The 115343-nt window shown below is 73.0% G+C and carries 93 protein-coding genes and 2 pseudogenes (1 of these 95 only partly in view); 46 read left to right on the forward strand and 49 right to left on the reverse strand.

The window, feature by feature from the left end; all coding sequences use genetic code 11:
• Positions 1-195: 195 nt before the first annotated feature.
• Together UIS43_RS13480 and UIS43_RS13485 are read left to right on the forward strand one after the other, a co-directional pair.
• Positions 196-1317: a galactokinase family protein gene (locus tag UIS43_RS13480; RefSeq protein WP_013154962.1), complete on the forward strand. Its 1122-nt coding sequence runs from the start codon at positions 196-198 to the stop codon at positions 1315-1317.
• A gap of 182 nt (positions 1318-1499) precedes the next feature.
• Entirely contained in the window at positions 1500-2795 is a 1296-nt protein-coding gene (locus UIS43_RS13485) for an LCP family protein (RefSeq protein ID WP_071622736.1), read from the forward strand.
• A 565-nt stretch (positions 2796-3360) separates the two neighbouring features.
• Here UIS43_RS13485 and UIS43_RS13490 read toward each other — a convergent pair.
• Together UIS43_RS13490 and UIS43_RS13495 are read right to left on the reverse strand one after the other, a co-directional pair.
• Positions 3361-4578 carry an NADP-dependent isocitrate dehydrogenase gene (locus UIS43_RS13490; protein ID WP_013154964.1) on the reverse strand — a complete coding sequence of 406 codons (1218 nt, stop codon included), beginning with the start codon at positions 4576-4578 and terminating at the stop codon, positions 3361-3363.
• Between the two features lie 183 nt (positions 4579-4761).
• On the reverse strand, positions 4762-5241 hold the full coding sequence (locus tag UIS43_RS13495; RefSeq protein WP_370013204.1) for a DUF3017 domain-containing protein: 480 nt from the start codon (positions 5239-5241) through the stop codon (positions 4762-4764).
• Between the two features lie 526 nt (positions 5242-5767).
• On the opposite strand from UIS43_RS13495, the gene UIS43_RS13500 reads away from it, so the two are divergent.
• Positions 5768-6373, forward strand: a complete 606-nt coding sequence (locus UIS43_RS13500; RefSeq protein WP_013154966.1) for an FHA domain-containing protein — start codon at positions 5768-5770, stop codon at positions 6371-6373.
• Positions 6374-6508: 135 nt separating this feature from the next.
• Here the strand turns inward: UIS43_RS13500 and UIS43_RS13505 are convergent, their stop codons facing one another.
• The 3 genes from UIS43_RS13505 to purN are packed head-to-tail and all read right to left on the reverse strand — an operon-like array spanning position 6509 to position 9583.
• Positions 6509-7366: a bifunctional methylenetetrahydrofolate dehydrogenase/methenyltetrahydrofolate cyclohydrolase gene (locus UIS43_RS13505; protein WP_013154967.1), complete on the reverse strand. Its 858-nt coding sequence runs from the start codon at positions 7364-7366 to the stop codon at positions 6509-6511.
• A gap of 16 nt (positions 7367-7382) precedes the next feature.
• Complete coding sequence (gene purH, locus UIS43_RS13510; RefSeq protein ID WP_013154968.1) at positions 7383-8951, reverse strand: bifunctional phosphoribosylaminoimidazolecarboxamide formyltransferase/IMP cyclohydrolase; 1569 nt, start codon at positions 8949-8951, stop codon at positions 7383-7385.
• On the reverse strand, positions 8948-9583 hold the full coding sequence (purN, locus tag UIS43_RS13515) for a phosphoribosylglycinamide formyltransferase (protein ID WP_019609760.1): 636 nt from the start codon (positions 9581-9583) through the stop codon (positions 8948-8950). Before purN ends, purH begins: the two co-directional genes overlap by 4 nt.
• Before the next feature lie 440 nt (positions 9584-10023).
• Between purN and UIS43_RS13520 the strand changes: the two genes are divergently transcribed.
• The 9 genes and pseudogenes from UIS43_RS13520 (at position 10024) to UIS43_RS13560 (ending at position 21557) form a co-directional block, all read left to right on the forward strand.
• A complete protein-coding gene (locus tag UIS43_RS13520) occupies positions 10024-10416 on the forward strand; it encodes a hypothetical protein (RefSeq protein ID WP_013154970.1) in 393 nt (130 codons plus the stop codon).
• Between the two features lie 216 nt (positions 10417-10632).
• The gene (locus tag UIS43_RS13525) at positions 10633-13194 is read left to right on the forward strand and encodes a lipopolysaccharide biosynthesis protein (protein ID WP_370013205.1); all 2562 of its coding nucleotides are present in this window, start codon (positions 10633-10635) and stop codon (positions 13192-13194) included.
• A pseudogene (locus UIS43_RS13530) lies at positions 13194-14600 on the forward strand (ligase); the annotation flags it as partial. The gene UIS43_RS13525 and the pseudogene UIS43_RS13530, both read left to right, overlap by 1 nt.
• Complete coding sequence (locus UIS43_RS13535) at positions 14600-15823, forward strand: phosphotransferase (RefSeq protein WP_013154973.1); 1224 nt, start codon at positions 14600-14602, stop codon at positions 15821-15823. The pseudogene UIS43_RS13530 and the gene UIS43_RS13535, both read left to right, overlap by 1 nt.
• A 197-nt stretch (positions 15824-16020) precedes the next feature.
• Positions 16021-16902, forward strand: a complete 882-nt coding sequence (locus UIS43_RS13540; RefSeq protein ID WP_013154974.1) for a sulfotransferase domain-containing protein — start codon at positions 16021-16023, stop codon at positions 16900-16902.
• Entirely contained in the window at positions 16872-18620 is a 1749-nt protein-coding gene (locus UIS43_RS13545) for a lipopolysaccharide biosynthesis protein (RefSeq protein WP_370013206.1), read from the forward strand. Before UIS43_RS13540 ends, UIS43_RS13545 begins: the two co-directional genes overlap by 31 nt.
• A gap of 259 nt (positions 18621-18879) precedes the next feature.
• Positions 18880-19338, forward strand: a complete 459-nt coding sequence (locus UIS43_RS13550) for a polysaccharide biosynthesis protein (protein ID WP_013154976.1) — start codon at positions 18880-18882, stop codon at positions 19336-19338.
• Positions 19335-20912: a glycosyltransferase gene (locus UIS43_RS13555; protein WP_370013207.1), complete on the forward strand. Its 1578-nt coding sequence runs from the start codon at positions 19335-19337 to the stop codon at positions 20910-20912. The genes UIS43_RS13550 and UIS43_RS13555 overlap by 4 nt, the downstream gene beginning before the upstream one ends.
• A gap of 60 nt (positions 20913-20972) precedes the next feature.
• Positions 20973-21557, forward strand: a complete 585-nt coding sequence (locus UIS43_RS13560; RefSeq protein WP_013154978.1) for a GNAT family N-acetyltransferase — start codon at positions 20973-20975, stop codon at positions 21555-21557.
• Between the two features lie 101 nt (positions 21558-21658).
• Here UIS43_RS13560 and UIS43_RS13565 read toward each other — a convergent pair whose 3' ends face one another.
• The 9 genes from UIS43_RS13565 to UIS43_RS13605 all read right to left on the reverse strand — a co-directional run bounded on the left by UIS43_RS13565 (position 21659) and on the right by UIS43_RS13605 (position 33319).
• Positions 21659-22648, reverse strand: coding sequence for a glycoside hydrolase family 26 protein (locus UIS43_RS13565; protein WP_370013250.1), 990 nt, complete (start codon positions 22646-22648; stop codon positions 21659-21661).
• 238 nt (positions 22649-22886) lie between these two features.
• The gene (locus UIS43_RS13570) at positions 22887-23777 is read right to left on the reverse strand and encodes a sulfotransferase (protein ID WP_358456031.1); all 891 of its coding nucleotides are present in this window, start codon (positions 23775-23777) and stop codon (positions 22887-22889) included.
• A gap of 240 nt (positions 23778-24017) precedes the next feature.
• A complete protein-coding gene (locus UIS43_RS13575; protein ID WP_370013208.1) occupies positions 24018-25178 on the reverse strand; it encodes a S8 family peptidase in 1161 nt (386 codons plus the stop codon).
• Positions 25179-25714: 536 nt separating this feature from the next.
• On the reverse strand, positions 25715-26998 hold the full coding sequence (cysN, locus tag UIS43_RS13580) for a sulfate adenylyltransferase subunit CysN (RefSeq protein WP_255342149.1): 1284 nt from the start codon (positions 26996-26998) through the stop codon (positions 25715-25717).
• Positions 26999-27179: 181 nt separating this feature from the next.
• The gene (gene cysD, locus UIS43_RS13585; RefSeq protein WP_013154983.1) at positions 27180-28109 is read right to left on the reverse strand and encodes a sulfate adenylyltransferase subunit CysD; all 930 of its coding nucleotides are present in this window, start codon (positions 28107-28109) and stop codon (positions 27180-27182) included.
• 50 nt (positions 28110-28159) lie between these two features.
• Positions 28160-28951, reverse strand: a complete 792-nt coding sequence (locus tag UIS43_RS13590; protein WP_013154984.1) for a 3'(2'),5'-bisphosphate nucleotidase CysQ — start codon at positions 28949-28951, stop codon at positions 28160-28162.
• A gap of 3 nt (positions 28952-28954) precedes the next feature.
• Complete coding sequence (locus UIS43_RS13595; protein ID WP_071622742.1) at positions 28955-30514, reverse strand: sugar transferase; 1560 nt, start codon at positions 30512-30514, stop codon at positions 28955-28957.
• A gap of 364 nt (positions 30515-30878) precedes the next feature.
• Positions 30879-32198, reverse strand: a complete 1320-nt coding sequence (locus tag UIS43_RS13600) for an SGNH/GDSL hydrolase family protein (protein WP_370013209.1) — start codon at positions 32196-32198, stop codon at positions 30879-30881.
• A gap of 104 nt (positions 32199-32302) precedes the next feature.
• Positions 32303-33319: a LacI family DNA-binding transcriptional regulator gene (locus UIS43_RS13605; RefSeq protein WP_013154989.1), complete on the reverse strand. Its 1017-nt coding sequence runs from the start codon at positions 33317-33319 to the stop codon at positions 32303-32305.
• A gap of 163 nt (positions 33320-33482) precedes the next feature.
• On the opposite strand from UIS43_RS13605, the gene UIS43_RS13610 reads away from it, so the two are divergent.
• Positions 33483-34667 carry an endo-1,4-beta-xylanase gene (locus UIS43_RS13610; protein WP_358170611.1) on the forward strand — a complete coding sequence of 395 codons (1185 nt, stop codon included), beginning with the start codon at positions 33483-33485 and terminating at the stop codon, positions 34665-34667.
• 177 nt (positions 34668-34844) lie between these two features.
• Here the strand turns inward: UIS43_RS13610 and pth are convergent, their stop codons facing one another.
• The 4 genes from pth to glmU all read right to left on the reverse strand — a co-directional run bounded on the left by pth (position 34845) and on the right by glmU (position 39273).
• Entirely contained in the window at positions 34845-35510 is a 666-nt protein-coding gene (pth, locus tag UIS43_RS13615) for an aminoacyl-tRNA hydrolase (protein ID WP_013154991.1), read from the reverse strand.
• A 92-nt stretch (positions 35511-35602) separates the two neighbouring features.
• Positions 35603-36220, reverse strand: a complete 618-nt coding sequence (locus tag UIS43_RS13620; protein ID WP_013154992.1) for a 50S ribosomal protein L25/general stress protein Ctc — start codon at positions 36218-36220, stop codon at positions 35603-35605.
• A gap of 606 nt (positions 36221-36826) precedes the next feature.
• Positions 36827-37795, reverse strand: a complete 969-nt coding sequence (locus UIS43_RS13625) for a ribose-phosphate diphosphokinase (protein ID WP_013154993.1) — start codon at positions 37793-37795, stop codon at positions 36827-36829.
• A 17-nt stretch (positions 37796-37812) separates the two neighbouring features.
• Positions 37813-39273: a bifunctional UDP-N-acetylglucosamine diphosphorylase/glucosamine-1-phosphate N-acetyltransferase GlmU gene (glmU, locus tag UIS43_RS13630; protein ID WP_013154994.1), complete on the reverse strand. Its 1461-nt coding sequence runs from the start codon at positions 39271-39273 to the stop codon at positions 37813-37815.
• A 581-nt stretch (positions 39274-39854) separates the two neighbouring features.
• On the opposite strand from glmU, the gene UIS43_RS13635 reads away from it, so the two are divergent.
• The 4 genes from UIS43_RS13635 (at position 39855) to UIS43_RS13650 (ending at position 43317) form a co-directional block, all read left to right on the forward strand.
• Positions 39855-40817 (forward strand): acyl-CoA desaturase, encoded by a 963-nt coding sequence (locus UIS43_RS13635; RefSeq protein WP_013154995.1) that lies wholly within the window; start codon positions 39855-39857, stop codon positions 40815-40817.
• Between the two features lie 14 nt (positions 40818-40831).
• A complete protein-coding gene (locus tag UIS43_RS13640; protein WP_370013210.1) occupies positions 40832-41488 on the forward strand; it encodes a TetR family transcriptional regulator in 657 nt (218 codons plus the stop codon).
• 85 nt (positions 41489-41573) lie between these two features.
• Positions 41574-42083 carry a MarR family winged helix-turn-helix transcriptional regulator gene (locus UIS43_RS13645; RefSeq protein WP_013154997.1) on the forward strand — a complete coding sequence of 170 codons (510 nt, stop codon included), beginning with the start codon at positions 41574-41576 and terminating at the stop codon, positions 42081-42083.
• A 244-nt stretch (positions 42084-42327) separates the two neighbouring features.
• Complete coding sequence (locus UIS43_RS13650; RefSeq protein ID WP_013154998.1) at positions 42328-43317, forward strand: GDSL-type esterase/lipase family protein; 990 nt, start codon at positions 42328-42330, stop codon at positions 43315-43317.
• Positions 43318-43381: 64 nt separating this feature from the next.
• On the opposite strand, the gene UIS43_RS13655 is transcribed toward UIS43_RS13650, so the two are convergent.
• From UIS43_RS13655 to UIS43_RS13665, 3 genes are all read right to left on the reverse strand, one after another.
• Positions 43382-43876: a glutathione peroxidase gene (locus tag UIS43_RS13655; protein WP_013154999.1), complete on the reverse strand. Its 495-nt coding sequence runs from the start codon at positions 43874-43876 to the stop codon at positions 43382-43384.
• 201 nt (positions 43877-44077) lie between these two features.
• Positions 44078-45856, reverse strand: a complete 1779-nt coding sequence (locus UIS43_RS13660; protein ID WP_013155000.1) for an ABC-F family ATP-binding cassette domain-containing protein — start codon at positions 45854-45856, stop codon at positions 44078-44080.
• 167 nt (positions 45857-46023) lie between these two features.
• Positions 46024-46962 (reverse strand): sugar-binding transcriptional regulator, encoded by a 939-nt coding sequence (locus UIS43_RS13665; RefSeq protein WP_013155001.1) that lies wholly within the window; start codon positions 46960-46962, stop codon positions 46024-46026.
• Between the two features lie 177 nt (positions 46963-47139).
• Between UIS43_RS13665 and UIS43_RS13670 the strand changes: the two genes are divergently transcribed.
• From UIS43_RS13670 to UIS43_RS13685, 4 genes are read left to right on the forward strand one after another with little or no spacing between them, the layout of a single operon-like run.
• A complete protein-coding gene (locus UIS43_RS13670) occupies positions 47140-48141 on the forward strand; it encodes a zinc-dependent alcohol dehydrogenase family protein (protein WP_013155002.1) in 1002 nt (333 codons plus the stop codon).
• Positions 48142-48158: 17 nt separating this feature from the next.
• Positions 48159-49517 carry a sugar ABC transporter substrate-binding protein gene (locus UIS43_RS13675; protein WP_013155003.1) on the forward strand — a complete coding sequence of 453 codons (1359 nt, stop codon included), beginning with the start codon at positions 48159-48161 and terminating at the stop codon, positions 49515-49517.
• Positions 49514-50470, forward strand: coding sequence for a carbohydrate ABC transporter permease (locus UIS43_RS13680; protein WP_013155004.1), 957 nt, complete (start codon positions 49514-49516; stop codon positions 50468-50470). The genes UIS43_RS13675 and UIS43_RS13680 overlap by 4 nt, the downstream gene beginning before the upstream one ends.
• Positions 50467-51363 carry a carbohydrate ABC transporter permease gene (locus tag UIS43_RS13685; RefSeq protein ID WP_013155005.1) on the forward strand — a complete coding sequence of 299 codons (897 nt, stop codon included), beginning with the start codon at positions 50467-50469 and terminating at the stop codon, positions 51361-51363. Before UIS43_RS13680 ends, UIS43_RS13685 begins: the two co-directional genes overlap by 4 nt.
• A gap of 238 nt (positions 51364-51601) precedes the next feature.
• Here UIS43_RS13685 and UIS43_RS13690 read toward each other — a convergent pair whose 3' ends face one another.
• The 3 genes from UIS43_RS13690 to UIS43_RS13700 all read right to left on the reverse strand — a co-directional run bounded on the left by UIS43_RS13690 (position 51602) and on the right by UIS43_RS13700 (position 54279).
• Positions 51602-52501, reverse strand: coding sequence for a transketolase family protein (locus UIS43_RS13690; protein ID WP_013155006.1), 900 nt, complete (start codon positions 52499-52501; stop codon positions 51602-51604).
• A 9-nt stretch (positions 52502-52510) separates the two neighbouring features.
• Positions 52511-53215, reverse strand: a complete 705-nt coding sequence (locus tag UIS43_RS13695) for a thiamine pyrophosphate-dependent enzyme (protein ID WP_041553241.1) — start codon at positions 53213-53215, stop codon at positions 52511-52513.
• Between the two features lie 83 nt (positions 53216-53298).
• The gene (locus UIS43_RS13700) at positions 53299-54279 is read right to left on the reverse strand and encodes a 4-(cytidine 5'-diphospho)-2-C-methyl-D-erythritol kinase (protein WP_358170605.1); all 981 of its coding nucleotides are present in this window, start codon (positions 54277-54279) and stop codon (positions 53299-53301) included.
• Positions 54280-54541: 262 nt separating this feature from the next.
• Between UIS43_RS13700 and UIS43_RS13705 the strand changes: the two genes are divergently transcribed.
• Positions 54542-56500: a protein kinase gene (locus UIS43_RS13705; protein ID WP_370013211.1), complete on the forward strand. Its 1959-nt coding sequence runs from the start codon at positions 54542-54544 to the stop codon at positions 56498-56500.
• A gap of 236 nt (positions 56501-56736) precedes the next feature.
• Here the strand turns inward: UIS43_RS13705 and guaA are convergent, their stop codons facing one another.
• Together guaA and galE are read right to left on the reverse strand one after the other, a co-directional pair.
• Positions 56737-58317, reverse strand: a complete 1581-nt coding sequence (gene guaA, locus UIS43_RS13710) for a glutamine-hydrolyzing GMP synthase (protein WP_013155010.1) — start codon at positions 58315-58317, stop codon at positions 56737-56739.
• Between the two features lie 134 nt (positions 58318-58451).
• A complete protein-coding gene (gene galE / locus UIS43_RS13715) occupies positions 58452-59465 on the reverse strand; it encodes a UDP-glucose 4-epimerase GalE (protein WP_013155011.1) in 1014 nt (337 codons plus the stop codon).
• Positions 59466-59669: 204 nt separating this feature from the next.
• Between galE and UIS43_RS13720 the strand changes: the two genes are divergently transcribed.
• From UIS43_RS13720 to UIS43_RS13740, 5 genes are all read left to right on the forward strand, one after another.
• Entirely contained in the window at positions 59670-61196 is a 1527-nt protein-coding gene (locus tag UIS43_RS13720; RefSeq protein WP_370013212.1) for a histidine kinase, read from the forward strand.
• A complete protein-coding gene (locus UIS43_RS13725; RefSeq protein WP_013155013.1) occupies positions 61193-61888 on the forward strand; it encodes a response regulator transcription factor in 696 nt (231 codons plus the stop codon). Before UIS43_RS13720 ends, UIS43_RS13725 begins: the two co-directional genes overlap by 4 nt.
• Positions 61889-62116: 228 nt before the next feature.
• Complete coding sequence (locus UIS43_RS13730; RefSeq protein WP_370010199.1) at positions 62117-63016, forward strand: ABC transporter ATP-binding protein; 900 nt, start codon at positions 62117-62119, stop codon at positions 63014-63016.
• Positions 63013-63768, forward strand: coding sequence for an ABC transporter permease (locus UIS43_RS13735; protein WP_358170600.1), 756 nt, complete (start codon positions 63013-63015; stop codon positions 63766-63768). Before UIS43_RS13730 ends, UIS43_RS13735 begins: the two co-directional genes overlap by 4 nt.
• Positions 63768-64520, forward strand: coding sequence for an ABC transporter permease (locus UIS43_RS13740; RefSeq protein ID WP_013155016.1), 753 nt, complete (start codon positions 63768-63770; stop codon positions 64518-64520). The genes UIS43_RS13735 and UIS43_RS13740 overlap by 1 nt, the downstream gene beginning before the upstream one ends.
• Positions 64521-64624: 104 nt before the next feature.
• Here the strand turns inward: UIS43_RS13740 and UIS43_RS13745 are convergent, their stop codons facing one another.
• The 5 genes from UIS43_RS13745 to UIS43_RS13765 all read right to left on the reverse strand — a co-directional run bounded on the left by UIS43_RS13745 (position 64625) and on the right by UIS43_RS13765 (position 73276).
• Entirely contained in the window at positions 64625-67057 is a 2433-nt protein-coding gene (locus UIS43_RS13745) for an endonuclease/exonuclease/phosphatase family protein (RefSeq protein ID WP_071622754.1), read from the reverse strand.
• Positions 67058-67454: 397 nt separating this feature from the next.
• The gene (locus UIS43_RS13750) at positions 67455-70049 is read right to left on the reverse strand and encodes a polynucleotide kinase-phosphatase (protein ID WP_370010204.1); all 2595 of its coding nucleotides are present in this window, start codon (positions 70047-70049) and stop codon (positions 67455-67457) included.
• The gene (locus UIS43_RS13755; RefSeq protein ID WP_071622756.1) at positions 70046-71650 is read right to left on the reverse strand and encodes a 3' terminal RNA ribose 2'-O-methyltransferase Hen1; all 1605 of its coding nucleotides are present in this window, start codon (positions 71648-71650) and stop codon (positions 70046-70048) included. Before UIS43_RS13755 ends, UIS43_RS13750 begins: the two co-directional genes overlap by 4 nt.
• A gap of 67 nt (positions 71651-71717) precedes the next feature.
• Complete coding sequence (locus UIS43_RS13760; protein WP_358170596.1) at positions 71718-72197, reverse strand: transporter; 480 nt, start codon at positions 72195-72197, stop codon at positions 71718-71720.
• Between the two features lie 47 nt (positions 72198-72244).
• Positions 72245-73276 carry a hypothetical protein gene (locus UIS43_RS13765; protein WP_013155021.1) on the reverse strand — a complete coding sequence of 344 codons (1032 nt, stop codon included), beginning with the start codon at positions 73274-73276 and terminating at the stop codon, positions 72245-72247.
• Positions 73277-73578: 302 nt separating this feature from the next.
• On the opposite strand from UIS43_RS13765, the gene UIS43_RS13770 reads away from it, so the two are divergent.
• Entirely contained in the window at positions 73579-74562 is a 984-nt protein-coding gene (locus UIS43_RS13770; RefSeq protein WP_370010208.1) for an ABC transporter substrate-binding protein, read from the forward strand.
• A 131-nt stretch (positions 74563-74693) separates the two neighbouring features.
• Here the strand turns inward: UIS43_RS13770 and glpD are convergent, their stop codons facing one another.
• The 8 genes from glpD to groES form a co-directional block, all read right to left on the reverse strand.
• Positions 74694-76415, reverse strand: a complete 1722-nt coding sequence (gene glpD, locus UIS43_RS13775; protein ID WP_013155023.1) for a glycerol-3-phosphate dehydrogenase — start codon at positions 76413-76415, stop codon at positions 74694-74696.
• 155 nt (positions 76416-76570) lie between these two features.
• Positions 76571-76819, reverse strand: coding sequence for a hypothetical protein (locus tag UIS43_RS13780; RefSeq protein WP_370010212.1), 249 nt, complete (start codon positions 76817-76819; stop codon positions 76571-76573).
• 30 nt (positions 76820-76849) lie between these two features.
• On the reverse strand, positions 76850-77719 hold the full coding sequence (locus tag UIS43_RS13785) for a lytic transglycosylase domain-containing protein (RefSeq protein WP_013155025.1): 870 nt from the start codon (positions 77717-77719) through the stop codon (positions 76850-76852).
• Between the two features lie 193 nt (positions 77720-77912).
• The gene (locus tag UIS43_RS13790; RefSeq protein WP_041552882.1) at positions 77913-79016 is read right to left on the reverse strand and encodes a GuaB3 family IMP dehydrogenase-related protein; all 1104 of its coding nucleotides are present in this window, start codon (positions 79014-79016) and stop codon (positions 77913-77915) included.
• A gap of 120 nt (positions 79017-79136) precedes the next feature.
• A complete protein-coding gene (guaB, locus tag UIS43_RS13795) occupies positions 79137-80633 on the reverse strand; it encodes an IMP dehydrogenase (RefSeq protein WP_013155027.1) in 1497 nt (498 codons plus the stop codon).
• A 473-nt stretch (positions 80634-81106) separates the two neighbouring features.
• Positions 81107-81703: a sigma-70 family RNA polymerase sigma factor gene (locus UIS43_RS13800; protein ID WP_013155028.1), complete on the reverse strand. Its 597-nt coding sequence runs from the start codon at positions 81701-81703 to the stop codon at positions 81107-81109.
• A 287-nt stretch (positions 81704-81990) separates the two neighbouring features.
• Positions 81991-83601, reverse strand: a complete 1611-nt coding sequence (gene groL, locus UIS43_RS13805; protein ID WP_013155029.1) for a chaperonin GroEL — start codon at positions 83599-83601, stop codon at positions 81991-81993.
• A gap of 115 nt (positions 83602-83716) precedes the next feature.
• A complete protein-coding gene (gene groES / locus UIS43_RS13810; protein ID WP_013155030.1) occupies positions 83717-84028 on the reverse strand; it encodes a co-chaperone GroES in 312 nt (103 codons plus the stop codon).
• 262 nt (positions 84029-84290) lie between these two features.
• Here groES and UIS43_RS13815 point away from each other — a divergent pair, with 262 nt between their 5' ends.
• The 3 genes from UIS43_RS13815 (at position 84291) to UIS43_RS13825 (ending at position 88818) form a co-directional block, all read left to right on the forward strand.
• Positions 84291-85577, forward strand: coding sequence for an SAM-dependent methyltransferase (locus UIS43_RS13815; protein WP_370010217.1), 1287 nt, complete (start codon positions 84291-84293; stop codon positions 85575-85577).
• Between the two features lie 716 nt (positions 85578-86293).
• Positions 86294-88531: a hypothetical protein gene (locus tag UIS43_RS13820; RefSeq protein WP_370010220.1), complete on the forward strand. Its 2238-nt coding sequence runs from the start codon at positions 86294-86296 to the stop codon at positions 88529-88531.
• A 65-nt stretch (positions 88532-88596) separates the two neighbouring features.
• On the forward strand, positions 88597-88818 hold the full coding sequence (locus tag UIS43_RS13825; protein WP_370010222.1) for a hypothetical protein: 222 nt from the start codon (positions 88597-88599) through the stop codon (positions 88816-88818).
• Here UIS43_RS13825 and UIS43_RS13830 read toward each other — a convergent pair.
• The 3 genes and pseudogenes from UIS43_RS13830 to UIS43_RS13840 form a co-directional block, all read right to left on the reverse strand.
• Entirely contained in the window at positions 88808-89776 is a 969-nt protein-coding gene (locus tag UIS43_RS13830) for a zinc-binding dehydrogenase (protein ID WP_013155033.1), read from the reverse strand. The genes UIS43_RS13825 and UIS43_RS13830 overlap by 11 nt on opposite strands.
• A gap of 76 nt (positions 89777-89852) precedes the next feature.
• Positions 89853-90308, reverse strand: coding sequence for a DUF6098 family protein (locus tag UIS43_RS13835; RefSeq protein WP_013155034.1), 456 nt, complete (start codon positions 90306-90308; stop codon positions 89853-89855).
• A gap of 212 nt (positions 90309-90520) precedes the next feature.
• Positions 90521-91225 (reverse strand): annotated as a pseudogene (locus UIS43_RS13840) (NUDIX domain-containing protein); the annotation flags it as partial.
• Positions 91226-91344: 119 nt separating this feature from the next.
• On the opposite strand from UIS43_RS13840, the gene UIS43_RS13845 reads away from it, so the two are divergent.
• The 6 genes from UIS43_RS13845 to UIS43_RS13870 all read left to right on the forward strand — a co-directional run bounded on the left by UIS43_RS13845 (position 91345) and on the right by UIS43_RS13870 (position 96462).
• On the forward strand, positions 91345-92025 hold the full coding sequence (locus UIS43_RS13845; RefSeq protein WP_013155036.1) for a hypothetical protein: 681 nt from the start codon (positions 91345-91347) through the stop codon (positions 92023-92025).
• 127 nt (positions 92026-92152) lie between these two features.
• On the forward strand, positions 92153-94102 hold the full coding sequence (locus tag UIS43_RS13850) for a hypothetical protein (RefSeq protein WP_370010226.1): 1950 nt from the start codon (positions 92153-92155) through the stop codon (positions 94100-94102).
• Complete coding sequence (locus UIS43_RS13855; protein ID WP_370010229.1) at positions 94102-95010, forward strand: phosphorylase; 909 nt, start codon at positions 94102-94104, stop codon at positions 95008-95010. The genes UIS43_RS13850 and UIS43_RS13855 overlap by 1 nt, the downstream gene beginning before the upstream one ends.
• Before the next feature lie 161 nt (positions 95011-95171).
• Positions 95172-95294, forward strand: a complete 123-nt coding sequence (locus UIS43_RS13860; RefSeq protein ID WP_013155039.1) for a DUF397 domain-containing protein — start codon at positions 95172-95174, stop codon at positions 95292-95294.
• 300 nt (positions 95295-95594) lie between these two features.
• Positions 95595-96128: a hypothetical protein gene (locus tag UIS43_RS13865; protein WP_071622763.1), complete on the forward strand. Its 534-nt coding sequence runs from the start codon at positions 95595-95597 to the stop codon at positions 96126-96128.
• A 70-nt stretch (positions 96129-96198) separates the two neighbouring features.
• On the forward strand, positions 96199-96462 hold the full coding sequence (locus UIS43_RS13870) for a hypothetical protein (protein WP_071622764.1): 264 nt from the start codon (positions 96199-96201) through the stop codon (positions 96460-96462).
• Between the two features lie 50 nt (positions 96463-96512).
• On the opposite strand, the gene UIS43_RS13875 is transcribed toward UIS43_RS13870, so the two are convergent.
• The gene (locus UIS43_RS13875) at positions 96513-97295 is read right to left on the reverse strand and encodes an IclR family transcriptional regulator (protein ID WP_013155042.1); all 783 of its coding nucleotides are present in this window, start codon (positions 97293-97295) and stop codon (positions 96513-96515) included.
• 338 nt (positions 97296-97633) lie between these two features.
• Between UIS43_RS13875 and UIS43_RS13880 the strand changes: the two genes are divergently transcribed.
• Positions 97634-98599, forward strand: a complete 966-nt coding sequence (locus tag UIS43_RS13880; RefSeq protein WP_370010234.1) for a 5-dehydro-4-deoxyglucarate dehydratase — start codon at positions 97634-97636, stop codon at positions 98597-98599.
• Between the two features lie 132 nt (positions 98600-98731).
• Positions 98732-100165: a GntP family permease gene (locus UIS43_RS13885; RefSeq protein ID WP_013155044.1), complete on the forward strand. Its 1434-nt coding sequence runs from the start codon at positions 98732-98734 to the stop codon at positions 100163-100165.
• Between the two features lie 60 nt (positions 100166-100225).
• On the opposite strand, the gene tsaD is transcribed toward UIS43_RS13885, so the two are convergent.
• From tsaD to alr, 5 genes are all read right to left on the reverse strand, one after another.
• Complete coding sequence (gene tsaD, locus UIS43_RS13890; protein ID WP_013155045.1) at positions 100226-101260, reverse strand: tRNA (adenosine(37)-N6)-threonylcarbamoyltransferase complex transferase subunit TsaD; 1035 nt, start codon at positions 101258-101260, stop codon at positions 100226-100228.
• Positions 101253-101729: a ribosomal protein S18-alanine N-acetyltransferase gene (gene rimI, locus UIS43_RS13895; protein WP_019609823.1), complete on the reverse strand. Its 477-nt coding sequence runs from the start codon at positions 101727-101729 to the stop codon at positions 101253-101255. Before rimI ends, tsaD begins: the two co-directional genes overlap by 8 nt.
• Positions 101726-102403 (reverse strand): tRNA (adenosine(37)-N6)-threonylcarbamoyltransferase complex dimerization subunit type 1 TsaB, encoded by a 678-nt coding sequence (tsaB, locus tag UIS43_RS13900; protein WP_013155047.1) that lies wholly within the window; start codon positions 102401-102403, stop codon positions 101726-101728. The genes rimI and tsaB overlap by 4 nt, the downstream gene beginning before the upstream one ends.
• 10 nt (positions 102404-102413) lie before the next feature.
• Complete coding sequence (tsaE, locus tag UIS43_RS13905) at positions 102414-102926, reverse strand: tRNA (adenosine(37)-N6)-threonylcarbamoyltransferase complex ATPase subunit type 1 TsaE (RefSeq protein WP_358455993.1); 513 nt, start codon at positions 102924-102926, stop codon at positions 102414-102416.
• A 308-nt stretch (positions 102927-103234) separates the two neighbouring features.
• Positions 103235-104365, reverse strand: a complete 1131-nt coding sequence (alr, locus tag UIS43_RS13910; protein WP_013155049.1) for an alanine racemase — start codon at positions 104363-104365, stop codon at positions 103235-103237.
• A 219-nt stretch (positions 104366-104584) separates the two neighbouring features.
• On the opposite strand from alr, the gene UIS43_RS13915 reads away from it, so the two are divergent.
• The 6 genes from UIS43_RS13915 to UIS43_RS13940 all read left to right on the forward strand — a co-directional run bounded on the left by UIS43_RS13915 (position 104585) and on the right by UIS43_RS13940 (position 113430).
• The gene (locus tag UIS43_RS13915) at positions 104585-105304 is read left to right on the forward strand and encodes a DUF6069 family protein (protein ID WP_013155050.1); all 720 of its coding nucleotides are present in this window, start codon (positions 104585-104587) and stop codon (positions 105302-105304) included.
• Between the two features lie 1384 nt (positions 105305-106688).
• Positions 106689-107036, forward strand: coding sequence for a hypothetical protein (locus UIS43_RS13920; RefSeq protein WP_071622767.1), 348 nt, complete (start codon positions 106689-106691; stop codon positions 107034-107036).
• Entirely contained in the window at positions 107033-107407 is a 375-nt protein-coding gene (locus UIS43_RS13925; RefSeq protein WP_013155052.1) for a DUF6507 family protein, read from the forward strand. The genes UIS43_RS13920 and UIS43_RS13925 overlap by 4 nt, the downstream gene beginning before the upstream one ends.
• Positions 107408-107463: 56 nt before the next feature.
• The gene (locus UIS43_RS13930) at positions 107464-111045 is read left to right on the forward strand and encodes a hypothetical protein (RefSeq protein WP_370010241.1); all 3582 of its coding nucleotides are present in this window, start codon (positions 107464-107466) and stop codon (positions 111043-111045) included.
• 176 nt (positions 111046-111221) lie between these two features.
• Positions 111222-111944 carry an immunity 49 family protein gene (locus UIS43_RS13935; protein WP_167539501.1) on the forward strand — a complete coding sequence of 241 codons (723 nt, stop codon included), beginning with the start codon at positions 111222-111224 and terminating at the stop codon, positions 111942-111944.
• Positions 111945-112002: 58 nt separating this feature from the next.
• Complete coding sequence (locus tag UIS43_RS13940; protein ID WP_370010244.1) at positions 112003-113430, forward strand: DUF6177 family protein; 1428 nt, start codon at positions 112003-112005, stop codon at positions 113428-113430.
• Between the two features lie 284 nt (positions 113431-113714).
• Here the strand turns inward: UIS43_RS13940 and UIS43_RS13945 are convergent, their stop codons facing one another.
• A complete protein-coding gene (locus UIS43_RS13945) occupies positions 113715-114932 on the reverse strand; it encodes an ROK family transcriptional regulator (RefSeq protein WP_013155056.1) in 1218 nt (405 codons plus the stop codon).
• Positions 114933-115047: 115 nt separating this feature from the next.
• Here UIS43_RS13945 and UIS43_RS13950 point away from each other — a divergent pair, with 115 nt between their 5' ends.
• A protein-coding gene (locus UIS43_RS13950) for a Gfo/Idh/MocA family protein (protein ID WP_370013251.1) crosses the window boundary here: on the forward strand, positions 115048-115343 show its start. The gene runs 847 nt beyond the window's last position; 296 of the gene's 1143 nt are visible here — the first part of the coding sequence; the start codon lies at positions 115048-115050; its stop codon lies beyond the right edge, outside the window.

Below are 115343 nucleotides of genomic sequence, written 5' to 3' on the forward strand. Positions count from 1 at the left end.
ACCCCGCGCGGCTCCGCGGTCACCGGTGGCCCGCAACCGTAGCGGCGCCGCGCTCCCCCGTGAAGCCTCCGCGCCGGATTCGGCGGCGAACACCCCCGTACGGGGACGAAGCGCTTCAGCGGGGGTGATCACGGACACGTCCGGGCCTTGGGCAGACTTGGGGGACGGAGATCCATCCGGCGGAAGGGGGCCTCGGTGGGGGGCGCGGGGGCACGGCTGCGTGCCGTGTTGGGTGTGCGGTCGGCGGGTCCTCGGGGGGACTGGCCCGAGGAGGCGCCGGACGCCGACGCACTGGTCGGGGAGTACCGGGCGCGGTTCCAGGCGCCGCCCGCGGGCGTGTGGCACGCGCCGGGGCGCCTGGCGGTCATGGGCGAGCACACCGCGGCCGGCGCGGGGGCCGGGCTGTACGCCGCCCTGCCCTGGGGCGTGACGGCCGCCGTGGGCCCCGCGCCGGACCCGGGCGTGCACGTGGCCGCCCCGAGCGGCCCGCTGCGCCCCCGGGAGGCGGCGGCGCGCGCGGTGGCCGGGGCCGTGGCCGCCGCGCGCCGGACGGGTGTCCTGGGCGGCGACACGGGCGTGCGCGCGGTGCTGGGCGCGGACCTGCCCGAACACGCCTCCCTGGGCTACGCGGCCGCCGTGGGCGCGGCGGTGGCGCTGGCCCTGGCCGACCTGGGCGGCGGTCCCCCGCCCGAGGGCGCCACCGCCGACCAGCGGGTGGCCCTGGCGGCCCGCCCCGGGTGCGCGGTCCGGGTGAACCTGAGGAGTCTGCGCACCACCGTGCTGCCGTTCGACCTCGCCGAGGCCGGGCTGAGGCTCGTGGTGGTGGACACCGGCGCCCTGCCCCGGCGCGACCTGCGCGCGGCCCGCTCCGCCGAGCTGGAGCGCGCGCAGCGCACGCTCGGGCCGCTGCGCGCCGTCCAGGACCTGTCCGGGGCGCTGGCGAGCCTGCCGGACCCCGTGCTGCGCCGCCGGGTCGAGTACGCGGTGACCGAGGTGCACCGGCTCAACGCGGCCGTGGGGCTGCTGCGCGCCGGGCGCTTCGGGGAGGTCGGACCGATCCTGTCCGCGTCCCACCTGTCCCTGCGCGGCTTCGGGCTGCCCACTCCGGAGGTGGAGCTGGCCGCGGAGACCGCCGCGCGGGCCGGGGCGCGCGGGGTGCGGATGTCCGGTTGGGCGGGGACCGTGCTGGCCCTGGCCGCCGAGGAGCGCGTGGAGGGGATCGGCGAGGCGCTGGCCCGGGAGTTCCGCGCCGACGGCCGGGTCCCCCCGCGCGTGCGCGCCGCGGTGCCCTCCGCGGGCGCCCACCGGCTGCGCTGAGCCGGTCGGGGCGACGGGCGCGGGGCCCGAGCACCGTGCGGAGGCGGTCGCGCGGCGGGCGCCTTCCGGATCCGAGAGGCCGAACCGTGACATTGCGCCGAACCCCGCTACCCTTTTCGCGATCACACAGGGTGGAAGTAAGCGACGAGGCGATCCACGGCGCTGAGCAGATGGGCGATGCGATGGCTGACCGACGGAACCGGGACGACCCCGGCCGCACCGGCGAGCACGACAGGCAGGGCGTGTTCCGGCGCGGCGGGACCCCGGGCAGGCCGGACGAGTTCGAGAAGCTCTACCGCCCGCGCGAGTCCGAGCAGAGGGTGGTCGGCGAGACGCGTCGGCTCCCGCCCGCCGAGGACGTGCCCCCGGTGCGGCCGAGGCGGTCCCAGAGGCCTCAGCAGTCCCAGAGGTCCCGGCGCACCCACAGCGCCGGGCGCGTCTACGACGGCCGCGGCATCGAGCGCAGGCGCAAGGAGCGCAAGCGCCGGCTGGCCACCACCGTCACGGTGACCGTGCTGGTGCTGGTGCTGGTCCTGCCCCTGGTCTTCGTCGGCGGGTTCTACGTGTACGCGAACTCGCGGCTGGAGCGGGTGGAGGCCCTGCTGGACTACGAGGGCCGCCCGGACGGGCAGCCCGGCACGACCTACATGATCGTGGGCTCCGACAGCCGCCAGGGCCTGTCCGAGGAGCAGATGGACGAGATGGCCACCGGCTACGCCGAGGGCCGCCGGACCGACACCATCATGGTGCTGTACATCCCCGACGAGGGCGAGCCCACCATCGTCAGCGTCCCCCGAGACTCCTACGTCCCCCTCGCCGTCCCCGGTTACGCCGACAACAAGATCAACACCGCCTTCGCCGACGCCGTGTGCGGCACGAACGACGCGGGCGAGGAGGTCTGCGGCGGCCCCGCCCCCCTCGTGGAGACCTTCGAGCGCGCCTCGGGCGTGCACATCGACCACTACGTGGAGATCGGCATGGGCGGCTTCGTCGACATCGTGGACGCGGTGGGCGGCGTGGAGCTGTGCCCGGAGGAGGCCATGGCCGACCCCAAGGCCGGGCTGGACATCGAGGCGGGCTGCCAGATGATGGACGGCGGCACCGCCCTGGGCTACGTGCGCACCCGGGCCACGCCGCGCGCCGACCTGGACCGCATCGCCCGCCAGCGCGAGTTCTTCTCGGCGCTGGTCCAGACGGCCAGCGCGCCCTCCACGCTGTTCAACCCCTTCGAGTCCATCCCGCTGGTGCTCGCGGGCACCGACACCTTCATGGTGGACGAGGGCGACGACCTGCGGCACCTGGCCAGCATGCTCCTGGCGATGCGCGGCGGTACGCAGACCACCGCGATCCCCGTGGGCCAGACCCCCACGCTGGACGGGGTCGGCTCGGTGGTGGTCTGGGACGAGGTGCGCTCCGAGGAGATGTTCGCCGCCATGCGGGCCGGGGAGCCGATCCCCGAGAGCGCCTTCCAGGAGTAGGCCGGACGTCGGACCGCAGCGGCCCGGGGGAAGCGGGCGGTCCGGGGAAAGGCGAAGGGCCCGTCGCCGAGGCGACGGGCCCTTCTTCGTGACGTTCCGTACTGTGCGCGCCTACCCCCCAGCGGGCGCACGGCCGGCACGTCGGTCATGGTGGCAGAGGAGCCGAAACCCGCTCTGGCCTGCCGGTTCTCACCGGCACGTCTCCACAATAGGTCAAAGCTCGCTTAAGGTGCGAATCCTGTGCACGTGGCCTATGTCGCACCCTCGGGCCTCTGCGGTGGTCCGGCGTTGCCATCCTCCCACCACGGGCCCGCGTATGTACGCCGAACACGGGAAACACGCCGGGAAACTTTGGCCGACCGAGGCCCCAGAACCCCGCGAACACCGCGTTTGCGACACCCGGACCCCCTCGGGAGCGGGCCCCTCCCCGCCCCGGACACGACGGCGCCCGGCCGCCCCTCGGGGGCGGCCGGGCGTGAGCGAGGTCTCACCCGGACGGCCCCGATCGGGACCGTCCGGGTCCGGGCCCGCCGCGTACACCGCCGAACGGACGGTGCGCGGGGGCTCAGGCCAGGCGCTTGGCGAGGTTCTCGTCCAGGGCGGCGAGGAACTGCTCCGTGGTCAGGAACTCCTGGTCGCCGCCGACGAGCAGCGCGAGGTCCTTGGTCATCTGGCCGCCCTCGACGGTCTTGATGACGACGTCCTCCAGGGTGTTGGCGAACTCGACGACCTTGGGGGTGTTGTCGAGCTTGCCCCGGTGCTCCAGGCCGCGGGTCCACGCGAAGATGGAGGCGATCGGGTTGGTGGAGGTGGGCTTGCCCTGCTGGTGCTGGCGGTAGTGGCGGGTCACCGTGCCGTGGGCGGCCTCGGCCTCGACCGTGCGGCCGTCCGCGGTGCGCAGGACGGAGGTCATCAGGCCGAGGGAGCCGAAGCCCTGGGCGACGGTGTCGGACTGCACGTCACCGTCGTAGTTCTTGCAGGCCCAGACGTAGCCGCCCTCCCACTTGAGCGCCGCGGCGACCATGTCGTCGATGAGGCGGTGCTCGTAGGTCAGGCCCGCGGAGTCGAAGCGGTCCTTGAACTCGGTCTCGAAGATCTCCTGGAACACGTCCTTGAACATGCCGTCGTAGGCCTTGAGGATCGTGTTCTTGGTGGACATGTAGACCGGGTAGTTGCGGTCCAGGCCGTAGTTCAGGCTCGCGCGCGCGAAGTCCTCGATGGACTTGCGGAAGTTGTACATGCCCATCGCGACGCCGCCCGCCTCGGGGAAGTTCGCGATGTCGAACTCGACCGGCTCGCTGCCGTCGGCCGGGGTGTAGGTCATGGTGACCGTGCCGGGGCCGGGCACCTTGAAGTCGGTGGCCTTGTACTGGTCGCCGTGCGCGTGGCGGCCGATGATGATCGGCTTGGTCCAGCCCGGGACCAGGCGGGGGACGTTCTCGCAGATGATGGGCTCGCGGAAGACGACGCCGCCGAGGATGTTGCGGATGGTGCCGTTGGGCGACCGCCACATCTTCTTGAGGCCGAACTCCTCGACCCGGGCCTCGTCCGGGGTGATGGTGGCGCACTTGACGCCGACGCCGTGCTCCTTGATGGCGTTGGCCGCGTCGACGGTGATCTGGTCGTCGGTGCGGTCGCGCTCCTCGATGCCCAGGTCGTAGTACTTCAGGTCGACGTCGAGGTAGGGGAGGATCAGACGGTCCTTGATGAAGGACCAGATGATCCGGGTCATCTCGTCGCCGTCGAGCTCGACTACGGGGTTCTCGACCTTGATCTTGGCCATGGCTGTGTGGCTGTCCCTTCAGTCTTCGCTGCCGCCTCGTGCGCCGCGGACCCGTGTCCGGCTCGTGGCCGGGGGCCGGTCCGCGCACCCGGCGGTCCACCGGTCCCGCCCGGGGTCCGTGCTCCCCGGCGAGGCGGTGGCTTCTCGGTGTCGCGGTATCTCGACGTCAAGCTTATTCGACGCCTAAGCGGACAGTTGCGGCGCCACCCATGCCAGCACGATCAGCAGGACCGCGAGGGTGGTCAGGGTGAGCAGGTCGATCCACCGGCGGCGCACGGCGAGCATCCCGACCCAGTCCCGGGGCAGGAGCACCCGGAAGGTCGCCGCCAGCAGCAGCGCGCCCGCGATGATCGCCGGTCCGCGCTTGAAGTAGGCCGCGGCCACGACCACGATCCCCGCCGCGAGCGCCGACATGACCAGGAAGTAGGGCACCTGCGAGAGCCAGTACGGCGTCTCGGGCCCCTCCTCCCCGGCGGTCCGCCCGCGCGCGACCTCCCCGGAGTCCCGGGCGGAGCCGCCGCCGGGCTCCGGCACCTCGGGGCCGCCCCCGTCCGGCGCTCCCCCCTCGGGCACCCGCCCGTCGCGGGCCGCCTCCCCGGGCGCCCTCGCACCGGGAGCGCCCTCGTCCGCGTCCGCCAAATCCGCCTGCCCCGCCTTGTCCACCGCGTCCCGACCCGTTCGGTTACGAATGTGCTTGGCCGCCTCGCGGCTCGTTCACGGTCTTCTCCCGGGAACTGGCACGGACCGGCCGCCCGTCGAGGACTGGCTGTCCGAAAACCGAACACCGCTCCGGAGGCTCGCGTCCGTGAGGGTTTCGGCGGCGCCGCGCGGGAAGCGAGGCTTCCCGTCCGGGAGAGACTGCGCCCATTGTAGTGATCCGTATCGCCGACTCCTCAGGGCTCACGGAAACGGTCCGGCCCGGGCCCCAACCGCCCATGACCGTTTCCCGCTTCCGGTTCGGCCACAGAGCCGTATTTGCACGCCTTATCCGTCTAACTCCGGAGTAAGCGCGTAGAACGCTTACCGCCCGGGTAACCAAGCTGGAGATTGAGTGCACCGGTGAGCGAGGACCACCCCCATGAAGCCCACTCCACGCGTAGACCGAACCGTCACCCCACGACAGCCTCCCCTCCACCACCGTCGCCCGCACCCCCACCGGCAGCGCCACCCCACTCCGGGAGGAACCACCGTGGACGGGCCCTACCTCCGCATCGAAGAGACCGGGGACATACGCCAGCTCGCCGGTGAGGTCACCACGATCGGTCGGGGGGAGGGCGCCGACATCCGGCTGAACGATCCGAGCGTCTCCCAGCTGCACGCCGAACTGGTCCGCCGAGGCCCCTACGTCTACGTGGTGGACCTGGGCCTGTCGCGCAACGGGACCCGGGTGAACGGCCGCCCCATCGCCCGCCGGGTGCTGGAGGAGGGCGACGTGGTGAGCTTCGGCACCGCGCGCTGCCGGGTCGGCGGACTGCCCAAGGAGCAGATCAGCCCCGACATCGAACTGCGCCGCGGCGCCGCCCCCGAGCTCACCCGCCGGGAGCTGGACGTGCTGACCGCGCTGTGCCAGCCCGCGCTGTCGGAGGAGGCCTTCGTGGCCCCCGCCACCGCCCGGGACATCGCCGAGGCGCTGGTGGTCACCGAGGCGGCGGTCAAACAACACCTGTTGCGGCTGTACCAGAAGTTCCGCATCCCCGAGGGGCAGAACCGCAGGACGCGGCTGGCCAACGAGGTCGTGGCGCTGGGCCTGGTGCGGCCGATGCCGATGGGCGGACCGGCCCGCAAGGCCAGCTGAGCGCTCCCCCGGCCCCGCCGCGGGGCCTCGCGCCGACGGTCGGGCCGGGGTCGGTCACTCGGAGTGAGCGATTTCGGCCCGTGTGTGACGCCGGAGCCGGGCCCCGCCCCCGGACGGGGCCCGGAAGGGGCGTGCCTAGAGGGCGGCGGCCTGCCGCTCCGCGGCCTCCACCACGTTCACCAGCAGCATCGCCCGGGTCATCGGGCCCACGCCGCCGGGGTTGGGCGACAGGTGCCCGGCCACCTCGGCCACGTCGGGGACGACGTCGCCGACCAGGCCCGACTCGGTGCGCGAGACGCCCACGTCCAGCACGGCCGCGCCCGGCTTCACCATGTCTTTGGTGATCAGGCCCGGCACACCGGCGCCGGCGACGATGATGTCCGCGCGGCGCGTGTGCTCGGCCAGGTCCCGGGTGCCGGTGTGGCACAGGGTGACGGTGGCGTTCTCCGACCGGCGGGTCAGCAGCAGGCCGAGGGGGCGGCCCACGGTCACGCCGCGCCCGACCACGACCACCTCGGCGCCCCTGAGCGGCACCTCGTAGCGGGTGAGCAGCTCCACGATGCCGCGCGGGGTGCACGGCAGCGGCGCCTCCTGCATCAGCACCAGCTTGCCGAGGTTGGAGGGCTGGAGGCCGTCCGCGTCCTTGACCGGGTCGATCAGGCCCAGCACGCGGTTCTCGTCCAGACCCCTGGGCAGCGGGAGCTGCACGATGTAACCGGTGCAGGCCGGGTCCTCGTTGAGTTCGCGGACGGCCTGCTCCACCTGCTCCTGGGTGGCGTCGGCGGGCAGGTCGCGGCGGATGCTGGCGATGCCCACCTGCGCGCAGTCGCGGTGCTTGCCGCGCACGTAGGAGTGGCTGCCCGGGTCGTCGCCGACCAGGACCGTGCCCAGACCGGGGGTGACGCCGCGGTCGTGCAGCTTCGCCACCCGCTCGGAGAGCTCCTCACGGATGGACTTGGCGACGGCCTTGCCGTCCAGGACGATCGCGCTCATGCGTGTGTCTCCTCGCTCAGTGGAAGAAGTGCCGGGTCCCGGTGAGGTACATGGTCACGCCGGCCGCCTTGGCCGCGGCCACGACCTCCTCGTCGCGGACCGAGCCGCCGGGCTGGACGACGGCGCGGACCCCCGCCCCGGTGAGGATCTCCAGGCCGTCGGGGAAGGGGAAGAAGGCGTCGCTGGCCGCGACGGACCCCGTCACCCTCTCGCCCGCGCGCGTGACCGCCAGGCGTGCGGAGTCCACGCGGTTGACCTGGCCCATGCCCACTCCCACGGTGGCGCCGCCGGAGGCCAGGAGGATGGCGTTGGACTTGACCGCGCGCACGGCCTTCCAGGCGAAGGCCAGGTCGGCCAGGGTGGCCTCGTCGGCGGGCTCGCCGGTGGCCAGGGTCCAGGTGGAGGGGTCGTCGCCGGGGGCGTCGATGGCGTCGCGCGACTGCACCAGCAGGCCGCCGCTGATCTGGCGGTGCTCCACGCCCGCGCCGGGGCCGGAGCCCTGCGCCACGAGCAGGCGGATGTTCTTCTTGCGGCTGAGGATCTCCACGGCCGCGGGCTCGAAGGCGGGGGCGACGACGACCTCGGTGAAGATCTCCGCGATCTGCCCGGCCAGCTCCTCGCCGACGGGGCGGTTGGTGGCGATGACGCCGCCGAAGGCCGACACCGGGTCGCAGGCGTGCGCCCTGCGGTGGGCCTCGGCGTTGTCGGCGCCGACGGCGATCCCGCACGGGTTGGCGTGCTTGATGATGGCCACGCACGGCTGGTCGAAGTCGTGGGCGGCGCGCAGCGCGGCGTCGGCGTCCACGTAGTTGTTGTAGGACATCGCCTTGCCGTGGAGCTGCTCGGCTCCGGCCAGGCCGGTCCGCGGGGCGCCCGCGACGGTGTACAGCGCCGCCTTCTGGTGGGGGTTCTCGCCGTAGCGCAGGACGTCCCTGCGGTGGTGGACGGCGGCCAGGAAACCGGGCCAGCCCGACTCGGCGGCCTCGGTGTCGGGGGCGTAGTCGGCCGCGAACCAGTCGGCGACGGCCGCGTCGTAGGCGGCGGTGTGCTGGAAGGCGAGCCCGGCCAGGCGCTTGCGCTGCTCCAGGGTGAAGCCGCCGTCGCGGACGGCCTCCAGGGCGGCGTCGTAGCTGCCCGGGTCGACCACGATCGCGACGCTGCCGTGGTTCTTGGCCGAGGCGCGCACCATGGCGGGGCCGCCGATGTCGATCTTCTCGATGCAGTCGGCCTCGGAGGCGCCGGAGGCGACGGTGTCCTGGAAGGGGTAGAGGTTGACCACGACCAGGTCGAAGGGGGCGATGCCCAGCTCCTTGATCCTGGCGACGTGCTCGGGGTTGTTCTGGTCGGCCAGGAGCCCGGCGTGCACGGAGGGGTGCAGCGTCTTGACGCGACCCTCCATGATCTCGGGGAAGCCGGTGACGTCCTCCACGGGGGTGACGGGGATGTCGGCGGCGCGCAGCCGCGCGGCGGTGGAGCCGGTGGAGACGATCTCCACCCCGGCCTCGGCCAGGCCGATGCCCAGCTCCTCCAGACCGGTCTTGTCGTAGACGCTGATCAACGCACGCCTGATGGCCTGCTGGGTCACCGGTTCTCCTTCGTGTCGGTCGCGTCGGTGACGCGCTGCTCGGTGCGGCCGAACCGCACGTGCCTGCCGTCGATGGTCCAGCCCTCGCGGGCGAGCCTGCCGACCGTGTCGACCAGCATCGTCCGCTCCACGGACTTGATGCGCTCGTGGAGGCTGGCTTCGTCATCGCCGTCCTGGACGGGTACCGCGACCTGGTCGATGATCGGACCGGAGTCGACGCCCTCGTCGAGGAAGTGGATGGTGGTGCCGGTGATGCGGACACCGTGGGCGAGCGCGTCACGCACGGCGTGCGCGCCGGGGAAGGAGGGCAGCAGCGCGGGGTGGATGTTGACCGCGGGGTGGCTGCCGATCACGGCGGGGCCGAGGATGCGCATGAAGCCCGCGGAGACCACCAGGTCGGGGCGGTGCTCGCTGATGCGTTCGGCCATGGCGGCGTTCCACCGCGAACGGTCGGGGTAGTCGCGGAAGGGGACGACGAACGCGGGCACACCGGCCTCCTCGGCCAGTTCGATGCCGCGGGTCCCCTCGCGGTCGGAGCCGACGGCGACGACGGTCGCCCCGTAGGCCGGGTCCCTGGCCGCCTCCAGCAGGGCGGCCATGTTGCTGCCCGTGCCCGATATGAGGACCACCACTCGCGCGGACAATGCTTCTCCCATTGTGTAGAGAACGGTGCGAGAGCCGCCCCTCGCCTTCCGGGGGCGCCGGGGGACGGCGCAGCATCCGGATCCCGCGTACGCCGGTCCGGGGACGGCACGGGACCGGAGCCGGAGGCGTGGTGCGCGGGTGACCCGATCGTCCTCCGCCGGGCGCTCCCCCGCGGGCTTCCGTGGGCCGGAGGCGTCCGTTGGGGGTGGTGGCGGGTGACGGGCGGGCGACGGGCGCGCCCGTTGGGCCCGCCCGCGTTCCCACCCTATCGGTCCAGGTAGCGTCTACCCACGGGGAGTGGGTGTTGGCCGGCCTGTGACGGGGGTCTCGGCGGCCCGCGGACCGGCGTGACCATGGACGACGGGTAGCCTCCGTGCGGCGGAGGCGACCACGGCGCCCCGAGCGGGGCGCGCATAAGGAGTGAACCTTGACCGACAACAGCCCGGAGCCCCGGACCGAGGGGCAGCCGCCCAGAGCCGAACGCGGCGGCCTGTGGGGCCTGTTCTTCGGGGCGGCCGGTCTGCTGCTGCCGCCCTACGGGGTCGTGCTGTCCGTGTTCGGTGTCGTGCAGGGTTTCCGGGCGAGGCGGGCCGCGCGGGCGAACCGCACCGAGGCGCCGGGCGCGCTGATGAGCGTGGTCGTGGGCGTGCTGGGGATCGTGATGTCGCTGTCGCTGTTCGCGGTGGCCGTGGTGTACCAGGAGCAGATGGCGCAGTACCGGGACTGCTCGGCCCTGGCGCACACGGTCTCCAGCCAGAACGAGTGCGACGAGGCGTGGGAGTCCTCCACCGGCCTTCCGCCAACGGTGGTCATCAGCTAGGCCGGTCGGGGTGCCCGAAGGGGGCGGCGGGAGTGTCCCGCCGCCCCCTTCGCGTGCCCGGGGTCCTTCCCGGGTGGTGACGCGCTCTCCGGCTCCGGTCGCTACCCGAGTCGGGAAACGGCCGCTCGCCCACGCTGCGGAGACCCCCCAAGGGATTACACTTAGTATGCAATCAATCACTAAAAGTGTTGACCACCCTTGCGCGGAGAGGACTCGATGGACACCGACGCTCCCGGCCCGTCCGGACCGGAACTGAGGGAGTACACGGCACTGCTGCGCCGCCGCTGGCGGTTCGTCGGCGCCGGGGTGCTCGGCGGGCTGGCCCTGGCCTCCGCCGCGGTGGTCGCACTCCCCGCCGCCTACACCTCCGTCTCCGCCGTCCAGGTCCAGCCCAGCGGGATGGCCGAGTTCACCGGGGAGCGCTCCGGCCGCCTGGCCGGGGACGTCAACCTCGACACCGAGGCACAGGTCCTGCTGTCGGAGCGCGTGTCGTCCGCCGTGGCCGAGGCCCTGGCGGAGGAGGGCGGTGCCGCGCCCTCCGTGGCGGACCTGCGCGAGCGGGTGGACGTGAGCGTTCCCCCCAACAGCAGCGTCCTGGAGATCAGCTACTCCGCCGGGAGCCCCGAGGCCGCGCGGGCGGGCGCGCAGGCCTACGCCGACGCCTACCTCGAACTGCGCCGCGAGCGGATCGACGGGCTGATCGAGAGCCACCTGGAGGCGCTGCGCGGTGAGCAGGAGGCCCGTTACGAGGCCCTCGCCGAGACCGCCGGGGAGTCCGCCGCCCCCGGCGCGGACGCGCGGGTGGAGGCTCTGCGCGCGGAGATCACCGAGCTGGGCAACGGCATCAGCCCGCTCAGCGCCCTGGCGGAGACGGTCGAGCCCGGCAGTGTCATCACCCCGGCGGGGCTCCCCGAGCGCGCGAGCAGCCCGATACCCGCCCTGTGGCTGGTCGGCGGCGCCGCGCTCGGCCTGCTGACGGGGCTGCTGGCGGCCGTGGTGCGCGACCGCCTCGACCCGAGGCTGCACGACGCCGAGGAGACCGGGCGGATCGGGGCGGTGCCGGTGCTGCTCGACCTGTCCGAGCGGGTCGGGCGCGGCCAGCGCTCCCCCGGGCTGCTGCCGGACGGCGACCGGCGCGGGCAGCGGGTCAACGAGTTCGCGCACCTGGTGCGCGCCCGCCTCGCCGCGGTCCCCGTTCCCGCGGCGGCCGGCGGACCCTCGGAGGTCGCTGGGCCGACCGGGGCGGGTGGGACGGGGGTGTCCGACCGCGCCGGAACGGGCGCGGACGGCGCCCGGGGGGAGGGCGAACTGGCCGTGCTCCTCGGGGACGAGGAGGCGGTCCTCGGCCGCGTGCTGCTCGTCACCGCGACCACCCCGGGCCGCGCCGGTGCGGCGACCGCGGTGAACCTGGCCGCCTCCCTGGCCCGCACGGGCTCGGAGACGCTGCTGGTGTGCGCCGACCCCCGCACCGACGCGGTCGGCGAGCTGCTGGGGCTGCCGGAGGGCCCCGGCCTGGCCGAGGCGCTGCTGGAGGGTGAGGACCCCGCCGACCTGGAGGTGCGGCCCGACGCGGTGCCCCGTCTGCGGGTGCTGCGCTACGGGTCGCCGGGTATGGACGCGCCGGTGCAGGGCACCGCCATGCCGGAACTGGTGCGGCTGCTGCGGGCGGGGGCGGAGTACGTGGTGGTGGCGGTGGCGCCGGTGAGCGAGCGGGCCGACGCGCACGCGCTGGCCGGTTCGGCCGACCTGATGCTGCCGGTGGTCGAACTGGACCGCACGCGCCGCGCCGAACTGGGGGAGCTGCTCGTCCTCGCCGACCGGTTCGGGGTTCCCGTTCCGGGCACGGCCGTGCTGCCGCGCCAGCCGCTGGCCGGACCCGCGCCGGTGGCGTCGCCGTCCGCGGCCGAGCCGGTCGCCGGGGAACAGACCACCGGGCCCGACCGCACGCCCGGAAGGGACGGAGCGGCCGGGGCGGACGAGGCGGCCGGGGCCGCGAAGGGCCGCGCCGGTGCGGGGATCACGCTGACCGGCATCGTCAGCGAGCTGCCCGCCACCGCCGGGACCGCGGGGACGCGGGGGCGCGGCGGGGCGGCCCGGCCCCCGGCTCCCAGGGACGCCGAGGGTGTCCCCGGGGTTCCCGGTCCCCGGCGGGCGGAGGCCGCGGAGGAGCCCGAGGCCGCGGAGAGCGGGAGGAGCACGGCCGACGGTGCCGCCGGCACGCCTTCGCGGGCTCGCGACGGGGACGCGGAGTCCGCGGTCCCGGGCGGCGGCGAGCGCGCCGGTGACGAGCGCGCCGGAGGCGACGACACCGCCCAGGAGCGCTCCGGGGTGTCCGAAGCCGAGACGGCCGAGCGGATCGCGGAGGCGGCCGGGGCGGACGACGGCACCGCGCAGGACGCGGCGGCCCCCCGCGACGGCGGGATACCCGCGGGCCTGGAGGTCCCCCGCGTGCTGGGAGGCGACGGCGCCACCCAGATCCCGGTGACGCCCGAGGCCGCCGGGACCGGCCGGACCGAGGAGGACGCCGCGGCCCCGGGTACGGCCTCGGAGGCGGAGATGGCCTTCGGGCTGGCCCGGACCGCCGAGGCGCGGGAGCCCCACGACCCCGAGGCGACCGTCAGCGGCGCCGAGGCCACGGAGGCCCTCGTGGCCTTCGCGGCCGAGGGGGCCGAGGAGTCCCGGCCGACCGGAGCCGCCGGGGACTCCGACTCCCCGGACAGCGCCCCTGACACCGCCCCGGACACGGCCCCGGACACGGCCCCGGGGACACGGAACTGATGGCCTGGAGCACGTCCGCGAGCGCCCCCCGGCCGACCGCCGGGGCGGCGGGCCCCGTCGTCGGGGGCCCGCTCCCGGCGGGCGGGACCGACGGTCGGCCGCTGCTCTGGCTGCTGGCCGGGTATCCGCTGTGGTGGGCGCTGGGCCTGGGGCAGTTCGCGTACTGGCTGTTCGCGGTCCCGATGGCCGCCGAACTGGTGCGCCGGCACCGCGCCACGGGGTTGCGGGTCCCCCCGGGGTTCTGGCTGTGGGCGCTGTTCCTGCTGTGGACGGTGCTGGGCCTGTGCCTGGTCCATCTGGAGATGCCCGGCACGGTGCCGGGCAGCGGCGGATACGGCGGCGCCGTGCTCCGGGCGGTCAACTACCTGGTGCTGACGGTCCTGGTGCTCTACGTCGGCAACCTCTCCGAGCGCGAACTGCCCACGCGCGCGGTCGTGGGCGCGCTGGCGGTGCTGTGCCTGACCACGGTCGCGGGCGGCTACCTGGGCATGCTCGCACCCCGGTTCGAGTTCACGGCCCCGATGGAGTACCTGCTCCCCGAGGCCCTCGCCTCCGATGCCTACATGCAGACCCTCATCCACCCGGCGTCCGCGCAGGTCATGGACATCTTCGGGTACGAGTCGGCCCGCCCGAAGGCGCCCTGGGAGTACACCAACGTCTGGGGCTACATGCTCTCCCTGCTGCTGGTGTGGCTGGTGGTGGGCTGGGTGGCGCAGGGTTCGGGGTGGGTGCGCTGGGGCGGGCTGGCCGCCGCCGCGCTGGCCGTGGTCCCCGCCGTGTACTCGCTCAACCGGGCCCTGTGGGCGGGGCTGGCCCTGTCCGCGGCCTTCGCGGCCCTGGTGGCGCTGCGCCGCGGCCGGGTGGTCCTGGTGGGCGCCTGCGCCGTCGCGGGCCTGGCGGTGCTGCTGGCGCTGGCCGCCTCACCGCTCGCCGACGTGGTGCGGACCAGGATCGACAACCCGCACAGCGACGACGGCCGGGCCGCCACCAACGCGGCGTCCGTGGAGGCCGCCCACCTGTCCCCGGTCATGGGGTGGGGCACCACCCGCGAGAGTCTGGGCAGCTCGGAGTCGATCGCGATCGGCCCCACCTCCGAGTGTCCCGGCTGCGGACAGCACGTCATCGGCAATGCGGGACAGCTGTGGATGACGCTGATCGCCGGGGGCTGGGTGGGCACCGGCCTCATGCTCGCCTTCTTCGCGCACGTCGTGTGGCGCTACCGCCGCGCGGCCACGCTGGAGGGGCGGGGCGCGCTGCTGACCGTGCTGCTGCTGTTCTGGTACATGTTCTTCTACGTCGCGCTGATGTCCCCGCTGGCCGTCACCATGGTCGCCGTCGCCCTGCTGTGGCGTGGCGAGGAACCGGTGCTCCGGCGGCGGACCGCGCGCACCCGCGGGGGTCCTTGGTGAACAGCGAGACGACCTACCTGACCGACCTCGCCGCGGTGCTGTGGCCGTGCGGCGGGCTGCTCGGCCCCGGCGACCGCGGTATGCGGCGGCTGGCGCACCGCGACCGGGGCACCCAGTACCTTCCGGTCCCCAACGCGCAGAACCCCCGGGTGATCCTGCCCGCCCACGACCGGTCGGCTGCCACCCGGGGCATCACGTCCTTCGCCCAGGGGCACTCGTTCCGGGAGAGGGCGCGCACGCTGCTGCTGACCGGGGCGTTCGCCACCGGGCTGGCCCCGCTCCTGCTGCGCGACCGGCTGTACGTGGGGGCCGGTCCGGGCATCGAGCACGCGCTCACGACGGCGCTGGACCGCGACCTGGCCGTCGCCATCCACGTGGGCCCGCCCCGGGCCAACCGCAAGCCCGTGCTCCTGCTGCTCACCCCCGGCGGACGCACGATCGGTTACGCCAAGGTGGCCGTCAACGACCTGACCTCGCGCCTGGTGCGCGCCGAGACGCGCGCCCTGCGCCAGCTGGCCGAGGCCCGCCTGCCGGACGTGACCGTCCCCCGGCTGCTGCACGAGGGCGAGTGGAACGGCCACCCGCTGCTGGTGCAGGAGGCGCTGCCGGTCGGCGTCCAGACCGACCGGCCCACGCGGCGCCAGCTGCTGAGGTGCGTGACGCAGATCGTCGGGCTGTCCAGGGTGCGGAGCCGGAGGCTGTCCGACAGCCCCTACCGCAGGTCGCTGGAGGAGCGGATCGTGACGCTGGGCACGCGCCCCGAGGTGGCGCCCCTGCGCGCGGCGCTGCGCCGTCTGCCCGACGTGTACGTGCCGTTCGGAGCCTGGCACGGCGACCTGACCAGGTGGAACATCGCCAGCACCGCGCGGCGCGCGTTCGTGTGGGACTGGGAGCGCCTCGCCATGGACGCCCCCGCGGGCTTCGACGCCCTGCACTACGACCTCAACGAGTGCGTGCAGGCCGGGGTCCACCCGGGGGTGCACCGGTGGCTGGAGAGCGGGTCGCGGCTGCTGCGCGACCCGCTGATGTCCGAGACCGGGGTGCGCTCCCACACGGTGTCCACGGTGATGGCGCTGTACCTGATCGACCTGGCCACCCGGTACCTGCACGACCGGCAGGACGAGAGCGGCGGCCACCTGGCGGCCGTGGACGACTGGCTGCTGCCCGCGCTGGAGGGGCTCCAGGAGAGGGCGGCCCACGAGGCCGCCCACCGGACCTGAACGTCCGGCCGGGCCTGAACGTCCGGCCGGGCCTGAACGTCCGGCCGGGCCTGAACGTCCGGCCGGGCCTGAGCGGTCCTCTCGGGTCCGGGCGGTTCGTCGAACCAGGCCACCCGATCGATCGACACGACCCGCCGAGCCCCGGCGCCGAGGACGGCGGCCGGGGGTGACCGAAACTGCGACAGAAGGAGCACGTGATGCCCCGGAGCACCGTTCCCGTCCTGTTCCACCGCATGGCCGTCCCGGCCCGGAAGGCGCTCCTGCCCCTCGCCGACGGTCTGGGCACGCTCACCGCGGCGGCCCGCGCGCTGCCCGACTTCCTCATCTGCGGGGCGCAGCGCTCGGGCACGACGTCGCTGTTCAGGACGCTGTGCCTGCACCCGTGCGTCACCGGGCCCACCCTGCGCAAGGGGGTGCACTACTTCGACACCGGCTACCGCGGCGGCCCGGACCGGTACCGGGCGTACTTCCCCCCGCGCGCGGGGCTGCGGGCCCGGCGGGGGCGTCCCCGGGTGAGGGTGGTCGAGTCCAGCCCGTACTACCTGTTCCACCCGCTGGCCGCCGAGCGGATCGCCCGCGACCTGCCGGACGCGCGGGTGGTGGTCATCCTGCGCGACCCGGTGGAGCGGGCCTACTCGGCGCACGCGCACGAGACCGCGCGCGGGTTCGAGACCGAACCGTTCGAGCGGGCGCTGGAACTGGAGCCGGAGCGGCTGGCCGGTGAGGAGGAGCGGATGCTGGCCGACCCCGGGTACCGGTCGTACTCCCACCAGCACCACGGCTATGTGGCGCGCGGCCGCTACGCGGATCAGCTGGAGCGGATGGAGAAGCACCTGGGGCGGGACCGGATGCACGTGGTGGACCACGCCGACCTGTTCGACGGCACGGCGAGGGCGCTGGGTGAGGTGGAGCGGTTCCTGGGGCTGCCGCCCGGGCCGGGCGACGCCCCGGGCAGGCACAACGCGCGCGCCCGGACGAGCATGCCCGAGGGGCTGCGAGCGGAACTGGCGGCGCGGTTCGCCGACAGCGACGCGCGGCTGGCGGACTGGTGGGGGCGCGTCCCCTCGTGGCGCGCGTGACCGCCGCGGCGGAGCGGGAGCGGGCGGGACTGCGCCGCGTGCTGCGCGGCGGGGCGGTCAACATGGCGGGGGCCGTGGTCGGCGCCGCGCTGAACCTCGCCGTGATCGTGACGATCACTCGGGCGTTCTCCCAGGAGACGGCGGGGCTGCTGTTCTCGGCGACGTCGGTGTTCCTGATCGCCGCGGTGGTGGCCAACCTGGGCGCGTCGGACGGGTTGGTGTACTTCATCGCCCGGATGCGCGTGTTCGGCGAACCCGGGGGCGTGCCCCGGCTGCTGCGGACGGCCGCGGCCCCGGCCGTGCTGGCGGCGTGCGCGCTGGCGGTGCTGCTGGTGGTGTGCGCCGGTCCGGTGGCGCGGGGCCTGGGCGGCGGCGAGGCGGAGGTCTACCTGCGGCTGCTGGCGGTGTTCCTGCCGTTCGCGGTGCTGGCGGACACGGCCCTGGCCGCGACGCGGGCCCACCACGACATGGCCGGGACCGTGCTGGTGGACAAGGTGGGCCGCCCGCTGGCCCAGCTGGCCCTGGTGACGGGGGTCGCGCTGTCGGGGGCGGCGGGGCTGTTGGCGCTGGCGTGGGCCGGGCCGTACCTGCCCGCGGCCGTGGTGGCGTGGTTCTGGTTGGGACGTGTCGTGCGCCAGGCCGTTCCCGAGGCCGGTGGGGCCTCCGGGGATGCGGACGGATCCGGGGGTGCGCACGGTTCCAGGGGTGCGGATGCCCTCGGGAAGACGCACGGCTCCGGGGATGCGGATGCCCTCGGGAAAGCGGCGCCCGTGGGGAAGCGGGGGACTTATGGTGCCCCCAGTGCCACTGGGACGGCTGTGGATTCGGAGATCGGCCGCGCCCGTGAGGAGTCCGCGACCACGGAGACGGCCGTGGCTCCGGAGGCCGTGGAGGAGAGCGTGGAGCGGGTGGAGGCGCGGACGTTCTGGGCCTTCTCCCTGCCGCGTGCGGTGGCCGCGGTCGCCCAGATGGGCGTGCAGCGCGGCGGCGTGGTCCTCGTGGCGCTCCTGGGCGGGCTGACCGGCGCGGCGGTGTTCACGGCGGCCACGCGGGTCATGGTGGTCGGCCAGTTCGGCACGCAGGCGGTGCTGTACGCGGCCCAGCCCAGGTTCGCCGAACAGCTGGCGACGGGCGACCACGCCGGGGTCCGGGCCCTCTACCAGGCGGGAACGGCGTGGCTGGTGTGCCTTCTGTGGCCTTTGTACCTGTCGGTTCTGGTGTTCGCCCCCCAGGTGATGCGGCTGTTCGGGCCGGAGTACGCGGCGGGGGCGACGGCGCTGGTCGTGGTGTGTGCGGGCCAACTGACGGCCGCCGCGCTGGGGATGAGCGACCTGGTCCTGACGATGACCGGGCTGACCCGGCTCAACCTGGTCAACAACGTGCTGTCGCTGGCGGCGAACGTGCTGGTGTGCGTGCTGCTCGTACCCGTGGCCGGAGCGACCGGGGCGGCCGTGGCCCTGGTGGCCGCGATGCTGGTGCGCAAGCTGCTCCCGCTGTGGCAGTTGCGGTCCCACGTGGTGCTGCACCCGTTCAGCCGCCCGGTGCTGGCCGCGACCGCCAGCGCGCTGACGTGGTTCGGCGTCCTGCCGCTGCTGCTGGAGGCACTGCTGGGCGGCGGGATCGCGACGCTGGCGATGGCGGTGGCCTCGGGAGCGGTGGGGCACCTGGTGACGGTGTGGTCGCTGCGCGGACTGCTGGGCCTGGACCCGCGCCGGTGAGGCGTGCCGCGGCGGCCGGAGGGGTGTCCGGCGGTGGCTGAAGGTAGTGCAGGCACGCGGCGGCCGAGGACGCCCAGTCGGGGAGCGCGGCCGGAGGCGGTGCGGGCACGCCGAGGCGGGCGGGCCCGGGGGACCCCCCGTTATCCATGAAAGCCCCTGCGCGCGCCCGGCGGAAGACGCCCTCCCCCGCCTGTGGACAACCGGTGCGCCTCGCCGCGACCCTCCCAGCGACTACACAGAGTTATGAAATGATGACCACATGTCTCCACGACCGGTTCTCCTGGTGGCCTCCAGCGGAGGGCACCTGGCCCAGCTGTGCTCACTGCGTCCGTGGTGGCGGCACCGCGAGCGCGTGTGGGTGACCTTCCGGACCCCCGACGCCGAGTCCGCCCTGACCGGCGAGCGCGTCCGTTGGGCCTTCCACCCCACCACCCGCCACGTGGGCAACCTGCTGCGCAACGCCTGGCTGGCCGTGCGCGTCCTGCGCGAACGGCGCCCGTGCGCCGTAGTCACCACCGGTGCCGGGGTGGCGCTGCCCTTCTTCGCCCTGGCGTGGCTGCTGCGGATACCGACCGTCTACATCGAGGTCTACGACCGCCTCGACACACCGACGCTCACCGCACGGCTGTGCCGTCCGTTCACCCGGCTGTTCCTCGCCCAGTGGGAGGAACAGCGCGCCTTCATGCCGACCGCCATCACGGTAGGACCGCTGCTTTGACCGAACAGACCACGCGTCCCGTCCCGCGCCCCGACGACAGCGGCCACCCCGACGTGGTCGTCAGCCTCGGCACCGACCACCACTCCTTCGACCGGCTGGTCCGCTGGGTCGACGACTACGCCCGGCGCCACCGGACCCTGCGCTTCCTGGTCCAGCACGGGCACAGCGCCGCCCCCGAGGTGGCCGCGGGCACCCCGTTCCTGCCCGGCGAGGAGCTCGGCGAGCACATGCGCCGGGCCCGGGTGGTCGTCGCCCACGGTGGACCGGGCACCATCGTCCAGGCCCGCCGCGCCGGACGCCTGCCCATCGTCGTCGCCCGCGACCCCGAACTGGACGAGCACGTCGACGAGCACCAGCTCCTGTTCGTACGGCGTCTGGAGGAGGCGGGCCGGGTGCGTTCCTGCGCCACCCCCCAGCAGCTCTGCGCGCTCCTGGACAGGGCGCTCGCCTCGCCCGCGGACTTCCGGGTGGACCCCGGCGACGGCGAGGGCACCGAGCGGGCCGCGCTGCGCGCCGGGGAGCTCATCGACCTGCTCACGCGGGGCCGGGGCGCGACGGCCGAACCCGTCGCCACGGCCGCCGCCCCCTCAGTCCCCCGGGCCGCCGACCACATCTTCGGCCGCACCGCCGCGCGGACCGCCGCCTCCGGAGCCGACGACACCGGTCCCCTGCCCGGCGTGACCGTGGTGGTGCCCACCCGGGACCGGCCGGAACTGCTGCGCCGCACCCTGCGGGCGATCAACGAGCAGGACTACTCCGGCCGCATCACCACGATCGTCGTCTTCGACAACGACCAGCCCGACCCCTCACTGGCCCGCTCCGACGGCGACCGCCCCGTGCGGGTGGTCACCAACACCCTCACCCCCGGCCTGGCCGGGGCCCGCAACACCGGTGTGCTCGCCGCCGACACCGACCTGGTGGCCTTCTGCGACGACGACGACACGTGGCTGCCCGGGAAGCTCCGGGCACAGGTCGGCGTCATGCTCGACGAGCCCGGCACGGAGATGGTGTGCTGCGGCATCCGGGTGGTCTACGACAGGGTCGAGGCGGTCCGCAGCCTGGACCGCACCAGCGTGACCTTCGGCGACCTGCTGGGGTCGCGCCTGACCGAGCTGCACCCGTCCACGTTCCTCATCCGGCGCCGCGCCATGATCGACGGCTGCGGAACCGTCAGCGAGGAGATCCCCGGCAGCTACGCCGAGGACTACGAACTGCTGCTGCGCCTGGCCCGGCGCGGCCCCATCCGCAACATCCCCGAACCGGGCGTGCGGGTGCTGTGGCACCGCAGGTCGCACTTCTCCGGGCGCTGGCGGACCATCTCCACCGCCCTGCGCTGGCTGCTGGACCGCTACCCCGAGTTCGCTCTGGTGCCGCGCGGCCACGCGCGCGTGGCCGGGCAGATCGCCTTCGCCGAGGCCGCCTCCGGCCGCCGACGCGCGGCGCTGCGCTGGATCGGCACCACCGTCCGCAGCCGCCCGGCCGAGGCCCGCGCCTACCTGGCGCTGGCGGTGGTGCTCGGGGTGCCCGCCGGGTGGGTCACGCGCGCGCTGCATCTGCGCGGCAGGGGCCTGTAACCTCGGTCCGCGCGCCGGCGAGCCCGGCGCGCGGACCGAGAGCAGCCGGGAAGGACAGGCATGATTCGTAAAGCCACCCCCGAGGACGTCGAGGGGGCGGCGGACACGCTGGCCGCCGCTTTCGCGGACTACCCCTTCACCCGTCACGTGATCAGCGCCGACGGACACGAGACGCGCCTGCGGGAGTTCCAGCGCGTCTTCCTCGCCGACGTCGGCCTTCCGTACGGACGGGTGTGGGTGAGCGACGACCTCCAGGCGGTCTCCGTCTGGACGGTGCCCGGTTCCGAGGGCGCGCAGGAGGCCGTGGAGGCCCTGCTCCCCGGGCTCGTGGAGCTGGCGGGCGACCGCGCCCCGGCCTACGCGGCGGCCGAGGCCGCCATGGAGCCGTACCGGCCGGAGGAGCCGGTGTGGTTCCTCGGCACCGTCGGCGTCCACCCCGCGTCCCGGGGCCGGGGCCTGGGACGCGCGGTGATCGGCGCGGGCCTGCACGAGGCCGACGCGGCGGGCTTCCCGGCGTTCCTGGAGACGTCGACGGAGGACAACGTGGGCCTGTACACGTCGCTCGGCTTCCGGGTGACCGCCGAGTACGTGCTGCCGGGGGGCGGCCCGCGCACCTGGTCGATGTTCCGGCCCGTGGGCGGCTGAACCGGCGCGCCCGAGCGCGTGCCCCACACGCGCGGACCGCCGCCCCCTGGTGGGAGCGGCGGTCCGCGCGAACCGTCCCGGACGGCCCCGGCCCGGGGCGGTCAACCCCGTTGCTGGGCGTATTCGGCCAGGCGGCGCACCCGCTCGGGCAGGTACACGTACGGGTCCTGTCCGGCGGCCTCGAAGCCGCGCTGGGCGTACTCGTTGGCCCGGATCCGGAAGTCGCAGTCCGGGGACAGCTTGTTGTCCCACACCTTGACCGCGCGCACCCGCTCGTAGCGGCGCAGCACGTCGGGGATCTCGGAGTACCACTCCAGGGTCTCCTGCGAGCCGATGGGCGTGGTGCCCATCTCCCCGATCATCACCGGCTTGTCCGGGTCGATCCCGTGGTCGGGCCCCTCGTTCTGGAACCACTCGTAGGCCGGGCGCATCATGTCCTCGAAGGAGTACACCTCGTCCCAGTGCGGCTGGGAGTCGCAGCCGGTCATGTTGTACGCCTCCCAGCTGACCCAGTCGACGTAGTCGTTGCCGGGCCACAGGCCGGGGAGGCGGTCGAAGTTGCCCTCCCAGCCGGTCACGTTCCACACCCAGATGGCGTTGTCCGCGCCCTCCTCGCGGTACAGGTCCACGATGTGCCGCCAGGCCCGCACGAACTCCTCGGGCGTGCCGCGCCTGTTGTAGCGCGTGTTGGCGTCGGCCTCGTGGTCGAAGGTGACGAAGTAGGGCACGTCCAGTTCCGCGACGGCGCGGGCCTGGGAGCGCAGCGAGTCGTCGAACTCGCCGTCGATGAGGGACTCGTAGGAGACCGCCGGATGCCCGGAGCGCGTGAACCGCCGGGCCTCGATGTTGGTGTGCACGAACCTGCCCTCGGCGATCAGCTCCCGCTCGCGCCTGCCGGGGATGTTGGCCTGGTCGACGCCGCGCCAGGTGTAGACGATGTCCATGCGGCGGTCGACCGCCTCCTCCAGGGGCTCGATCCGGTCCTGGTAGGGGCTGGCCCCCCACCAGACGCCGCACGAGGGCTCCAGGATCTCCGAGACGGTGCACTCCTCGTCGGTGGCGTACCCCCAGCGCCAGGGCGGCTCCGTCACCCCCGCGGGCCGGTCCGAGGGTTGCCGTGGAGAGGACGGGGCCCCGCCCGCCGGGGCGTCCCCCGCTCCGACCAGTGTCAGGACGAGGGTCAGTGCCCCCGTCGTCGCCAGTGCCCGTACCGGTCCCCTGTCCACGTCGAACTCCCCCTAATTCTCCAAATGTGACTTAGAGTGTTCAGATGAACACCATACGTCATGATTGGGGCGAACAACAGTCCTTGAAGTGGCAAAACGGACTTCAGTAGCCGTAACGCCCCCGGGAGGGAGCCGTCACGGCGGCCACCAGGCGCCGCCGCCAGGAGGGCATCGCCTCACGCCACCCGTGGTCGGCGCGGACCCCGACGCGCCCGGCCGTGAAGCGCATCGGGTTGCCGGACACGGCGTGCCCCTCCGACAGCTCGAAGCCGTCCCGAGCCGCGTCCGGAGGGGTGCCCGCGTACCCCGCGAACTCCGTGATCCGGGCGAACTCGCCCCCGGGGTCGGCGACGAAGTCCTCGTAGCGCACGCGCAGGGTCGGGACGCCGCGCCGGGCCAGGGCGTCGAAGCAGGCGTTCTGGGTCATCCACTGCACCGAGGCCCGCCCGGCCGAGTAGCGGGCCATCTCCGGCTCGCTGCTGTCGGGGGAGGCGTCCGGGCGCGCCACGCGCCTGGCCCAGGAGTGGGCCACCGCGCGCGGGTCGCGCACCACGTGCAGCAGGCGCATCCGCGCGCCGTAGCGCCAGCGCAGACAGGCGGCCAGGGAGGCGTGCTTGCTGGCGTCCACGATCACGTGGGCGCCGCTGACCAGGGACACCGCCGAGTACAGGCGGTGGTAGAGCTCGGTGTAGCGGTCGCAGCGCGAGGCGAGCAGGCCCTGGTGGGCGCCGTTGAGCAGCACCGGCAGGAAGCGGGTGCGGTCGACGCGGTCCTTGAGCCGCAGCACCTCCCCCGTGTCCAGGCGGTCCCAGCCGCCGAAGGCCTCCTTGCCCACGTCGGACCAGAAGCCGCAGCCGGAGAACGGTCGGCCGCAGCCGCACAGCTCGTCCTCCACCAGTCCGCGCCGCCACAGGTGCACGACCTCGCCGACCGAACAGAACCCGGGCAGTTCGCCGAGGAGCCGCTCGATCAGGGTCGAGCCGGAGCGGCCCATTCCACCGACGAACACCAGTCGATAACCATCGTCCACCCCACCAGGCTATTACTTTCAGTCACTACACAGCCCCCCAAAGTGACGACTCCGTTCCCGGGCCGGGGGCCGCGACCCGGACACGCGTCGGCCCCGGCCCGGGGGAGCTGCCCCCGGGCCGGGGCCGAACGGTCGGTCGTGCGCTCCTCGCGCGGTGGCCGCGGAGCGGGCTGTGGAAGAGCGGGGTCTCCACAACCCCCCGGGTCAGAGGTCCTGGACGTTGAGCAGCAGGTTGACCGTGCCCGCGGGAACGCCGCTGAGCTTGTCCACGCCGGCGTTGGAGACGAGCCAGTCCTGGATGGTGGCCTGGTCGTCGTCGCCGTTCACGCTCTTGTACAGGGCGGCGGCCCCGGCCACGTGCGGGCTGGCCATCGAGGTGCCGTCATAGGAGTCGGTTCCGCCGCCGGGGACGGTCGACTCCACGTCCACGCCGGGGGCGTAGATGTCGACGGACGGGCCGTGGTTGGAGAAGACGGCCGCGGCGTCGGTCGCGTCGGAGGCGCCGACCGTGGTCACGCCCTCGGCGCCGCCCGGAGAGGTGTTGCCCGCGTCCTGGCCCTCGTTGCCCGCCGCGACCGCGACGAACACGCCGGACTCGGCCAGGCCGTTGACGGCCTCGTCCAGGGTCGGGGAGGACGGGCCGCCCAGGGACAGGTTGGCCACGGCGTTGGATCCGGCGTTGGCGGCCACCCAGTCGATACCGGCGATGACGTCGTCGTAGGAGCCCGAGCCGTTGTCGTCGAGCACCTTGACGCCGAAGAGGTCGGCGGCGGGGGCGACGCCGTACGTGGCGGAGCCGATGGTGCCCGCGACGTGGGTCCCGTGGCCGTTGCCGTCGGAGCCGTCGCCGCCGTAGGCGTCGAAGGCGGAGGAGGCGCGACCGCCGAAGTCGGGGTGCGAGGCGTCGATGCCGCTGTCGATGATGTAGGCGGAGACGCCGGCCCCGTCGCCGGTGGTGCCGTAGGAGCCGTCCAGGGGGAGGTCCTCCTGGTCGATGCGGTCCTGGCCCCACGTGACGGTGGTGTGCGCGACGCCGACCTCCTCGACGTAGGCGACGCCCGACTGCCCGCGCAGTTCGCGCACCTCCGCCGCGCTCAGGCTGGCCGAGTAGCCGTTGACGACCTCGTCGTAGGTGTGGTTGACCTGGTCGGAGGAGATGCCGAGGGACGAGGGGGTGACGGAGGCGGCGCTGAGCGTGTCCTCCAGGACGACGAAGTAGTCGCCGGTGGCCGAGGCGCCGACGGTGTGGAGGGGGGCGAGCTCGTCGGCGCCGGCCGAGACGGCGCCCGACAGGGCCAGGGGGACGGAGAGGGCGCCGGCCGCGGCGAGGCCGAGCACCGTTCTCCTCGTGGTGTGCCTGTGCACTCGTATTCTCCTTTTGCGGGGGACGGTAATGGGAGGCGCACAGCGGTTAATAACCCAGAGTAGTCAAGCGATTCCAGGTTCGCTGCGCTTTGCCACCATAACCAGACTTCGTCCTTCGCTCCAGGGCCCGAGGGCAACTTTTTTTGCGTCCAAGTACCTCGGATCAGCCTTCGGGGTCCGTGGTCGCGCAGCGAACGAGGGCTTCGGTGCAGTGGCAAGGAGCCCGAAAAACACTCGCCTGTAGTGGTCAAACGTTTTTCGGACAGACCTTTCGGTTCCCCCCGGAGCCCTTACGGAGAAACATGGCGTTGACCGAAGGAAACCATTCCGTAAGAATCTGAGAACCGAAACAGGTTTCTCGGGTAAGACGGACGGGGGCATGGGCGGCGCACCTGGCGGCGCCCTTTCCGGTGCGTCCGGACCGCCGGGCCCGCTCCCCGCCGTGCCTCCCTGCCCGGTGGCGGAACACGGGGAAGGGGACCGCCCGAGGGCGGCCCCCTTCCACCTTCCGGGCGCCCGGCGCGCCCCGGTCGGGGTCAGTCGGTCTTGACGACCATCCCCGCGGCGACCGTGGTGTTGGTGGACTCGTCGATGAGGATGAACCCGCCCGTCTGGCGGTTCTTGGCGTACTCGTCCACGAACAGGGGCTGGGTGGAGCGCAGCCGCACCCGGCCGATCTCGTTGAGCGACAGGTGGTCGGCCTGCTCGTCGCGGTGCAGCGTGTTGACGTCCAGCCGGTAGCGCAGGTCCTTGACCATGACCTTCGCGGTGCGGGTGGTGTGCTTGAGGATGAGTTTGGAGCGCGGCGTGAGCTTGCGCGCGTCCGTCATCCAGCACACCATCGCCTCCAGGTCCTGGGTGACCGCGGGGGCGTTGTTGGGGCGGCAGATCATGTCGCCCCGGGAGATGTCGATCTCGTCCTCCAGCAGGAGGGTGACCGACATCGGCGAGTAGGCCTCGGTGACGTCGCCGTCGGCGGTGACGATCCTGGCGATCCGCGTGTTCAGCCCGGACGGCAGGTGGGTGACCTCGTCGCCCGGCTTGAGGACGCCGCCCGCGATCTGGCCCGCGTAACCCCGGTAGTCGTGCAACTCGGGGTCGGCCGACCTGTGCGGCCGGATCACGTACTGCACGGGGAAGCGCGCGTCGATGAGGTTGCGGTCGGAGGCGATGTGCACGTTCTCCAGGTGGTGGAGCAGGGAGGGCCCGGTGTACCAGGGCATGTTCTCCGAGCGGCTCACCACGTTGTCGCCGTTCAGGGCCGAGATCGGCACGAAGGTCAGGTCGCACACGTCCAGCTTGGTGGCGAAGTCGGCGAACTCGGCCCGGATCTCCTCGAAGCGCTCCTGGGAGTAGTCCACCAGGTCCATCTTGTTGACCGCCAGCACCAGGTGGGGCACCTGGAGCAGGGTGGTGAGGAAGGCGTGGCGGCGGCTCTGCTCCTGCAGGCCCTTGCGCGCGTCCACCAGGATGATGGCGAGGTCGGCCGTGGAGGCGCCCGTGACCATGTTCCGGGTGTACTGGATGTGCCCGGGGGTGTCGGCGATGATGAAGGTGCGCTTGGGGGTGGCGAAGTAGCGGTACGCCACGTCGATGGTGATGCCCTGTTCGCGCTCGGCGCGCAGGCCGTCGGTGAGCAGCGCCAGGTTGGTCTGCTCCTCGCCGCGCGCGACGCTGGTGCGCTCCACCGCGTCGAGCTGGTCCTCGAAGATGGACTTGGAGTCGAACAGCAGTCGGCCGATCAGGGTGCTCTTGCCGTCGTCGACGGAACCCGCCGTCGCGAACCGCAGGATGTCGTTACTCATGCTTGCCTGGTCCAATGCGGAGTGTGTGGTCTGCGGGGAACGGGTTCCGGCGCGGGTGCCAGTGGGCTGGCCCGAACGTCGCCGGTGTGGTGCGCGGGGTCCTGACCCGCGTGCCGGCCGGTGTCGGCGCCCGAACCTCGCCACGAGTACGAGGTCCGGCGGACGGGGCGGGCCGTGGACCCTCCCGGCGGTCGCGCTAGAAGTAGCCCTCGCGCTTGCGGTCCTCCATGGCGGCCTCGCTGGTGCGGTCGTCCGCCCGCGTCTGCCCCCGCTCGGTCACCCTGGTCGCGGCGATCTCGGCGATGATGTCGTCGATCTCCACGGCCGTGGACTTGACCGCCCCGGTGCAGGTGAGGTCGCCGACGGTGCGGTAGCGGACGGTCTCGGTGAACGGGACCTCGGTCTCGTCGCGGTTGATGATGGGCGAGTTCGACAGCAGGATGCCGTCGCGCTCGAAGACCTCGCGCTCGTGGGCGAAGTAGATCGAGGGCAGCTCCAGCCGCTCCCGCTTGATGTAGGCCCACACGTCCAGCTCGGTCCAGTTGGAGATCGGGAAGACCCGGATGTGCTCGCCCCGCTCGATGCGGGTGTTGAACACGCTCCACAGTTCGGGGCGCTGGTTCTTGGGGTCCCACTGGCCGAACTCGTCGCGGAAGGAGAAGACCCGTTCCTTGGCCCGGGCCTTCTCCTCGTCGCGTCGCGCACCGCCGAAGGCGGCGTCGAAGCCGTTCTCCTCGATGGCCTCCAGCAGCGCCGAGGTCTGGAGGCGGTTGCGGCTGGCCCAGCGGCCGGTGGGCTCGGAGACCTTGCCCGCGTCGATCTGCTCCTGCACCGAGGCCACGACCAGGCGGACCCCCGCCTCGGCGACCCGGCGGTCGCGGAACTCGATGACCTCGTCGAAGTTGTGGCCGGTGTCCACGTGCATGACGGGGAAGGGGACGGCGCCGGGCCAGAAGGCCTTCTCGGCCAGGCGCAGCATCACGATGGAGTCCTTGCCGCCGGAGAAGAGCAGCACCGGCCGCTCGAACTCCGCGGCCACCTCGCGCATGATGAAGATGGCTTCGGCCTCCAGGACGTCCAGCTGGGAGAGCTGGTAGCGTCCGGCCTGCTGACTCGCCTGACCCATGAATCCGCCTTAGAAATACCGACAGGGCCGACGGCGGAGGGGTCGTCCTATCAGCCCCCCGCGTGCGGACCCGCGCTGTCCAGGTCCGCGCCGTCGCGGATGCTCGCCAACAACATACCCGACAATTCCGATCGGCATACAAGGACATCCGGCAGCTGCGGGTCCGCCGTGTTGTACCGCAGCGGGGAACCGTCGATCCGGGAGGTGTGCAGACCCGAGGCCCGGGCCACCGCCACCGGGGCGGCGCTGTCCCACTCGTACTGGCCGCCCGCGTGCACGTAGATGTCGGCGATGCCGAGCAGCACCGCGCAGATCTTGGCGCCCGCGGAGCCCATCGGGACCACCTCGGCGCCCAGCTGGGTGGCCATCCGCTGGACGAAGGCCGGGGGCCGGGTCCGGCTGGCGGTGATGCGCAGCCGCTGGTCCGAGGGGCGCTCCTCGGGCAGCCAGGGCGGGTCGACCGTGGACAGGGTGCTGCCCTGGGCGGGCAGCGCCACGGCGCCCGCGACCAGGTCGCCGTTCTCCCACAGCGCCACGTGCACCGCCCAGTCGGTGCGCCCGGCCTCGGCGAACTCGCGCGTGCCGTCCAGGGGATCGATGATCCACACCCGGCGCGCGTTGAGCCGCGCGGGGTCGTCGGCGCCCTCCTCGGAGAGGACGGCGTCGCTGGGCCGCAGCCGTCCCAGCGCGGAGAACAGGAACTCGTGGGAGGTGCGGTCCCCCAGGGTGCGCAGGACGTCGGGCTCGTCGAAGCCGTGCCGGGCGCGCAGGCGCAGCAGCAGCTGCCCCGCCTCGCTGGCCAGGTCGCGGGCCACCTCATGATCGTTTCGGATGTTCTTCACCGGCTAGTATGCTCCCGCCCCACGGATCACCGCTGACCACGTCTTCCACAAGATCTGGACGTCCAGTGTCAGCGACCAGTTTTCCACGTACCGCAGGTCGAGGCGGACCGATTCCTCCCAGGAGAGGTCGGAGCGGCCGCTCACCTGCCACAGACCCGTCATACCCGGCTTGACCACCAACCTGCGGCGGACGTCGTCCCCGTAGCGGGCGACCTCCTCCGGAAGCGGCGGCCTCGGGCCGACGAGCGACATCTCCCCCCGGACCACGTTGACGAGCTGGGGAAGCTCGTCGAGCGAGTACCGGCGCAGCCAGGCCCCCACGGCCGTCACCCTGGGGTCGCGGCGCATCTTGAACAGCACGCCCTCGTGCTCGTTGCGGGGCTGGAGCATCGCCTTCAACGCCTCGGCCCCCACCACCATCGTACGGAACTTGTAGACGGTGAACTCGCGGCCGCCCCTGCCCACCCGCGTCTGGGTGAAGAGGGCGGGCCCGCCGCCCTCGGCCCGGACGAGGACGCACAGCGCGAGGAACAGCGGCGACAGCAGTATCAGGGCCAGGGCGGCGGCGCAGCGGTCGAAGGCGCCCTTGAGGACGCGGCGCGCGCCCACCAGTTCGGGGTGCTCCACGTGCAGCAGGGGCAGCCCCGCGACCGGCCGGATGGAGGTGCGCGGTCCGGCCACGTCCATGAGCGCGGAGGCGACGATGAGGTCGGTGCCGGTCTCCTCCAGCCGCCAGGCCAGGCGGCGCAGCTCGGCCCCGTCCATCTCCGGACAGGCCAGGACCGCGACGGTGTCGGCCCCGGCCAGGGCGGCGGCCTCGGCCGCGCCGGTGAAGGTGCCCAGGACCGGACAGCCCTCCACCTCGTCGGCGCCCGGACCGGAGGCGACCTCCTCCTGGGGCAGGCACACGCCCACCACGCGCATGCCGTGGTAGACCTCGCCGCGGAACCGGCGGACCAGGTCGCGGACGGCCACGCGGTAGCCGACGACCACGACCCCGCTCATGCACTGGCCCGAACCGCGGCGCCGGTGCAGGGCCTTGCGGCGCGCGTACCTCAGACCGAGGGTGAGCAGGAGGATGAGCGGCAGGGTGACCAGCGCGTAGCCGCGGGCGAGGTCGAAGCGCAGGGCGTAGGCGCCGACGGCCACGGCGGCGGCGAGGGCGATCCCGGCCGTGGCGACGCGGCGGTACTCCTCCGTGCCCACGCCCAGGAAGCGGCGGGCGTAGCCGCCGCCCAGGTAGACGAAGAGGATCCACACGGGGGGCAGCAGGAGGGAGAGGGCCAGGTAGGGCAGGGTGGTGAGGGTTCCGAGGGCGGAGGGGAAGCGGACCGCCGCGCCGCTGAGGGTGGCCGTCAGGGCGGCGGCCAGGTCCAGGCCGACCAGGCTCACGACGTAGGGGCGCACCCAGGCGCCGTTGGTCCCACCGCCGGAGGCGACCGCCGCGCGCCGCCCGGTGGCGCCCGCGGTCCCGGGGATTCCCGGGACCCTTGGGACTCCGGGGCCGACCACGATCCGCGTCGACTGTTCGTGGACGGTCTTCGTCCGGCTGGTTGTGACCACGTACACTCCCCCAAGACCCACGACTCTTGCAGCTCACACGGCATAGCTCCGCGCGCCGTGGGAGAGCACTCTGAGGACGTGAGCGGGGCAGGTGCGCCGGGCGCGGAGACCAACGCCCCGAACATTAACCAAAAGTAGTGGAAAAGTCGCGCAGTGTTGCGGCTTGTTGGGTAAGAAGGCCTGTTCAACACAAGAATGTGTCTGTGCCGAGATCCGTGCGGTCACGCAGGGGTGACCTGATGGGGACACCGGCGGCCGCGCGGGGGCACAGCCGAAACCCGGGCCGTCCGGAGGGGCCCGGCGGCGGCCCGCGACCGGCCCCGGGGCGGCCGGTCGCGGGCCGCCCCTCCCCCTCCCGGGCCGGTCACCCCTCCCGGTCCGGACGGAAGAGCCGGGCCGGTACGGCGTCGGCCATGGCGGCCATACCGGCGTCGTTGGGGTGCAGGCCGTCGCCGCTGTCGTAGGCGGGCAGCAGGCGCAGCGGGTCGGCCGGGTCGCGCGTCACCTCGTCGAAGTCGATGACCGCGTCGTACTCCCCGCCCGTGCGGATCCACTCGTTGACCGCCTGGCGCTTGGCCTCGTTCTCTTCGGTGTGGAACCCCAGGGTGTCGCCCCCGAACGGCAGGATGGTGCCCCCGTAGACCCGCAGCCCGGCCGCGCGGGAGCGGGCGATGATCTGGCGGTGGGCGCCGATGACCTCCTCGGCCGTGACGGTCTCCGACACCGGGGCCACGGTGCCGGGGTGGCCCAGGTCGTTGACCCCCAGCAGGACGATGACGTGGCCCACGCCCGGGTGCGCCAGCACGTCCCGGTCGAAGCGGCGCAGGGCGCTCTGCCCGAAGAAGGCCGCGAAGTCCTCGGCGTCGCCGCCCTCGGGCGGGTTGGGGTCGTGGAGCAGGCGGTTGCCCCCGATCCCGGAGTTGAGCACGCCGGTGTGCGGCAGGCGCCGGGCGAGCAGGTCCGGCCACCGGTGGTTGGCGTTGACCCGGGTCTCGGAGCCGTCGGTGATGGAGTCGCCCAGGGCCACGACCGCGTCGGCGAGCCGCGTGCGCGACCGCACGCTGACCCCCGACAGGAAGTGCCACTGGGTGAGCGTGCGGGTGGCCTCGACGGACGTGTCGCCGGTGACGTCGCCCGCGGCCACCACGTTCTCCTGGAAGGAGGAGGCGTGCAGGGTGGTCACCGGCGTCTCCTCCGGCAGGTGGATGCTCACGACCAGGTCGGAGCGGGCGGGCAGTTCCAGCGGCACCGGGTCGCTGACCATGGGGGCGCCCGCCGGGACGGTCACCGACGTACGGCCGCCGAAGGTGACCGTGCGGTCGGTGGCCGGGTCGATGTCGGTGCCCGAGTCGCCCGCGCGCAGGGCCACGTGCACCTCGCCCACCCGCAGCGCGCTCTCCCCGAACTCGTTGGTCAGGCGCAGGCGCAGCCGGTCGCCGCCGACGCTGGTGCGCACGACCTGCCGGACGGTCTCGTCGCGCAGGACCGGGGTGGCGGTGGCGGGCGCGGCGGTCGGCGCGGCCGCCCAGGTGCCGACCCAGTTCCCGGCGTCGGGCTCCGGTTCGGCGGCGGCACCGGTGGCGTTCCAGCCGCCGAGCAGGAGCAGTGTGCCGGCCATGACGACGGCCATGCCTCGTCGGGCGCGGGTGGGGGACATGGTCTTCTCCTCGGGGGCGGTGGCCACACCGGCCTCCTTGGCGCGGAGCCCGGGAGTTTTCCGGAACTTTCCGGTCAAACCAGCCTAAGGAGCGCCGCACGGAGGTGTCAACGCCCTCCCCCGGGCCCCGTTCACGGCGGCGGGGCGGTGCTGTCGCGCACGACGAGCTCGGTGGCCAGCTCGACCCGCGGGCTCTCGATGGTCTCGCGCTGCACCAGGCGGTGCACGGTGCGCACCGCGAGCCTGCCCATGTCCGACAGCGGCTGGCGCACGGTGGTCAGGGACGGCGAGGACCAGCGGGCCTCGGGCAGGTCGTCGAAGCCGACCACGCTGACGTCGGCGGGCACCCGCAGGCCGCGGCGGCGCAGCGCCTCGTAGACGCCCAGCGCCATCTGGTCGCTGGCCGCGAACACGGCCGTGGGCGGATCGGCGAGGTCGAACAACCGCTCCCCCGCCCGGAAGCCGGACTCGTAGCCGAACTCCCCCGGCACGACCAGCTCGTCGTCGACCGCGAGCCCCGCCGTCTCCAGGCCCGCCCGGTAGCCGTCGAGCCGGGCCCGGCTGCACCACAGCTCGGGGCGCCCCGCGACGAAGGCGATGCGCCGGTGGCCGAGGTGGATCAGGTGCTCGGTCGCGCTGAGGCCCCCGGCCCAGTTGGTGACGCCGACCGTGGGGGTGTCCAGGTCCGGGACGCCGACCGGGTCGACGACCACGGCGGGCACGTGGAGCTCCCGCAGCTCCTCGCGCAGCTCGGGGTCCAGGTCGGTGGTCACGAGGATCGCCCCGTCGGTGGCGCGCGAGCGCACGTTCTCCAGCCACTGGCGGGTGGAGCTGACCCGGCGGTGGATGGCCGACACCACGATGCCGGTCCCGCTCTCGTGCGCGGCGTCCTCCACGCCGCGGATGATCTCGACCGCCCACGGGCTGTCCAGGTCGTTGAAGACGAGGTCGAGCAGGCCGACGCGCTCCCGTGGCCGACCTCCGCGGCGCCGGTAGCCGTGGGCGCGGATCAGGCTCTCCACGCGCTCGCGCGTGGCGGGGGCGACGTCGCCCCGGCCGTTGAGCACGCGCGAGACCGTCGGCGCGGAGACGCCCGCCTCCTCGGCGATGGCGGAGATCGTGACGTCTCGGGACGGGGTGTCGGGCATGGTCCTCCTTTGTGCCCACCCAGAGTACGAGCACAGCTGGTGGGGCGACAGCGCCGAGACGGGATCTTGACGCTGTGCCCGGCGACGACCTAGGGTCCATTGACCTTCACATTTTACGGAACTTTCCGGAAGTTTCGTCGGTCGCCAGATCGGAGATCCCCCCATGAAGCCGCTCCGCCTCGTCACCGCCGTCCTCGCCGCGACGGCGCTGGCGGTCCCCCTGGCCGCCCCCGCGTCCGCGGCCCCCGGGCACGACCACGGCGACGGCCACCGGTCGCCGCACCACCCCCGCCACGCCAAGCCGGGCACGCTGCGCTGGGCCGCGCCCGAGGGCCTGGTCATCGGCACCGCCGTCGCGGGCGGCGGGCACCACGTGGACCAGGACTACCCCGACCCCTTCACCTCGGACCGGCGGTACCGCCGGATCCTGGCCCGGGAGTTCAGCTCGGTCTCCCCCGAGAACCAGATGAAGTGGGAGTACATCCACCCCGAGCGGGGCGAGTACGCGTTCGGGATGGCCGACAGGATCGTGGACTTCGCCGAGCGCCACGGCCAGGACGTGCGCGGGCACACCCTGCTGTGGCACAGCCAGAACCCCGCGTGGCTGGAGGAGGGCGGCTTCACCGACGAGGAGCTGCGGGAGATCCTGCACGACCACATCACCACCGTCGTCGGCCGCTACGAGGGCCGGATCTCGCAGTGGGACGTGGCCAACGAGATCTTCGACGAGTCGGGGCGGCTGCGCACCGAGGACAACATCTGGATCCGCGAGCTCGGGCCGGGGATCATCGCCGACGCCTTCCGCTGGGCGCACGAGGCCGACCCGTCGGCGGAGCTGTACTTCAACGACTACGGCGTCGAGGACGTCAACGCCAAGAGCGACGCCTACCACGCGCTGGTCCAGGAGCTGCTGGCGGACGGCGTGCCGGTGCACGGGTTCTCCGCCCAGGTGCACCTGAGCATGCGGTACGGGTTCCCGTCCGGCCTGGAGGAGAACCTCCAGCGCTTCGACGACCTCGGCCTGGGCACGGCGCTGACCGAGGTGGACGTGCGCATGGACGTGCCCGGGGGCGGGGAGCCGACCGGGGAGCAGCTGGAGCGGCAGGCCGACTACTACGGTCGGGCGCTGGAGGCATGCCTCGGGGTGGAGGGCTGCGACTCCTTCACCATCTGGGGCTTCACCGACAAGTACTCGTGGGTGCCGGTGTTCTTCGAGGGCGAGGGAGCGGCGACCGTCATGGACGGGGACTTCGACCGCAAGCCCGCCTACTTCACCCTCCGGTCCCTCCTGGAGGAGGCCGAGGACGACGGGCGGGGCCGCCCGCCCCGGGCGGGCCGCGGCCGGTAGCCGGGTACCGCGCCCCCGTCACCGCGCCCGCCGGCGCTCCTCCGCCGGCGGGCGCGGTACGTCCGACTCGGCGCGCGCCGTGCCCGGCGCGGGCGCCCCTCGCGTGGAACCCCTGGTGGGAGCGGCCGTCCGGCGGGCGTGTGAGCCCCGCCCCGGCGGACCCCGGAGCCCGGGAGGTCAGGCGGCGGTGTGGTAGATGTTCTGCGCCCGGCCCAGGCCTTCGGTGAGCACCGTGCGCACCGCGTCGGCGGCGCGTTCGACGTTGAGGTCCAGCTCGGCGCGCTCGGTGGAGGAGAAGTCCTTGAGCACGTACGCGGCCGGGTCCATCCGGCCCGGCGGACGGCCCACCCCGAAGCGCACGCGGATGTAGTCCGGGCTGGACAGGGACGAGGTCATCGACTTCAGGCCGTTGTGCCCGCCCGGCCCGCCGCCCTTCTTGAGCTTGAGCGCGCCGAAGTCGATGTCCATCTCGTCGTGCACCACGACGATCCGCTCGACCGGGACCTTGTAGAAGCGGGCCAGACCGGAGACCGGGCCGCCCGACAGGTTCATGAAGCTCCGCGGCTTGGCCAGCACCACGGGGACGCCGTCCAGGCGGGTCTCCACCACCTCCGCGTGCGCCTTGTGCGCCTTCCAGCGCTCGCCGCCCGCGAGCGCCTCCACCACCAGGAACCCGGCGTTGTGCCTGTTCCCGGCGTACTTGGGCCCGGGATTGCCGAGCCCCACGACGAGCCAGCGCTCGGTATCGGCCATGTCCTCGTTCTCTCCGCCGACGCTTGTGCCCCCGGCGCTCCGCGCGCCGGGGCCCCTGCCGCCGAACAGCCTGCCCCACCAGTTGCCCATGGGGCACGACCCTACCGGGACGGCGGCTGACACGACGGACGCGCGGCCCCTGTCGGGAGACCGCGCGTCGTCGTGTGTGGCCTGCGACCGCCTTACTCGGCGGCGGCCTCCTGGGCGCCCTCGTCGCCCTCGGCGGCCTGGGAGGCCTCCTCGCTGGTCTCCGGCTCCTCCTCCACGCGCGGGGCGGAGACGGTGAGCAGGATGGCCTCGGGGTCGGTGGCCAGGGTGACGCCGGAGGGCAGCTTGACGTCGGCGGCGGTCGGGGTGGCGCCGATCTCCAGGTCCTCGACGACGAACTCGACGCCCTCGGGGATGTGGGTGGCCTCGGCCTCGACGGCCACGGTGACGAGCTCCTGGGTGAGCACACCCGGGGCCTTGACCTCACCGATCAGGTTGACCGGGATCTCGACCTCGACCTTCTCGCCCTTGGAGACGACCAGCAGGTCGATGTGCTCCAGGAAGCCCTTGATGGCGTCGCGCTGCACGCTCTTGGGCAGGGCGAGGTTGTCCTTGTCCAGGCCGTCGAGGCGGATCAGGACGTTGGGGGTCTTCAGGGCGAGCATGAGCTCGTGGCCCGGCAGGTTCAGGTGGCGGGGCTCGGTGCCGTGGCCGTAGAGGACGGCCGGCACCTTACCCGCGCGGCGGGCGCGACGAGAGGCGCCCTTGCCGAATTCCGTGCGGGGCTCGGCAGCGATACGTACCTCGGACACGACAAAACTCCTCGGGTTCAACCCCGCAGAACGGGGAACACGGCTCCAGTAGCACGAACGATTCCCGCCCTCGGCGGGGAATGCGGCGGGGGCTGCCCTCAGGCAGGGACGCGGCCGCCCTGGTTCCAGGCGTGCCCGGCGAGCCGTCACCGGACCCGCCCGGCCCGGGAACGCTCGTCGCGCACCCCTGCCCGCCTTCCGAACGCAGCCTTCTTAGGGCTCCGCCTGGGCACGGGGACACTCGGTCAAGTCTAATGGCTTCGCCGACGACTCCGAACATGGCCCGCGATTCCCGCCCCGGTCCGGACAAGCCCCCAGAGAAACCCGCCGGCCGGGCGGCCTCGGCGCGGACGCCCGCGAGGGGACCGCCCGGCCGCGGACGCGGCCCCGGCCCCCAGACGGCCGTCGGGGTCCGAGGACACGCGTCCGGGCCGCCCGGGGTCCGGAAAGCACCGGTCAGCGCGCTGGAGGCCGTCTGCGCCGCCCCGCGCCGCACCGTCCCCGTCGGCCGCGGGCCCGGAGGCGGACCGGAAACGACGCGGACCTCCCGCGGCGGCCCGGAGGGGCGGCCGCGGGAGGTCCGGGCGAAGGGGCGCGCGTCCCCACTTACTCGAACAGGCTCGTGACCGAGCCGTCGGTGAAGACCTCGCTGATGGCGCGGGCCACCAGCGGCGCGATCGAGAGCTGGGTCAGCTTCTCGAAGGAGCGCTCCTCCGGAACGGGCAGCGAGTTGGTGATGACCACCTCGGAGATCCGCGAGTTCTGGAGGCGCTCGGCCGCCGGACCGGACAGCACGCCGTGCGTGGCGGCCACCAGGACCTTGGCCGCGCCCTGCTCGAACAGGGCCTCGGAGGCCTTGACGATGGTGCCGCCGGTGTCGATCATGTCGTCCACCAGCACGCAGACGCGGCCCTTGACCTCACCGACGACCTCGTGCACCCGGACCTGGTTGGCCACGTCCGGGTCGCGGCGCTTGTGGATGATCGCCAGCGGGGCGCCGAGGCGGTCCGCCCAGCGGTCGGCGGTGCGCACCCGGCCCGCGTCCGGGGAGACCACGGTGATCTCGGACTGGTCGACCCGGCCGGCGATGTGGTCGGCCAGTATCGGCAGCGCGAACAGGTGGTCCACCGGGCCGTCGAAGAAGCCCTGGATCTGGTCCGTGTGCAGGTCGACGGCCATCATCCGGTCCGCGCCCGCGGTGCGGAACAGGTCGGTCATGAGGCGGGCCGAGATGGGCTCGCGGCCTCGGTGCTTCTTGTCCTGCCGGGCGTAGCCGAAGAACGGGGTCACCACGGTGATCCTCTTGGCGGACGCGCGCTTGAGCGCGTCCACCATGATCAGCTGCTCCATGATGGACTCGTTGATCGGGTCGGAGTGGCACTGGATGACGAACGCGTCCGAGCCGCGCACCGACTCCAGGTAACGGACGAAGATCTCACCGTTGGCGAAGGTGTCGAACCGGGTGGGAACCACGTCGATCCCCAGTTCCTTCGCGACCTCCTCGGCCAGGCTCGGGTGCGTGCGCCCCGAGAAGAGCATCAGGTTCTTCTGGCCGGTGGCCTTCATCCCGGTCACGTGTTTCTCCCCCACAGTCACTGCTTGTCGTCGGCTCTGTGCCGATCGGCCTGCTCCGCCGCCTCGGCGGAGGGCGTGCCCGGGCGCTTGCGCCGGGTCCAGCCCTCGACGTTGCGCTGGCGGTGCCCCTCGGAAACGGCGAGGGCACCGGGCGGCACGTCGTCGCGGACCACGGTCCCCGCCCCGGAGTAGGCGCCGTCGCCCACGCGGACCGGGGCGACGATGGTGTTGTCGCTGCCGATCCTGACGTGGTCGCCGATGACGCTCCGGGACTTGTTGACCCCGTCGTAGTTGACGAACACCGAGGAGCAGCCGATGTTGCTGCCCACGCCGATGTCCGCGTCGCCCACGTAGGTCAGGTGCGGGATCTTGGACTCGGCGCCGACGTTCGAGTTCTTGACCTCGACGAAGGCTCCGGCCTTGGACCGCTCGGCCAGGCGGGTGCCCGGCCGCAGGTAGGTGTAGGGGCCGACGGAGGCCCCGGGGCCGATCTCGGCCCGGTCCGCCGTGGTCTCGCGCACCGTGGCGCCCGCGCCGACGACCGTGTCCCTCAGGTCCGCGCGGGGGCCGACGACGGCGTCCTCGCCGACGGAGGTGGCGCCCAGCAGCCGGGTCCCCGGTTCGATCACGGTGTCGCGGCCGATGGTGACCTGGGCGTCGATCCAGGTGGTGGCGGGGTCCACGACGGTGACCCCGGCGAGCATGTGCTCGTTGACCAGCCGGTCGTTGAGGACGCGGCGGGCCTCGGAGAGCTGGACGCGGTTGTTGACGCCCTGGACCTCGTGCCAGTCGTCCGCCGCCCAGGCGCCGACCCGGTGGCCGTCGCCGCGCAGCAGGGAGACCGCGTCGGTCACGTACTCCTCGCCCTTGGCGTTGTCGGTGGACAGGCGCTGGACGACCTCGGACAGCAGGGCGCCGTCGAAGGCGTACATGCCCGAGTTGATCTCGTCGATCGCGTGCTGCTCGGGGGTGGCGTCGGCGTGCTCGACGATGCCGGTGAAGTCGCCGTCGGCGTCGCGGACGATGCGGCCGTAACCGTGGGGGTCGGGTACGCGCGCGGAGAGCACCGTGACGGCGTTGCCCTCCTCGTCGTGGGCCGCGACGAGCTCCGCGAGCGTGGAACCGCGCAGGAGGGGGGTGTCACCGCAGGTCAGGACCACGGTGCCGCTGAGCTTGACGCCCTTGGCGGCCAGGTCCTCGATCGCCATGCGCACGGCGTGGCCGGTGCCGTTCTGCTCCTCCTGGACCGCGGTGGCGGCCTGGGGGGCGATCTCCTCCAGATGGGATCTGACCTGCTCACGCGCGTGGCCGACGACCACGACCGCGTGCTGGGGGTCGAGTTCCCGCGCCGCCGCGAGCACGTGGCCGAGCATGCTGCGGCCGTTGAGTTCGTGGAGGACCTTGGGAAGCTTCGACTTCATTCGGGTGCCCTCGCCCGCCGCGAGGACGATGACGGCAGCCGGACGGTTCACGCTCACTGAGGAGTCCCTCGTGGTAGCTGGTGGCTGAGATGTCGGCTCACCCCTCGGCGGCGCGACCCGCATGCCGCACGGGCGGCCGTCGGATGACCAGCGGCCGACATGGGAAGGATACATGCGCGTCACCGGCGCCCCACGGGCGCGTGACACGGGGGTGAGCGGCCGTTGGCCGCGCCGCGCCTGTGGCGGCGGTTTCTGGGGGTTCGGTGTGAGATGCACCGCTCCGCGGGGGTCCGCGGGGATACGTCCCTCGCACGGGGACGCGCGGACCCGCTCGGCGCCCGCGCGTGTGCGCGCGCGACGCCGGGGTAGCTCCCGGACCAGGGCTCGAACCTGGACGATGGGGACCAAAACCCCACATGCTGCCGATTACATCATCCGGGAACGCGCGAGGGCGGAGCACACCGCCCGTACGCCAGCCACCAACATAGCGCCTTTGACGGAGGGCTTGCCAAACCTACGGCATCGTAGGTTACGGTTACGTAGGAATAGGTTGGGTCGTCGCGGCGGTCACTCAGGTGCCGTTCGGACGCCGTCCTGACCGCGACGACGACCGACTGCCCGACAGCGAGGAAGAACCCATGACCGCTGCTCCCGAGCTACCGACCAAGACGACAGAGCCAAAGCGCGAGGCGATCCCCGAGTACGAGCCCGAACTGCGCGGCAGGGCCGAGCGCTACACGGTCTTCGCGTTCGTGTTCGTGCCGCTGATCGCCCTGCTGGCCTCGCTGCCCTTCTTCTGGGGTTGGGGCCTGTCCCTGACCGACATCGCCATCGCCTCGGTCTTCTACCTGATCAGCGGCCTGGGCATCACGGTCGGCTTCCACCGCCACTTCACGCACGGCTCGTTCAAGGCCAAGCGCCCGCTGCGCATCGCGCTCGCGATCGCCGGTTCGATGGCCATCGAGGGCAGCGTCATCAAGTGGGTCGCCGACCACCGCCGCCACCACAAGTACGCCGACGCCGAGGGCGACCCGCACTCGCCGTGGCGCTTCGGCGACGACTGGAAGTCGGTCGCCAAGGGCCTGTACTACGCGCACATGGCGTGGATGTACCTGGACGAGAAGAAGACCTCGCCGCGCCGCTTCGCCCCCGACCTGCTCAAGGACAAGGACATCGTCCTGGTCGACAAGCTCTTCGGGCTGATCGTGGTCTTCTCCCTGGGCGCCCCGGCGCTCATCGGCGGCCTGGTCACCATGTCCTGGTGGGGCGCGTTCACCGCCTTCTTCTGGGCCAGCCTGGTGCGCATGGCCCTGCTGCACCACGTCACCTGGTCGATCAACTCCATCTGCCACACCATCGGCGAGGAGAACTTCGAGGTGCGCGACCGCTCCCGCAACGTGTGGTGGCTGGCCATCCCGTCCTTCGGCGAGTCCTGGCACAACCTGCACCACGCCGACCCCACCTGCGCCCGCCACGGCGTGCTCAAGGGCCAGATCGACATCTCCGCCCGCGTCATCTGGGTCTTCGAGAAGCTCGGCTGGGCCTCCAAGGTCCGCTGGCCCAACAACGAGCGACTCGCCGCCAAACGGGTCAGCGTCTAGGATCGGTAGCCATCATGGGAGCAGCCGACAGCGGTCAGAAGATCCGTGTGCGCCGCAAGCGCATGACGGGCAAGGAGCGTCGGCAACAGCTGTTGGAGATCGGCCGGGAGCTGTTCGCCGAGCGCGGGTTCGACGCGGCCTCCGTCGAGGAGATCGCCGCGCGGGCCGGTGTGTCCAAGCCCGTGGTGTACGAGCACTTCGGCGGCAAGGAGGGCATCTACGCGGTCGTGGTCGACCGTGAGATGCGCATCCTCCTGGCGATGATGGGCGAGGCCCTCTCCGCCGACGGCGCCCGGAGCAAGATCGAGAACGCGGCCCTGGCCCTGCTGCGGTACGTGGAGGAGAACACCGTGGGGTTCCGGGTGCTGACCCGGGACTCGCACGCGGCCTCCGGCACGGGGAGTTTCGCCAGTCTGCTCAACGACATCGCCAGCCAGGTCGAGCACATCATGGTCGACGAGTTCGCCGAACGGGGCTACGACCCGGCGCTCGCCCCCATGTACGCCCAGGCCCTGGTGGGGATGTGGGCCCTGACCGGCCAGTGGTGGCTGGAGGTGCGCAGGCCCAAGCGCGAGGTGGTCGCCGCGCACCTGGTCAACCTGGCCTGGAACGGACTGTCGAGCCTGGAGCCGAAGCCGAGGCTGAGCCCGGGCAAGCGCAGAACGGGCTGACGCGGGGCGGTCCTGGTGACCTGTGGGGCGGGTGTGCACGGCATACCCGCCCCACTATCTTGATGTCAAGAGATAAGCTGTCCCCATGCGCGATGAGGTGGATGGGCTGATCGAGGCGTGGCGCTCCGAACGCCCCGACGTGGACGTGACGCCGCTGGAGGTGTTCAGCCGGGTGTCGCGGCTCGCGCGCCACCTGGACCGTGCCCGGCGCACCGTCTTCACCGAGCACGACCTGGAGCCCTGGGAGTTCGACGTGCTCGCCGAGCTGCGCCGCTCCGGCCCCCCGTACGAGCTGAGCCCCGGACGGCTGCTGCGCGCCACCCTGGTGACCTCGGGAACCATGACCAACCGGGTGGACCGGCTGGCCGCGGCCGGGCTCGTGCGGCGCCGCCCCGACCCCGCCGACAAGCGCGGGGTCCTGGTCCGGCTGACCGAGCGGGGCGCCGAGCGCATCGACGCGGCCCTCAGGTCGCTCCTGAGCTACGAGGAGACCCTGCTGGCGCCGATGGCCGACGGCGACCGCGAACAGCTGGCGTCGTTACTCAGACGCCTCCTGGCGCCCCTCGACCGGGGCCCCGGGGGCCAGCAGGGTTAGACAGGCGGTACCGGCCTCCCCGGGGGCCGGGCATCCACACGCACAGGGCGCGCGGGGAATCGCCGCCGTCCTCGCCGAACGGGTCCGCCGACCGGCGCGCACTCCCCCCTCGCCCCCGGAGGCGGGACCGCCGCCGTGTGTCGGACGCCGCACGGCCGTACCGCGTGAGAACCGCGCGTCCCGGGGTAGTCCAGCCCCGGTACGCGCAGTCGATCGTTCGGGGGAACACGTGCGGGTCCGTTGGATGGCCGTGGCGGCCGCGGCCGTGCTGGTCGCGGGGTGCTCGGGCAACGGTGGCGGGGACGGTGACGGCGGGAGCCCCGGCGGCGAAGGCGGCGGGGCGGACTCCGGCGGCCACTACCTGTCCCTGGGCGACTCGATCAGCGTGGGCGTGCAGCCCGACGGGAACGGCCGACCGGTGGAGACCCCCGAGGGCTACACCGACGTCCTGTACCGCACCCTGAAGGAGGAGCGCCCGGAGCTGCGGCACGAGCGGATGGGGTGCGCGGGAGAGGACACCACCACCTTCATGGAGGGCGGGCTGCCCGGCTGCGACCCTCGCTACGAGCACGGCTCGCAGCTGGAGGAGGCCGAGGCCTTCCTGGCCGGGCACCGGGGCGAGGTGGACCTGGTCACCCTGACCATCGGCGCCAACAACTTCACCCGTTGCGTGCGGGGGATCAACACCCCCGAGGGGCAGGCCCCCGACTCCGGGGACGTGGACATCGACCGCGCGTGCGTGGAGGAGGGCCTGGACCGGCTCCGGGAGGAGACCCCCGAGATCGCCGAGCGGCTGCGCGAGGCGGCGGGGCCGGACACGCAGATCGTCGGGATGACCTACTACAACCCGTTCCTGGCCTTCCTGCTGCTGGACGGGGACCCCGCCCAGCAGGCGACCGCGGCGGCGGAGGAGGCCGAGGAGCTCTTCCCCGAGACCGAGGCGCGCGGGGGTCTGGCCGAGGAGGCGGTGGACATCCTGCTGGAGGTCAACGGGACGATCGCCGACGCCTACCGGGCGGAGGGGATCGACGTGGCGGAGGTGGACGCGGTCTTCGAGTCCACCAACCAGGAGGTGCCCCGGGGCAGCGAGACCGGGCTGCCCGCCAACCTCCAGAACGTCTGCGACCTGACGTGGATGTGCCACGGCGAGCGGGGCCCGGACATCCACCCCAACGAGGAGGGCGCGCGCGAGATCGCCGCCGTCTTCGCCCGGCAGGTGGACCGGGCCGAGTGACCCGGCCGGACCCGGCGGCCGCGTTCGGGGCGGGCCGCCGGGGAGCGGGCGGGGGCGGCTCCGGCTACCCCGCGTCGCCGGGGAGCGCCTTCTCGATGAGCGCGGTGATCCCGGGGTCGTCGGGCTCGGTCGAGCTGCGGAAGCGGTGCACGGCGCCGTCGGGGAGGACGAGGAACTTCTCGAAGTTCCACTTGACCTTCCCCGCCTTGCCGTCCTCGTCCTCGGCGGAGGAGAGCGCCGCGTAGAGCGGGTGCTGCTGCTTGCCGTTGAGCTTGGCCTTGGCCGTCATGGGGAAGGTGACGCCCCAGGTGGCCGAGCAGTACTCCGCGATCTTCTCCTCGCTGCCGAACTCCTGGAGGAACTGGTTGCTGGGCACGCCGAGCACGGTGAACCCCCGGTCGCCGTACCGGTGCTGGAGCTTCTCCAGCCGCTCGTACTGCGGGGTGTAGCCGCAGCGCGAGGCGACGTTGACCACCAGCCTCACCTTGCCCGACCACTCGCCGAACGTCGTCTCGCGTCCGTCGATCAGGGTCACCGGGATCTCGTCCAGGTCACTCATCCGCGTCCATCTCCTCGTTTGCCGGGGCGCCGACGCCCACCGCGCGGCGCGGTGCTTCACGGCGTATTCGGAGCGCACGCCGCCGTGGCTCGGATTCTTTCTCAGGAAGGGGCCCCGGTCCAGCCGTACCGCCCCTACGAGCCGGACGCCCGGCCGGAGTTCTCCGGCCGGGCGTCCTTCGCGGTCAGCCGCGCCGCGGCCTCACTCCCCGACGAGTTCGGCCTGCTCCAGCCAGACCTCCTCCAGCTCCCCGCGCTCGACGGCCAGGGCCTTGGCCTCTGCGTCGAGTTCGGCGAGCCGGGTGTAGTCCTCGGCCGCGGCGGCCATCAGCTCGTGCAGCTCCGCCTCCCGCTTGGCGATGCGGTCCATGCGCCGCTCGACGCGCTGCATCTCCTTCTGCGCGGCGCGCCGCTCGGCCGCCGACACCGCGGGCTGCTCCGCCGGGGCCTGGGCCGCGGCGGCCTCGGAGGCGCCCAGCGGCACGGTGGCCTCGCCCGCGCTGGCCGCGCGGCGCTGGAGGTACTCGTCCACGCCGCCGGGCAGGAAGGCCAGGCCGCCGTCGCCCATCAGGGCCAGCACGCGGTCGGTGATGCGCTCCAGGAAGTAGCGGTCGTGGCTGACCAGCACCAGGGAGCCGGGCCAGCCGTCGAGCAGGTCCTCCAGCTCGGTGAGCGTCTCGATGTCCAGGTCGTTGGTGGGCTCGTCCAGCAGCAGCACGTTGGGCTCGTCCATGAGCAGCCGCAGCAGCTGGAGGCGGCGTCGCTCACCGCCGGACAGGTCGCCGATCGGGGTCCACTGGCGCTCCCCGCGGAACCCGAACCGCTCCAGCATCTGGCTGGCGGTGTAGTCGCGCTTGCCGATGGTGACGTGCTCGCGCACGTCCATGACCGCCTGGAGGGGGCGGGCGGCGGGGTCGAGTTCGGCGACGTTCTGGGACAGGTGGGCGAGCTTGACGGTCCGGCCGGTGCGCACGCTGCCGGAGTCGGGCTCGCGCTCCCCGGCCAGGATCCTGAGCAGGGTGGACTTGCCCGCGCCGTTGACCCCGACCAGGCCGACCCGGTCGCCGGGGCCCAGCTGCCAGGTGAGGTGGTCGAGCAGGGTCCGGTCGGGGACGGACGCGGACACGTTCTTGAGGTCGATGACGGTCTTGCCCAGCCGGGAGCTGGCGAACTTGACCAGTTCGACGGTGTCGCGGGGCGGCGGCTCGTCGGCGATGAGCTGGTTGGCCGCCTCGATGCGGAACTTGGGCTTGGAGGTGCGGGCCGGGGCGCCGCGGCGCAGCCAGGCCAGCTCCTTGCGCATGAGGTTCTGGCGGCGCTCCTCGGCGGCGGCCGCCTGGCGCTCGCGCTCGGCCTTGGCCAGGACGTAGGCGGCGTAACCGCCCTCGTAGCGCTCGACCGCGCCGCGTCCGACCTCCCAGGTGCGGGTGGTGACGGCGTCCAGGAACCAGCGGTCGTGGGTGACGACCACGAGCGCCTCGGGACGGGCGCGCAGGTGCTCGGCGAGCCAGGCGATGCCCTCGATGTCGAGGTGGTTGGTGGGCTCGTCGAGCACGATGAGGTCGTGGTCGCCCACCAGGAGCCGGGCCAGGCCGGAGCGGCGGCGCTCGCCGCCGGACAGGCCGCTCATGGGGGTGTCGAGGGCCCAGCCGCCGAGGAGTCCGCGCAGGATGTCGCGGACGCGGGCGTCGCCCGCCCACTCGTGCTCGGCCCGGTCGCCCAGGACGAACTCCCCGACCGTGGAGTCGGGGAAGGTGTCGCGCTGGTGCAGGAAGCCGATGCGCAGCCCGCGGTTGTGCACCACCCGCCCGGAGTCGGGCCGGGTGATGCCCGAGAGCACGGAGATGAGCGTGGACTTGCCGCCGCCGTTGCGGCCGACGACGCCGATGCGCTCACCCTCGTCGACGCCGAGCGACACCTTGTCGAGGAGTACGAGCGGCCCGTAGGCCAGGGACACGTCCTGAAGATTGACCAGATTCATCGCTATCCATTGTGGCGGCAGTGCCGTGGTGCGCTGACCGCCGCCGCTCCCCCGGACGGCTCCGGGGCGGGAGGGCGGCCCCCGACGGGCGGAGGCGCCGGGCACGCGGCGTCACCGGAGTCCCTTCCCGCGCCCGCCGCCGCTCCCCCGGGGCGGCGACCGGTGTCTCACTCCCGCCCCGTCGGCTCCCCGTCGAGCAGCAGCCTGGCCACGGCGTCGTCCGTCACCAGCGTGGACACCAGGCCGCTGCGCAGCGCGGCGCCGATCGCCCTGGCCTTGGCCTCGTCCCCGGCGCCGGCGACCGCCACCACCTCGGGCACCCGGCGCAGCTGGTCCGCCCGGACGCTGATGACCCTCTCGTCAAGGTCGGAGTGCACCTGCTGGCCGTCGGCGTCGAACAGCTGGGCGGACATCTCCGCGCACACGCCCAGCGCGGTGTACCTGGCCCGCGAGTCCGGGTCCAGCGCCTGGAAGACGGTCGAGTTGCGCTCGTCCCAGCCCCCGATGGCCACCACGGCCGTCGTGAGTCGGTCGAAGTGCGCGAACGCCGAGGCGATGCCCGGGTCGGCGCGCAGCGTCGCCGCCGTGGCGGCGTCCGGCAGGATGAGCGGCGCGTAGATCGGGTACGCCGGTCCGCCCGAGAGCGCGGCCGCCCGGCGCACCGTCTCGACCGATCCGCCGCCCTCCGCCTGCTCGGACAGCACGCCGTTGAGCTGCACCACCGTGCAGCGCGGCAGGTCCACCATGTCCAGGCCCATCAGCTGGAGCGACCTGCTCCAGGCCAGCCCCAGTACCTCGTCGGGCCGCACGATCTCCGACAGCAGCCGCGCCGCCACCGACCCCAGCGCCCGGCGCGTGTCCCGCGGGTCGTCCAGGGCGTCCACGACGATCGCCCGGCGCAGGCCGAAGGCCGCGCGCATGCGCTCGGACAGCTCCCCGTCCAGCCGGGCGGGCAGGCGGATGTCGATGCGCACGATCCCGCTGCTGCGGGCGGTCTCCAGGTCACGGGCGACCTTGAACCTGCTCAGGCCGAACTCCTCGGCGATCTCCACCTTGGACCGCCCGTCCAGGTAGAACCTGCGGGCGATGGCGGCGAGCCGCACCATCTCCGCGGGGCCGCTGGGGGCCGTCTCCTGAACCTCACCACGCTGATCGCTCATACGTGCAGAAGTGTACTCGAATGTGCCGGATCCATTGACAGCGCGTTTCCGATGGGCGTTCAATGTTCGAAACATATGTGACTCACATCGCTCACATGAGCGTTCAACGGGAGGTTCCCAACCGTGCGTGCCGCCATCATCACCGAACCGGGCTCCGTCACCGTGGGGGACCGCCCCGACCCGCACCCCGCCGCCGACGGCGTGGTGGTCCGGGTCGGCGCCTGCGGGATCTGCGGGACGGACCTGCACATCGCCGACGGGGAGTTCCCGCCCAGCCCCTACCCGCTGGTGCCCGGGCACGAGTTCGCCGGAACGGTCACGGCCGTCGGCGAGAACGCCCCGGGGGACCTGCGCCCCGGCGACCGGGTGGCCGTGGACCCCTCCCTGTTCTGCGGGCACTGCGAGTACTGCCGCGCCGGACGGGGCAACCTGTGCGCCAACTGGGGCGCGATCGGCGACACCGTGGACGGCGCGTTCGCCGAGTACGTGGCCGTCCCCGCCGCCAACTGCTACCGCCTGCCCGACTCGGTGAGCATGCGCGAGGGCGCCCTGGTCGAGCCGCTCTCGTGCGCCGTCCACGGTGTCCGGCGCATCGGGGTGGAGACCGGCGAGCGCTTCCTGGTGGTGGGCGCCGGGACCATGGGCCTGCTCCTCCAGCAGCTGTTGCAGAACTCCGGCGCCCGCGTGACGGTGGTGGACCGCAACACCCGCCGCCTGGCCATCGCGACCGACCTCGGCGCCGCCGCGACCGCGACGGACGCGTCCGAGCTGGGCGACGAGCGCTTCGACGCCGCGGTGGACGTCACGGGCGCGCCCTCCGCCATCGAGGCGGCCTTCGACTCGCTGCGGCGGGGAGGGCGCCTGCTGGTCTTCGGGGTCGCCGACGAGGCGGCCCGCGTGGCGCTGTCGCCGTTTCGGATCTACAACGACGAGATCACCGTCGTGGGCTCCATGGCCGTGCTCAACAGCTACGGGGCGGCCGTGGACCTCATCAGCAGCGGCGCGGTGCGCACGGCGCCGCTGCTCACCGACGCCCTGCCCCTGGAGAAGTTCCCCGAGGCGCTGGCCATGATGCGCGCGGGCACCGGGGTGAAGGTCCAGGTCGTCCCCGACGAGACCGCCTGACCCGGGAAGGCAGCCAAGTGCACACCACCTACGCCGTCCGGGCGACCGCCGTCGCCGCCTGCGGACTGCTGCTCACCGGGTGCGCCGGGACGGGCGCCCTCCCCTCCGAGGACGGCGCCGTCCGGCTGACCGTCGCGATCGTGTCCAACCCGCAGATGCAGGACGCGATCTCCCTGGAGTCGCGGTTCCGCGCGGAGCACCCCGGCATCGCGCTCGACTTCGTGTCCCTGCCCGAGAACGAGGCCCGCGCCAAGATCACCACCTCCGTGGCCACCGGCGGGGGCGAGTTCGACGTCGTCATGATCAGCAACTACGAGACCCGCCAGTGGGCCGAGTACGGCTGGCTGGAGAACCTGCAACCCTCCATCGACGCCGCCGGGGGCTACGACCACGAGGACTTCATCCCCTCCATCAGGGAGGACCTGTCCCACGAGGGCGACATGTACTCGGTGCCCTTCTACGGCGAGTCCTCCTTCCTCGCCTACCGCAAGGACCTGTTCGAGCAGGCCGGGGTGGAGATGCCGCCCGACCCCACCTGGGAGGAGGTGGCGGACCTGGCCGCCGAGCTCGACGGCGTGGAGCCGGGGGTCTCGGGGATCTGCCTGCGCGGCCTCGCGGGCTGGGGCGAGGTGCTGAGCCCCTTCAACAGCGTCCTGAACACCTTCGGCGGGCGCTGGTACGACGAGGACTGGAACGCCGAGATCGACTCCCCCGAGTTCCGGCGCGCGGCCGAGTTCTACGTGGGCCTGGCGCGTGAGCACGGCCAGCCGGGCGCGGCCAACAGCGGGTTCGGGGACTGCCTGAACCGCTACTCCCAGGGCCGGGCGGCCATGTTCTACGACTCCACCTCCATGGTCAGCACCATCGAGGACCCGGACTCGGCGACCGTGGCCGGGCTCAACGGCTACGCCGCGGCGCCGGTGGCCGAGACCGACTACGGCGGCTGGCTCTACACCTGGGCGCTGGGCGTCCCCTCCACCTCCGAGCACAAGGAGGAGGCGTGGGCGTTCCTGGAGTGGATGACCGACAAGGACTACGTGCGCACCGTCGCCGAGGAGTACGGCTGGCAGCGGGTGCCGCCCGGCAACCGGCTCTCCACGTTCGAGGTCCCCGAGTACCGGGAGGCCGCCCGGGCCTACGCCGAGCCCATGCTCCAGGGCATCCAGGAGGCGGACCCCGAGGACCCGGGCACGCGCCCGGTCCCCTACGAGGGCATCGGCTTCCTCGCCATCCCCGAGTTCCAGGACCTGGGCACCCGGGTCAGCCAGCAGCTGAGCGCGGCCATAGCCGGGCAGATCACCGTCGAGCAGGCGCTCGAACAGAGCCAGGAGTACGCCGAGGTCGTCGGTGGGACCTACAGGGAGGACGACCGATGAGCGCTGTGACCGCGCCCGCGCGCGAGGCGCCCGCGGCGGCGACGCCGCCCGAGCGGCCGAGGCGGAGCCGCGGCGGGGGCGGATGGGCCCGCCGGGCCCCGCTCCTGCCCGCCCTGGTGTTCATGCTGGTCGTCACGCAGCTGCCGTTCCTGGCGACGGTCGTGTACTCGCTGCGCTCGTGGAACCTGCTGCGGCCCGACTCCCAGGCGTGGGTGGGCCTGGCCAACTACGCGGCGGTCTTCACCGACCGGCAGTTCCTGGGCGCGGCGGCGAACACGGTGCTGATCACCGCCTCCTGCGTGGTGGTGGCGATGCTGCTGGGCATCGGGCTCGCGCTGCTGCTGGACCGGAAGTTCAGAGGGCGAGGCGTGGTGCGCACGCTCGTCATCACCCCGTTCCTGATCCTGCCCGTGGCCACGGCGCTGCTGTGGAAGCACATCATGCTGGAGCCGGTGTTCGGCCTGGTGAACTTCGTGCTGTCGCCGTTCGGGGTCGAGTCGTTCGACTGGGTCTCCCAGGCGCCCGTGTTCTCCGTGGTGGCCGCGCTGGTCTGGCAGTGGACGCCGTTCATGATGCTGCTGGTGCTGGCGGGACTCCAGAGCCAGGGCTCCGACGTACTGGAGGCGGGCCAGGTCGACGGCGCGTCCCGGTGGCAGACGTTCGCCTGGATCACCCTGCCGCACCTGCGCCGCTACATCGAGCTGGGCGTGCTGCTGGGGTCGGTCTACGTGGTCAACACCTTCGACACGATCTACATGATGACCCAGGGCGGGCCGGGCACCGCCAGCTCCAACCTGCCCTTCTACGTCTACCAGCGGACCTTCCTCGGGTTCGACATCGGCCAGTCCGCGGCCATGGGCGTCGTGGTGGTGGTCGGCACCATCATCGTGGCGACGCTGGCCCTGCGGCTGATCTTCCGCACGTTCATGAACGCACAGGAGGCGACATCGTGACCGCCCGAGCCCCCGAACGACCCGCGGGCGCCGCGGGCGGCGCCGTCGCCGCACGCGCGCCGCGCGCGGCCGGCCGCTCCCGGGCCCGGCTGGGGAGCGCCGCCCTGACCGTGTTCACGTGGGCCGTGGGACTGGTGTTCGTGTTCCCGGTGCTGTGGCTGGTGCTGACCGCGTTCAAGGAGGAGAACCAGGCCGCGACCGACCCGCCGACGCTCTTCTTCCAGCCGACCCTGGACCGGTTCACCACCGTCCTGGGCGCGGACTTCGTGCCGTACCTGGGCAACTCGGCGATCGCCACCCTGGCGTCCACGCTCCTGGTGCTGCTGCTCGGGCTGCCCGCCGCCTACGCGCTGTCGGTGGCCCCGGTCAAGCGGACCCAGGACGTGCTGTTCTTCTTCATCTCGACGAAGATGCTGCCGGTGGTGGCGGTCGTGGTGCCGATCTACGTCGCCGCCGCGCACCTGTCCATGCTGGACAACGTGTGGACCCTGGTGGTGCTGTACACGGCGATGAACCTGCCCATCGCGGTGTGGATGCTGCGGTCGTTCTTCCTGGAGGTGCCCAAGGCGATCGTGGAGGCGGCCCGGGTGGAGGGAGCCGGGCTGGCGCGCGTGCTGTGGTCGGTGATGATGCCGGTGATGGCCCCGGGCATCGCGGCGACCGCGCTGATCTGCATGATCTTCGCCTGGAACGAGTTCTTCTTCGCCGTCAACCTGACCGCCGCCCGGGCCGCGACCGTCCCGGTGTTCCTCACCGGCTTCATCACGAGCGAGGGACTGTTCGTGGCGCAGCTGGCGGCGGCCGCCGTCATGGCGTCGCTGCCCATCGTGGTGGTGGGCTGGGCGGCCCAGCGCCAGCTGGTGCGCGGCCTGTCGATGGGCGCCGTCAAGTAGAGGAGGCGCCCGGGGCCGCACCACGCAGGGCCCCGGGCGGGTCCGGGTGATCGTCCCGCCCGCCGCGGCGGCGGGAGCCGGGACGCGGGGCCCGCGCCTTGGGGCGGGCCGTGGGGTGTGGACCGCCGGCCCGCGCGCGCCGGTGGTCCGCGCCTTCGTGCGCACGGGCCCGACGCGGGGAGGCGGGCCGCACCGGCGGGCGGGTCACACGGGAAGACCGGTCACACCGGCGGGCGGGTCACACGAGGAAGAAGGCCCGGGCGGACTTGGCGACGCCCTCGGTGTCCAGTCCGTGCGCCTGGGCGTGCTGCGCCGGGGTTCCGTAGGCGCGCACCTCTCGGTCCCGTGCCACGCCCAGGCCCAGGTGGCGGTGGCGCCGGTCGGCCAGCGCCGCGGCGACCTCGTGCGCCGAGGTCCCGCTCAGGTAGGGCTCCACCACCAGCACGTCGGCGTTGCCCGCCGCGCCGACGAGCGCGCTCAGCCCCTCGCGGTCGAAGGGGCGCACGGTGGCCGTGTAGGCGACCGTCACGTCCAGGTCGGCGGTGGCCTCCAGCACCCGGTCCAGCATCGGCCCGACCGCCACCACCACCCCGGCCGAACGCGGCGAGCCCGTGCGCACCACGCTGAGGCGTCCGTCCAACGGCATCGCCGCGCGGTTGGAGGTCCCCGACAGGCGCACGTACACGCGGTCCTCCCCGGGCAGGGCGGCCTCCAGGGCGGCGCGCACCTCGTCGGGGTGCCCCGGCGCGTACACGGTCCACCCCGGAAGGGTGTCCAGCAGCGCCACGTCACCGGGCGCCTGGTGGGTGCGCCCCTCCTCCGCGGCGTCGTAGGAGCCGCCGATGCTCACCAGGACGGCGCCCACGCCCTGGTGGCCCAGGTCCAGTTTGAGCTGTTCGAAGGGCCGCTCCACCAGGAAGGGCGCGTAGCTGTGCACGACCGGGCGCATCCCGGTCAGGGCCAGTCCCCCGGCCACGCCGATCATGGCCTGCTCCCGGATGCCCATGTCGATCACACGGCCGGGGTGGCGGGCGGCGGCTCCGCGGAACATGCCCGTGGAGATGGCGGCCAGGACGACGGTCAGGCGGGGGTCGGTGTCCATGGCGCGGTTGACGGTGGCGGCGAAGGTGTCACGCATGGGGTTCTCCTAGGAACGGACGCGGGCGACGACGGCCAGCGGCCGTCCGGGGTGGGGCCGGGTGAGCGCCCCGTACAGGGCGTCGTGGTCGCGGCCGGAGACGTCGCGGGCCTCCCAGCCCTCGATCCCGAAGCGGGCGCCGATCCCGCCCGGCCATCCGTGGCTGGCGGAGGCGTTGTCCACGGCGACGACGGTGAGGTTGTCCACGCCGAGCCGTCCGGCGACGGCGATGGCCTCGTGGTTGCTGCCCTCGTCGAGTTCGCCGTCGCCGACGAGCACCACGACGCGGGGTTCGGTCCCGTCGGAGCGGCGGACGCCCTGGGCGCGCAGGCCGAGCGCGCTGCCCAGGCCCAGGGGCAGCCCGTGGCCGAGCGACCCGCTGCCGATCTCCGCGCCCGGCACGAGCAGCCGGTCCGGGTGGTGGCCGAGCGGTGAGTCGAAGGCGGTCCAGCCGCGCAGCGTCGGCACGTCCAGGAAGCCCTTGGCCGCGAGCACGGCGTAGAAGGCGGCGGGGCCGTGCCCCTTGGAGAGCAGGAACCGGTCCCGTGCGGGATCGTCGGCGGTCTCGGGGGTGACGGACAGCACACGGTCGTAGAGCACCCACACGATGTCGAGTGTCGAGTGGGCCGCCCCGTTGTGCTTCTCGTCACCCTCCATGAGTCCGATGAGGGCCGGCAGGTCGGCGTAGCGCGAGAGAGCGGTTGCGGTGGTCATGTCCACCAGTGTTGAACCTCAACAATGGTTGAGGTCAACTGGCGCGAGCCCCCTCCGACCGGGAAAGGCAGAAGTGATTTACGTCACAGGACGGTGGCCCCGGGGACGTCCCCGTGCGCCGTCACGACCTGTTCGCACAGCCCGCTGCCCTCCAGCGCCGCCACCACCGCGGCCTCCCGCTCCGCGACGACCGACTCCCGCTCGGCGCCGCCGCCGACCAGGAAGGCGCAGGTCGGACCGGACCCCGACACCAGGGAGCCCAGCGCCCCCGCACCGGCGCCGGTCTTGAGGGTGCGCTCCAGCTCGGGCAGCAGCGAGAGCGCGGCCTCCTGGAGATCGTTGGTCAGCGCGGCTCCCAGGGCCGCCGGGTCGCCGCCGGCGAGCGCGTCGGCCAGCCCCCGGTCCAGCAGGGGCTCGGGGGCGTCCGGGCGGATGCGGTCGTACTCGGCGAACACGCTGGCCGTGGACAGGCCGTGCGGCGACAGGGCGAAGACCCAGCGGAACCTTCCCGGACTGGTCATCGGCCGCAGGACCTCCCCGCGCCCCATGCCCACCGCGGTGGCGCCCAGCAGCGCGAAGGGGACGTCGCTGCCCAGGTCGGCCGCGTACCCGAGCAGTTCCTCCAGCGGCAGGCCGCAACCCCACAGACGGTCGCAGGCCAGCAGGGCGGCCGCGGCGTCCGCGCTGCCCCCGGCCATGCCGCCCGCCACCGGGATGTTCTTGTCCAGGTGGACCGTGACGGGGAGGCCCCGGCCGGTCCGCTCCGCCAGCAGGGTCACCGCGCGCGCGGCCAGGTTGGACCCGTCCAGGGGCACCCGGGACAGGTGGGACCCCAGCGCGCCGCCCGCGGTCAGTCCGGCGAAGGCTTCGGCGGCCGATCCGACACCGCCGGGCGGGCTCGGTCGGCGCGAGGAAGCCGCCTGGACGGTAACCTCATCGAACAGCGAGACGGCGTGGAACACGTTGACGAGGTCGTGGAACCCGTCCTCACGTCTGGGCCCCACCGCCAACTGGAGGTTCACCTTCGCGGGGACCCGCACGGTTACGGTGGTATTAACGGTCACGAGTCCCCAATCGTAAAGGAACCCCCACCTTGCGTGAACACAGTGCCCTGCGGGGGCTCCGGTGTGTTCACCGCCTCCCGTCGGCGCGTACGCCGTCAGAGGAAAACGGGAACCCCGGACGCGGTTCGGGGATCGTCACCACTGTCATGTCAGTTTCCGCCCGCCCCCAGAACGGCCCAATCAGGCCCGTGAGTGGGAATCCGGGCACAAACACCGCTACCTTGGGGCAAGGCGGAGTTTGGACACCGTCGGGGAGGGTCGCTTGCCGTCGGATGGGCTCCCGAAGAACCTGGAACCGCTGGCCGCCGGGGATCCGGCCACCATCGGTCCCTACGTGCTGTCCGGGAAGCTGGGTAGCGGCGGCATGGGAACCGTCTACCTGGGCAGCACTCCCGAGCGCAACAACCAGGTAGCCATCAAGGTCATCCGCCCGGAGCTCGCCTTCGACGAGGCGACGCGGGCGCGCTTTCGCGACGAGATGGAGAACGCCCGCAAGGTCGCCTCCTTCTGCACCGCCAAGGTGCTCGACCACGGGACGTTCGAGAACCGTCCCTACATGGTCACCGAGTACATCGCGGGCACCGCCCTGGCCGAGCACATCGCCGAGAACGGTCCGCTGGACTCCTCGACGCTGCACGGCTTCGCACTGGGCGTGGCGGCCGCCCTGGCCGCCATCCACCGCACCGGGCTGGTCCACCGCGACCTCAAGCCCGCCAACGTGCTGCTGTCGCTCTCGGGGCCCCGGGTGATCGACTTCGGCATCGCCCGCGCGATGAACACCGCCACCAACCACACCCAGACCGGCATCGTCATGGGCAGCCCCGGCTGGATGGCTCCCGAGCAGCTGCTGGAGGAGAAGGTCACCACCTCGGCGGACATCTTCGCCTGGGGCTGCCTGGTGGCCTTCGCCGGGAACGGCACCCACCCCTTCGGCAACGGCGACGCCATGACATTGGGCAAGCGGGTGCTGTTCGCCGAACCCCAGATCGGCAACCTGATCAGCCCCCTGGACCGCCTGGTGACGCGCGCGCTGGCCAAGGAGCCGGGCCGCCGCCCCACCGCCCAGGACCTGCTGTTGGAGCTGGCGGGCGGCGAGGACAACAGCAACCCCAACGACATGGTGTCCCACGCGCTGCACCAGTCGTGGCGGCCCAACCTGCCCCCGATGCCCCCGCACGGCATGCCCCACCCCCAGCAGGGGCCGCACCAGACCATGGCGGGCATGCGGCACCCGGCGCCCGGCCAGTACCAGGGCGCACCGCCCGCGCCCATGCCCCCGCCCGCGCACCAGACGGGCAACTACCCGCGCCCGCAGGGGCCGCCGCCGGGCCATCCGGCCGGTCCCCCGCCGGGGGGCCAGGCGCAGCAGGTGCACCAGGCCCCCGGGGTCCAGGCCCCGGGCGGGCAGCCCCAGGGCGGCCCGGTGCAGCAGTCCCGGCCCGTGCCCGGCCCCGCCCAGGCGCCGCACCCCGCCTCGACCGGGCCGATCCCGATGGTCCCCCCGGCCGACCAGCAGACGGGCCGCCGGGGTCCGCAGCCCTACGTTCCGCCGGTGCCGCCGCCACCGCACCAGCCCGCCGCGCCCAACCGGCGCAAGGGGACGGTCGTGGCCCTGGTGCTGGGCGCCGTGGCGCTGCTGGCGGCCCTGATCGTCATGGCGACCGTGCTGACCAACCTCAGCGACTGGTCGCTCTTCGGGGACGGCGACCCCCAGGGGGACTCCTCCGAGCAGACGGGCGCCGCCCAGGAACCGCAGGAGCCCACGCCCGGCGACGAGTCCCCCGGCGGCGCCGACGAGGAGGAGGCGCCCGGCGAGGTGCCCAGCGGGATGTCGGGCGCCTCGGCCGACCGCATGGTCGAGTACCGGATCCGCGGCGTCAGCTGCGGCCTGACCGAGCACAACATCCGCTCGGAGCTGCCCTCGACCGGCCAGTACTGCGTGGTGGACCTGGAGCTGTTCAACGTCAGCGACGAACTGGTGAGGTTCGAGCACACAGAGCAGCAGATGACGACCAGCGGGGAGCCCGTCAACGCCCAGGCGCCGTCCGTGCGCGAGGTCGAGGCCCCGCTGTGGGACCCGGCCGGGATCAGTCCCGGGGTCGCCGCCGGGGGCGAGCTGGTGTTCATACTCCGCGACGACATGGACCCGCGCACGCTGGTGCTCAACCACCGGACGGGCGCGGAGGCCACGGAGATCAACATCGAGCACATCGTGGACTGAGCCCCGGACCGGGGTCGGGCCGCGCCTGTCGCAGGGCGGCACCGTGCCGCCGGGGTGGGGAGCCCCCTGTATCCAGGACACCGCACCGGCGCCCCCGGTCCGCGCCTGTGGACGACCGGTGCCCGGAACGGCGCCGCGAAGACGAACGGACGGGCCCGGGTCGACGACGCGTCGTCGACCCGGGCCCGTCCGTCTCCTCGGGGGGCCCGCCCTCCGGGTTCACTCCCCCGAGGGGGCTACTCCCACTCGATGGTGCCCGGGGGCTTGCTGGTCACGTCCAGCGCCACCCGGTTGATCTCGCGCACCTCGTTGGTGATGCGGTTGGAGATCCTGGCCAGCACGTCGTAGGGCACGCGCGACCAGTCGGCGGTCATGGCGTCCTCGCTGCTGACCGGGCGCAGCACGACCGGGTGGCCGTAGGTGCGCCCGTCGCCCTGCACGCCCACCGACCGCACGTCGGCGAGCAGCACCACCGGGCACTGCCAGATGTCGCGGTCGAGTCCGGCGCGGGTCAGCTCCTCGCGGGCGATCGCGTCGGCCTCGCGCAGGATCTCCAGGCGTTCGCGGGTGACCTCGCCGATGATGCGGATGCCCAGGCCGGGGCCGGGGAAGGGCTGGCGCCAGACCATCTCGGCGGGCAGGCCCAGCTCCTCGCCGACCTTGCGCACCTCGTCCTTGAACAGCTCGCGCAGCGGTTCCACCAGCGTGAACTGGAGGTCGTCGGGCAGCCCGCCCACGTTGTGGTGGGACTTGATGTTGGCGGTCCCGGTACCGCCGCCGGACTCCACCACGTCGGGGTAGAGGGTGCCCTGCACCAGGAACTCGACCTCGGCGCCGGTCTCGCCGCTCTCGGCGACGACCTCGCGGGCCGCCTGCTCGAACACGCGGATGAACTCGCGGCCGATGATCTTGCGCTTCTCCTCGGGGTCGGAGACCCCCGCGAGGGCGGACAGGAACCGCTCCTCGGCGTCCACGACCTTGAGCTTGGCGCCCGTGATCGCGACGAAGTCCTTCTCCACCTGCTCGGCCTCGCCCTTGCGCAGCAGGCCGTGGTCCACGAAGACGCAGGTCAGCTGGTCGCCGACGGCGCGCTGCACCAGCGCGCCGGCCACCGCGGAGTCCACGCCGCCGCTCAGCGCGCAGATGACGCGCTTGTCGCCGATGTCCTCGCGGATGCGCTCCAGCTGCTCCTCGACGATGTTGACCATCGTCCAGGTGGGGCGGCACCCGGCGCCCTCGTACAGGAAGCGGCGCAGCACCTCCTGGCCGTGCTCGGTGTGCAGGACCTCGGGGTGGAACTGGACGCCGAAGAGGTTGCGGCCGGTGTGCTCGAACGCGGCGACCGGGGCCCCCGCGGTGCTGGCGGTCGTGGCGAAGCCCTCGGGGGCCTCCACCACCGAGTCGCCGTGCGACATCCAGACCAGCTGCTCGGCGGGCATCCCGGCGAACAGCAGGGAGTCGGTGACCGCCGACAGCTCGGTGCGGCCGAACTCACTGAGGTCGGTCCTGGCGACGGTGCCGCCCAGGGCCCGGGTCATCGCCTGGAAGCCGTAGCAGATGCCGAAGGTGGGCACCCCGGTCTCGAACAGCTCGGGGCCCAGGTTCGGGGCCCCCTCGGCGTAGACCGACGACGGTCCGCCGGAGAGGATGATGGCCTTGGGTTTCTTGGCGAGCATCTCCTCGACGGGCATGGTCGAGGGCACGATCTCACTGTGCACGTGGCATTCGCGGACCCGGCGTGCGATCAGCTGCGCGTACTGCGCGCCGAAGTCGACGACGAGAACGGTGTCGAACGTGCTCTCAGCACCAACGGACACGACGGAGGACCTTCCGCAGGAAGTACAGGGATGTCCGCCCAGTCTAGGGCGTTGCACACGCCCGGAAGGCCCCGCGCGCGTGTGCGGTCCGGCTCAGCTCGCGCGACGGGGCGGCCGGGAGGGCTTCCCGGGGCTCAGGCGGTGAAGCCCGCGGGGTTGGCCGACTGCCAGCGCCACGCGTCGCGGCAGGCGTCGTCCACCGTGCGCACGGCCTTCCAGCCCAGGTCGCGTGCGGCGGCCGAGGGGTCGGCGTAGCACACGGCGATGTCGCCGGGGCGGCGGTCGACCACGGCGTACGGGACGGCCACGCCGGTGGCGCGTTCGAAGGCGCGCAGGCCCTCCAGGACGGAGGTGCCCTGCCCCGTGCCCAGGTTGTAGACGCGGTACCCGGGAGCGTCGGCGAGGTGCTCCACGGCGGCCATGTGCCCCTGGGCCAGGTCCACCACGTGCAGGTAGTCGCGCACGCCGGTGCCGTCGGGGGTGTCGTAGTCGTCGCCGAACACGTTCAGCCGCTCGCGGCGGCCCGCGGCGACCTGCGCGACGTAGGGGAAGAGGTTGTTGGGAACGCCCTGGGGGTCCTCGCCGATCAGGCCGCTGGGGTGGGCGCCGATGGGGTTGAAGTAGCGCAGGGCGGTGATCCGCCAGCGCGGGTCGGCGGCGGCCGTGTCCTGGAGGACGCGCTCGGCGAACAGCTTGGTGGCGCCGTAGGGGTTGGTGGCGGACAGGGCGCTGTCCTCGGTGATCGGCACCTGCTCGGGGTCGCCGTAGACGGTGGCCGAGGAGCTGAACACCAGGTCGCGCACGCCGTGCTCGTCCATGACCTCGATGAGCGTGAACAGGGCGTCCATGTTGTTGCGGTAGTAGCGCAGCGGCTGCTCCACCGACTCCCCCACGGCCTTGAGCCCGGCCATGTGGATGACGGCGTCGACGCGGTGCTCGGCGAAGACCCGGCGCATCGCCTCGGGGTCGGCGCAGTCGGCCCGGTGGAAGGCGACGGCGCGCCCGGTGATGCGCTCGACGCGGCGCAGGGCCTCCTCGTGGCTGTTGGAGAGGAGGTCCACGACCACGACCTCGTGCCCGGCTTCGAGGAGTTCGACCGCCGTGTGGGAGCCGATGTACCCGGCACCGCCGGTGAGCAGTACGTTCATGTCTCGCTTCCCTGGGTGGAGTGCGCCCGCCGCGTCGCGGGCGCTCCCCAGGATAGGCGCCCTCCGGGAGCGGGCCCGTGGACACGCCATGCCCCGTGACCTGCCCTTCGGCGACATGCGGGGGCCGCGGGACCGCCTTTCGGACGCCCCGGTCTCATGCCGTGGCACGAGGCCCTCCGGCTCGCGCGTTCCTATCCTGGGGGAATGCCCGACCTGTCCCCACGCTCCCTCCTGGACCGCGTGACGCTGTGGGCCCGCGGCCACGTGCTCGCCGTGGACGCGCTCTGGGCCGTCGTCTGGTTCGCCATGTCGATGGCGACCTGGCCGAGGGCCAGCTTCGACACCGCCGAGTCGTGGGTCTACCTCGTGCTGGCCACCGCGTGCTGCGCCGCCCTGGCCCTGCGCCGCGTCCGCCCGTTCGCGTGCCTCGCGGTGCTGGGCGTCCTGCTGGCGTTCCACATCCTCTGGTTCGACCAGCCCACGGCCCCGGTGGGCATCTGCGCCCTGGTCGCGTCCTACACGGCGCAGGCCGAGCTCCCGCGCCCGTGGCGCGCCGTCGGTCTCCTCCTGCTCCTGGCCGGAGCGGCCTGGGCCGTCCTCTCCATCCCGCCGGAGAACCTCTCCGCGGACCTGGAGCTGCGCCTCAACAGCGTCGTCTCGGCGTGGACGGCGGTCGCGCTGTTCTCCCTGCTCGGAGCGTTCCGCAGGCGCAACCGCGAGGAGTTCGCCCGCGTCGTGGAGCACGCCCGGCTGCTGGAGACCCAGCGGGAGCAGGAGGTGCGCCTGGCCGCGCTCGACGAGCGGACGCGCATCGCCCGGGAGATGCACGACATCCTCGCGCACTCGCTGAACGTCATCGTCGCCCAGGCCGACGGCGGCCGCTACGCCGCGAAGGCCGCCCCGGAGCGCGCGGTGGCCGCCCTGGCCACCGTCGCCCAGGTGGGACGCGAGTCGGCGGCGGAACTGCACCAGCTCCTGGGCGTCCTGCGCGACGGCGAGGAGCGCGGGGCCGCCCCGGCCCCCGGGGTCGGCGACCTGCCCGGCCTCGTGGAGGAGTACCGCCGCGCCGGTCTGCGGATCCGCCTGGTCCAGCACGGGTCCCCGGCCGCCCCGCGCGGCGGCCGGGCGGACACCGGCGCCCCGGCGACCCTGCCGGCGACCGCGTCCCTGACGGTCTACCGCGTGGTGCAGGAGTCGCTGGCCAACGCGCTCAAGCACGGGGGACCCGCCGCCGCGCGGGTCGAGCTGACGTGGTCGCCCGGGCGGGTCGGGATCGACGTGGCCAACTCCGTCCGCGAGGCCGCACCCGCGGCCCTCACCACACCCGCGGGCCCCTCAGGCCGCTCGGAATCCACAGGTCCGTCCGCGTCTGGAGGCCCCTCGGCTCCCCCGGTGTTCGCGGGCCCCTCCATGCCCACGGCCCTCTCCGCACCCGAGGGGGTCCCTCCCACGGGCCGCTCGGGTCCATCGACACCCGCGGACGCCTCGGGCCCCTCGGCGCCCGCGGGTTCCTGCCGCACCGGAAGGCCCTCCGGTACCGGGAGACACTCCGCCGCCAAGGCGCCCTCCGCCGTCGGGGCGGTCCCGGGCGGCGCTCGGCGGGGCCCCGGCCACGGCCTGGTCGGCATGCGCGAGCGCGTGGGCCTGCACGGCGGCACCCTGGAGGTCGGCGCCGACGACGCCACCGGCACCTGGCGGGTGCGCGCGGTGGTCCCCTGGGAGGAGGCGTGATCCGCGTGGGGCTGGCCGACGACCAGGTGCTGTTCACGGCGGGCATGGCGATGGTCATCGACTCCCAGCCGGACCTGACCGTGGCCTGGGAGGCGGGCGACGGGGCCCAGGCCCTCGCCAGGCAGCACTCCGACCCCGTCGACGTCCTGCTCATGGACGTCCAGATGCCCGGTACGGACGGGCTGAGCGCCACGCGCTCCCTCGTCTCCTCCGGGGCGGACTGCCGCGTCGTCATCCTCACCACCTTCGACACCGACGAGTACGTGGTCGAGGGGGTGGAGGCCGGGGCCGCGGGCTTCCTGCTCAAGAACACCCCGCCCGAGGAGCTGCTGGAGGCCGTGCGGACCGTGCACCGGGGCGACTCCGTCATCTCGGCCAGCTCCACGCGCAGACTGCTCGGGCACGTGCGCCCGCTGCTGGGCGGCCCCTCCTCCCGCCCGGTCCCGATCGACGGGGACACCCGCCGCGCCGTCGCCTCGCTGACCCCGCGCGAGCAGGAGGTCCTCGTCGCCGTGGCGCTGGGGTACACGAACACGGAGATCTGCGAGCGCCTCGTGCTGTCCATGCCCACGGTCAAGACCCACGTCGGCCACGTCCTGGCCAAGACCGGCTCCCGTGACCGGGTGCAGGCCGTGCTGTTCGCGTTCCGCGCCGGGCTGGTGGGCCGCGAGGACCTGCTCCGGGAGGCGTGAACGGGCACCCCGGCGAGCCCGCCCCTCCCGACGCCCCGCCCGGCTCCGCGCCACCGGCCTTCCCCGTGCCCCGCCGCACCGGCAGTGCCCGGCTCCTGCCTCAGTCCGTCCGGAGCGCCCGCCGCCCCGCGTCCCCTCCTCCTACCGCGGTACGAGCGCGTTTCCCCTCCCCCGGCACGATGCCCTCCTCGGGTCCGGCGCCGGAGACTCCTCGGCGGAAGGAGTTCCATGGACCACATCATCACCACCCACCACCTGACGAAGGCCTACGGTGCGCGCACCGTCGTCGACGACCTCGACCTGCGGGTGCCGCCGGGCTGCGTCTACGGCTTCCTGGGCCCCAACGGCTCGGGCAAGTCCACCACCATGAAGATGCTGCTGTCGCTGGCCCGGCCCACCCGGGGCGAGATCACCGTCTTCGGGCAGCCGATGAACCGGGACACGCGCCCCGCCCTGCTGCGGGAGATCGGCTCCCTCATCGAGGCGCCTCCCGGCTACGCCCACCTGACCGGGCGGGAGAACATGGCGATCGTCCAGCGGATGCTCGGTCTCAGCGACCGGCAGGTCTCCCGCGCGGTCGCCACCGTGCGCCTCCAGGAGCACATGGGCAAGCTCGTCCGGGCGTACTCGCTGGGGATGAAGCAGCGTCTGGGCATCGCGATGGCCCTGGCGCGGGAGCCGCGCCTGCTCATCCTCGACGAGCCCACCAACGGCCTGGACCCCGCGGGCATCGAGGAGATCCGCGAACTGTTGGTGACGCTGGCCGGGGAGGGCGTCACGGTCATGATCTCCAGCCACCTGCTCGACGAGATCGACAGGATGGCCTCGGTGCTGGGCATCCTGGGCCGCGGGAAGCTGGTCTTCCAGGGCACCCGGACCGAGCTGTTCCACCGCAGCGTGCCGGACCTGCTCGTGGACACCCCCGAACCCGACCGGGCCCTGGCCCTGGGCGTCCCCGCCGTGCGCGCGGAGCGGGGCGTGCGCCTGTCCGGGTTCGGCGACGAGGACACCGCCGCGCTCGTCCGGCGCCTCGTCGAGGGCGACGTACCGGTCCACGGGGTGCGGCGCGTCCAGCAGTCCCTGGAGGAGGTCTTCATGGACCTCACCGGCCGTGAGGGGCTGCTGTGATCCTGACGGCGGTGGGACTCGAACTGCGCAAGGCGCGCAGGCTCCGGGTCGTGGTGGTCTGCGCGGTCATGGTGGCCGCCGTCGTGGGCCTGTCCTGCGTGAACCTGATGTCGGACTCCGCACGGGAGGGCTTCGGCGATCCGGCCGCCCAGCCGTGGGAAAGCCTGTTCATGAGCTACGTCATGATCGCGGCCATGACCTCGCCCCTCCTGGTCTCGGTGCTGGCCAGCAGGCAGGTCGACATCGAGCACCAGGGCCGGGGCTGGACGCTGTCGCAGGTGGCCGGGTTCGGTCCGGGACGGCTGTGCCGGGCCAAGGTCGCGGTGCTGGGTCTGCTGCTGGCGGTCGCGGTGGCCGTCCAGACCATCCTGGTCTTCACGGCGGGCCTGGCCGCGGGGATCACCGTGGAGCCGCGCGTCGGGATGTGGGTCTGGTACGCCTTCGGCCTGCTCCTGGTGAACCTGGCGATGCTGTGCCTGCACGTGCTGCTGGCCGCCCGGGTGGAGAACCAGCTCGTCGGGCTGGCGCTCGGGCTGCTCGGCTCGTTCTGCGGGGTGTTCACCCTGCTGATGCCCCCGGCCCTGGCGCGCGCGCTGCCCTGGGGCTACTACGCGGTCGTCTCCCCGCTGGGGATGGGAGACGACGGCTTCGTCGCGATCACGCCCGGATACGGCTGGCTGGCCGCGTTCCTGGTGCTCGTGGCCGCCCTGTTCGTCGTGGCCGGCCACCGCTTCGACCGGACGGAGGCGTGATGGGGATGGTCCTCGCCGAACTCGCCAAGCTGCGCCGCTCGGCCCTGTGGATCGTGGCCGTGGTGCTGCCGCTGCTCGCGGTCATCACGGGGACGGTGAACTACGCGGGCAACGTGGAGGCCCTCTCCTCCGGGTGGGCGTCCTACTGGTCCCAGGTGGTGCTCTTCTACGGCATGGTGTTCATGTCGATGGGGGTCGCGGTGGCGGCGTCGGCCGCCTGGCGCATGGAGCACCGGGGCCACAACTGGAACCTGTTGATGGCCACCCCCGCGCGGGCGTTCTCGGTCGTCGGCGCCAAGCTCGCCTCGCTCGCCCTGGTGGTCGTGACGATGCAGTCCGTGCTGCTGGGGCTGGTGACGCTGAGCGGGAAGCTCGTCCTGGGCCTGGACGGCTGGCTGCCCTGGCACAGCGCGGCCGCCGCCCTGCTGGGTGTCGTCGCCGCGCTGCCGGTCGCCGCGTTGCAGTCCCTGCTGTCGATGCTGGTCCGCTCCTTCGCCGCGCCCGTCGCCCTGGGCCTCCTGGGCTGCGTCGCCGGGATCGGCCTCCTCTACTCCGGGGAGGGCGGGGTGGTCTCCTACCTCCTGCCGCAGTCGCTGGTCACCACGTCGCTCAGCCTGGGCAGCACCGCCGTCTCCGACGCGGGGTCCCTCGACCTGCCGACGGCGTTCTCCGTCGTGCTGGCGGCCGCGGCGACCACCCTCGCCCTGTGGGCGCTCTCCGCGACGGTGCTGAGCCGCCGGGACGTGCGCTGAGGGCCCGTCCCGGAGGAAACGCGAAGGCGACCGGGGGACGGTCGCCTTCGCGGCACGGGGGACCCGGCTCCCGGCGCGGAAGTCGCGCCGGGAGCCGGGCGGGATCAGGGGCGCCCGGGCGGGGTGCCGCGGCGGGTGTCCAGCCACAGCACCTGGGGGTCGTGGTCGCTGACCTGGTCGGAGAACTCGGAGTTGATCCGCGCGATGTCGTACTCGACCCGGCCCGCGAGCGCCTGGTTGACCAGGATGTGGTCCAGCGCCTGGGAGTTGCCGTCGAAGACGTAGTTGTAGCGCTCCTCCTCGGGCAGGTCCGTCATCGGGTTGTGCAGCGGCCCGTCGGCGGTCAGGATCTCCAGGGTCCGGGAGAACTGGAAGTCGTTCAGATCGCCCATGACCACCAGGTTGGCCTCGGGGTCCACGGCCAGCAGCTCCTCGGCGAAGTCGCGCACGAGCCCGGCCTGGGCGTGGCGCTGGGCCTCGCTGGTGCGCCGCGGCGGCTGGTGGACGCCGTGCAGGGACTCGTCCCCGCCCTTGGAGTTGAAGTGGTTGGTGACCACGTAGACGTCCCGGTTCAGGGCGCGGAAGTGGCCGACCAGCGGCTTGCGGCTGGAGTCCCAGGCCCCGTCCCGCGGGCTGATCCGGCCCGGGGACACCGACAGCTCGGCGCCGCGCCCGCCCTCCACGACCTCCACGGCGGTGGTCGCGTCGCCGCCCTCGCGGTCGACGAACTGCACGCGCTCGGGGTCGAACAGGAACGCGTTGCGGATGTTGCCGCCGGGCTGGCCGCCGTCCTGCTTGTCCTCGGGGCTGATCTGCCGCCACTCGTAGGCGGGGCCGCCGTGCGCCTCCACGGCCTCCACCAGCCGGTCCAGGGTGACGTCGGCGTCCACGACGCCGTCGTCGGTCGGGCCGGTGTTGTCCTGGATCTCCTCCAGGCCGATGATGTCGGGCGAGTTCAGGGACTCGACGATCCCGGCCGCCAGCGCGTCGTACCTGGCCTGGTCGTCGCGCCCGCCGAGGTTCTCGACGTTGTAGGTGGCGACGCTGACCTCGTGGCGCCGCGCGTCGCGGACGGCGGTGCGCTCCAGGCCGCCCCGCACGTGCCCGCCCAGGGTGGTGGCGCGGATGAGGTAGCCGCCGAACCGGCTGTAGTAGAGGGGTCCCTCGGTGACCCCGGCGAGGGTGTCGCCCACGTTGGCCTCGGGGAAGGGGTGCTGGTCGCGGTCCAGCAGCGACTCGACCTTGATCCGTCCGGAGTTGGGGTCGCCGTAGGAGCCGTAGCGGGTGCCGCCGTTGACGGTGGGGTTCTGTCCGGGCTTGGTGGTCACCCAGAGCGCGGAGTAGTCGTCGGTGGCGCCGACGACGGGCGCGTCCTCCACGCGGACGAGCATGTGCTCGTGCGCGGCCCAGAAGTCCAGGGCGTACTCCGCGGGTTCCAGGTCGAGCGCGGAGACGTCGCCGCCGGGTTCGGGCGCGTACGCCTCGGGGACGGCGTCCTCGTCGAGCAGGACCGGGTCGGGCGCGGCGTTGCCCGAGGACAGGACGGTCCAGCGGGCCTGGTCGAGCTGGGTGATGGTCTGCGCACCGGAGGCGGGGCTGTACTCGCTGACCCGTCCGGCGGCCAGGACCTCGTCGCCGACGGCCACGTCCGGGGTGGTGGACCCGGTGAAGACGAACAGCCCCTCGCTGGTGCGCGGGTCGCCGTCGCCCTCGGTGTCCTGGAACCAGAACCCCCGCGCGCCGCCGAAGGGGTTGACCGCCGTGACCACGCCCGGCAGGCCCGTGACCTGCTGTCCGGCGTAGGGGGAGGTCCGGGTGGTGCCCTGGACGTCGTGGACGCGCAGGTCGCCGGGCTCGACGGGTTCCTCGGGGTCGGTGCCGCCCCCGCCGGGTGTCTGGCCCGCGGTGTTGGTGGGCGAGGGGGCCGCGGCCGTGAAGTCCGCCGCGTTGTCGCCGGTGTCGGTGAGGGCGTCGTCGCGCGAGGCGGAGGTGGTGTTGCCCAGCCGGGGCGCGGGCGCGCCCTCGTGGACGACGGCGTCCCCGTAGCCGACGAGGTCGGCGACGGACGCGTCCGCGGTGCACTCCGCGGCGGTCCGGCAGGTGACGGGGTCGGTGCCCCGCACGAGCAGGACCGTGCCGGAGGTGGCGGACATGTTGGTGCCGCCGGTGGCGTCGGGGGCGGGGAGGTCGGTGCTGCCCCCGGCGCCCGCCGCCTGGCGCACGAGGTAGTACCCGTCCGCGCCGATCTCGCCGTTCAGTGCCGTGACCTGCACCTGGGTGGCGGGCCTGGGGTTGGCGGGCAGGTACTGCACGCTCCAGCCGTCGAGGGAGAACGCCTCGCCGGTGGGGTTGCCCAGTTCGACGAAGTCGTGGCGCAGGTCCGCGCCGCTGTTGCCGCCTCCGCCGTAGACCTCGCTGACCACCGGGGTGGCGGTGTCGGCGAGGGCGGACGGCGCGGACGTGAGCCCGAGGCCCAGGAGCACCGCCGCCGCGGCGGACGTGGACGCGACCAGGCGTCCGGGTCGGTTGGGGGACACATCTTCTCCGGAGGGGAGTGGGGGTTGACGGGCGTGCACATCATGGCCCCTGCGGATGTCCGACCGAAAGAGAGGGCGTGAAAAGGAGGCGAATCGGAACGCCGTCGGTGGGATCGGACCGGTCCGGCGGCGCCCGCGCCTCGTGGGATCCTCCGAAAGATCAGACCGAAGGGCCGGGCCGGAGGGCCGGACCGAAGAGCTGGGCCGAAGAGCCAGGCCGGAAGGCCGGTCCGCCTCGGGTGAGCCCCGCACGCTCGCGGCCGGCACCTTGCGTCACACCAGCCACGCTTTCGGTCCGCCGAGCCCCGCACGCTCGCGGTCGCGCGGACGTTGATCACGCGGAGCGCCAGGGCGGCGGTCGCGCGACGTCAGCGCCGCGCGACCGCCGCCCCGCCCGCTACAGCCGCGGGTCGACCGGGACCGACTCCAGGGCCAGCACCGCGAACACCGGCTCGTGCACGCGCCACAGCGGTTCGCGCCGGGCGTGGCGGGCCAGCGCCTCCAGGCCCAGCTTGTGCTCGCGCATGGCCAGCCCGCTCTTGCGGCCCACGTTGCGGTCCTTCAGGACCGCCATCCGCTCGGGGTCGGTGTAGTCGGGCCCGTAGACGATGCGCAGGTACTCGGGCCCGCGCACCTTCAGCCCGGGCTGTGCCAGGCCCTTGCGGCCCATGGCTCGGGCGCCCAGGAGGGGTTTGACCACCATCCCCTCGCCGCCGGTGGAGACCATGTCGGCCCACCAGTCGGCGGCCGAGGCGCACGCGCCCGGGTCGGTGGTGTCCACGACCCGGTAGCGGGTGGGGCGGACCAGCCCGCTGGCCTCGGCGAGCCGTTCGGCGACCGCCATGTGCCACAGGTGGTCGGCGTCCCCGTACTCGCGCCCCTCGGAGGCCAGCACCATGAACGGCGCGTACCGGAGCCCGGCGGTGCCGTCGGTGTCCCAGGAGTAGCGCCGGTAGACCCGGCTGAACTCCTCCACCTGCTCCGTCCGGCGCGCGACCCCCTCGATCAGCCCGTCCACGGGCACACCGCGCCCGGCCGCGGCGGCGAGCGCGATCCCGGCGGCGGGCAGGGCCGCGCGGGCGGCGGCGCCCACCGACGCGTACTGCTCGCGGATCAGCGTCCGGGCCTTGGCCGACCACGGCAGCATCTCCCCGTCCAGGGCGACCCAGTCGGTGCCCAGCCGGTCCCAGAGCCCGGCGTCGGTGACCGCCTGCCGCAGCTGGTCCACGACCCGCGCCTGGAGGGCCGGGTCGGAGAAGAAGGGCCGTCCGGTCCGGGTGTACACGGTGCCCAGCTCCCCGGGCACGAACCGGCGTTCGGCGGCGTCGGCGTCCCGGCACAGCACGGCCACGGCCCGCGACCCCATGTGCTTCTCCTCGCACACGACCTCGCCGATCCCCGAGCCCCGGAAGGAGGCGAAGGCCTCGTTCGGGTGCTCCAGCAGCCCGGGCTCGGCCGAGGTCGGCGCGGGCGCCATGGTCGGCGGGAGGTAGAGCAGCCAGCGCGGGTCCACCGCGAACCTGCTCATGACCTCCAGCGCGGCCAGGGTGCTGCCTCCGTCGGCGCGCACCAGGCCGTGCTCGGTCTCCACGAACATGCCCGTGCGGGTGTCGCCGACGCCGATGTCGGTGACGTCCACGGCGGCGTCGGGGCGCGTGGCGGGTTCTCCGTCCGCCGTGTCCGTCAGCGGCCGGGCGGGCTCGTACCAGGTGCGGCGCGCCAGCACGTCGACGATCTCGCGCTCGGGGTAGCGCAGCGCGGTGAGCCTGCCGCCGAACACGCAGCCGGTGTCCAGGCAGAGGGTGTTGTTGACCCACTCGGCCTTGACCATGGGCGTGTGCCCGTAGACCACGGCGGCCCGGCCGCGGTACTCGCGCGCCCAGGGCAGCCGCACCGGGAGCCCGTACTCGTCGGTCTCACCGGTGGTCTGGCCGTACAGGGCGAAGGAGCGCACACGGCCGGAGGCCCGCCCGTGGTACTCCTCCTTGAGCCCGGCGTGCGCGACGACCAGCGCGCCCCCGTCCAGGACGAGGTGGCTGACCAGCCCGTCGCAGAAGTCCAGCACGCGCCTCCGGAACTCCTCGCTCTCGCGTCCCAGCTGTTCCATGGTCTCGGCGAGGCCGTGCGTGAGCCGGGCCTTGCCGCCCTTGAGCACCCGGACCAGCTTGTTCTCGTGGTTGCCGGGCACGCAGAGGGCGTCGCCGTCGGCGACCATGCCCATGACCAGGCGCAGGACGCCGGGGCTGTCGGGGCCCCGGTCCACGAGGTCGCCGACGAACACCGCCGTGCGCCCCAGCGGGTGGCGGGCGCCGACCGGGCGCCCGAGGTCGTCGCGGGCCAGCTCGTAGCCGAGCGCGCCCAGCAGCTCCTCCAGTTCCTCGCGGCAGCCGTGCACGTCGCCGACGATGTCGAAGGGGCCGGTGAGCTCCCTGCGGTCGGGCCAGGCGCGCTCCAGTTCGATGACGGCGGCGTCGATCTCCTCGGGCCCCTGGAGCACGTGCACCTTGCGAAAGCCCTCCCGGCGCAGGTGCCGCAGGCTCTGGCGCAGGTCGCGCCGCTGGCGGCGGATGACGTGGTCGCCGAAGTCGCGGTCGGGCCGGTCCCGGTTGCGCTCCCGGGCCAGGGCCTCGGGGACGTCGAGCACGATGGCCGTGGACAGCACGTTGTTGTCCTTGGCGATGCGCACGAGTTCCCGGCGGGCCCTGCTCTGCACGTTGGTGGCGTCGACCACGGCGAGCAGGCCCCGGCGCAGCCGGATGTCCACGACGGTGTGCAGGAGCGAGAACGCGTCGGCGGTGGCGGCCTGGTCGTTCTCGTCGTCGCTGACCAGGCCGCGGCAGTAGTCGGAGCTGATCACCTGTGTGGGCGCGAAGTGCCGGGCGGCGAAGGTGGACTTGCCGGAACCGGAGACCCCGACCAGCACGACGAGCCCCATCTCGGGCACGCCGAGCACGCGCGGCTCGGCGGCCCCGTCCCTCTCGGTCGTACTCATCGGACGAAGACTCCCATCTGGGTCGGTGCGCCGGTGTCGGGGTGTTCGGGCCCGACCGGCAGGTAGCGGACGCGGTAGCCGTGCTTGTCGGCGACCCCGTCCGCCCACAGGGTGAACTCGGCGCGCGTCCACTCGAAGCGGTGGTCGCTGTGCCGGAGGGCGCCCTCCTCCAGCCCCTCGTAGTGGGTGTTGTACTCGGCGTTGGGCGTGGTGACCACGACGACGCGGGGCCGGGCGGAGCCGAACACGCTCTCCTCCATCGCGGGCAGGCGCGAGGGGTCGATGTGCTCGACCACCTCCATGAGGACGGCGGCGTCGTAGCCCTCGAACCTTTTGTCGCGGTAGACGACCGAGCCGACGAGCAGTTCCGGCCTGCGGCCCGCGTCCCCGCGGTCGCGGGCCGCGACGGTGTCGGAGAACAGGGGCCGGTGGCGGTCGCGCCCGCCCGGGTCGCAGCCCCTGCACACCCTGCGGTGGGCGCGTTCGAGGCTGACGACGCTGACGTCCACGCCGGTGACGCGCTCCAGGGAGCGGTCGCGCACCAGGCGGGTGAGCAGCTGTCCGGCGCCGCAGCCCAGGTCGATGACGCTGGTGGCGTTCTCGGCGGCCAGCACCGCCATGACCGCCCCGGCCCGCTGTTCGGCCAGGCTGGGGGCGCGCTCCTCCAGGGGCGGCGCCGCGGAGGCCTCCTCGACCCCGGGGTCGTCGCCCTCCCCGTCCCCGGTCAGGTCGTCGGCCTCGGCCAGGCGGGCCAGCGCGGTCCGCACGTAGCCGTCGCGGCGGTTGAGGTAGCGGCGGACGATCCAGGAGCGTTCGGGGTGCCCGGCGAGCCAGCCGGTCTCGGCGGGCCCGTCGCTCTCGGCGCTCACGGAGGGCCCGTTGCCCACGGTGGGCTCAGCGGGCCCGTCGGTTCCGTCGCTGTCAGCGGGCTCACCAGCCGCGCCGGTCCCGGCGTCACCGGCGGCGAGCCCACCGGCGCGCAGCAGCTTGTCCACCTCGCTGCGGTCCACCCAGTAGTGCTTGTTGCCGTCCAGGACCGGCAGCAGCACGTACAGGTGGCTGAGCGCCTCGGACAGCCGGACGGTGCCGGTGAGGGTGAGCGACAGGTAGTGGGAGTCGCCCCATCCGGGCAGCCCGGGGTCGAGCGGGACCGGTTCGGCCTCCACCGCCCACCCCAGGGGCTCGAACAGCGACCGCACGCGCTCGGCGCCGCCCCGGCAGGGCACCGCGGGCATGCGCAGCTCCAGCGGGATCGGCGTGCGCGCCAGCTCGGGGCGCTGCCTGCAGTCCCCCCGCAGCGCGGAGCGCATGACCCGCCCCAGCGCCACCGTGAACAGCGACGACGTCGCGTAGGGGCGGTCGTTGACGTACTGGGCCAGTGCGAAGTCGGGCGTGCTCACCGACGTGCGCGTGCGCAGCAGCGCCTGCGCGTCGACGTCGAGCATCAGCGCGGCGGTGCAGCGCTGCTCGGTGGCCTCGGGGTAGAAGACGTGGGCGGTGCCGAAGGACTGCTCGAAGCTCTGCGCCCTGTCGGGGTGCTTGTGCAGCAGGAAACCGAGGTCCGTCGCCGGGTTCGCCGTGGTCGTGATCGTCAGTAGCACCCGTGCATTGTGGCCGAGCCCCCGCGGCCCTGGCGAGGGCTTTTCGGGCGCCGGGGCACGTGCGCCCTCAGGACCGGACGGCGCGGGCGGACCGGCCGCGGACGACCAGCGCCGCGGCGACCAGCGTGACCGCGAGGATGAGCGCGTTGGCGGCGACCAGGCTCCACATGGATTCGAGCACGGGGTGCAGGAACGAGGTCCGCGGCACCCGGTCGGCCGCGCCGGGCCACACGGTCCACACCCCGACGGCCAGCAGCAGGTACACGGGGGCGCAGGTCAGCGCCGTGATCCCGGGGCGGGGCAGGCGGAGGGCCCGGGCCAGCGGCCAGGCCATGACCGGGGCGAGGGGGAAGGGCAGGAGCAGCAGGGCCATCCCGGCGCCGATGTTGGCGTCGGGCGCCGTGTGGGCCGCGTCCATGGCGTGGGCGACGCCCCACCCGACCAGGTGGGCCAGGGCCGCGGCGGCGAGGGCCGCGGCCACGGCGAGCGGGACCGTGCGCGAGACGGGGGCGGGGGTGGAGGCGGGGGCGGGAGAGCGGTGGTTCATGTCCCCAGACTGCCCGCTGTGCGTCGCCCCCACCTGAGTAGCGGTACTCAGGTCGCCGCCGGCCCCTGGGTCTCCCGGCCAGGATCGACCCCGAGTTCGGCCATCGCGCGGATCAGTTCGGTGTGGGCGGGGCCGAAGAAGGACCAGGGCACATCGCACCGCACGGTTCCCACGGCGGTCAGGTGCCAGTGCGCCGCCTGCGCCATCCCGGCCCGGTGGAAGGCCCATCCGAACAGGTGGTGGGCCTGGGCGTCGCGCGGATGCGGCACCGCCTCGGCGGCCCACGTCCGCGCGAGCTCGAACAGCTCCTGGACCGACTCCCCGTGCAGGCGGCCCAGGGCCATGTCCACGATGTAGGGGGCGCTGCCCTCGGCGAGCAGGCGCTTCTGCTCCGTGCGCACGTGCTCGGCGTGGGCGAGGGCGAGCACGGACGGCAGGGGGCTGCCCGCGGGCGCGGTGTCGGCTGCGGCTCCCGCGAACGCGAACATCTCCTCGGTGCTGCCGCCCCGGGCGGCCGACAGGGTGCGCGTGCGGACCGTGTGGGCGGGGAACAGGTGGGGCGCGCGGGCGGTGATCTCACGCCAGATCCGGTCCTTCTCCTCCCGGTCCGCGCCCAGGCCCATCGCGGCGGTCTGGAGCCCGGCCCAGGGCGCCGCGTCGTCGGGGCGCAGCCGCGCGGCGGCCTCCAGTGCCTCCACCGCCTCGTGCAGGGCGGCGGAGGCGGCCTTCTCGTCGGCCCTGGTCCCGCCGGAGGGCCGGACCAGGGCGCGGGCCAGCAGCGTGTGGCCCAGCCAGAGCATGGTGTCGGCCCCGTCGGCACCGGCCGCCATGAGTCCGACGATCTCCTCGGGCAGGTCGACGGCGGCCCTGGCCAGCGCCTCGACCCGCAGCACGCGGGTCTCGGGGTCCTCCCGGCTCTCCACGAGCAGAGGGGTGCCGGCTTCGAGGTCGCCCTCGCGGACGGCCTCGCACGCGGTCCTCAGGACCGGGTCGACTCCGAAGGCCTCCGGTACCAGGTGCGCCCCGATGTCGGCGCCCCGACGCGGCACCCTGGCTGGTTTGCGTACGAATCGCCACATGCGACCGAGCGTAGCGGGCCCTCGGCCCCTCGGGCCCACGGGGCGACGGGGCGGCGGGCCCGCGCGGGGACCCGCTCGGGAACGCGGGGACCTGCCCGCGAACGCGCGACGCCGGTCCCCGGCCGCGCACCCGTCCCGCGTCCGGACGCCGCTTCGGGGAGGGCGGTGTGGCACCCTCCCGCAAGCAGAGAATAAGGTAAGGCTTCCCTTAACCGCGCGCTGGAGCGGGAGCCCCCACGGCTCCCCCGTGTCCGCCGTGCGGCGCGGAGCAGCGCTTCGCGACGAGTGAGAGGTGGGCGTACGTGAGGATTGCACGGGAGCGCGCGGCGGTCGGCCGCGGGAGGCGCCTGGCCGTGGCGGCGATCGCGCTGGCCGCCGCCGTGGCCGGATGCGCGACCGGGGCCGGGGAGGCCGACCAGCGGTCCTCCCCCGGCGCCGACGGCTACCCCGTGACCGTCCAGACCCGGCACGGCGGGGTCACGGTCGAGGAGAGCCCGAGCCGGGTCCTGGCCCTGGGCTTCGCCGCGGCGGACGAGGCCGTCTCCCTGGGGGTGACGCCGGTCGCCGTCGCCGCCGACCCCGAGACCCTGGAGGCCGCCACCCCCTGGCTGGCCGAGGAGCTGGCCGGGATCGCCGACCCCGGCCTGGTCTCGGCCGACGGCGGACCCAACCTCGAAGCCATCGCCTCCGTGGAGCCCGACCTGATCCTGGCCCAGACCTACCAGGTTCCGGACGCGACCACGTTCGAGCGGCTCAACGCCATCGCGCCGACGGTCGCCCCGGACTCCGAGGCCCTCAACGTGGACTGGGACGCGCGCCTGCGCACCACCGCCCAAGCGCTGCGCAGGGAGGAGGAGGCCGAGGAGCTGATCACCGGCATCAGCGCGGCGTTCGCCGAGGTCGGCGGGCGGGTGCCCGACATCGGTTCCAGGACCTACCAGTGGGTGCGCGCCGACCCGGGGCGGTACGCCTTCGGCAACGGCTCGGTGCTCGAACTGTTCGGGCTGCGGCCCGCCGACAACCAGGACAACACCCAGACGGGCGACCCGCTGCCGCTGGAGCGCACCGGGGAACTCGACGCCGACGTGCTCATGGTGTGGGCCCCGACCGGGGAGGACCGCGACAGGCTGGCCGAGGACCCCCTCTTCCAGGAGCTGCCCGCGGTCGGGGCCTCGACCGTGTACTACGCCGACCTGGCCTTCGCCAACGCGCTGAACTCCCCCGCGCCCATCGGGCTGGAGTGGCTCAGGGGCGAGCTGGAGCCGGTCGTCGGACAGCTCTCCTGAGGGCGGCGGGCGGCCGGTCCCCGCTGGCCCCGCCCGCGGAGGAGCGACCGCCGAGGGCCCGACCGTGCGGCGGCTCGGACGCGGGCGGTCCCCGGCGGCGCTCCCCCGGGTAAACCGCCCGCGCCGCGCGCTCAGGGCCGCGTGATGTTGGCCTCCGGGACGATCTCCGGGGCCCCGTGCTGGATCGCGTCCGCCTCCTGGTCGGTGTCCTGCTCCTGCGCCGCGCGCTCGGCCTCGATCCCCTTGCGGTAGTACTCGACCTCCCGCCCGATCTGCTCCTCGTTCCACTCCAGCGGACCGGCGAGCAGCTCGGCCGCCTCCTCGGCGGCGGCGATGCCCCGGTCCCAGGTCTCGAAGGAGATCCGGGTGCGCCGGGACAGGACGTCCTCCAGGTGGCGGGCCCCCTCGGCCTCGGCCGCGTAGACGATCTCGGCGCGCAGGTAGTCCTCGGCGTGCGCGAGCGGTCGGCCGAGGTCGGGGCGCTCCCGGACCAGGTCGAGCAGGTCGTGGACCGAGGCGCCGTAGCGGCGCAGCAGGTGGGTGACGCGGGAGACGTGCAGCCCCGAGTTCCGGGCCAGCCGGTGGCGCTGGTTGTACAGCGCCCAGTAGCCGTCCGCGCCCACCAGGGGCAGCCGGTCGGTGACCGAGGCCGGGATCCCGTTGCCCAGGCCGTGCGCGACCGCGTCCACCGCGTCCTTGGCCATCACCCGGTAGGTCGTGTACTTGCCCCCGGCGATGAGGACCAGGCCGGGCACGGGATGGGCCACCGTGTGCTCGCGGGAGAGCTTGGAGGTCTCCTCCGACTCCCCCGTCAGCAGCGGTCGCAGACCCGCGTACACGCCCTCGACGTCGTCCCGGCCCAGGGGCGTGCGCAGGACCTGGTTGACGTGGTCGAGGACGTAGTCGATGTCGGCCCGGCTCGCCGCGGGGTTCTCCTTGTCCAGGTCCCACGCGGTGTCGGTGGTGCCGATGATCCAGTGGCGGCCCCACGGGATGACGAACAGGACGCTCTTCTCGGTCCGCAGGATCATCCCGGAGGAGGCCTGGATGCGGTCGCGCGGCACCACGAGGTGGATGCCCTTGGACGCGCTGACGTGGATCTGGCCCCGGCCGCCGACCATCTCCTGGATGTCGTCGGTCCACACCCCGGCGGCGTTGACCACCTGGCGGGCCCGGACGCGCCGCTCGCCGCCGCCCTCCAGGTCGGCGACGGTGGCGCCGACGACGTGCTCGCCCTCGCGCAGGAACCCGACCGCCTGGGCGCGGGAGGCGATCTTGGCCCCCAGGCCGGCGGCGGTGCGCAGCACGCTGATGACCAGGCGGGCGTCGTCCACCTGGCAGTCCCAGTACTGGATGGCCCCGGCGAGGGCGCTGCGCTTGAGCGCGGGGAAGACCCGCAGCGCCCCGGACCTGGTCAGGTGGCGGTGCGTGGGCAGTCCGCGGTTGTTGCGCGAGCTCATGGCGAGGGCGTCGTAGAGGGTGACGCCCGCGCCGATGTAGGCGCGCTCCCAGTGGTGGGCGAACGGGAACAGGAACGGCACCGGGCGGACCAGGTGCGGGGCGATGGTGGTGAGGAGCAGGCCGCGTTCGTGGAGCGCCTCGCGGACGAGCTCGAAGTCGAACTGCTCCAGGTAGCGCAGGCCGCCGTGGATGAGCTTGCTGGACCGGCTGGAGGTGCCCGACGCGAAGTCGCGCGCCTCGACCAGCCCCGTGGACAGTCCGCGCGAGACCGCGTCCAGGGCGATGCCCGCCCCGACGATGCCTCCCCCGACCACGAGGACGTCGAGTTCCTCGTCGGCCATCGACGCGAGCGTCTCGGCGCGCCCCTTCGGTCCCAGCCAGGTGGTAGTCATCCGTCTCCTCCGTCTCGATGGGTCTCCTCCCAGGCGCATACCCGCCCCGGGCCCGTGTCCATGCGAGAGGGCCCCAGGCTAACCGGGGTCGATGATCACACCGGGTGTCCGGCACCGGCGTGTCACGGGGAGTTCGGATGGGGGCGGGAAGCGTTTCACCTCCTCGTCAGGGCCTGGGCGGGGAGGGCGGCGACCGCGGTGCTCTGCCGAAAGGCCCAGCTGACGCTCTGGCCCCGGGAGATGTCGAGGACCAGCAGGAGCGGTCCGGCGGTGACCGTCAACGCGCTGGGGGCGTCGGACCCGGTCGGACCGGGGCGGCGGCTGTCGGCGGGCAGGGCGCGCGGCGCCCCCGAGGCGGGCCGGAGACGGCCCGCCCGCGAGGGCCGACCGCCGGGTCGGACCACCGGATCAGTCCGTCTGGTCAGACGGCCGGGTCAGGCCGCGTCGGCGTAGGCGTGCGCGTAGGCCAGGACGTCGGCGACGTACTCGTCGGAGCGGTTGTACTCCAGGATCGCCGCCTCCCAGTCGGCCGCGACGGTCAGGTCGCGGCCCTCCGCGCACAGGTACCGGGCCGCGGCGAGCGCGGCGTCGTCGATGTTGTGCGGGTCGGGGTCGCCACCGGACGGGGAGTCGCCCCAGCGCTCCCAGGTGTGCGGGATGAACTGCATCGGGCCGATCGCCCGGTCCCACTCGGTGTCGCCGTCGTACCGGCCGCCGTCGGTGTCCGGGATGGCCCGGGTCCGGTTGGTGCCGTCCAGCGGGATGCCGATGATGTCGACGGTCGTGTTGCCGTCGTCGCCGATCTCTCCCCCGGCGTAGGTGCCGTGGTGCGACTCGATGTAGCCGATCCCGGCCAGGGTGGGCCAGGACAGCTGGCACGAGGGCTGGTCCCGGGCGACCACCAGCTGCGCGCCCGCGTACCCCTCCAGGGCCCGGCGCGGGATCCCGGTCGCCTCCGACACCTGGTCGAGCCACTCGGCGCTGGGGCGCTCCTCGACGGCGGGGGTCTGGCGCTCGTCGGCGCCCGCCTCCTCGGGGGCGGGGTCGCCCTCCTCCGGGGCCACGTCCGCGGGCTCCGGCGGGCCGGTGAGCTCGTCGTGGGGCGGGGTCTGGATCGTGCCCGCCGGCGGCTCGACGCCCGAGGCGCTGGGCGGCGACCACTCGTTGAACGCGTCGGAGATCCGGTTGACCAGGACGACCACTCCACCGGTCAGCAGCAGGCACACCGTCAGCGTCACGCAGACGGCGACCAGCGGGCCACGACTCCGGCGCCCCTCGGCCCCGGACGTGCGTCGTTCACCCATGGGCTCTCCACATCGTCAAGGAAACGTCAATTCCACATCACGCCGGAACCAAAGTACGCGACCGGCGGCCCCTCGTGCCCGGCGCCCTCGGGCACGGGGGGCCGCCGCGCGGCGGGGCCGCACACGCGAAGGGCCGCGCCGGCTGGGACCGGCGCGGCCCTTTCGGGTCCGTGTCCTGGGCGAACACACCCCTCTAGTGCGGGTTGACCACGACCTCGACCCGCTGGAACTCCTTGAGGTCGGTGTAGCCGGAGGTGGCCATCGTGCGACGAAGAGCACCCATGAGGTTCATGGAACCGTCGCTGGTGGAGGCCGGGCCGTGCAGGATCGACTTCAGGTCGCCGATCGTGCCGACGTGGAGGCGCTCGCCGCGCGGCAGCTCGCTGTGGTGCGCCTCGCTGCCCCAGTGGTAGCCGCCGCCGGGCGCCTCGGTGGCGCGCGCGAGCGGGGAGCCCACCATGACGGCGTCGGCGCCGCAGGCCAGGGCCTTGGCGATGTCGCCGCTGCCGGTCATGCCGCCGTCGGCGATGACGTGCACGTACCGGCCGCCGGACTCGTCCAGGTAGTCGCGGCGGGCCGCGGCCACGTCGCCGATGGCGCTGGCCATCGGCACGGCCACGCCCAGCACGGAGCGGGTGGTGTGGCCCGAGCCGCCCCCGAAGCCGACCAGCACGCCCGCGGCGCCGGTGCGCATCAGGTGCAGCGCCGCCGTGTAGGTGGCGCAGCCGCCGACCACGACCGGCACGTCCAGCTCGTGGATGAACTGCTTGAGGTTGAGCGGCTCGGCGCGGCCGGACACGTGCTCGGCCGACACCGTGGTGCCGCGGATCACGAAGATGTCCACGCCCGCGTCGACGACCGCCTTGTGGTACTGGGCGGTGCGCTGCGGCGACAGCCGGGCGGCGGTGACCAGGCCCGCGTCGCGGATCTCCTCGATCCGGCGGCCGATCAGCTCCTCCTGGATCGGCGCCGCGTAGATCTCCTGGAGCCGCCGGGTGGCGGCGACGTCGTCGAGCTCACGGATCTCCTGGAGCAGCGGATCCGGGTCCTCGTAGCGGGTCCAGAGCCCTTCGAGGTCGAGCACGCCGAGGCCGCCCTGCTCGCCCACGGCCACGACGGTCCGGGGCGAGGCCACGCTGTCCATGGGGCTGACCACGAGCGGGGTCTCGAACCGGTAGGCGTCGATCTGCCAGGCGATGGACACCTCCTCCGGGTCCCGCGTCCGCCGGGCAGGCACGATCCCGATCTCGTCGAGCTCGTAGGCCCGGCGTCCGTTCTTGCCCAGCCCGATCTCCACCTGAGCCAACGTTTCGATCCCCTCTGACGTGCCTCGCCGGACGGTCTACCGGCGCGTTTCCTGCCGCCGTGAGTCTATCGACCCCGAAGGGGGGCGGCGCCGGGCCGCCCGGCCGCCGCGTCAGCGGGCGTTGTAGTTGGGCGCCTCGACCGTCATCTTGATGTCGTGCGGGTGGCTCTCGCGCAGACCGGCGCTGGTGATGCGCATGAGCTGGCCGCGCTCGCGCAGCTCGTCCAGCGTACGGGTCCCGGCGTACCACATGGACTGGTGCAGACCGCCGACGAGCTGGTGGGCGACCGCCTGGAGCGGGCCGCGGAAGGGCACCTGGCCCTCGATGCCCTCGGGGACCAGCTTGTCCTCGCTGGCCACGTCGGCCTGCGCGTAGCGGTCCTTGGAGAAGGAGCGGCCGCGCATGGCGCCGAGCGAGCCCATGCCCCGGTAGGCCTTGAACTGCTTGCCGTTGATGAAGATCAGCTCACCGGGGCTCTCCTCCACGCCCGCGAGCAGGCTGCCGAGCATCACGGTGCTGGCCCCGGCCGCGATGGCCTTGGCGATCTCACCGGAGTACTGGAGCCCTCCGTCGGCGATGAGCGGGACGCCCGCCGGGCCGCACGCCTTGGCGGCCTCCAGGATGGCGGTGAGCTGCGGGGCGCCCACACCGGCCACGACCCGCGTCGTGCAGATGGAGCCCGGGCCCACACCGACCTTGACGGCGTCGGCCCCGGCGTCGATGAGCAGCTGCGCCCCGGCGCGGGTGGCGACGTTGCCCGCGACGATGTCGGCGCGCGAGTTGGCCTTGAGCTTGGCGATCATGTCCGCGAGCCCCGAGGAGTGGCCGTGGGCGGTGTCCACGACGATGAAGTCGACACCGGCCTCCACGAGCCGCTTGGCGCGCTCCTCCGCCTCGGCGCCCACGCCCACGGCGCCGCCGACGACGAGGCGGCCGTCTGCGTCCTTGGTGGCGTCGGGGTACTGCTCGCTCTTGATGAAGTCCTTGACGGTGATCAGGCCGCGCAGCCGGTTCTGGCCGTCGACCAGCGGCAGCTTCTCGACCTTGTGCCTGCGCAGCAGGTCGAAGGCCTGCTCCCGGCTGACGCCCACGGGGGCGGTGACCAGGTTCTCCGTGGTCATCACGTCGCGGACCAGGCGGCCCCGGTCGCTCTCGAAGCGCATGTCCCGGTTGGTGACGATGCCGACCAGGATCCCGGCGCCGTCGGTGACGGGCACGCCGGAGATCCGGTAGTGGGCGCACAGGCGCTCGACCTCGGCGAGGGTGTCCTCGGGCTGACAGGTGACCGGGTCGGTGACCATGCCCGCCTCGGAGCGCTTGACCAGGTCGACCTGGCTGGCCTGGTCCTCGACGGAGAGGTTGCGGTGCAGGACGCCCGCGCCGCCCTGGCGGGCCATCGCCACGGCCATGCGTGCCTCGGTGACGGTGTCCATCGCCGCGGACAGCAGCGGGATCCGCAGCGTGAGGTTGCGCGACAGGCGGGTGGTGGTGTCGACCTCGCCCGGCTGGAGATCGGAGTAGGCCGGGACCAGAAGGACGTCGTCGTAGGTCAGTCCGGGGGGAAGGAGTTTGTCCCCGTAGTCGCTGTACTCCTGGCTCTGGCCCATGACACAACCTCCGCTTTCCCGGCACACCTGCGCGGTCTCGCCCTCGCGTGTCGTCTCATCCTAGGTCGTGGTCCCGTGCGCCTCCGGTGGAACAGGGTGTTTGACCCGTCACCCCGGGCCGAAAGTGACCAGCCTCACGGTTTGCGCGGCCCTCTCTCCGCCCCCGCCCCGCACGCGGTTTCCCCTGCGCCCCAGGGGGTCCGGGGTCCTCCCCCCGTTCCCGCCGTCCCCGGGAGAGGGGGAGGCGGCGGTCGGGGCCGTTCCGAGCCGTCGCCGCGGTCCCCGGTGGCGGTCGCCGCACAACGGGTCACATGAGGTGGTCACCCCATGACCCGACCCGTGGCACGCGCCTCGGGAGGACGGGGCGGCTCTAGGGGCGGAGGTAGCCCGACGGCCCGAGGGCGCGGCAGTATCCGCGCACCCGGGGGCGGTCGGGGCACCGGCGGCGTCCGGGCCGGGGGCGTCCGGAGTGCTCAGGGGACGAGGCGGTTCGCCACGGCCACCTGCCGAAGCCGAGCAATAGCTCGGTGCTGGGCAACCCGTACCGCTCCCGCCGACATTCCAAGAACATGTCCCGTCTCATCCGCCGTAAGTCCTGCGATGACCCTCATGACCAGCAGTTTGCGCTGTTGCTCGGGCAGCTCGTCGAGAAGCTCCCGGGCCCGCTGGGCCTCGATCACCCGCACCGCCGACTCCTCGGGCCCCGGCCCCTCGTCGGGGCGCTCGGGCACGGAGTCGGTGGGCACCGTCTCGACCCTGCCCGCACCGCGCAGGGTGTCGGCCACCTTGTGGGCCGCTATGCCGAACACGAAGGCCGCGAAGGGGCGGCCGCGGTCCTGGTAGCGCGGTATCGCCGAGAGCAGGGCGATACACACCTCCTGGGCCACGTCGTCGGAGTAGTGGGCCAGCCCCGAGACCCGGGCCAGGCGGGCACGGCAGTACCTGACCACCATGGGGCGGACCTCGCGCAGCAGCGAGTCCATCGCCCCGTCGTCCCCCCGGACCGCCAGCGATCCCAGATGGTTCAACCCCGTGTGGTCCCGCTGCCCCCGGGCGCCTGCATCCGTCACCGTCACGCTAGGAATGATGCCCCCACCGCCGGACTGAACCACTCGGATCGGCAACTACAGAATGGTCACGTTTCGGGAAAATCACCCGAAAACATCTGTGCCGCCGAGGGAAACCTGTGACGTGCGTGATAGTGCGCGGGGGCGGAGCAACCGCTCCGCCCCCGTCTCGGCCGGGCCGTGTCCGCCGGACGCGCCCCGGCCGCCGTGGCCGTGCTCCGGGGTTCCTCGGGTCCGGAAGGCCCGAGGGCCCTGGGACCTGCGGCCCACGGAAGGCCCGGCCGCCGTGCCTAGTGGCTGTGGCCGTGCCCGTCGTCCTCATCGTCCTCGGGCTTGTCCGCCACCAGCACCTCGGTGGTCAGCAGCATGCCCGCGATGGAGGCGGCGTTCTGCACGGCGGAGCGGGACACCTTGACCGGGTCGAGGATGCCCTGCGAGGTCAGGTCGCCGTAGGTGCCGGTCGCGGCGTTGTAGCCGTGGCCGACCTCCAGCTCCGACACGCGGTGGGTGACCACGTAGCCCTCGGCGCCCGCGTTCTCCGCGATCCACCGGGCGGGCTCGACCAGGGCGCGGCGCACGATCGCCACACCGGTGGCCTCGTCGCCCGTCAGGCCGAGGTCGTCCGAGTCCAGCGCCTTGGAAGCGTGCACCAGCGAGGCGCCGCCGCCGGCGACGATGCCCTCCTCGATGGCCGCGCGGGTCGCCGAGATGGCGTCCTCCAGGCGGTGCTTCTTCTCCTTGAGCTCCACCTCGGTGGCGGCGCCCACGCGCAGGACGGAGACACCGCCCGCGAGCTTGGCCAGGCGCTCCTGGAGCTTCTCGCGGTCCCAGTCGGAGTCGCTCGCCTCGATCTCCTTGCGGATCTGGCGGACGCGGTCCTCGACCTCGGACTGCTCCCCGGCGCCGTCCACGATGGTGGTGGCGTCCTTGGTGATCGTGACGCGGCGGGCGCCGCCCAGCGCGTCGAGGTCCACGTTCTCCAGGGTCAGGCCGACCTCCTCGGCGACGACCTGGCCGCCGGTGAGGACCGCGATGTCCTGGAGCATGGCCTTGCGGCGCTCGCCGAAGCCGGGCGCCTTGACGGCGGCGACGTTGAGGGTGCCGCGGATCTTGTTGAGCACCAGGGCGCCCAGGGCGTCACCGTCGATGTCCTCGGCGATGATGAGCAGGGGCTTCTTGCTCTGGACGACCTTCTCCAGCACGGGCAGCAGGTCGTTGAGGCTGCTGATCTTGCCCTGGTTGATCAGGATCAGCGCGTCCTCCAGCACCGCCTCCTGGCGGTCGCCGTCGGTGACGAAGTAGGGCGAGACGTAGCCCTTGTCGAACTGGAGGCCCTCGGTGAAGTCCAGGTCCAGACCGAAGGTCGGGGCCTCCTCCACCGTGATGACGCCGTCCTTGCCGACCTTGTCGAACGCCTCGGCGATCAGGTCGCCGATCTGGGCGTCCTGGGCGGAGTTGGTGGCGACGTAGGCGATGTCCGCGCGCTCCTCGACGGGGCGGGCGCGCTCCAGGAGGATCTCCGACACCTTGGCGGCGGCGGCGTCGATGCCCTTCTTCAGGGACATCGGGGAGGCGCCGGCGGCCACGCTGCGCAGACCCTCGCGGACGAGGGCCTGGGCCAGGACGGTCGCGGTGGTGGTGCCGTCACCGGCCGCGTCGTTGGTCTTGGTGGCGACCTCCTTGACCAGCTGGGCGCCCAGGTTCTCGTAGGGGTCGTCCAGCTCGACCTCACGGGCGACGGTCACGCCGTCGTTCGTGATGGTGGGGGCGCCGAACTTCTTGTCGATGACGACGTTGCGACCGCGCGGGCCGAGCGTCACCTTGACGGCGTTGGCGAGGCGGTCGACGCCCCGTTCGAGGGCGCGACGGGCGTCGTCCTCGAACTCCAGGATCTTCGGCATGTGGGTGCTTCCTCTTCAGGCTGGTCGAAAGAGAGCATCCCGCCCGCCCGGCTGTGCGCCGACCGGTGCGGGATGCGGATGGCTCCGGGCCCGATGGAGCGGGCCCCGCGGAGACCTACTTCTCGACGACAGCGAGAAGGTCGCGGGCGGAGAGCACCAGGTACTCCTCGCCGTCGTACTTGACCTCGGTGCCGCCGTACTTGCTGTACAGGACGACGTCGCCGACCTTCACGTCCAGCGGGATGCGGTTCTCGCCCTCGTCGTCCCAGCGGCCCGGGCCCACGGCCAGGACCTCGCCCTCCTGGGGCTTCTCCTTGGCGGTGTCCGGGATGACCAGACCGGAAGCGGTGGTCTGCTCGGCCTCCAGCGTCCGGACCACGACGCGGTCCTCGAGCGGCTTCAGCACGGTCTTGGTGGCGGTCGACACGGTGTGACCTCCCCCTTCAAGGTTTCGGTGTACTGATCTCGGCCCGCACTGGTGCACGGACCGACTGCGAAAAAGGGGCGACCACGGCGGCCTGTCGTCGCGGGTGCCAGACCGGCCTCGTCGCGGTTAGCACTCTACCCCCGAGAGTGCCAGAATGGAAATGTGACCGTGACCCCCGGTCAGGGGACTTCCCCGGGGGCTCCCTCCGGGGCGGGGCCCGGTCGCGTCCGAACACCGCTCCTTCGACGCCCGGGGGGAACCCATGCGCCTGCCCGCCTTCGAGGCCCTGCTCACCGACGCGGGCCGGGAGGTCCTGGCGGGGGTGGACCCGAAGGCCGCCGCCGGGGACCAGCTCGCCGCGGCCTCACTGCTGCGCGGTGATCCGCGCGTGGCGGCCCTCGACCCCGGTCTACCCGTATCCGAGCTGGTAAACGCCGTCCTGACCCAGGTCTCCCTGCGCGAACGCGGGCGGGCCAAGTTCGGCGAACTCGCGCGGCGGATGTTCTTCACGCCCAACGGGCTGGAGCAGTCCACCCGGCGCGTGGTGGCCGACTACCGCGCGGATCGCATGGCCGGGGCGATCGGCTCGGCCGGGTCGTCGGGGCGGGGCCTGGACGGCGCCGCCGCGGGCGACCTGTGCTGCGGGGTCGGCGCGGACCTGCTGGCCCTGGCCGCGCGCGGCGTTCCGGTCGAGGGCGTGGACGCCGACCCCCTCACGGTCGCGGTGGCCCGCGCCAACATCGGGGCCCTGGGCCTGTCCGGGCTGGCCCGGGTCCGCGAGGGCGACGCCTCCGCGACCGCGCCCGGCCGGTACCCGCTGCTGTTCTGCGACCCCGCCCGGCGGGGCGGGCGCGGCCGGGTGTTCGACCCCTCGGCCTACTCCCCGCCGTGGGACACGGCCGTGGACCTGGCCTCGGGGGCGCAGGCGGCCTGCCTCAAGGCCGCGCCGGGCATCCCGCACGAGGCGCTGCCCGGGGACGCGGCGGCCGAGTGGATCTCGGTGGACGGGGAGCTGAAGGAGACCGCCCTGTGGTTCGGCGCGCTGGCCGACGGGCCGCGGCGCCGGGCGACGGTGCTGCACGAGCGCGAGGGGCTGCTCGCCCGCGAGGGCGCGGTGGCGCACCTGGACGCCGACCCCGGTCTGGGCCCGGCCCCGGTGGCGTCGGCCCGGCGCTACCTGTACGACCCGGACCCGGCCGTGGTGCGCTCGCACCTGGTGGCGGAGGCGGCGGCGCGGGTGGACGGCGCCCTGCTGGACGAGCGGATCGCGTACTTCACCGCGGACAGCGCTGTGCTCTCGCCGCTGTGGCGGGTGCTGGAGGTGGTGGAAGTGCTGCCGTTCTCGCTGAAGCGGCTGCGCTCGGCGGTGCGCGGCCTCGGGGCGGGGACGGTGACCGTCAAGAAGCGGGGTTCGGCGGTGGACACCGAGAAGCTGCGCCGGGACCTGCGCGCCTCCGGCCCGGAGTCGGTGACGGTCGTGCTCACGCGGATCGGCGAGCGGCCCTTCTGCCTGCTGTGCCGCGAGGTGGGCGACCCGCGGCGGGGTTAGCGGGCCGACCGGTGCGGGCCGACCGGTGCGGGCCGACCGGTGCGGGCCGACCGGTGCGGGCGACGGGTTCCGCCACCGGTGCGCGTACGGGGCCGCCTTCACCGGTGCTCCTGCCACCGGCGTCACCGTCGGCGTCGATGGTGACGCCGGTGGGGGACCGTTCGCGAGGAGCGCGTGCCGGTGTCCACAGGCCCGACGGGGGCTGGCGGGCGGTGGAGGCGTCGGCCTAGGCTGGATTCGGGGGCGCCACGCGTCGCCGTCGGGTGAGTGCGCCGCCCCCGTGTTCGAGTGTCCCCCTCCCCGCGACCGGCCCGCAAGGACACGTTCCCACCTGTGGACAACCGTGGACGAGGTGGCTGGAGTGCACCCTGGGGCCGCGGATCACGACATCGGGCCAGATCGTTACCTTCCCCACCCAGATCTTTGGCGGTCCCCTGGGGGAGGAGCGGCGCGTGTCGTTAAACTGGCGGCGCGAATTCTTTCCCTTCTCATGGATTCACCCGGAAGGCCGTGATCGTTGACCCGCCCCCGCGGTTCAGCAGAAGAACAGGCCTTGCCTCGCGTGTATACGCTCAGTCACACTCCAGTCACGATGAGGCCGTACTGGTGCAAAAACACCGCCCACCCGGGGACCATCGAGAACCCGAGCCGTCCGGAACCCACCGTCCACTCCCCCGGACGGGTACGGGAGCGCCAGAAAAATAAGGAGCACCTCGGTGGAACAGACCAATCACAACTTCCTCAACGGAGGAGGTCAGGCGGGGATCTCCGACCGCATGCGTGACCTGCTCTCCCAGGCCGCCCAGGAGCACGTCTCCGAGCAGAAGTCGCAGGGCGCCGTCAGCGAGGAGATGCGCCAGCGCCTGGAGGGCATGGAGTGGCTGCTCCGCGAGCTGCGCGAGCGCGAGCTCACCGCCCTCACCGAGTCGGTCGCCACGGTCAACGGCCGCGTCGACGAGTTCCTCGCCCGGCCGCCGGAGTGGGCGGAGACCCTCGCCGAGCACATCGAGGTCGTCGCCCAGCAGGTCAAGCCCCTCTCGGACCTGCCCTCCCTGCGCGCGGACACCCACCGCATCGCCGGTCACCTGGACACCGCGCTCACCCGCCTCCAGCGGATGGCGGAGACGGGCAACCGCACCTCCGAGCAGGTCAACGAGCTGGGCGAGCGCCTGACGGGGCTGGACGAGAGCCTCGACACCCGTCTGAACGGACTCGGAGAGACCCTCGGCGCCCGCCTGGACGGGCTGAGCGAGACCTTCGGCGCCCGCCTGGACGCGCTCGACACCGCGCTGGCCTCCCTGACCGCCAGGACCGAGGCCGTGCAGGCGTCGCTGTCCGCGCTCTCGGAGTCGGCGGAGAGCCGCCACGAGGCCCTCACCACCGCGGTCGGCGAGAGCCGCACCGAACTGGCCGAGGCGCTCGCCGGCGGGCGGACCGAGATCTCCGAGGCCCTGGCCGAGGGCCGCACCGAGCTGGCAGAGGCCGTGGCCGCGAGCCGCGAGAGCCTCACCGCCGTCGTCAACGAGAGCCGCGAGAGCCTCACCGCCGTCGTGAGCGAGAGCCGCGAGGCCCTGGCCGCGGCCGACGCCCGGCTGGGCGAGACCGTCGAGGCCAAGGCCGAGGAGGCCGCCGCCAGGGCGGAGCAGGCCAACGGCGAGCTGCGCACGCTCGTGGAGGAGCGCACCGAGCGTCTGCGCACCTCGATGGAGGAGCGCACCGCCGAGCAGCACGAGACGCTGCTGTCGCGCCTTCAGGAGAACACCGGCGAGCTGGGCGAGCGCACCGCCGCCCTGACCGAGGAGCTGGGCGCCCTGTCCACCTCCTCCGCCGAGCGCCACGAATCCCTCGCCGCCAAGCTGGCCGAGAGCGTCGGCTACCTCAGCACCCAGGCCGAGGAGAACAACGCCGAGACGACCGCCGCGGTCGCCGACGTCACCGGCGCGCTCGCCAAGCTCCGCGAGGACCACGAGTCGTCGCTCACCGAGCTGCGCACCCACCTGCGCCAGCGCCTGGCCGAGCTCAACGAGCAGATGGAGCTGGGCCGCACCGAGACCCGGGAGCAGGCCGAGGCCGCCTCCGAGCGCCTGCGCGAGGCGGTGACCGAGCGCACCGACGCCCTGGGCGCCCGGATCGCCGAGGACGCCGAGCGCGTCACCTCCGACTTCGCCGAGCTGCGGACGTTCGTCCAGGAGAACGGCGACCGGCTCGCCACCGAGTCCGAGGAGCGTTCGCGGACGCTGACCGAGTCGCTCACCGAGCGGGTGGAGGCGCACCGGACGGCGCTGGACGAGCGTCTGGAGCGCCAGCGCGAGGCCCTGACCGGCAAGGTCGACACCCACCTGGCGCAGATCACCGGCAAGGTGGACCACGAGCTGGGCCGCCTCACCGACCGCTTCGACACCTTCGAGGGACACTTCGAGGGAAGCTTCGAGGGGGTCGAGGGCAAGCTCGACCGCATCGACGGCCGCATGGACGGCGTCAACGGCCGCCTGGACGGCCTGGACGGCCGGGTCAACGGTGTCGAGGGCCAGTTCGAGGGCGTCAGCGGGCACTTCGAGGGCGTGGACGGCCGTATGGAGGCCCTCGACGACCGGCTGGAGGCGCTCAACCAGCGGCTCAACCAGCTGCCGCAGACCATGGAGGTCAGCGAGCTGCACCGCCGCCTGACCGAGCTGGTGGAGCGGCCGCAGCTGGACCACACCGGCAAGCTGGACGAGATCGACGAGCACGTCACCTCGGCCGTGGCGCCGGTGCTGCGCGAGCTGAAGCAGCGCCCGGACCGGCACGAGCTGGAGGAGACCGTCACCGAAGCGGTCGAGAACTCGCACGACGACATCACCAAGCGGTTCGCCTCCCTGGAGGAGACGGTGCTCGCCCTGGCCGAGGCGCTGCTGCGCCCCGGCCGGGACGGCAAGAAGAAGCGCCGCCGCGACGAGGACGAGGACGACGAGTAGCCGGTAGCGCGGGGTCCGCGTAGGCGGTCCGCCCGGCGGACGGCGAGGGGGCCGGGGCACCCGAGGTGCCCCGGCCCCCGTGTGTACGCAGGCCGCGCCGGCAAGCCGGGGTTCCGCGCCCGGAGCGGGCCCCGAGCACCAGCACCAGCATCGGCTACGGCTACGGCTACGGCTACGGCTACGGCTACGGCTACGGCTACGGCTACGGCTACGAGCACAGGGTCACCGCAGGTCAGAAACCGCGCGCCGCGTCCGCGGCCTCTCCGCCGGGCCCGCTCAGACGGTGAAGACGATCTTGCCGAACTGCTCGCCCCCGGCCATCGCCCGGAAGCCCTCCTCGGCCCGGGCCAGGGGCAGCACCCGGTCGATCTCGGGCCGGATGCCGGTACGCACGCACATCCGGGCCAGGGCGGCCAGCTCCTCGCGGGTGCCCATGGTGGAGCCCAGGACCCGCAGCTGGAGGAAGAACACCCGGTTGAGTTCGGCCGGAGGCGCGTCGCCGCTGGTCGCGCCGCAGGTGATGACGGCGCCGCCCGGCTTCAGGGAGCGCAGCGAGTGCGCCCACGTGGCCTGCCCGACCGAGTCGAAGACGGCGTCGACCTTCTCCGGCAGGCGCTCGCCGGTGGGCAGCGCCGCGTGCGCGCCCAGGGAGAGGGCCCTGGTCCGCTTCTCCTCGCTGCGGCTGGTGGCGTAGACCCGGTGGCCCACCTGCGACGCCAGCCGGATGAGCGCCGCGGCCACGCCTCCCCCGGCGCCCTGGACGAGCACCGTGGAGCCCGGCCGCAGGTCGGCCTTGCCGAAGAGCATGCTGTAGGCGGTGAGCCACGCGGTGGGCAGGCAGGCGGCCTCCTCGAAGGACAGCTCCTCCGGCTTGGGCACCAGGTTGGCGCGGGGCACCAGGACCCTCTCGGCGAAGGTGCCGTCGTGGACCTCCGAGAGCAGCGACCGGCGGGGGTCGCGCGTCTCGTCCCCTCCCCCGGCGGCGGGGTCGCCGACGACGCCGTGCACGATGACCTCGTTGCCGTCCTCGTCCACCCCGGCCGCGTCGCAGCCGAGGATCATGGGCAGGCGCTCCTCGCTGAGCCCGACGCCGCGCAGGCTCCACAGGTCGTGGTGGTTGAGGGACGCGGCCCTGACGTCGACGGTCGTCCACCCCTCGCGGGGCTCGGGGTCGGGGCGTTCGCCCGCCTCCAGGGCGGAGACGGGGTCGTCGGGCGCGAAGCGTGCTGCGGTGATAGCGAACATACCCCGAAGCCAACCACGGAGACCGAATCCGGTTCCACCCCCGGGGGGCCGAAACGCGCGGGGAGCGGACCGGCCGCTACGGATCGGTCGGCTTCCTTCCCGCCTCGAAGCGATCCCGGTACCTGCGCTGCGCCTCCTCCATCACGGCCTCGGAGAGGTAGGCGACCGGCCGCACCCCGTCCAGGAGCGGTTCGTGGTCGGGGCCGTGGGCGACGGTGTCGCCCTGGAGGACCCACCCCACCCGGTCCGGGTCGTCCTCGACCAGGGAGGCGTACTTGCGCACCTGGCGGGAGAGCCAGTCCTCCAGGGGCCGGGTCCACCAGGACTCGGGGGTGAGGACGGTGACCGAGAGCCCGGGGAGTTCGAGTTCGCTCTCGTAGTCCTTGCTCACGACGTGGCGGTCCCGCTCGGGGCCGTCCGAGTAGCGCAGGTAGAGGCGGTCGCGGCCGCGGACGAGGTCGGCCAGCTCGGACAGGCTGGTGACGGTGGGCAGGGCTGCCGGTGAGCCGTGGTGCTGAGGAGTCGCGTCCATACGGCCCGACTACCCCGCCCGTCGGGGAGGAAGCCCGGCCCCGCGTCAACACGGAGGCAAGGCCGCCGCCCCGCTCACCGGCTCGCGCCCCGACCCCGGCGCTCCTGCCCCGGCGCCCTCCTCGGCTCAACCCCGCCCACCGACCCGCGCCCTCTCAGCGGTTCAGCCCCGTCCACCGGCTCGGCGCGCTCCCCCGCCCCCGCCACGTCACCGGAGCGCAGGAGCGGCGGGTACAGCTCACGGGCGCCGCCGAACCGGTACAGGGCCGCGGGACGGCCCGCCTCCGCGGTGCGCCGCTCCCCCGTGGGCTCGACGAAGCCCGCCGTCCTGGTGACCTTGCGGCGGAAGTTGCTGGGGTCCAGGGAGATACCCCAGATCACCTCGTACACCCTGCGCAGGTCGCTGATGGTGAAGGGCTCCCGGCAAAAACCGGCGGCCACGGTCGTGTACTCCAGCCGGGACCGCGCCTCCTCGACCGCGTCGGCCAGGATCCGGCCGTGGTCGAAGGACAGGCCGAAGCCCGGTCCGAGCGCCTCCTCGACCGGCGTCCAGACGGCGTCGGCGGCGTCGGTCCCCGCGACGGGGGTGGGCAGGTCCGGCCCCAGCGCCAGGTAGGCCACGGTGACGACCCGCCCCCTCGGGTCGCGGCCGGGGTCGCCGTAGGCCCGCAGCTGCGTCAGGTGCAGCTTGCGCCCGTCCAGTCCGGTCTCCTCGCCGAGTTCGCGCAGGGCCGCCTCGTCCAGGCCCTCCTCCGGTCGGACGTACCCGCCGGGCAGCGCGCCGCGGCCGAGGAAGGGTTCCTTGCCCCGTTCCACGAGCAGCACGTGCAGGGCGTCGTCACGCACGGTGAATATGACGAGGTCGACGGTCACGGAAACCGGAAACCTGGGCGTCGGGGGCCCCGCACTGGAACTCATCCCACCGATCCTACTAAAGGTCCCCTTGACCAAAACCAGGGACTCCATTAAGGTCATGTTGACCAGAAAAACCTCCCGGGACGCCGCGGACCCGCCGGAACGCACGCGAGGAGCACGCCTTGACGGAGTTCACGCTCGGAGTCGCCAGCTCCCTGGCGGCCACCGCCGCCACCGTCGGACTGGGGTGGCTGCTGTCCCGGCGGGTCCGCTGGTGGCTCCTGTCGGCGGCCTCCCGCCTCAGCGGGCTCGGGGCCCTGCGGGTCCACCGGCACCAGGACGACGCGAAGTCCGAGCTGTCCGAGGAGATCGGCCGGGCACGGTGGCTGCGCGTCATGGTCGGGCGGGGGAACGAACTCACCCGGGACGGCTTCACGCCGTTGTGGAGAGGCGGAGGACGGCCGCCGGACTCCGTCCGGGTTCTCCTGCCCGACCCCCACTCCCCCGGCCCCGGGGGGAACTGGCTGGAACGCCGGGAGAGGGAGCTGATCTCCGTGGACCCCGGGTTCAGCCCGGGACTGCTCTCCGAGCAGGTGCTCGCCAACTTCCACTACCTGGCCCAGGCGTCGAGGGAGGGGGCGAACACCGAGATCCGCCTCTACGACCTGCCGAACCTCTACCGGGTCGTCGCCACCGACAACATCGCCTTCATCACGCTGTACCGAAGTGCCGAACACGGGCGCCACTCGCCGTGTATCGTCGCGCACCGACCGGGTGAGCTGTACGACTTCGCCCTACGGATCTTCGACACCGCTTGGGACTCCGCGCGGGTCCCCGGCGACACGCCCTCCCTGGACCCCTGAGGACCCCTCGGCCTCAGCCCGCGACCGGAAAGGGCCCCGGGCGGCGGTGCCATCCGCCGACCGCCATCCCCCCGACCACTCGTCAGAGGACGCCGCCCCTGGGCTCGGTGTCCCCAAGGAGCCTGTCGTGACCCAGACACAACCACACAACAACGGACGGGGCGCGGCCCCGCGCGTGGACGCGGCGAGCGTCGAGGCGGTCGCGGGCGCGCCCGAGTACGACTCCACCTCACGCCTGAGCTGCGCGGCCTGGACCGACCCGGCCTTTCGCGCCGACGTCCTGCGCGAACGCGTGGAGAACCCCCACCGCACCCTGGCCCGGGAACCCGGGCTGGACGCGGCCCTGGTCACCGAGGAGTGCGTCCGGGCGAGGAACGTCCGCGCCACCGCGGGGGCGCTGTTCCTCGGCGCCGCCCTCCTGGTCTGCCCCTTCAACCTCCCGGCGGGGCTCCTCACCCTGGCCGTGGTCCTCGCCCTGGCGATGACGGCGCGGTACCGCGCCACGCACGACGGCGCCCGGCCCCGTGTGGGCTGCGTGTCCCTGGTCCTCGGCGCGGTCGCCCTCTACATGCTCTACACCTTCGCCTCCCCGCTCCTGGTGCCGCTGTTCGGCGCAGGGGCGGACGCCATGGGCGACATGAACGGTACGGGAGGCATGGAGGACGACCCCTGGGGGTCCACCGACCCCTCGGAGGACCTCCCCGCCGGCCCCGGATTCGGCTCCCTGATCCCCTTCTGGCTGGGTCTGCTCGTCCTGCTCGCCGCCGCCGTGGCCATCGGCGGCTGGGTCCGGTTCAGGGCCAACACCGCGTTCCGCCGCATCCGGAGCGCGGCGGCCTCCCCCCGTACGGGCAGCGGTGTCGGCTCCGTCCCGGTGGCCTTCTACAACGACTTCACGCCCTTCGTCGGCACCGGGGCGCACCACAGCTCCTGGCCGGTGATGCTCAAGCTCCTGCCCCGGGACGGCGGGGGGACGCAGCCGCCGGACGCGGCGGAGGACCGGGAGACCGGCGGGGACCGGAAGGCGGCCAACGGCCACGGGACCGGGGCCGGGAACGGCGCGAGCGCCCCGGCCTCCCCCGCGGACGGCGCGTACGAGCGGCCCGACGAGGGCCGTGAGGTCCCTCCCGCGGCCGACGCGACCCTGGTCAAGGACCTCTACGCCAGGCTGCGCGAGGAGCTGCCCAAGCTCACCGGGACCGAGGGCGTGCGGAGCAGCAGCCGGCGCGAGGTCGAGGTGGCCGACTGCGTGTTCCTGCCGGGTCTGCGCCAGGACGACGTGGTGGCCCTCGCCCCGCGGCTGATCGACCGGAACAGGTGGGCGCTGCGCGAGGAGTGGGTCGACGGTTTCGTCGACGCCTTCCACGAACGCGCCCGGCACTTCCTGGAGATCGGGATCAGCATGTGGGAGAGCCAGGTCGTGGTGACGGTCTTCGTGCGCCTGTCCACCCAGGGCGGTCTGCTGCACGTCGAGGGCGAGACCATGGTCATGCCTCCCCTGTCCCCCGACTACCGGGTTCCCCAGGAACCGCTGTCCGTCGGCTCCGACGCCGGGGAGGTCGCCGTGCTCGTCGGGGACTCCCTGTTCGGCGTCCTGGAGGACCTGCGGACCAACCCGGCCGAGGCCCTGGCCTGGGTCGCCTCCCGGTCGGCCACCAGGAGGAACAACAGGGTGCACACCTGGGCCCGGAGCAACAAGGAGTTCTTCGACTACTCCCCGCGGATGGGCGTCCGGGAGAGGGCGGCCACGCCCCGGGTCCGGCAGCTCTTCCAGTCGCACGACATCCGCCGCGTCACCCGGGCCATCCCGGAGAAGGTGCTGGTCTGCGTCCGCGACGTGCTTCGGGAGGCGGGCTACGACACCGAGCAGGTCGCCCGCATCATCCAGAACATCAGCAACTACGGCGCCACCTTCCACGGAGGACGGCACAGCTTCTCGGGCAGCACCTTCGGATCGGGCGACATCCACCACCACACCCCGCCGAACGCGGACGAGGGGCCCGGCGGTGGCGTTCCCGGTGGACCTGACGGCGCCCCGGGCCCGGTCCCGCAGAACACGAGGACGGAGGCGAGGTGATGGGCGGCGACGGCGGCGGCGCCACCTTCCACGGAGGACGGCACAGCTTCTCGGACAGCACCTTCGGATCGGGCGACATCCACCACCACACCCCGCCCGCACCGGCTCCGTCCGAGCGGGCCGGGGTCCGGGGAGCGCGCGGCGCGGACGGTCCCGTGGCGGACGCGGTGGTGGTCACCGCGATCGCGAGCGAGTACGCGGCGGTGGCCGCGCACCTGTCCGGGCCCTTCGAGGAGCGCGACGAGAACGGCACGCTGTACCGGATCGGCACGCTGCACGGATCCCGGCGCCGTCGCCGGGTCGCCCTGGTGCAGGTCGGCCTGGGCAACGTGGACGCGGGGGTGTCCCTGGAACGGGCCCGCACGGCCTTCTCCCCCGAGGTGATCCTGTTCGTCGGGGTGGCCGGGGGCGTCAAGGACGTGCGGCTCGGGGACGTGGTGGTGGCCGACGCCATCTACGACTACGAGACGGGCAAGGAGAACGGGGAGGGCTTCCTCTCCGGGGCGAGGACGGCGGCCCCGTCGCATGCGGCCGTGCAGCGGGCCATGGACGTGGTGTTCCGCCAGGAGTGGACGGAGCGGATCCTGACCGCGCCAGCGCCCGAACCGCCCCGTGCCTTCGTCAAGCCGGTGGCCGCCGGGAACAAGGTCGTGGCGTCCAGAGACGCTCTCACCGCCGAACGCCTGCGCCTGCACTGCCGGGACGCGGTCGCCGTGGAGATGGAGGGGTACGGGTTCCTGCGCAGCGCCTACCTGGCCTCGGGCACGCACTCGCTGGTGGTCCGGGGGATCTCCGACCTGCTCAGCGGCAAGACCGGGGACGCCGACGACTTCTGGCAGCCGGTCGCCGCCGCCCACGCGGCGGCCTTCGCCTGCGAGTTCCTGGACCTGTTCGGCTCCGAGGCCTGATCCCGGGAGGGGAACCCGGTGGGGCGGCGGCCAGGCGCCGCCCCGGCCGGACTCACCTGAGGAGCGGACCGACCCGCCGAGAACCGGGGAAGAGGACACAGGCATTCCCTGGCTCGTGGGAACCCACACATCCTGCGGCGTGACGCGAGAACTTGTCCCCTGTGGAGGTCGCCGAGGGCTCCCGCACCCTGGTCCGCGACACCCAGCACCGCGACCACGGCCACCTCGCCTTCGGGAGCCCCGCCTGGTCCGGCTTCCTCGCCTCCGCCAAGGGCGACCGCTGACCGCACCGCACCGGCCCCCGTCCCGCGTTTCCGGGACAGGAGCCTTTTTGTACCCCATGCCCGGATAGAACCTTTTTTCTTTTTGGCGAGTAAAGTCCTCGCGAGGCTTCTGAACTGCAATGACGGCCGACCTGCGGATTTATCGAACATTACTTCGCCGTAGTTTCTCCAAGCACTCCCGCGATGCCTTACCCTTTTCCCGAACACACAACTGAAAGCACGAACGACCCCGCGACGGTTGTCTCCGCCCGGGGCCTTGGCCAGCAACATCAACCCCTTTAGACACAAGGAATTGCCAGCATGCGCCAGTTTAGCGCTGCCCTTCTCAGCCGTGCCCTCGGCCCGCTGATCGCCCTCCTCTCCGCCCCCTGCGGACGCCACTCCACGGTGGCCGGTCGTCGTCGCCGCCGTTCCACCCGCGTCCGCCGCTACGTCCCCGAGACCCCGCCCCTCCCCGCCTCAGCACCCGCGCCCCACCTGGCCCCTCCGAGCGAGACCGTTCCGGCCGAGGACATCGCCCTGGTCAGGCCCTACTACGCCGCCCACGAGCGCCTCCGCGCACGCGCGTCCACGGTCCGGGTTCCCGCGCCCCGAAGCGCCGAACCCGGAGCCGAGACCGACGAGGTCCGACGCGCGTTCGCCCTCGTCCAGGAACGCGCCGCCGCTCTGCTCCAGCAGTGGCGGGACGACCCCGGCGGCGACCTGCTCGGCGAACCCGCGCCCCGCTTCGGCGTCGTCCGGCCCGCTGAGCCCGCCCGGCGCACCGAATGGGCCGAACTCGCCTCTCTTATCCGCGCCTGGCACGACCAGCAGCGCCAGGCCGCACCCGCGTAACTTCCTTCTCCCTCCCGACAACCCCGACAAGGAGCCGTATGCCCAGTCGAGAACACGAGATGAGGGCCTGATGGCCGTGGACACCTACGAGTGGCAGAGCGACTTCGCCCGGGAGTACGTCGGTATCGGCCGTGAGGAAGGCCGGGAGGAAGGCCGAGAAGAGGGCCGCGCGGAGGCTGCGGCCCGTAGCGTGCTCGCCGTCCTGGCCGCGCGCGGGTTCACCGTCTCCGACGAGGTCCGCCAGCGCGTCGAGTCCTGCGACGACCCGGAGACCCTGGAGGCATGGGTTCCCAAGGCCGTCGCCGTCGACAGCCCCGAGGAACTCTTCGGCTGAGGGCGGGCACCATGACCACGTGGGGGGTGGGAGACCTCGCCCCCCGCGCCTCACCCCAGGGTCGGGGGCCAGTAGCGCTCCAGGATCGCCCGCGCCTCCATCAGCGCCTCCAACACGGCCGCGGCCACCTCCTCGGTGTACCGGGGCGTCGGGACCGAGCAGCTCAGCGCGTCCACGGCAGGGTTGTCGTAGCGCAGGGACACCGCCACGCACCGCAGGCCCACGACGTTCTCCCCGTCGTCCGTGGAGTAGCCCCGTTCGCGGATGAGCGCGAGGTCCTCCAGGAGCGCGTCCACGTCGGTGATCGTCTCGTCGGTGAGCGCCTCCAGCTTGGCGGGCAGCAGGTCGCGCACCTGTTCGTCCTCGCGCTCGGCCAGCAGTGCCTTGCCCAGGGCGGTGCTGTGCGCGGGCAGCCGTCGGCCCACCCGGCTGAAGGGGCGCAGGTAGTGCCGTGACTCCTGGGTGGCCAGGTAGACGACGTCGCCGCCGTCGAGCCGGGCGAGGTGGACGGTCTCCCCCAGCTTCTCGGCGAGGGAGTCCAGGTGGCCGCGAGCCTGGGCCACCCGGGCGTCGGAGTCGATGTAGCCGGTCCCGGTGAAGAGCGCGCGGATGCCCAGCGCGTAGAGGGCCCCGGTGGGGTCGGACCGGACCCAGCCCCGGTTCACGAGCGTCTGCACCAGCGCGTACAGGCTGCTGCGGGGGATGCCCATCTCCTCCGAGAGGGTGCGCAGGGTGACCGGGTCCCGGTAGCGCGCCAGGATCTCCAGGAGTTCGACGGTGCGCGCCGCCGACTTGACCTCTCGGACACCGCCGTGACCTTCCGCGGCCGACACTCGACCGCCTCCTTCCTGCTGCGTGCGGGCCGGGTCGGCCCCCCGGCCGCGGACGGCCCGCCGGGGGCGAGCGAGGACGTCCGCCTCGGGGTCCTCAGTGTAGAACGCCGTTCTCCCGGGCATCACCCCGCGCGCCCCGGGGCACGTGGCCGAACCCTTCCGCCACAGGGGTTTCCGTCGCTCGCGGCCCCGCCCTCCCCCGCGTCCGCTCCCGCCGCGCCACGCGCAGTGTTGCCCGTTTCATCACCCTCTGTGCTCCGCGTCCCAGGTTGACGTGATGTGTCCCCCAAAATAACCTGCGGCTACACACAAAGACGTCATCTACGTATGGAGACGATATGAGCGACGTCGGGACCGATCCCGATCTCCCCGCGAGGCTCGCCGAGGGCATGCGCCGATCGGTGCTCTCCTTCCCCCTCACCCCGTTCGCCGAGGACGGCTCCTTCGCGCCCGAGGCCTTCGAGGCGCACCTGGAGCACCAGCTGGCCGCGGGTCCGGGCGCGGTCTTCGTGGGCTGCGGGACCGGCGAGTTCTTCAGCCTCGGCCTCGACGAGTTCGGGGACGCGGTGGCCACCGCCGTCCGGCGCGTCGGCGGCTCCGTGCCCGTGGTCGCCGGCGCGGGCCACGGCACACCGCTGGCCGTGGAGTTCGCCCGCGTCGCCCGCGAGGCGGGCGCCGACGCCCTCCTGCTGCTGCCGCCCTACCTGATCGGCGGCACCCAGACCGGTCTGGTGGAGCACACCCGGGCGGTGGCGGAGGCGGCGGGCCTGCCCGTCATCGTGTACCAGCGCGCCCAGGCCCTCTACGAGCCGGAGACCCTCGCGAGGATCGCGCGGATCCCCGGCGTCATCGGCTTCAAGGACGGCATCGGCGACCTCGACCGCATGCAGCGCCTGGTCCGGGCCGTCCCGGAGGGCCTCCTCTTCTTCAACGGCACCCCGACCGCGGAACTCCAGGCGCGCTCCTACGCCGCGATCGGCGTCCCCGCCTACTCGTCGGCCGTGCACGCCTTCGCCCCCGAGATCGCCACCGCCTTCTTCCACGCCCTCCGCGCGGGCGACACGGCGGCGACGGACGCGCTGCTCGACGGCTTCTTCATCCCCTGGGTCCGCCTGCGCGACCGGGGCCCCGGCTACTCGGTGTCCCTGGTCAAGGCGGTCGCCCGCACGCGCGCGGCGGCGATCGGCGCCGACGTCGGCCCGGTCCGCGCCCCGCTGTCCGCGCCCGAGCCCGCCCACCTGGAGGAGGCCGAGCGGCTCCTCGACGCCGGGCTCGACCTCGCCGCCCGTCTGGCGCGCCGGTAGCTCTCCCCGGGTTCGCCGGAGCGGACCCCCGCCCCGGAGAACCACCTCCGCCACCGGGTCCCCCTCCGGTGCCGCGGCCCCCGGGCGTCCCGCCGCGGCGGAGCGCCCGCACCTTCCGAGACAAGGCCTCCCATGCTCTCCACCATCCACCCCTCCGTCCCCGGGGCGCTCCTCTCCGCGAGCGAAGCCCCCGCAGCGGCCTGGTCCCTCCCCCCGTGGGCCCTCATCCTCACCGTCGCGCTCGGCGTGGTCCTGCTGCTCGTGCTGGTCCTGCGGGCCAAACTGCACGCCTTCGTCGCGCTGCTCCTGGTGAGCGCGGCGGTCGCGTTCGCCGCGGGCCTGCCCCTCAGCAGCGTTCCTGGCCTGCTCGAAGCCGGGATGGGCGACACCCTCGGCGGCATCGCCATCATCGTCGCCCTCGGCGCGATGCTGGGCCGCATGATGCAGGAGACGGGCGCCGCCCAGCTCCTGTCACAGCGCCTGCTCGCCCTCTTCGGAGAGGGCCGCGCCCCGCTCGCCATGGGACTGACCGCGCTGCTCCTGGGCATCCCCGTCTTCTTCGACGTGGGCTTCATCATCATGGTCCCGCTGCTGTACGCGGTCGCCGCCCGGTCGGGCCGGTCGCTGATCAGCGTCGCGCTGCCCGCCGCGGGCGGTCTGGCCATCATGCACGCGGTCCTGCCGCCCCACCCCGGTCCCGTGGCCGCGGCCCAACTGCTCGGCGGGCACCTGGGCTGGATCGCCTTCATGGGCCTGGTCTGCGGTCTGCCCGCCTGGTACCTGGGCGCCTACGTGTTCGGCAAGTGGCTGGGCGACCGCACCTTCGTCCCCGTCCCCGCCTCCTTCCGGGAGGAGGGCGACGAGCTGGGCGAGGTCCCCGAGAACGCGCCCCCGCTGTCGCTGACCCTGGCCGTGGTCATCCTGCCGGTGGCCCTCATCCTGCTCAACACCTTCTCCCCGCTGGTGGTCCCCGAGGGTCCGGTGCTGGAGGCCCTGCTCTTCGTCGGCAACCCCGTCACCGCGCTGACGATCGCCACCCTGCTGTCCTTCTGGCTGCTGGGCCTGCGCGGGGGCATGACGCGCGAGCGGGTGGAGAAGGCCGCCTCCGCGTCCCTGGGCCCGACCGCCCTGGTCCTGCTCGTCACCGGCGCGGGCGGGGTCTTCGGCGAGGTCCTGGAGGCGACGGGCGCGGGCGACGCCGTGGCGGGGATCCTGTCCGCCACGGCCCTGCCCGCCATCGTCCTGGCGTTCGCCATCGCCACGATCATGCGCGTGGCCCTGGGGTCCAAGACGGTCGCGATCGTCACGACCGCACCGATCGTGGCCCCGCTCATCGCGGAGGCCGGGATGTCGCAGCCCGAGATCGCGCTCGTGGTCATCGCGATCGCGGCGGGCGGGACGGTGCTCTCGCACGTCAACGACTCCGGCTTCTGGCTGATGAACCGCTACCTGGACATCGACATCAGGACGACGCTCAAGAGCTGGACCGTGATGGAGACCCTCATGGGCTCCATCGCGTTCCTGATCGCCGCCGCCATCAGCGCGGGCCTGGCGCTGGCCGGGTGAGGGACGACAGCGCGACGCCCCGGCACGGAACCGGTTCCGTGCCGGGGCGTCGTACGTCGGCTACACCGCCAGCGGGGAGCTCACCGGCAGGGAGGTGTCCGTGGCCAGGTCCAGCGTGGACGCGGGCAGGCCCGCCGCCACGACCTCGGCGCCCAGGGCGGCGATCATCGCGCCGTTGTCGGTGCACAGGCGCGGGCGCGGGACGCGCAGTTCGACGCCGGCCTCCCGGCAGCGCTCCTCGGCCAGCGCGCGCAGCGCCGAGTTCGCCGCCACGCCCCCGCTGATGACCAGCGTGCTCACGCCGTGCTCCACGCAGGCGTCCACGGCCTTGCGGGTGAGCACGTCCACCACCGACTCCTGGAAGGCGGCGGCGATGTCGGCGACCACCAGGGGCTCGCCCCGGCGGTCGGTGTCCTCCACGTGGCGGGCCACGGCGGTCTTCAGGCCCGAGAACGAGAAGTCGTAGGTGCCGTCGCCCCACTTGCCGCGCGGGAAGCGGATCGCCTTGGGGTCGCCCCGCTGCGCCGCCTTGTCGATGGGCGGGCCGCCCGGGTAGGGCAGGTCGAGCAGGCGCGCCACCTTGTCGTAGGCCTCACCGGCGGCGTCGTCCACGGTGTCGCCGAGCGAGACCACCTCGGTGGCCAGGTCGTTGACCAGCAGCAGCGAGGTGTGGCCGCCCGACACCAGCAGGGCGATCGAGGGCTTGGGCAGCGGTCCGTGCTCCAGCTGGTCCACGGCCACGTGGCCCACGAGGTGGTTCACGCCGTAGAGCGGCTTGCCCAGGGCCATCGCGTACGCCTTGGCCGCGGACACGCCCACGAGCAGGGCGCCCGCCAGGCCCGGACCGGCGGTGACGGCGATGGCGTCCACGTCCGACAGCTTGGCCCCGGCCTTTTCCAGCGCCCGGTGCACGGTCGGGGTCATCGCCTCCAGGTGCGCGCGGCTTGCCACCTCGGGCACCACGCCGCCGAACCGGACGTGCTGGTCCACGCTGGAGGCCACGGCGTCGCCGAGCAGCTCGCAGCCGCGCACCAGGGCCACGCCGGTCTCGTCGCAGGACGTCTCGATCCCCATGACCAGCGGCAGGTCACTCATGGTTCCCCTCCTCGGCGACGCGCCGCATGACGAGCGCGTCCGCCCCGTTGTAGTAGCCGCGCCGCACACCGATCTGCACGAAGCCGAACCGGCCGTAGAGCCTCTGGGCGCGCGGGTTGTCCGAGCGCACCTCCAGGAACACGTGGGTGACACCGCGCCGCCCGGCCTCGGTGAGGAGTTCGGTGAGCAGCGCGCTGCCCACTCCCCGGCCCCAGACCTGCTCGGACACGGCCATGGTCTGCACGTCGCCCTCGGGCGGGACGGCGCGCAGCCCCGCGTAGCCGACGACGGCGTCCCCGGACACCGCGACCAGGTAGTGGCGCGTGGGCTCGGCCAGCTCGTCCCTGAGCATGCCCTCGCTCCAGGCGTCGAGGGGGAACAGGGCGTGTTCGAGGTCCATGACGGCCGCGACGTCGTCGGGGGTCATCGCGCGCAGGCTCACACCGGTCAGGCCCGGCGTCGGCGTCACTTCACCCACTGGCGCACCTTCTTCGGGGCACCGGGCTCCACCGCGTCCGGACGGCGCAGGTAGAGCGGGTTGGGCGCGGGCAGCTCCTCGCCGCGGCCCAGGCGCAGCAGTGCCAGCTCCGCCATGGCTGCGGCGTCCGGGTGCAGCGGGTCCGGCGCGGCGGAACCGGCGCCGAACACGTCGGCGTACATGCGGGCGCCGTCGCCGACCAGCGCGAGCCCGCCGGTGTCCACCTCGGCGGGGCGGTCCACGCGCACCTCGCCCACGCGGGTGAGGCGGTCGTCGTAGCGGGCCCAGAACACCTCCTTGCGGCGGGCGTCGGTCATCGCGACGAAGGGTTCGGTCCGCCCGGTGGCGAAGGCCAGCGCGTCCAGGGTGGTGACGCCGTGGCAGGGGACGCCGAGGGCGTCGGCCAGGGCGTGCGCGGTGGCCAGCCCGACCCGCAGGCCGGTGTAGGGCCCGGGACCGATGCCGACGGCGACGTGGTCGAGGTCGGCCAGGACGATCCCGGCCTCCTCGGTGAGCCGGGCGATCGTGGGGCCGAGCAGTTCGCCGTGGCGGCGGGCGTCCACGGAGCCGGCGCTGGCGCGCAGCGTGAAGGAGCCGTCGGCGCCGGTCTCGCCGATGGCGGCGGTGACCGCCGGGGTGGCGGTGTCGAAGGCCAGGAGGAGCACGGGTGACCGCCTATCGGGGCCCGGCGGCGGAGCCGGGCAGGTCGGCGCCGGTCCACCGGGCGCCGACGGCGCGCAGGTGGACGGAGCGGGTGTCGTCGGGGTGGCGTTCGATGCGGATCTCCAACCGGTCGTCGGAGAGCCCCTCGGCCACGTCCTCGCCCCACTCCACCACGGTGACGGAGTCGGGGAGGGTCATGTCCAGGTCGATGTCGTCGATCTCGTCGGGCCCGCCGAGCCGGTAGGCGTCCACGTGGACGAGGTCGGGGCCTCCGGTCAGGGAGGGGTGGATCCGGGAGATGACGAAGGTCGGGGAGGTGATCGGTCCGCGCACGCCCAGACCCTCGCCCAGGCCCTGGGTGAGGGTGGTCTTCCCCGCGCCGAGCGGCCCGGACAGGATCAGCACGTCGCCGGGTCGGGCGAGGGCGGCGAGGTCGCGGCCGAGGGTGCGCATGGCGTCGTCGGTGGCCGCGGTGACCTCGCGGACGGTGGCCGCACCTGGAGTGGTTGCTGTCGCGTCTGTCATCAGATTCGCTGCTCGTGGTCTGGGTGGATGGTGGAACGCGGCGCGCCGGGTCGGGGCGTGCGCGGGCGGGGCCGCCGGAGCGCGTCCCCTTCCACCCAGGTTAGGCCGGATGGAGGAGGTCTGTGACCGGATCGCGATGAGCGGTCAGACTCCCGCCGCTGCGCGGGCCGCCGTGCCGTCGCGGTGTGCCGCGCGGTCCGGCGGGACCCGCGTGACCGTGCGGCGCCGGGGCCGGGCCCCGTGCCGCTCGGACGGACTCCGCGCCGGAGGGGACGCGCTCCCGGAGGGGACGGCCGTGCCGGAGGGGCTCAGGCGCCCCCGCCGACGTACTCGCGCGGGACCCGGGGGCCCACCCGCGTGACGATCTCGTACGGGATGGTGTCCAGGATCTCGGCCCAGTCCTCGGCGGTCGGGGTGTCCGGGTGGTCCTCGGGGTTGCCGAAGAGCACCGCGTACTCACCGGCCTCCACGGCGTCGTCGCCGACGTCCACGACGAACTGGTCCATGCAGACCGTTCCCGCGACGGCCCGGCGGCGTCCGCCCAGGAGGACGGGCCCCCGGTTGGTGGCGGCGCGGGGGACCCCGTCGGCGTAACCCAGCGGCACCAGGGCCAGGGTGGTCTCCCGGTCGGTCACGTAGCGGTGGCCGTAGGAGACGCCGCTGCCCTCGGGGACGCGCTTGGTGAGGGCGAGCCGGGAGCGCAGCGTCATCGCGGGCCGCAGCCCGGTCCCCGTGAGGCCGGGGATCGGGCTCAGGCCGTAGCTGGCGATCCCGCCGCGGACGAGGTCGAAGCGGGCCTCGGGGAGGGTGAGCAGCGCGGCCGAGTTGGCGATGTGCCGGACCTCGGGGGTCAGGCCGACCTTGTCCGCGGTCTCCAGGGCCTCGTGGAAGCGGGAGAGCTGGCGTGCGACGGAGGGGTGGCCCGGCTCGTCGGCGCAGGCGAAGTGGGACCACACGCCGGTGACGCGCAGGTGCCCCTCGTCCTCGGCGCGGGCGGCGGCCTCGGCCAGGGCGCCCCAGTCGGCGGGACCCACGCCGCCGCGGTTGAGGCCGGTGTCGGCCTTGAGCTGTACGCGGGCGGTGCGGCCGATGCGGCGGGCCTCGGCGATCACGGTGTCCAGGACCGCGCGGTCGCTCACCCCGAGGTCGATGTCGGCCTCGACGGCCTCCGCGACCGGCTCGCCGGGCGGGATGATCCAGGCCAGGACGGGCGGGGTCAGTCCGGCGCGGCGCAGTTCGAGGGCCTCGCCGATGAAGGCCGTGCCCAGCCAGGTCGCGCCGCCCGCGATCAGGGCGCGGGCTGCCGGGAGCATGCCGTGCCCGTAGCCGTCGGCCTTGACCACACCCATGAGCGGGGTGCCCCCTGCGAACCCGCGGAGCACCCGCGCGTTGTGGGAGATCGCGTCGAGGTCGACGCGAGCGTGCGCGAAGTGAGACATGTACTCCAGTGTTCCACGTGCGCGGGACCGGAGCGGAGCGGCGCCGGAACACGCCCGGCGAGGGGTCGGACACGCCCGGGAGGGCGTGACCGTTTTCCCCGGCCTCCCGGGGCGTCCCGCGTGACCAGGCACGACGCGGGTTTTCTCGGTCACCCGTAGTACATGGGTGGATGCGGGGTAGGGGATCGGCCCAGAGGCACAGTATCTGGGGGTACTGGCATGACCGAGATAGGTAGCGAACGACCCGTCAACACCACGAGGCTGTGGTACGGAGGGATGGCCACCGCCGTGGTGGCGGCGCTGGTGATCTTCGCGGGGGCACTGGTCTTCCGAGGAGTGTTCGGGGTACCGGTGCTCGCACCGGAGGACGCGGGGGCACTGGGCGACGCGAGCACGGTGGTCTACGCGCTGATGGCCGCCGTGGCGGCGCTGCTGGCCACGGGGCTGATGCACATGCTGCTGCTCAGCGCCCCGCGGGCGATGAAGTTCTTCGGGTGGATCCTGGGGCTGGTCACGGCGATCGCCGCCGTCGCCCCGTTCAGCGAGCCCGTGGACACGTCGAGCCAGGTCAGCACGTCCGTGATCAACCTGGTCACGGGTATCGCGATCATCACCCTGCTGCGGAGCGTGGGGCGCGCCTCCACCCTGAGCGGCCGGGCCCCGGGTGACGCCCGGACGGCCTACACGACGCACGAGGCGACCGTGAGGCCCGTCGGGGACCCCGGGCCGGAGCCCAGGGACGAGACGCAGGCCGTGGATCCCAGGGAGCCCGTGCAGGGTGAGGAGCCCGTCCTGCGGCACGAGGGCATCCTGCCCGACGTGAAGCAGGGGGAGTACCGCAAGAACCAGGTCCGCGCCCAGCAGATGGACGCGGAGGCGGAGGAGGCCAGGCGGGACCAGCACGGCCGTCAGGCTCCGGGAGACCAGCACGCCGGATGACCGGTACGCCGGGCGGCCGACGCACCGTTCGACCAGCACGCCGGACGGTCCCGACGAGCGGCCGGACCGGGTGACCCGTGACCCCGGGAACCAGAGCGGCGCCCCCTGACCCGAGGCGCACGAGGGGGCGGAGCCGAACGGCTCCGCCCCCTTCCGCGTGCCCCGGGGCCCGGGTGAGGGACGGGCCGGGGGCAGGGACCGGGTGCGACGAAGCACCACCAAGCGGGTCACATGACCGCAGCCACCCCGAAAACGCCACCCGACCCGCATAACTCCTCATCCCTCCTTTTCCGACAAAAAAGCAAAACAATTCCCATCAGGGCGGGGAAAGAGCGCACCGGAGAAATCATCAGCGGAACCGGCGGCGGGCGTTTCGAGGCGCTCACGCACGGGAAAAAACAGAGCACAGGAAAGGCGAGGAAAAAGAAAAGGAAACCACGAACCCGCCCTCCGGCGGGCCCCGCGCCCGCCCGCGCGCCTCCAAGCCCCGAACCCCGCCCCTCCTGCCGTTTTTCAGCCCTCCCCCACTCCCCCAAGGACCCGGAGGAGGGCGCCGACCAGCGGGTCGGTACCCGTGCGCGGAGCCTCCCCGCGCCAGCCCTCCTCCGGGTCCGCGAAGCGGAGATCCGGCCGCGTCCCCACCCTCCAGGCCGGCCGGATCTCCTTTTCCGCAAAGGGCCGATAACGCGCGCGGGGGATTCCGGAGTTTCCGCCCGGGAATCGGTGTTCCGACCGCGGCGCGACCGGCCCGACGGGTGTTCGGACGCACCGGACGCGCGTTCTCGCTTTCCGGGGGCCTCTTCCCTCCGCGACACCCGAGCCGCGTCCGCGCCCTGACCGGACACCCCGGAGCCGAAGGCCCCCGAGCCCGGGAACGGAACGGTCCGCGCCCTTGACGGAGCGCCCCGGATCCGGGGTCGGAGCGGTCCGCGTCCCTCACGGAACACCCACGCACTCCGACACCGCTCCCGCCCCGAAGCGGCTCCGTGCGCTGGGATCCCGGCACCGCCCCGGGGCGCGGTCGGCGCGGACTCCGGAGCCCGCCCGCCAGCCGCCGTAGGGGCGTCTCAGATCCGCCGCCCGGGCGTGGAGCACCGAACGGGTGCGTCGGATCTGGCCGCATCCGGCCAGATCCGGATGGCACACCGCACGCATCCGGACGGTCTCGGAACCTCCGTGCTCCGCCCGTACCCCTCCCGACCTGGCCTCGCCTGCGTGGCGCGGGGGCGTTCCCTGCCCCGACGGGCGTCCACACCGGCCCCGGCGGATGTCGGTGGATCGCCCCGCAATGGAACCATTGCCTACATTCCGTACGTCGGTACACACCGCATGGTGAGCGACCCCGGGCGGGGCCGCGGAGAGGGCGGGGAGGAGAGAACGACCGGTGAAGTTCGACATCGTGCGCCTCGGCGAGGACGGGGAGGCGCCCCCACCGCGGACGCGTCTCCCGGAACAGGTTCCCGAACCGCCAGAGGGACCGTCGGCACCGCGCCCCGGGCTCGGGATCCAGCGGTCCTCGGAGTACATGCGCCTGCGCGCCCGCACCGACCTCACCCGGGTCCGCTCGGCCCTGAACCGGATGCTCCACACCGTCGAGGCCGCCCGGGCCGGGGCCGGGCCCCTCGTCGGCCCCGGCCCCGAGGACGGGACCGGATCCTTCCGCCCCGAGGCCTTCCGCCCCCGTCCAGCCCCCGAGAAGCCCCGCGAACAGCGACAGGAGGGATCCCCGTGACCGCCTGGGACATCGACCCCCCGGAGATCGGCACCGTGCTCGTCAACACCCTCTCCCACCTCGGCGAGGAGGGCGGGTCCGAGGGCCTGTTCGGCGATATGACCACGATCGAGGAACGCGTCACCACCCTCAGCACCCACATCAACAGCGCCCCCATCGGGGTCGCCCTGGGCGAGTTCGCCGAACACTACTTCGGTCTCATGGGCGACATGCTCTCCTTGACCGGCAACGCCGTCACGCAGACCAGCGAGGCGACCACCGCCTACGTCACGGGCAACGAGGAGATGGCGCTGGAGGCGCAGCGCAACGCCGGCGTGGTCCCCGACCCGCCCCCGCCGCCCGCCCCGGGCGGGAACGCCGAACTCGTCTGACCCCGACCGCACCCGCTCCCCCTCCCCCGGCCGCCTCTCCCCCGGAGTCCTCCCACGTGCTTCCTCCCGACACTCCCCCGAGCGCGCCGCTGTCCGTCGGCGAGCAGACCGGCATGCTCACCGACGGTGAGAACAAGGTCAGTCCCGCGACCTTCCCCGTCCCCTCCCCCTCCCCCGACTACATCGAGACCCTGGCCTCCGACCTGCGCAGCGCCGGGGAGTCGGTCGGCGACACCGGAAACGACATCACGTCCGCCTGGAGCGGTCTGAGGTCCCACTACAAGGCTCCCGAGGCGGAACACCTCTACTCCGTGCTCGAACCGGTGGCCGCTGACGGCGACACGGTCTCGACCGACCTCGGCCACGCAGCGAGCGCGCTGGAGACCTTCGCCGCGGACCTGCGCGACATCAAGTCCCGCTGGTCCAGCCTGAGCGCCGAGGCCTTCGAGTTCCGGGCCCGCATCGACGCGAAGGGCGATGACTGGCGCAAGGCCGAGGGCGTGGCCGGTTTCTTCGGGATCGGCGAGAACCCCGACGTGGAGGAGAACCAGCGCCTCATCGACGAGGGCATCCGCATCATCGAGGACTACGCGGACGCCGAGCTCGCCTGCGCCAACGCCATCAACCGGTTCGTCCCGGACCGCACCCCGTTCGAGAGGACGCCCTCCGGGGACGGCGCCCTCGACCCAGACGTCTTCTACCACGGCTACGAGGAGGACCTGTCGGACCTTGCCACCGAGTGGGACATGGGCGGGGCCGTCACCGACGAGAGCTGGTTGGTCGACGGCTGGGACGCGGTGTGGGACTTCGGCGTCGGGGCGGTCGAGGGCACCGGCGCGATGCTGGGCATGCACAGCTCCGAGGGCTGGTTCAACATGTCCTGGGGCGACGCCCTGTACGAGTACCACGAGAGCAACATCCAGTCCGTGGCCTCCCTGGTGGGCATGTACGACGCCGAGTCCGACAGCTACGGCTGGTCGGGCTGGGACACCGTCGGCTCGGCGTGGAAGGACCTGGCCCACTCGGTGGTGCCCTGGGAGGAGTGGGGTGAGCGGCCCGGCTACGTGATCGGCACCGCCGTGCTCAACATCGGCGTCACCGCCCTCGGCGCCGCGCTGTCGGCCACCGGTGTGGGCGCGGCGGTCGGCGTCCCGCTGATGGCCTGGCGCGGCATGGCCATCGTGGACGGTATGGGCGGTCGCGGCGGTGGCAGCGGATCCGGCGGTGCGGCGGACGTCAACGTGGACCTGCCCGCCGGCATCCCCGCCTTCGGGGGCAGCGGTGCCCCCGTCGTGCGGATCGACACCAGCGTCTTCGACCCCGACGGACTCAGTCCGCGGCAACTGGGTGACCTGAGGGGGTCCTTGGGCCGCTTGCAGGGCATCGCGAACGACCCCGCCGACGGCTCGCACGCGGACGGGTCTCCTCCGCCGCGGTCCGCGCCCGTCCAGGGTGACAGCGATCCCTCCGAATCGAGGAGGCCCACCGCACGACCGGTCGCGGACCGGGAGACCGGGGCGGACGAGAGACCCTCCAGGGCCGAGCCCGAAACCGACCGTGCCGGGGTGGACGACGAACAGGCCCTCCTTGAGGAGGTTTCCGGGGAAGAGCGCGGCAGCTCTCCCGTGCCGGTGATCGAGGACGCTTCGGACACCTCCCACCGGTCCTCGCCGACCGAGAGCGGTTACCAGGACCCCACCGCCGAGCAGCTCAGCGAGAGCGACAGGCTGCTGCGACAGGTCAACGGCATGTTCACGGCTGAGGACCACGCGGACTTCCAGGTCAACCAACGCGCCGAGACTGCCCTGTACGAGGGCGACCGCGCCACCGTGGACACGGACTCCTCTTCGCTGAAGGACTCCCAGGTCGCGGAGAGGTACGGGCTGGACGGCCGCGCGAACGCCGCGTTCTCCGACATGCGTGCGGTGGCGAGCGACTACCCCCATGTGAACTGGGAGGGTGGCCCCGGTGACGGACGGGACGTGCGGGATGGCCGCGACGAGCCCGAGGCCGACAGGGAGTACGCGACGACGGGGCCGCGTCCCCACGCAGACACCGCGAGCGCGCAGAGAGCGATCCCCCACAGCCGGGTCCAGCACGTGGACCTGGGGGACAGCGGAAGCCACCGGATCGACGCCTCACGGGTCGGTGCACCTGACGCGCGTAGTGGCTCCGATCCCGGATTCCGCCACGACCACGGCGCCGACACGGGAACCCATCGTCCGGTCGCCGTCAACAGGGCCGACTCCGTGCCAAGCGGCGACGGCGGCTCCGGCGTTGACACGCCTCTCCGGGGCGACGGTCCCTCCGGCCTCGGCGGATCCGACCGGACCGACTCCGTCGATGCCGTCCCGGCCGTGGTCACCCCGACGCGTGCTGGCGTCCCCGGGTCCTCCGGCGGCCCGAGCGGAGGTACCGGCGGCTCCGGGAACCAGAACGGTCGGAGCGGTCCCGGCGGCGGCAACAGTTCCAGCGGCATCCCCTCTGACAAGCCGCCGCACGACTCCAACGGAGCAGGATCCCCCCAGCAGGAACTTCCAAGAAGCAAGGATGCCGACATCCCCGCCAGGAAGTTCGACGGAATATCCAGGGAGGATCTCAATCGAGAGATCGCCCAAGAGATAGGACTGAAGCCGGACACGCCCTACAAGGTTTTCGCCAAGAAGTTTACGGATTTCCTCAACGACAAAATCTCGAACGGAAAGGATAAATATTTCCTCGAATTTTACAACAGCAACGGCAGTAGATTTAGAATCCAACGCGATGTTTTCGGCTTCAAGATTCCACAGCTAACCAGCGTCAATGGCTCCGCCCCCTGGTTCGCCATGGAGACGCTGCCCGAACCAGATGCGCCCAAATACCGCACGCTTAACGACCGAGTGTACTTCTCTGCCGAAAATAGCAAGAACACGACCTCGGAGATGGACGACTACGCCGAACAAAGAAGGCAATCCATCAAGGATGATCTTGCCGCGGAGAAAAAACTTAAGGAAAAGAAGGAGGAACACAAGAACTACCCGGGCGAACACCCGGAAGTACTCAAGGCAGACGCGGAACACAGCCCACTCCACAAGAAGATGACCAAAGATAGCGAGACATACGGGGAGGAGGGTGCCAAGGTAGCGGTCAAGGATCTGTTCGACGGCCATCACTCGCTTCCCGGAAAAGATGGAAATGTCATCGATCTTCCTGAAATCGAGGAAATAAAAGGCTCCAAAAAACCCTATGAAACTCCGGGGACACCGAGGAGTGGGAACTACCAGTTCGACCAGATTTGGCCCCTCAAAGGCGGTGGTATCCTCATTGTCGAGGCCAAGAGTAGCCAGTCGACCTCCCTGGGCGAGAGAACCATTCCGGCAGGCAAAGAACCCAAGCGGGTCTCCCAAGGCACGCCAGAGTACCTCGAAGCAACCACGAAAGACATGAAGAGGAGGGGGCGCAAGAATCAACTCGGAGACCCAACAGAAGAAAGACTTGCGGAAATGATTGAAGAAGCCAGGGCCGCCGGCAAGCTTTTCTATGCGGAAGTAAAGGGCATCACCCCGGAGCAAAAACAGAAGGCCCTCGGCGAAGACCCAAAGGAAGGAGAAAAGCACTCCGGATACAGCATTGGCCTTTTCGACATACCCAAGAAGTAGGGACAAAAGTGACTTACACAGTAAACCGCCACGACATCAGCAATCCCAACTACGAGAGTAGTATCGCCAGGATTCCCGAAAGGCGTAAGTTCTATGTGCAGTGGTTGATCGACTCACCCTTTGATGCTGGAGGCCCTCTGACCGGGGTACAGGACCAAGCCGAGTTGTGTCTGGCCATGGACACCGATGTGGACAGGCTGGAAACCTGGGAGGCCTGGGTCACCTATATGCAGATGAGCGAGGCGACCCTCGCCGTCTCCACCGCCGAACCGGGCACCCAGCTCACCCGGATGATCAACCACCAGGAACGCACCCTGACCGCGGTCGAACCCGACTACTTCACCAACGCCAGCAACTGGCTGACCGCGTTCTACCTGGCGGTGACCTGCCGCGACCAGGAACGCTACCGCTCCCTGTGCGAGATCCCCACCGAACTCCTGCGCCAAGCCGGGGAGAGCCGGGGAAGCCAGTACAACCCCTACATCTACCACCTGATCGAAGCCTTGCAGGCCTTCGTCCTCAACCGCCCCGGCCTGGAAGAACACCTCCTCCAGGCCATGAAACTGTCAGACCCCGCGAATGCGGAGATCGGCACCACCGAGGTACTCAACAAGCTCACCTTCCCGCCGTTGAACACCCTGATGCACCTGGTGCGGCGCAACAGCGACAAGTTCAACGAAGCCCTGGCAGAAGGGCTGGAACTGTTCCGCTCCTTCCACACCGCCACACCCGAACGTGCGGAGGAACTCGACGGTGGAACCTCCATCCCCCTTCTGGCCCTGGCCTGCCTGGCCTACGACACCGCCGGGCAGGATCCCGACTTCCACTTCGACGTCGAATCCGGCTACCTGCCCAAGCACATCCTCCAGCGCAGCTGGCACGGGGAGTTCCCCATCTGACCGGCCAGGACCCGACCGACCCCGCCCCACCGACCCCCACCCCCGTGAAGGAACACCGTTGAGCCATGACGTCGTCGCCCTCCTCGCCGAGAGCCCCAGCCGCCGCTCCCTCCTGGACGCGCTGGTCGCCGCCGGACCCAGACTGCGGGTCCGGCTCGTGGCCGAGGGCACCGTGGTGCAGCTGCGCGACGACTCCGACCGCCTGGTGATCGCCATGCAGGCGGCGCAGCGGCTCGCGGTGTCGGCGGAGGCCGACCGCCTCCTGGAAGACGGGATCACTGACGACCTGCCCGCGCAGCCGCTGTGGGTCGAGGTCCGCGGAACGGAGCTGGCGGACACCGACACGGCCGCGACGGCACGCCGGTTCGCCCACTGCCTGGTCGAACGGCACGGCGGAGCGGTGTGGGAACCGGAGCCGCGGCTTCCCCGGGGCGACCCGCACCTGTTGGGAGTGACCGACCACCCGGCGGTGAGCGCGGTGACCGGGGCGAACGCCGTCCTGGTGCAGGACCGGCCCGTGGTACCCCTGTCCAGCTGGTTCGTGGACGCGCTGGCCGAGCACGGCCGCCGGGGCCGGGGCCTACAGGTGGTCACCCCCTCCACGAGCGTCATCACCCACGCGCTGCGCTGGTTCCTCAGCAGGCCCCGTGCCACGTGGGTCGTGCGCGCCCCGGACGGGCGCTACCACGACGGCTTCAACGGCCTGCCGCTGGTGTGGGACGCCGGGACCGGCTTCGTGCCCGACCCCGGGGTGAACGCGGAGGACGGCCCCAACGAGGCCTTCCGGGCGTCGGCCGACGAGGAACCGGGCACCCACCTGCACGTGGACCTGAGCGTCGACCACCCGGTCGGCGACGGCCTGCTGCTGGGCACCACCGTGGAACTGCTCGCCGAGCGTCTGGCCGGAGGCGCGCCCGCGGTGTGGGGCGTCTCCGAGCCCCTGACCCGGGCGTGGGACACCGAACGGGTCACGGCCATGGCGCGGCGCCGCTCCCCCGGTGAGACCCTGCTGGCCTTCGCCGGTCAGCCCGAGGGCGTCCGGGAGGAGGGGGCACGCCCTCTGGCGGGGAGCCTGAGGGTGTCGCGCGCGCCGTCGGGGGTGCGCGAGCGGATCCTGTTCTCGGTGGGGTACCGGCCGGGTGAGGAACCCGACCTGGACGCCCTCGAACCGCTGGTGCGCGAGCTGACCGCGCTGGACGGCCTGCGCAGCATGACCGTGCACCGCGCCCTCGGGCGCGCCGACCTGACGTACGCGCCCCGGTGGGCGGGCGTGTCAGTGCCGGTCGGGCTGGCGGTGGGGCCGGAGGGGGTCCTGGATGCGGGACGGGAACGGGCGCTGGCCGCTCCGGTACCGGGCGTCGCCTTCGGCCCGCCCATGGCCCCGCTGGTCTGGTACCGGATCGGGGACGGCGTGGAGCCCGACGCCTGGAGCCGCTTCCGGGAGCTGATGGAGCACCTCGACCCCGAAGGCGCGTCCGCACGCTGACGGAGCACCCGAGGCCCGAATCAGCGTCCGCGCCCTGACCGGACACCCCGAAGCCGAAGCCCCCCGAGCCCGGGAACGGAACGGTCCGCGACCCTGACGGAACACCCCCGCGCTCCGGCACCGCTCCCGCCCCGAGGCGGCTCCGTGCGCTGGGATCCCGGCACCGCCCCGGGGACGCGGCCCCGACGCGGCGCCGCCCCGGGGCGTCTCCGACGCAGGGCTCGGGATCCGCCCGCCACCCGCCGCGCGGGGCGGCCGTGGGCCCCGGCCGGGGCCCACCCGGCTCAGCCGTTGATCAGCGCGTCCGCGTGCTCGGGGCTCAGGCAGTGCTCGATCACCATGACCGCCGCGCCGACCACGCCCGCGCTCTCGCCCGCCACGGACGAGACGATGCTCAGGTGTTCGGTGGCCAGCGGCAGCGACCGCTGGTAGATGATCTCGCGCACCCCGGCGAGCAGGTGGTCCCCGGCCAGGGCGAGCGCGCCGCCGATGACGATGACCGACGGGTTGAACATGTTCACCGACGCGGCGAGCACCTCGCCGATGTCGCGGCCCGCCTGGCGCAGCGCGCGCAGGGCGGGCACCGACCCGTTGCGGGACAGTTCGACCACGTCGCGGGCTCCGCTGGCGGGCACGCCCTCGGCGGTGAGCGCGGCGGCCAGGGCGGCGCCGCTGGCCACGGCCTCCAGGCAGCCGGTGTTGCCGCAGCGGCAGGGCCGCTCGTCGCCGCTGGGGACGTGGATGTGCCCCATGTCCCCGGCCGCGCCCTGCGCTCCCCGGTAGACGCTGCCCTCGCTGACGATGCCGCAGCCGATGCCCGTGGCGACCTTGACGAACATCAGGTGGCTGGCCTCGGGCCAGGCCGTGTGGTGCTCCCCGATCGCCATGATGTTGACGTCGTTGTCCACCAGGACCGGCACGTCGAGCCGGTCGTGGACGTAGCCGGGCACGTCGAAGTTGTCCCACCCCGGCATGATCGGCGGGTTCACCGCGCGCCCGGTGGTGTGCTGGACCGGGCCGGGCAGGCCGATGCCCAGGCCGAGCAGTTCGTCCACCCGCCGTTCCGTGCCCTCCAGCAGGCCGCGGCCCCGCTCCACGACCCAGTCCAGGACGTGCTCGGGGCCCAGGGCGATGTCCAGGTCGGCGCGCTCCTCGGCGAGCACGGTCCCCGACATGTCGGTGAGGGCCAGGCGGGCGTGGGTGGCGCCCAGGTCGGCGGCCAGGACCACGCGGGCGTCCGGCTGGAACGAGAAGGTCGTGGGCGGCCTGCCCCCGGTGGACACGGCCTCTCCGGCGGGCCCGATGAGTCCGCTGGCGAGCAGGGCGTCCACGCGCTGGGTGACGGTCGAGCGGGCCAGACCGGTGACCGAGGCCAGCTCCGAACGGGTGCGCGGTCGGCCGTCGCGCAGGAGTCGGAGCAGGGTGCCCGCACCGGGTGCGGCGGTCGGAGCGACGGCCGGGCCGGGTCGTCCCTCCGTGTGGGTCAGCGCGTCTTCCGTCATGCGAACAGTGAAGCACAGGATCTATTGACTGTCCGTCATCCGCCTATTGCAGATAGATCCTACGACTTTTGCTTGACGATCGACAGAAGTCCGGCGTACCGTTCGTGGCATGTCAGTGAGTAAGGTCACAAGCCTGGGTGAGGCGGCCGACCCCGGGTCCACCGCCCCCAACGCCTACCGCGCCGCGGTGATCGGTACCGGCTTCATGGGCCGGGTCCACTCCCACGCCGTCCGCGCCGCGGGAGGCGAGGTCGTCGGGGTCGCGGGCTCCTCCCATGGCAAGGCCGAACAGTTCCGCACCGCGCACGGCGTCGCCCGGGCCCACGCCGACGCCCTCGAACTCGTCCGCAGCGACGACGTGGACGTGGTCCACGTGTGCACCCCCAACCACCTGCACGCGCCGCTGAGCCT

Source organism: Nocardiopsis sp. LDBS0036, from assembly GCF_041228755.1.
Taxonomy (GTDB): Bacteria; Actinomycetota; Actinomycetes; order Streptosporangiales; family Streptosporangiaceae; genus Nocardiopsis; species Nocardiopsis dassonvillei.

Coding starts and splice junctions, on each gene's coding strand:
- UIS43_RS13880 (WP_370010234.1), top strand. CDS start 97,634: ATGAGCGACGTCGGGACCGATCCCGATCTCCCCGCGAGGCTCGCCGAG.
- UIS43_RS13835 (WP_013155034.1), bottom strand. CDS start 90,308: ATGGACGCGACTCCTCAGCACCACGGCTCACCGGCAGCCCTGCCCACC.
- UIS43_RS13560 (WP_013154978.1), top strand. CDS start 20,973: ATGATTCGTAAAGCCACCCCCGAGGACGTCGAGGGGGCGGCGGACACG.
- UIS43_RS13885 (WP_013155044.1), top strand. CDS start 98,732: ATGCTCTCCACCATCCACCCCTCCGTCCCCGGGGCGCTCCTCTCCGCG.
- UIS43_RS13815 (WP_370010217.1), top strand. CDS start 84,291: ATGCGCCTGCCCGCCTTCGAGGCCCTGCTCACCGACGCGGGCCGGGAG.
- UIS43_RS13635 (WP_013154995.1), top strand. CDS start 39,855: ATGACCGCTGCTCCCGAGCTACCGACCAAGACGACAGAGCCAAAGCGC.
- pth (WP_013154991.1), bottom strand. CDS start 35,510: ATGGGCAACTGGTGGGGCAGGCTGTTCGGCGGCAGGGGCCCCGGCGCG.
- UIS43_RS13935 (WP_167539501.1), top strand. CDS start 111,222: ATGGACACCGATGTGGACAGGCTGGAAACCTGGGAGGCCTGGGTCACC.
- UIS43_RS13605 (WP_013154989.1), bottom strand. CDS start 33,319: ATGCCCGACACCCCGTCCCGAGACGTCACGATCTCCGCCATCGCCGAG.
- UIS43_RS13730 (WP_370010199.1), top strand. CDS start 62,117: ATGGACCACATCATCACCACCCACCACCTGACGAAGGCCTACGGTGCG.
- UIS43_RS13650 (WP_013154998.1), top strand. CDS start 42,328: ATGGCCGTGGCGGCCGCGGCCGTGCTGGTCGCGGGGTGCTCGGGCAAC.
- UIS43_RS13550 (WP_013154976.1), top strand. CDS start 18,880: ATGTCTCCACGACCGGTTCTCCTGGTGGCCTCCAGCGGAGGGCACCTG.
- groL (WP_013155029.1), bottom strand. CDS start 83,601: ATGCCGAAGATCCTGGAGTTCGAGGACGACGCCCGTCGCGCCCTCGAA.
- guaB (WP_013155027.1), bottom strand. CDS start 80,633: ATGGGCCAGAGCCAGGAGTACAGCGACTACGGGGACAAACTCCTTCCC.
- UIS43_RS13505 (WP_013154967.1), bottom strand. CDS start 7,366: ATGAGCGCGATCGTCCTGGACGGCAAGGCCGTCGCCAAGTCCATCCGT.
- UIS43_RS13665 (WP_013155001.1), bottom strand. CDS start 46,962: ATGGTGCGGCTCGCCGCCATCGCCCGCAGGTTCTACCTGGACGGGCGG.
- UIS43_RS13525 (WP_370013205.1), top strand. CDS start 10,633: ATGGACACCGACGCTCCCGGCCCGTCCGGACCGGAACTGAGGGAGTAC.
- UIS43_RS13690 (WP_013155006.1), bottom strand. CDS start 52,501: ATGCGTGACACCTTCGCCGCCACCGTCAACCGCGCCATGGACACCGAC.
- UIS43_RS13830 (WP_013155033.1), bottom strand. CDS start 89,776: ATGTTCGCTATCACCGCAGCACGCTTCGCGCCCGACGACCCCGTCTCC.
- UIS43_RS13760 (WP_358170596.1), bottom strand. CDS start 72,197: ATGAACCACCGCTCTCCCGCCCCCGCCTCCACCCCCGCCCCCGTCTCG.
- UIS43_RS13645 (WP_013154997.1), top strand. CDS start 41,574: ATGCGCGATGAGGTGGATGGGCTGATCGAGGCGTGGCGCTCCGAACGC.
- UIS43_RS13540 (WP_013154974.1), top strand. CDS start 16,021: ATGCCCCGGAGCACCGTTCCCGTCCTGTTCCACCGCATGGCCGTCCCG.
- UIS43_RS13915 (WP_013155050.1), top strand. CDS start 104,585: ATGACCGAGATAGGTAGCGAACGACCCGTCAACACCACGAGGCTGTGG.
- UIS43_RS13570 (WP_358456031.1), bottom strand. CDS start 23,777: ATGGGCCGCTCCGGCTCGACCCTGATCGAGCGGCTCCTCGGCGAACTG.
- UIS43_RS13765 (WP_013155021.1), bottom strand. CDS start 73,276: ATGTGGCGATTCGTACGCAAACCAGCCAGGGTGCCGCGTCGGGGCGCC.
- UIS43_RS13785 (WP_013155025.1), bottom strand. CDS start 77,719: ATGGGTGAACGACGCACGTCCGGGGCCGAGGGGCGCCGGAGTCGTGGC.
- cysD (WP_013154983.1), bottom strand. CDS start 28,109: ATGGGTCAGGCGAGTCAGCAGGCCGGACGCTACCAGCTCTCCCAGCTG.
- UIS43_RS13945 (WP_013155056.1), bottom strand. CDS start 114,932: ATGACGGAAGACGCGCTGACCCACACGGAGGGACGACCCGGCCCGGCC.
- UIS43_RS13870 (WP_071622764.1), top strand. CDS start 96,199: ATGGCCGTGGACACCTACGAGTGGCAGAGCGACTTCGCCCGGGAGTAC.
- UIS43_RS13490 (WP_013154964.1), bottom strand. CDS start 4,578: ATGGCCAAGATCAAGGTCGAGAACCCCGTAGTCGAGCTCGACGGCGAC.
- UIS43_RS13660 (WP_013155000.1), bottom strand. CDS start 45,856: ATGAATCTGGTCAATCTTCAGGACGTGTCCCTGGCCTACGGGCCGCTC.
- UIS43_RS13610 (WP_358170611.1), top strand. CDS start 33,483: ATGAAGCCGCTCCGCCTCGTCACCGCCGTCCTCGCCGCGACGGCGCTG.
- UIS43_RS13750 (WP_370010204.1), bottom strand. CDS start 70,049: ATGAGTACGACCGAGAGGGACGGGGCCGCCGAGCCGCGCGTGCTCGGC.
- UIS43_RS13720 (WP_370013212.1), top strand. CDS start 59,670: ATGCCCGACCTGTCCCCACGCTCCCTCCTGGACCGCGTGACGCTGTGG.
- UIS43_RS13655 (WP_013154999.1), bottom strand. CDS start 43,876: ATGAGTGACCTGGACGAGATCCCGGTGACCCTGATCGACGGACGCGAG.
- UIS43_RS13695 (WP_041553241.1), bottom strand. CDS start 53,215: ATGACCACCGCAACCGCTCTCTCGCGCTACGCCGACCTGCCGGCCCTC.
- UIS43_RS13740 (WP_013155016.1), top strand. CDS start 63,768: ATGGGGATGGTCCTCGCCGAACTCGCCAAGCTGCGCCGCTCGGCCCTG.
- tsaE (WP_358455993.1), bottom strand. CDS start 102,926: ATGACAGACGCGACAGCAACCACTCCAGGTGCGGCCACCGTCCGCGAG.
- tsaD (WP_013155045.1), bottom strand. CDS start 101,260: ATGAGTGACCTGCCGCTGGTCATGGGGATCGAGACGTCCTGCGACGAG.
- glpD (WP_013155023.1), bottom strand. CDS start 76,415: ATGACTACCACCTGGCTGGGACCGAAGGGGCGCGCCGAGACGCTCGCG.
- UIS43_RS13640 (WP_370013210.1), top strand. CDS start 40,832: ATGGGAGCAGCCGACAGCGGTCAGAAGATCCGTGTGCGCCGCAAGCGC.
- UIS43_RS13485 (WP_071622736.1), top strand. CDS start 1,500: ATGGCTGACCGACGGAACCGGGACGACCCCGGCCGCACCGGCGAGCAC.
- UIS43_RS13865 (WP_071622763.1), top strand. CDS start 95,595: ATGCGCCAGTTTAGCGCTGCCCTTCTCAGCCGTGCCCTCGGCCCGCTG.
- galE (WP_013155011.1), bottom strand. CDS start 59,465: ATGAACGTACTGCTCACCGGCGGTGCCGGGTACATCGGCTCCCACACG.
- UIS43_RS13855 (WP_370010229.1), top strand. CDS start 94,102: ATGGGCGGCGACGGCGGCGGCGCCACCTTCCACGGAGGACGGCACAGC.
- UIS43_RS13680 (WP_013155004.1), top strand. CDS start 49,514: ATGAGCGCTGTGACCGCGCCCGCGCGCGAGGCGCCCGCGGCGGCGACG.
- alr (WP_013155049.1), bottom strand. CDS start 104,365: ATGTCTCACTTCGCGCACGCTCGCGTCGACCTCGACGCGATCTCCCAC.